Origin of the sequence: Pseudomonas sp. ATCC PTA-122608 (genome assembly GCF_001952855.1) — a bacterium.
Taxonomy (GTDB): Bacteria; Pseudomonadota; Gammaproteobacteria; order Pseudomonadales; family Pseudomonadaceae; genus Aquipseudomonas.
Genome location: NZ_LPNO01000020.1, coordinates 1 through 109,852, shown reverse-complemented (window position 1 = coordinate 109,852; position 109,852 = coordinate 1). Strand labels below are relative to the sequence as shown.

Genomic DNA, 109,852 nt, shown 5'->3' with positions numbered 1-109,852 from the left:
TGGCGCGGCGGCAGTTTCTGGAGCAGCACCTGCACCACACGCTGGGCAGTACCGGGGTGCTGATTTTTGTCAGTGAGGCCGAGCGGTATGTGGAAATCCTGGTGGACAAGGGCATTTCCAGTCGCCTGGATGACAGCAGTTGGGATGCGATCGTCAAGCAGTTCACCCAGCAGGTGAAGCAAGGCCAGACGTTGGCCGGGTTTATCAGCTGCATTGAAGCCTGCGGGGTGTTGCTCAAGGAGCATGTGCCGGTGACCCACGCGCGCAATGAGTTGCCGAATCGGTTGGTGGTGTTGGAGTAGTGTAAAATTCCCGGCATTCCCTGCCCGAGGCGTTTTTGTTCATGTCTGCCACCGCTAAACCTGCCAGCCCCGCGCCGGATCATCACGCGCAGTTCCTCGAACTGCTGAGCGCGAGCCTTGAGCAAAACGCCTTTATCAAGCTGGTGCTGGCCAAGTACGTCGGCACCGAGCCTGATCTTCAGAAGCTGATCATCAAGCAGCTGACGGTCAAGGATCAGCCTTGCCTGTCCTTCGTCTACCGCTACAAGACCCGCGACATCACCAAGAACTTCTCGCTGGAAGACGGCGTAGCGGCGATTGCCGAGCTGTTGCCGGCCTCGTTCAAGAACGCGCACCTGCTCTCGGTGACCGACGAAGCCCAGCTGGAATACAGCAAGAAGAACAAAAGCTCGCTGTTCAAAAGCAAGCCGCAACAACTGCGCGAGGCACCATCTGCCGAGCACAACCGCGAGAAAAATCGCTTCCTGGACCTGACGCGACCATTCCTCGCTGACCTTGGCGTGACCAACGCCAAGCACGAACTGATCCCGGCGATGTCGCGCAAGTGGAAGCAGATCAACAAGTTCATCGAAGTGTTCAGCCATGCGCTGACCACGTCACCGCTGAAGCTGGACCAGCCGGTGCGCGTCGCGGACTTTGGTTCGGGCAAGGGCTACCTGACGTTTGCCATCCACGACTACTTGCGCAACACCCTCAACGCCGAGGGTGAAGTGACCGGTGTGGAACTGCGCGAAGACATGGTGACCCTGTGCAACAACGCCGCCGCCCGCCTGGATCACCCGGGGCTGGTGTTCAAATGCGGGGATGTGCGCAGCGTCGCGCCCAGCGAACTGGACGTGATGATCGCCCTGCATGCCTGCGACATCGCCACCGACTACGCGATTCACACCGGCATCCGCTCCGGGGCGTCGATCATCATGTGCTCGCCGTGCTGCCATAAGCAGATTCGCCTGCAGATCCAGAGCCCGGCGCTGCTCAAGCCGATGCTGCAATACGGTTTGCACCTGGGCCAGCAGGCGGAAATGGTCACCGACAGCCTGCGTGCGTTGTTTCTCGAAGCCTGCGGTTATGAGACCAAGGTGTTTGAGTTCATCTCGTTGGAGCACACCAACAAGAACAAGATGATCCTTGCCGTGAAGCGTGCGGAGCCGTTGGATAACGCTCAGCTCCTGGTGAAAATCCACGAGCTGAAAACGTTCTACAACATCACCGAACATTGCCTGGAAACCCTGCTGCGGGTGGATGGTTACCTGGCCTGAGTACGACGCAAATCAAAAATGTGGGAGCGGGCTTGCTCGCGAAAGCGGTGTGTCAGTCACCTGATGTATCAACTGATCCACTGCATTCGCGAGCAAGCCCGCTCCCACATTAGACTGCGCTGGGCTTGGGAGCTGGCGCAGGCTTCACACTGGTCTTGCGCCCCAACATCACCGTCACAATCACCCCGCAGGCAAACAGCCAGGTAATCGGCTCGATGTGCTCACCAAAAAACAGCGCGGAAAACGCGATGGTGAAAAAGATCTGCAACAGCTGAATCTGGCTGACCCGGGCGATGCCGCCCATGGCCAAGCCGGCGTACCACGCAAAGAACCCCAGGAACTGCGAAAACAGCGACACATAACCAAACGCCCACCAGGTGCGCATGGAAATCGGTCCTTCGTGTTGCAGCGCCAGGTACGCCACAGGCCCGATCAATACCGGCGTCGACAGCACCAGCGCCCAGCAGATCACCTGCCAGCCTCCCATCTCCTTGGCCAACCGGCCGCCTTCTGCGTAACCCAGGCCACCCACGGCAATCGCCGCGAGCATCAACAGGTCGCCTGCCTGGATGCTGCCGGCCCCGGTGATCAACGCGTAACTCAGCACCAGCGCACTGCCCAGCGCCGCGCACGCCCAGAACGCCTTTGATGGCCGCTCATGGGACAACCACGCCGCATACAGCGCTACGCACAGCGGCTGCAAGCCGTTGACCAGCGCACCATGAGACGCCGGCAAGGTTTGCATGGCCCAGGCCGACAGCACCGGGAACCCCAGGATTACCCCGGCAATCACCAACGTCAGCCCGCGCACCTGGCGCCAGGTGGGCCAGCGCTCGCGGCGCCACAGCAACAACGCCGCCGCCGGCACTGCCGCAAACAACGCCCGGCCCAGGCCATTGAGCAGCGGATGCATTTCCTGCACCACGATACGGGTGAAGGGCAGGGTAAGGCTGAAGATGACGACGCCCAGCAGGCCGAGGGCCATGCCGGTATTTTCGCGGGAGCTCATGGAAGGAACCAGAATCGAATGGGCCGGAAGTGGACGTTCATCTAGCCACAAAGCCCGCAAACGCGCGCTTACAGCTGGGTGCAGATTGGACCGTACAGTTTGTGTAGGAGCGAGCTTGCTCGCGAAAAACCTGAGAGCGCCGCGGGCTGTCTGGCTTCCCGCGTTATCGTTAACGTTCTTCGCGAGCAAGCTCGCTCCTACACCGCAATGATGTAGTAGCGGGCCATTACCCGGCTCATCGGCACAGGTCTATCTTGGCTACTCCTGTCTGCCCAACCGTTCAACCGGAGGAATGCCCCATGGCCGCGAAGAAAATCCTGATGCTGGTCGGCGATTACGTCGAAGACTATGAAGTGATGGTGCCGTTCCAGGCGCTGCTGATGGTGGGGCATACCGTGCATGCCGTGTGCCCGGACAAGTCCGCCGGCCAGACCGTACGCACGGCGATCCACGACTTCGAAGGCGATCAGACCTACAGCGAAAAGCCTGGGCACCTGTTTGCCCTGAACGCGGATTTTGCCAAGGTCGACGCTGCCGACTACGACGCGTTGCTGGTGCCCGGCGGCCGTGCGCCCGAGTACCTGCGCCTGAACGAGAAAGTCCTGCAACTGGTCAAGGCGTTCGACCAGGCCGGCAAGCCCATCGCTGCGGTATGCCACGGCGCACAATTGCTGGCGGCTGCCGGGATTCTGGAAGGCCGTGAGTGCAGCGCTTACCCGGCGTGTGGGCCGGAAGTGCGATTGGCGGGTGGCACGTTCATCGATATCCCGGTGACCGACAGCCACGTTCAAGGCAATCTGGTGACTGCACCGGCGTGGCCGGCGCACCCAAGCTGGCTGGCGGCTTTCCTCGGCCTGCTGGGCACCCAAATCATCCTGTAACGCGGAGGTCATCGCCATGTGCGAGCTGTACGTCAAGGCCGACCCGATTCTCTACGAATCCCGCTCGCGCTCCCTGCGCATCTGCGGCGTGGTGACCACCGTGCGCCTGGAAAACCAGTTCTGGGACATCCTCAGCGAAATCGCCGAGGTGGATGGCATGACCACCAATCAGCTGATCGCCAAGCTGTATGAAGAGGTGATGGACTACCGCGGCGAAGTGGTGAATTTTGCGTCGTTTTTGCGGGTGAGTTGCACGCGGTACCTGAGCAAGCAGCGGGTTCAGGCCCCAGAGCTCAGCCTTGTGAATACAAGAAATGGCGCGCTGAAGATCTAAATGTGGGAGCGGGCTTGCTCGCGAAAGCGGTGTGTCAGGTAACTCATGTACCGACTGATCCACCGCCTTCGCGAGCAAGCCCGCTCCCACATCGATTAGGTGGGGGTCAGAAGAACCGCGTCACGCTGATCTTCGCATCCCGCCCCTTGGTGTAGGCGCGGTCGCCGCTCAGGGCCGGGCGGAAGTTGTTGTTGAACAGGTTGTCCACGGTGAAGTTGACTTCGGTGCCCTTGAGGTAAGCCTGCTGCGGCTTCCAGCTGGCGAACAGGCCCTGGGTGTTATAGCGCTTGTTGCCGTACTGATCGTAGAACAGGTCGCCGATACTGGTACCCGGGCCGCCGGAATACTTGTCGCTTGGCAAACGGCTGGTGGCGCCGACGAACTGCCCTTGCCAGCCCACCTGAGCGTCCAGGCTCGGGATCTTGGTGCCGAGCACGATCACCCATTTGGTCGGCGGAATGTCCCGCGCCCAGACGTCCGGGCCCCACGGGTTGGTGTAGGCGCCTTCGTGTTTGCCGGTGGTGTAGGCGAACGATACCGAGCCGAACACGTAGGTGGAGTCGTAGAAACTCTCGGCCTCAAAGCCCTTGATGGTCATGCCGCCGATGTTGCGGTAGTTGGACATCGCCCCCGGCGGGCAGGCGCTGGAAATCGTCCCGCCATTGACCGCCTGGTTCTGGCAGCCCACGCCCGTGGCCTTGAAGATCTCGTCTTCGACTTTGTTGTGGAACAGCGTGGTACGCAGTTGCAAGTTGTCGCCGTGGGTGAACACGTCGCCGAAGCTGGTGACGTTGCCCAGGGTGATGGAGGTGATGCGCTCCGGGTCCAGGTCCAGGCTGGTGGCGGTGCGGCTGCCCAGGCCCTGGACTTCATACTGCTCGTCGATCACCGGGGCGCGCCAGGTGCGGCTCCAGTTGGCAAACAGCGCCACGTTCGGGGTGATGGTCCAGTAGGCCGCGAGGCGCGGTGACCAGCCGGTGTAGGTGCGGTCGCTGTAGTCGTGGCCGATGGCCGGGTCAGGGTTGCTGTAGTACGGCGCGTCGTTGGCTTCGCCGCGGTTGCGTACGTGGTCATAGCGCATCGACGGGGTGATGGTGACATCGCCCAGCGTCACCGCGTCCTGGATAAAGAAGCTGTTGGTGTCGACCTTGCCATGGGGCATGAAGCCCGGCTGGAAGTGCCCGTAGTTGTATTTCGGGGTGTTGTAGGTGGCGCCGGGCATCCACATTTCGGTTTCCCGGGTGTGCTTGCGGATTTGCACACCGGTGGTCACCGCGTGCTGCAACGCACCGGTGGAAAACAGGCTGACGTTGCGTACGTCGAGGTTCTTGTCGTTGTAGGAGGTGTCCATCTTGCGCCCGCCAGTGGCCAACTGGAAAAACGCCGTAGCGTCTCGCTCGTCGGTCTGGTCGGTGTTGGATTCGGAGTACTTGATGGTCAAGTCCACCAGCGGGTTATTCATCGGCTGGTATTCGTACTTGCCGGACCAGGTGGTGTCGACGGTGTTGCGGTTGGCCAGGAAGCGTTTCAGCGCGGCTTCGTAGCCATAGCGGTCGATGTTGGCCTGGGTCGGCGGTGTCGGGTAGCTGGCGGCAGAGAAGGGCGTCCAGCGCTGGCTGTTGGAACGCGAATACGACAGGCCAAGACTGTGCTCATCGGTAAAGTGGGCATTTACCTTGAACAGTTGGCCGTCCACGTTCTGTGCGCTGTTGGGCAGGCGCTTGGGGTTGATCGGGTACTGGTTGTTGTCGTTGGGCAGAGTGGCAGCCAGCTTCATGTCGCCGCCGTCGCGTTGGGTCAGGTAGGCCAGGGCGTCGAAGCGGCCATCATCGGTACGCCCGTAGACCGCGCTGCTGTAGACCTGTTCATGGTCGTTGCTGGAGTAACCGTACTTGAGCATGGCGCCGCTGTTGCGGCCGTCCTTGAGCAGGTCCGGGGCATCCTTGGTGGTCATGTTGACCGTACCGCCAAAGCCGCCGTTGCCGCTGAAGGGCGAGTTGGGGCCTTTCTCCACTTCGATGCTCTTGATCAGTTCGGGCTCGATAAACACGGTGCCCTGCTGATAACGCTCAAACCCGCTTTTGGTGGCGCCATCGACGGTCAGCGGCACGTCTTCGGCGTCGCCGAAACCCCGGATGTTGATGGTCTGGCCGCCGGGCTTCAGCGAGCCGCCCTGGCTGATACCGGGCAAGGTCTGCAGCAGGCTGGGGATGTTGTTGGACTGGTAGCGGTCGATGTCGGCCTGGCTCAGGGTGGAACGGCCGACGGTGGTGGAGTCCACCTCGTTGCCGGTGCCGATCACGCTCAGGGCCTCCAGCTGAATCGCGCTGCTGTTGGTGGTCTTGCCTTCTTCGGGGCGTACCACGTAGGTGCTGCCGACCTTGAGCAACACGAACTCGCCGTCCTTGAGCAAGGTGCGAATCGCCACTTCCGGTGTGAAGTCGCCATTGAGGGCCGGCGCCTGGACGTTTTTCAGCAGCGCTTCATCGAACAGCAGCTGGATTTTCGCCTGCTGCGCCACCTGGCTCAAGGACGTGGCCAGGGACTGGGCCGGCAATTGCAGTTTGAACGACTCGGCCTGGGCACTCAGGCTGAAGGCCAGGCAGGCGGCAATGGCGGTGGGTCGAAGAAACAGGTGCTGAACGTGGCAAGGCGCGCGAAACATGTAATCCCCCGGAGTAGCCAAATGGCCAAAAAGGTGTGCGTATCAAACGCAGACCCGAGGAAGACGCGGCAGGAAAAATAATCCTCACATGCGAATGCAAAATATTCTCAAGTGAGCGTATCGAGGGATTATTTTCGAGGCTCAATCCTGATGTTGCCGTCGGCCAGGGGCACGGTTTTCACCGGCAGCAGGGCGGGCAGGGCGGTGAGCAGGGCGTCCGGATCATTCACGTCCAGATTGCCCGAGACCTTCAGCTGCGCCACTGCGCTGTCCACCAGCAACGGCGCCTGTGGCCGGTACAGGCTTAACTCGTCCATCAGGCTGGCCAGCTCGCGATTACGAAACGACACGTGTCCGCCGCGCCAATCGGCGACCTCGCCGACAGTGAGGGTTTGCTGCTGCAGCGTGCCCTTGGCATAACTGAACGTAGCGCGCTGATCGGCGCCGAGCAGGGTGGCCGGCAGCTTGGAATCCGGATCGAACGCCACTTGCCCGTGGGCCACACTGACCACCAGTTGCTGCTTGCTGCGCCGCACATCAAAGCCGGTGCCGACCACTCGCACATTGGCTTCGCCGGCCTGCACGTACAGTGGCCGTTCCTTATCAGGTGCCACTTCGATATACAGCTGGCCCTGATCCAGATGCACGATGCGCTGGTGACTGTTGAAGTCCACCCGCAGGCGCGTGTTGGCGTTGACGTACAAGGTGCTGCCATCGGGCAGATGCAAGGTGCGCGTGCCTTTGGCATGGGCCGCGACCTGGGCGTGGAACAGCTCGCGCGGGGCGCCGAGGTTGCTTGCCAACAGGGCACATACCAGGGCGGCAGCCACCGCCAGGGCCGGGCGCCAGGCGGGTGTCTTGCGCACGGGCATCGGTGTGGGTTTGTTCAGTTGCTGCAACTGGGCCAGGTCGGCCCACAGCTGTTCGAATTCGGCATAGGCACGGGCATGGGCCGGCTCGGATTGCCAGGCGGCAAACGCCTTGCGGTCGGCGCGGCCCGTGTCATTGCGGTTGCGCGCAAACCAGCTGGCGGCCTGGGCATCGATGGAGTCGCTGGCCTCGATGTCACAGGTGTCGATATCGCTCAGGCGGGTCATTCTGGCTGCTCCTTGCCCTGGTCTTGTTGAAGTCGCTGCTTGCAATGCAGCAAGGCAAAAGCGATGTGCTTTTCCACCATGCTGACCGAAACGCCCATGCGCTCTGCGATCTGCGCCTGGCTCAGGCCCTCGAAGCGATGCAGCATAAGGGCTTCTCGTCTTCTGGGCGAGAGTTCAGAGAGGACTTCTTTCAGCTGTTCCAGGCGTTGCAGGCGTTGCGCGGCGGCCATGGGATCGTCTCGCGAGTCGCTGACAGGCTCTGCATCCAGTTCGGCCTGTTGCTGGTGGACGGTGTGCCGCACCTTTTGTTTGCGCCAGTGATCGCGCAGCAGATTGCGCGCCATCTGGAACAGAAACGCCCGGGGCTGCTCGACCTTAGCCCGGTCGCGGTAGTCCAGCCATTGGGTAAAGACATCCTGGGTCATGTCTGCCGCGTCGCTGGCGTTGTCCGTGCGCTTGCGCAGGAAATGCAGGATATCTGCATAAAACCCGCGAAAGGCATCGGCCGACAGCGGGTCGGGCTTGAGACGAGACATGGATATCCTTCTTGACGAAGCACGACGTGGAAAAGTCGCGAATGATATCGAGAATTATTGTCATTTGTCTCTATTGAAATTCTACGGTTGGATGCGGGCTAAATGTGGGAGCGGGCTTGCTCGCGAAGGCGGTGAGTCAGTCAATTAATATGTCGACTGACTCACCGCATTCGCGAGCAAGCCCGCTCCCACATTTGGATTGCGTTTCAGCGCAACAGGGTCAGTAGCTCCTGAAGCTGAACACGGCCAGCCTCACCCAACGGGAACACCGGCAACCGTGGATCACCCGACTCCAGCCCCGTCAGCCGCAAACCGGCCTTGATCGTCGCCGGCAAGCCGCCTTTGAGGATGAAGTCCAGCAGCGGCAACTGGCGATAGAACAGCTCCCGCGCTTTCTCCAAATCATTGGCCAAAACGGCTTCATACAAATCCAGGTTGAGCTGCGGAACCAGGTTCGGCGCCGCCGTGCACCAACCCTTCGCCCCTGCGGCAAACGCCTCCAGTGCCAGCGGATTGCAGCCGTTATAGAACGGCACCTCGCCCTCGCTGCGCCGATGCAACTGGTGCATGCGCTGAATATCCCCGGTGCTTTCCTTGACCATGGTCACGTTGTCGACGCTGTTGACGATGCGCAGGATCAAGTCCACCGACATATCGGTGCCGCTGGTGGCCGGGTTGTTGTAGAGCATGATCGGCACACCGATGCTGTCGCCGATAGCCGCATAGTGAGCGAGGATTTCCGCCTCGCTGAGTTTCCAGTACGAGGCCGGCAACACCATCACCACGTCGGCACCGTGGGCTTCGGCAAACTGCGCGCGACGCACGGCCTTGGCGGTGGTCAGGTCGGAGACGCTGACGATGGTCGGCACGCGTTTGCCCACTTTCTGGAGGCTGTAGGCAGCGACTTCATCCCACTCCGTATCGCTGAGGTATGCGCCTTCGCCGGTGCTGCCCAGCGGGGCGATAGCGTGCACGCCGCTGTCGATCAAACGGTCGATCGAAAGCCCCAGGGCGTCCAGGTCAATGCGCTGGCCGTCTGTGCTGAACGGGGTGATGGTGTAGCCGATAATGCCGTGAATAGAAGGGCTGGACATGGAAAAGTCTCCGGTCGAAAAAATGGGTTCAGTTCAGGCAATCGGCGTGTTGACGCAGGTTCTGCCGAGCGTAGTAGTTGAACGCGGCGCCGTGGCGCTTGGGCTTGGAAATCCAGTCATGGGCTTCGCGGCCCAGCTCCGGCAGGATCGGTTTGATCGTGCCGGCGGCCATCGCCAGCAGCTGCAACTTGGCGGCACGTTCGATCAACTGTGCGATCACACACGCTTCCTCGATGCTCGCCCCGGTGGACAGTTGGCCGTGGTGAGAAAGCAGAATCGCGCGCTTATCCCCCAGGGCGGCGGTGATGATTTCGCCTTCTTCGTTGCCCACCGGCACGCCGGGCCAGGCTTCGAGGAATGCACAGTCTTCGTACAGCGGGCAGAGGTCCATGTGGGACACCTGCAGCGGCACTTCCAGCATCGACAGCGCAGCGATATGAGTCGGGTGAGTGTGGATGATGCAGTTCACATCCGGGCGACCGCGGTACACCCAGCTGTGAAAACGGTTGGCCGGGTTGGGCATGCCGTGGCCTTCCAGCACCTCCAAGTCTTCATTGACCAGCAGCAGATTGCTGGCGGTGATTTCATCGAAACCCAGGCCGAGTTGTTGGGTGTAATAAGTGCCCGGAGTGGGGCCGCGTGCGGTGATCTGCCCGGCGAGGCCGGAGTCGTGGCCGTTTTCGAACAGGATCCGGCAGGTGAGTGCCAGCTTTTGCCGGTCGGTCCACGTATTATCCGCCAGGGTGTTTTGCATCTGGCTCAGCGCTTGCTTGACCAGTTGGTCTTTCGGGAGTGCTAATGTCTTGGCCATGTCAGTGTCCTTGTTCGTCGCTAATGACACTAAAGAGACTATATGACACAAAGTGTCATTGGCAAGCATTCATCATCGCCTCTTTAATGGATTAACCGCTGCACATGTCTATCCGTTTGAAAATACTGAGAAAAAAGCTTGGCGTGACTTTGGAGTCGCTCGCGGAAAAATCCGGGATGACCAAGAGTTACCTGTCGAAGGTTGAGCGCGGGCTGAATACGCCTTCGATCGCTGCGGCGCTGAAGTTGGCCAAGGCGTTGAACGTGAAGGTTGAAGAGCTGTTCAGTGAAGACAACGTCAGTCTCGACAGTTACAGCCTGGTGCGCAGCCATGAACGGCAGGCGTTGTCGGGTACCGATGCGTCACCGGGATATGCGGTGCTGGCGCATCAGGTCAGTGAGCGCAGTTTGTTGCCGTTTATCATTTACCCGCCGGCGGAGTTCACCGACAAGACCTTCAAGGAGCATTTGGGGGAGGAGTTTTTGTTTGTGCATGAGGGCCAGGTTGAGGTGGACTTCATGAGTGAGCGGGTGGTGTTGAATCGGGGGGATGCGTTGCATTTCAATGCGCAGAAGCCGCATCGGATTCGGTCGGTGGGGGAGGTTCAGGCGCAGCTTTTGGTGGTGGTGCATAGTGCTGAGGGGTGATTGTGGGGGTGGGGGCATATCCGTTATTTGGGTAACGGCCGCCTATGGTTCCGCTCTTACAGCGGCTCACTTTTGAACAGCGCAAAAGTAAGCAAAACGCTCTTGCCCCACCACTCGGCACCTCGCCTGGGCTCGGTGTGCCCTCACTCCGGCTTTGGAGCGTGGGCCGCCGCGATGGGCCATCCTTGGCCCAGCGCGGCTAACCCGGCGTCCTGCCGGGTTACCCACGCTCCAAAGCCTGCGTTCGGCCAGCGTGGTTTAACGGGGCGCCTAAGATCAAGATCAAAAGCAGATCAAGGGCACAGCGGCCTCCCGGCCGGCTTGAGTGTGGTGAAGCAACAGCAACAGCAGAATCAAAAGCTAAAGCGGGCACGGTCCAAATGTGGGAGCGGGCTTGCTCGCGAAGGTCGTTAACGATGACGCGGGCATTCTGATTCAACGCGGCGGTCTCAGGTTTTTCGCGAGCAAGCTCGCTCCTACAGGAAAGCAGCTCTGCTTTCGCTCTTAACACTCAAGCCGGCCGGTAGGCCGCTGTGCTCTTGCTTTTGATCTTGATCTGCGGGCCCCGTCGCGGCGGCCCGCGGAATCGGGCCGGAGTGCGGGCATGCCGAGCCTAAGCGAGGTACCGAGTGGTGGGGCAAAGACCTTTTGGTTACTTTTGGGGCGTTTGCCAAAAGTGACCCGCTGTAAGAGCGGAACCCTAAGTGGCCGTTACCGCAGCAACGGATATGTACACCCACCCCAAATCACCGCTCCACGGGCACCGAAAGCCCCGAATCCCCAAGCGCATGACTACGCGCATCAAAAAACCGCAACTCCACATCCACCCCTTCAAACAACTCCGCAAAACGCCGCTTCTGCTGCTGAATAAACCCCGCACTGCGCCCAAACACCGAAATCGCCAACGTCTTGATCTTCGCCTGCCGAATCGCCTGCACCAGATGCACATCCTGCGCGCCGAGGTGATGCCCGAAAATGCAAAGCGCGCCCTCATGGCTCAACAACTGCTCATAACAGAACGACAAATAGTCAGAACTGCGAATAGTCTTCAGCTTCTCCTCAACCTTGCCCTCGCTGACAAACAACGGCACATCATCCAGCGTCTTGATCGTATTGTTGATCGCAAAACTGCTAAGCAACGTGCTGTCAGTGGTCGGCAATTTACGCGCCGTACCGTCAAGGTTACGCACCAGGTGCAAACCACCATGCAAATACAAAATGCGCGTGCTGTCGGTGGCGGTATTACGCAGGTCAAAGCTCGCATCCGCGCTGCGAAACAGATCATCGATGCCCGGCGCCTGCAGGATCGCCCAGTAGTTGAGCAAGTCGTAATTGCTGGTGAAAACCGTCGGATAACTCGCCAGCTCCTGATGAATCGTCGCCAGCGTCGAAGGCTGCACCAGGCGCCACGGAATATGCACGCTGTGGATCGTATTGATCAGCGCTTCCTTGATCGCGTAGTAGCGATTACGTGGCGCCGCTGAGCTGACCGCCAAGGCCTTGTTGACCCGGCTGGTGGTTTTCAGCGCGCCCAGCACCTGTTCGAAACTGCGGGTCTGCATCGCGTCAAACACGCTGAGTTCGGACTGGCTCAGAGGTTTTTCTTCCACGGCGCGGGCGTTTTCGAACAGTGAGTCGTAGGCAAAGTCTTCCCACACTGCGCGGCTGGCGCCGTTGCCGATCAGGATCCCGCTGAAGGCGGTACTGCTGCGCAAGGCGTTCCAGTCTTCAAGGTGGGCGTCAAAATCCTGGGAATCCTTCATTGCGGCGTGTCTACTCAAAATCGGCTGGGCGGTGACTTTATCACGAGCGGGCGTTGATCCTGGTCAAGATGCCGCAGGCAATCGAGGTCGATGCTGTAGGCATAACGACTTTCGAGGATTAGCCACCATGAGCAGCACCTTCTTCATTCCATCCGTCAACATCATGGGCATCGACTGCCTCGACGAAGCCATGATCGCGATTCGCAACTATGGCTTTCGCAAGGCGCTGATCGTCACTGACGCCGGGATGGCCAAGGCAGGTGTCGCCAGCATGATCGCCGAGAAACTCGCGATGCAGGACATCGACTCGGTGGTCTACGACGGCGCCAAGCCCAACCCGAATGTCGAGAACGTCGAAAAAGGCCTGGCGCTGCTGCAACAGAGTGCCTGCGATTTCGTGGTCTCCCTGGGCGGCGGCTCGCCCCATGACTGCGCCAAAGGCATTGCCCTGTGTGCGACCAACGGCGGGCACATCGGAGACTACGAAGGCGTCGACCAGTCGGCCAAACCGCAACTGCCGCTGGTGGCCATCAACACCACCGCCGGCACTGCCAGCGAAATGACCCGCTTCTGCATCATCACCGACGAAACCCGTCACGTGAAAATGGCTATCGTCGACCGCAACGTTACGCCGCTGCTGTCGGTCAACGACCCGGCGCTGATGGTCGGCATGCCCAAGGGCCTGACCGCCGCCACCGGCATGGATGCGCTGACCCACGCGATCGAAGCCTACGTGTCCACCGCCGCCAATCCGATCACCGATGCCTGCGCGATCAAGGCCATCGAACTGATCAGCGCCAACCTGCGGATTGCGGTGCGCGACGGCCAAGACATGGCCGCCCGGGAGAACATGGCGTATGCGCAGTTCCTTGCCGGCATGGCCTTCAACAATGCGTCCCTGGGGTTCGTGCACGCCATGGCGCACCAGTTGGGCGGGCTGTATGACTTGCCCCACGGCGTGTGCAATGCGGTGCTGTTGCCCCACGTGCAAAGCTTCAACGCCAGCGTCAGTGCCGAGCGCCTGAGCCATGTGGCACGGGCCCTTGGCGCAGACATCAAAGGTACCTCAGTGGAAGAGGGCGCCCAGGCGGCCATCGCGGCAATTCGCAGCCTGTCCCAGGACGTGGAAATTCCTGCCGGGCTGCGGGAGTTGGGCGCCAAGTTGCAGGACATCCCGCTGCTGGCGTCCAACGCCCTGAAGGACGCCTGCGGTCTGACCAACCCACGGCGCGCGGATCAGCGTCAGATTGAAGAGATCTTTCGCAGCGCGTTCTGATCAGCCCTGGCCATGGCGACGCACAGCAGTGCGCCGCCCGCCAGCGCCACGCATAACACCGCCAACGGCCAGGCCTGCTGACTCGCCAACAGGCTGGCCACCCCGCCGATCGCCGCCGCCATCAACTGATGCATGAAACCGCTCAAGGCCATGGCGTAGGAGCCGCTCACCGGTGATTCATCATTGGCCAGCGACAGGCTGATGGGATAACTCATCGACTGCCCGAACACCGCCAGGCAATACGGCAGCCACAGCAGGATCGCCAGCCCATTGGCGAACAGGCTGCCCAGCAACATCGTCGCGCTGCCGCACATCACCAACGCCACGCCCCAACTCATCATCGACAGGCGCCCGGTGCGGGCGACGAGGCGATTGACCATCAACGCCCCCGCCAGATACGCCCCGCTGATCGGCCAGCCGAGCCAGCCATATTGCGCAGCGCTCCACTCGAAATGGCCCTGCAAAATCAACGGTGCGCAGGTGTTGAACGCGATGATCACCCCGTAACCCAAACCGCCCGCCAATGCAGGCCGCAGGAACGCCGGATGGCGCAGGATCGTGCCGTAGATGCGCCAGGCCGAGGCGTGTCCAGAGGCGTTTTCCAATCTCGGAAACACCACCCGTTGCAGCGCTATCATCAAGCCGACAGCCGCCACCGACAGCCCATAAAAGATCGCCTCCCAGCCAAACGCCACCTGCAACAGCGAGCCCACAAACTGCCCGATGCCCAAGGCGATCACGAACGTCATCCCCAGCCACGACAAGCCTTTGGCCAGCAGGACACCGCTGAAACTGTCGCGAACCAACACCCGCGCCATCACCGACACGCCGCCCGCGCCGAGGCCTTGAACCAGCCGCAGACCGAGGAACGATTCGAGGCTGTAGGCGGACGGAATCGCTGCACTGGCCAGCGCATACAGCGCCAACGCCGCCAGCAACACCGGCTTTCTGCCCAGCCGCTCACCGAGGCTGCCCCAGAGCAGCATCGGCAACGCCATGCCGATCAAATACACCGCCAGGGCCAGTGCTACCTGATCCTCTGCGGCGGTCAATGACAAGGCAATTGCCGGCACGGCAGGCAGATAGCTGCTGATGCCAACCTGGGACAGAAAGGCCGCGCTGCAGGCGATGGCGAGGGTGGTGGTGCTTTTCAAGGGGCAAAAGATCCTGTTGAGCAGTAAGCTGCAAGCCGCAAGCTACAAGCTGCTAGTGTGTTTGTCTCTAGCTGGCAGCCTGAAGCTAACCGCTTGTCGCTTAGGAACCAACCTTATGAGAGTTCTATTATTCGGCGCCACCGGCATGGTCGGCCAGGGCGTGTTGCGCGAGTGCCTGCTGGCCGGTGACGTGCAGGAAGTGGTCGCCGTAGGCCGTACCGCACTGGCCCAGGAACACGGCAAGCTGCACCAGGTGCTGCATGCCGACATGTTCGATTTCCAGCCGCTGGAGCATCTGCTGCAAGGTTTCGATGCCTGCTTCTTTTGCCTGGGCGTTTCTTCGGTGGGCATGGACGAGGTCAAGTACACCCATTTGACCTACGACCTGACCCTGGTGGCCGCCAGCACCCTGGCCCGGCTCAATCCGCAAATGACCTTCATCTACGTGTCCGGCGCCGGGACTGACAGCAGCGAAACCGGCAAAACCATGTGGGCGCGGATCAAGGGCAAGACCGAGAATGCGTTGCTGCGCCTGCCGTTCAAGGCGGTGTACCTGTTCCGTCCCGGGGTGATCCAGCCGTTGCACGGTGTGCGTTCGAAAACCCCGCTCTACCAGTCCATCTACACCGTGGTCGGCCCGTTGTTGTCGCTGCTGCGCCATGTGCGGCCGGCGTGGGTAGTGAGTACGGAAACCGTTGGTCGCGCGATGCTCTCGGCCGTCCGGCACGGCGCACCTCTGCCGGTGGTGGAGCAGGCCGATATCAATCGCCTGGCCACCGAGCGCGCCTAGATGCTGCACAAAAGCCTGGTTCGTCGCCTTGATCTGATCACGCTGCAGTTGTTTGTGGCGGTGCATGAAGAAGGCACGCTGACCCGCGCTGCGGCCCGTGAAGCCATCGCGGTCTCGGCGGCCAGCAAGCGTTTGATGGAGTTGGAACAGGTGCTGGGCGTGAGCCTGTTTGTGCGCCAGGCCAAGGGCATGCAGCTCACGGCCGCCGGCGAGACCTTGCTGCACCATGCGCGGCAGATGCTGTTCAACGTCGAGAAAATGGGCCTGGAACTGGGCGAACACAGCCACGGCATGCGCGGCTATGTGCGGATGCTGGCGAATCTCTCGGCGATCATTCAGTTCCTGCCGGAAGACTTGCGCGACTTTTCCGCGCTGCACCCGCAGGTCAAAGCTGACCTGGAAGAGCGGCCCAGCAATGGCGTGGTCCAGGGCGTGATCGATGGGGTGGCGGACCTGGGCATCTGTTCCAGCGACACCGATACCAAAGGCCTGCCCGGCGTGACCTACCGCCGGGACAAACTGGTGGTGCTGATGCCGGCGGATCACCCGTTGGCCTCGCGCAAGACACTGGCGTTCGCCGAGACGCTGGACAGCGACTACGTGGGGCTGCATTCCGCCAGCTCGATCAACATGCGCACCCACGCGGCGGCGCGGGAGGCGGGCAAGGTGTTGCGCCTGCGGATCCATGTGCCGGGCTTTGATGCCATGTGCCGAATGGTCCAGGCCAACATGGGCATCGGCATCCTGCCGCAAAAGGCCTATGAATTGTTTGGCCGGGCGTTGGGTTTGCACGCGGTGCCCCTGACGGATGCCTGGTCGGATCGCAGCCTGATCCTGGTGGTGCGTGATGAAGCGCAGTTGTCGCCGGTGAGTCGGTTGTTGTTCGATTACCTGCGGCGGGAGCAGGCGTAAGCAAATACCCTGGCTGCGTAGCAGCCCCAAAAAAAGCCGGGCGCTACGCACTCCAGCGGGAGCAAGCTCCCTCGCCACGACCAACTCTGACTCAAGCCTTCGCATTTGGCGAACGCTCGTTGCCAACTGACGGTTGGATTTCTACTGCCCGTGTCCTCTAGCCTTGGCTCACATTCCAAGAACAAGAGGTACACCCCATGACGGCTCCCCTGAGCGGTATCAAGGTGATCGAGATCGGCACCCTGATTGCCGCGCCGTTCGCCGCCCGGCTGATGGCCGAGTTTGGCGCCGAGGTGATCAAAATCGAAGCCATGGGGCAGGGCGATCCGCTTCGCAAATGGCGAAAGCTGCACGAAGGCACGTCGCTGTGGTGGTACCTGCAATCGCGTAACAAGAAGTCCCTGGCCCTGGACCTCAAGTCCGCAGAAGGCCTGGACCTGGTCAAACAATTGCTGGGTGACGCCGACGTGCTGATCGAAAACCTGCGCCCCGGCGGCCTGGAAAAACTCGGCCTGGGCTGGGACGTACTGCACGCCCTCAATCCCAAGCTGACCTTGGTGCGCATCTCGGGCTACGGCCAGACCGGCCCTTACCGCGACCGCCCGGGCTTCGGTGCCATCGGCGAGGCCATGGGCGGGATTCGCTACACCACCGGCAACCCGGACTCGCCACCGGCACGGGTGGGCGTGAGCCTCGGTGATTCCCTGGCCTCACTGCACGGTGTGATCGGCGCGCTGATGTCGCTGCTGCGGGTCAAGACCGGCCAGGGCGACGGCCAGATTGTCGACGTGTCCCTGGCCGAAAGTGTGTTCAACCTGATGGAAAGCCTGGTACCGGAATACGACATGCTCGGCCATGTACGCGAACGCAGCGGCGGCGCCTTGCCCGGCATCGCACCCTCCAACACCTACCTGACCGCCGACGGCGCCTACGTGGTGATCGCCGGCAACAGCGACCCGATCTACAAGCGCCTGATGCTCGCCATTGGCCGCGCCGACCTGGCCGAAGCGCCGGAGTTTGCCCACAACGACGGCCGCGCGGCCAAGAGCGGCCTGCTCGACGCCGCCATCACCCACTGGACCAGCAGCCTGCCCATCGACCAGGTGCTCAGCGCCCTGGAAGTCGCCGAAGTACCGGCAGGGCGCATCTATTCAGTGGCTGACATCGTCGCCGACCCACACTACCAGGCCCGCGACATGCTGCTAAGCGCCGACCTGCCCGGCGGCCTCACGGTGAAGATGCCCGGCATCGTGCCCAAGCTGTCGGAAACCCCTGGCGCCGTGAACTGGCAGGGCCCGAGTCTGGGCCAGCACACCGATGCAATCCTCGGCGACCTGGGCTTGAGCGGTGCCGATATTCAACGCCTGAAAACTTCGGGAGTGGTGCAATGAAAAGCTATTCCGATGCCTTGATCGTGCAGGAAGTCTCGCCCCGGGATGGGCTGCAAATCGAGCCGACTTGGGTCGAGACTGTCGACAAGATCGCGTTGATCGACCAACTGTCCCTGGCGGGTTTTTCCCGGATCGAAGCCGGTTCGTTTGTTTCACCCAAGGCCATTCCCGCATTGCGTGATGGTGAACAAGTGTTCCAGGGCATCACCCGCCGTCCTGGGATTATCTACGTGGCGTTGATCCCCAATCTCAAGGGCGCCCAGCGTGCCATCGAGTCCCGGGCCGATGAGTTGAACCTGGTGATGTCCGCCAGCCAGACCCACAACCTGGCGAATATGCGCATGCGCTGCGAGGCCTCGTTGGCGGCGTTCGGCGACATCGTGAGTTTCGCTGCCGACTATCCGGTGCGCCTCAACGGCAGCATCGCCACCACTTTCGGCTGCCCGTTCGAGGGCAAGATTGATGAAGACCGCGTGCTGCAGTTGGTCGATGCCTACCGCGAGCTGGGCATCCAGGGCATCAGCCTGGCGGACACCACCGGCATGGCCAACCCGCGTCAGGTCGAACGCCTGGTCAAACGCGTTCTGGAACGTGTTCCGGCGAGCGACCTGACCCTGCATTTCCACAACACCCGCGGCCTGGGTTTGTGCAATGTACTGGCCGCCTACGAGGCCGGAGCGCGACGGTTTGATGCCGCATTGGGCGGCCTCGGCGGCTGCCCGTTTGCTCCCGGCGCGTCGGGCAATATCTGCACCGAAGACCTGGTCAACCTGTGCGACGAAGTCGGGATTCACACCGGCATCGACCTGCCGCACCTGCTGCACATGTCGCGGCAATTGCCGGCCCTGCTCGGCCATGAACTGCCGGGCCAGGTGGCCAAGGCCGGGCGCAATTGCGACCTGCATCCGCCACCGGCCTACATCGCCACTTTGTAAGCCGCCACCAGACAACAAAAACAATCGGACGCCTGCGAGCAGTCCGCTGGAGAGAAACAATGAGCCTTAATACGTTGGAGGCCGGCGTGCGCCCGGCCGCTGAGCACGATGCCGAAAAAGCCCTGGTCAGCAAGGTCGCCTGGCGCCTGATGCCGCTGATCATGGTCTGCTATTTGTTCGCATTTTTTGACCGCATCAACATCAGCTTCGCCAAGTTCCAGCTGCAGGCTGACCTGAGTTTGAGCGACACCGCCTACGGCCTCGGCGCCGGGCTGTTTGTGGTCGGCTATGTGATCTTCGAAGTGCCGAGCAACATGATGCTGTACAAGGTCGGCGCCCGCCGCTGGATCGCGCGCATCATGATGTCGTGGGGGCTGGCGACGGCCGCCATGGTGTTCGTCACGGCGGAGTGGCAGTTCTACGGCCTGCGCTTCATCATCGGTGCGATGGAGGCCGGGTTTGCCCCAGGCGTGTTGTATTACCTGACGTTGTGGTTCCCGCAGCACTACCGTGGGCGCATCACGTCGATGCTGTTCCTGGCGTCGGCGTTTGCCGGGCTGGTGGGCGCGCCGTTCTCCGGGCTGGTGCTGGAACACCTCGACGGCGTCCTGCAGATGCGCGGCTGGCACTGGTTGTTCCTGCTCGGTGGCTTGCCTTGCGTTGGCCTGGGTTTCCTGGTGCTCAAGCTGCTCAAGGACCGCATCGAGGATGCCCACTGGTTGACCTCGGCGGAGAAGACGTTGCTGGCCAGCCGCATTGCCGTGCATGAACCCCACAAGAGCGGCGGCTCATTGCTGGCGGCTCTCAGGATTCCCGGCTTCCTGATGCTGGGCTTTATCTACTTCCTGATCCAGGTAGCGTCCTACGGACTGAACTTCTGGGCGCCGCAGTTGATCCGCAGTGCGGGCACCCAGAGCCCGGTGATGATCGGCCTGCTGACGGCGATTCCCTACGTCTGCGGCGCCATCAGCATGGTGGTGATCGGGCGCTTGTCCGACGCTACCGGTGAGCGCCGCAAGTTCGTCAGTGGCCTGGTGGCGCTGGGCGCGGTGGGGTTCTTCTGTGCAGGAATCTTTGCGGACCACACCACGTTCTTGATCGTCGCTCTGAGCTTGCTGGGCGCGGGCATCATTGCCTCGATTCCGACCTTCTGGACCTTGCCGCCGAAGCTGTTGGCCGGTGCCGGGGCGGGCGCGGCGGGCGGGATTGCGGTGATCAACACCCTGGGCCAGTTTGGCGGCATCGTCAGCCCGGTGATGGTCGGCCGGATCAAGGACCTGACCGGCAGCACCACGCCGGCGCTGTATGTCATCGGCGTGTGTGCGCTGCTGGCGGCGGCGCTGTTGCTGTGGGGCTTGCCGCAGAAACTGCGCACCCTCGACAAACACTGATCAGCCCGCGGCTACCAGCGATCGGGTGGGCGTGGCGCTGAACTGAATCAGTGCCACGCCGCCGATCAACATCAGCGCCCCGATCAACCGGGGCGCGGTGAGTTGGCGTTCCACCAGCCCAAACAGGCCGAAGTGATCCAGCATCAACGAAGCGATGATCTGCCCGGCCATCGCCAGGGCGATAAACCCCGAAGCGCCGAGCTTGGGCATCAGGATCAGTGCCAGCGAGATAAAGCACACACCGAACGCACCGCCGCTCCACATCCACAGCGGCGCCTTGGTGATAAAGCCAAGGTTGGGCAGCGGCAGGCGTAGGGCCAGGATCACCGGCAGCAGCACGATAATGCTCACCAGCAGCGAGGCGAGGGTGGCCCACAACGGATGGCCCAGGCCGCGTCCCAGGTTGGCGTTGATCGCACTTTGAAACGGCACCACCGCCCCGGCGAACGCCGCCAACAGCAATAAACCTACCCAATGCATCGTCGTCATCATCAATCTCCCAGAGGTTTTGCTGGACTCTAGGCTATTCGTCGCGCAAATTTAAATTCCAAGTTCTTATGCAGAACATGCAGCTGATGAATGATCTTCGACGCATCGACCTTAACCTGCTGGTGATCCTCGACGCCTTGCTCAGCGAGCAGCACGTCACCCGTGCCGCCGAGCGCTTGCACTTGAGCCAGCCGGCGGTAAGCCACGCCCTGGCGCGGTTGCGGGATTTGCTCGGTGATCCGTTGCTGGTACGCCAGGGCAGCTCGTTGGTGCCCACCGCGCGCGCCCTGGAACTGGCAATGCCGCTGGCGGAGGCGTTGGCCCAGGTGCAGGCGTTGCTGGCGCCCAATCGCTTTGATCCGGCCTCGGCCAAACGTACTTTTCGGGTGGCGATGTCGGACTACGGCGCGGCGATTTTCTTGCCGGAGCTGGTGCGCACTTTGCGCCGGGAAGCGCCGGGGATTGATTTGCAGATTATCCAGGCCAGCCGCGAAGGCATGCTGGATGGCGTGCTCAATGGCGACATCGACCTGGCTGCCGGGGTGTTTCCCGACATGCCTGCCGAACTGCGCAGCACGCCGTTATTTGAAGAGCATTACGTATGCCTGGTGGACCGTGACAGCCTGCCTGACAACGGCGTGCTTGACCTGCCCACCTACCTGGCGCGGCCCCACGTGTTGCTGGAAATGCGCGGCAGCGGCACTCCGGAAATCGAACGGGCGCTGACGGCGATTCGTGAGCGCCGGCACGTGGCTATCAGCTTGCCTCATTGGGGTGTCGCGCCGCAGTTGATCCAGGGCACGGACCTGATTCTTACCGTGTCGTCTCGCGGGCTGCTCAACATTGATCACGAACGGCTACTGGCCGTGCCGCCGCCGTTTCATATCCCGTCGTTTGCGTTTGTGCTGGCATGGCATTCGCGGCGCGGTGGAGACCCGGCGTTGCAGTGGTTGAATGGGCAGGTGCAGGGTGTATTGTTTGAGCGCGTTTGATAAGCACAGTGTTTAAGGAAGAACTCCATGCTCTTAGGCCTCAATCACCTGACTCTCTCCGTCACCGACTTGAACCGCAGCATCCGTTTCTACAATGAGCTGCTGCAACTGCGCCTCGACGCGACCTGGGACAACGGCGCCTACCTGTCGCTGCCGGGGCTCTGGTTGTGCTTGTCCTTAGAGTCACTAAGTACACCCGCTGCCGGATACACCCACTATGCGTTCACCGTTGCTGCCGAGGACTTTGCCTCAGCGGTGGCCCGCCTGCGAGCCGTCGGTGTAGCCGAATGGCGCGACAACCGCAGTGAAGGCGCTTCGTTCTATTTCCTTGATCCCGACGGTCACAAGCTTGAGGTTCACGTTGGTGACTTGGCGTCACGCCTGCAAGCCTGTCGCGATAAGCCGTATGTAGGGATGAAGTTTTATCCTTAGCAGCAGAACAGGCAGAACGCTTCCAGCCCCGTGCGTTACCGGGCCTGTTTGGCAGCAAGGCCTGACGACCGTTCGTCGCACTGACAAGTTTTTTCTAAACCTTTATCGCCCTGAAAATTCAGATTCATGGCGGGGTTCGTTTCCCTGCACCTGTTTATTACCTGGAGGAACCCATCATGAGCCGCATGGCTATCCGGTTACGCACCGCCAGTTTCGCGATGCTGCTGGGCCTCGGCGCCAGCAATGCTTTCGCCCAGTCGCCTGCCGATTTCATCGAGCAGGCTTCGGCCAAGGGCATGGCCGATATCGAGACCAGCCGCATGGCACACGCCAAGACTTCGTCCCAAGAGATCAAGGACTACACCATCGAAGTCATCAATGAACGCACCCTGGCCAATCAGCACCTGGCGGCCATCGCCAAGAAGCTCGATTTGCCGGTGGCCCCACGGGACAAGATCGTCGACAAGGCCGAATCGCTGATGCCCGAGCTCAAGGACGGCGATTCGTTTGACGCCGCCTACACCGCCCAGCAGATCAAGGCCAATGAAGACGCGATCGCCTTGTTCAAGCAGGAAGGCGCCGAGTCGGATATTCCGGAAATAAAGGCCCTGGTGGATGAGACCCTGCCCAAGTTGGAGGAGCGCCTGGAGAAAGCCCGGGCGCTGGCGTCGACTTACGGTAAAGGTCACCAAGGCGACGGTTGATTGCCTTGAGTCGTTCATAAAAAACGGCGGTTGGATAAGCTCCAACCGCCGTTTTTTTATGCTTGATTCAGGTCGGTCTTGGGCTGTTCGCGCTCAGTCGTCAGCGTAGTGACGGTGATGGTTTCGCTGTCGCCCATGGTCTTGTATTCCTTGCGCAATTTCTCAAGCTGCTTGCGATCAAGGCCATCGAGGCTCAGCACCGCGTTTTGCGCGTCCTTGGTGGCGCGCAGCAGTTCGTCGATCTTGATATGCAAAATGTCGTTGTCGCGGTTTTGCGTGTTCTGGATCAGGAACACCATCAGGAAGGTGATGATGGTGGTGGAGGTGTTGATGATCAGCTGCCATGTGTCGTTGTAGTGGAAATAAGGCCCGCTCAAACTCCACAGGAAGATCAACGCTACCGCCGCGTAGAACGTGCGGGCACTGCCTGCCCAGCGGGACAGGGACTGTGAGACTGCGGAGAATTTCATGACCGTTTTCCTTAAAGGGTGGGTGATGAAAATACTGACCGCAGGCGTGCTCTGAAATTTCTTTTAACAAATGAGTTTTGAGCAGAATTGTATGTTTTTCCGTTGGCCCTTTAGGACGGGTCCTACGCTGCCTTGAAGCGCGGAGGGGAAGACTAGGCTTTTGTCCGGACTTGCCCCATGCATTCCACCGCAACCTGCGATTTGGTTACCCTTTATCACCATACCGAAGAGCATTTCTTAACGGCGCTCTGCCCGCTGCTTCACCGCTACAGTGCCTGCGTAAATGCGTATTTTGCCGACGAGCATTCCGTCCCCTGGAACCTGCTGATTGTCCTGGTGGGCAGTTCGGCACTGGAGCACTCAATGGACGCTCCGCTGGAGCTGATTCGCCGTACCCCACTGCCGACACGTGTCTTGATTCATGACGACAAGGTGGAGGGCCTGGGCGAAGTGCTGACAGGGATGGGCTTTGTTGCAACAGAGCGGACGACAGCCATGTTCCTGGAACTATCGACGTTTATCCCGGTGTCGGGAGACAGCCATCCGAACGTCCAGCTGACTCGGCACTTGAGCGAATGGGCCGGCCCGATTGGCCGGGCGTTCGGGATGTCGCAGGGCAGTGTCGGGCACTATCAGGCACGGCATCAGAGAGCCCTGGACAGCGATCAAGCCCTTTACCACTTCACACTGTCAGTCAGCGCCGGTGTGGTGTGTTCGTTGACGTTATCGATGTGCGATGGCGTGGCCCGGCTTAATGACATCGCGACTGAGATCGCCTGGCGGGGTAAAGGCTATGCCACCCAACTGATTCACGCGGCACTGGCTCATGCCCAGGCCCTGGGCGCCCGGCGCTGCTTTCTTGAGGCAACGTCACAGGGTTTCTCGCTTTATCGCAAGCAGGGTTTCAACCCGTTGTTCGAATATCAGGTGTTCATGCGTGAGGCCGTGGTTCAAGCGGAACCGGATGGCGTTTGTGCCTGAACGCCATCCTCAAGCTCCAAGAGGTATTGCTTGGCTTCAAGCCCGCCGGCGAAACCGGTCAAGCCGCCTGAAGCACCGATCACCCGATGGCACGGTGCGACAATCGAAATCGGATTGCGCCCATTGGCTGCGCCCACCGCACGCACTGCCTTGGGGTTACCGATCTGTGCGGCGATCTGGCTGTAGCTGCGGGTCTGTCCGAACGGGATGGTCAACAGCGCCTGCCAGACTTTCTTCTGGAAGTCGGTGCCGGCAAAGTCCAGTTCCAGCTCGAAACGGTTGCGGGTACCGGCGAAGTATTCTTTCAACTGCCGCTCGGTTTCCCGCAACACCGGGCTGTTGTTGGCCTCTTGCAGGACCCCCAGCCGAACACGGTTGGGGCGCTCTTTTTCCCAGAGGATGGCGGTGAGTTTTCCGTTACGGGCGACGAGAGTCAGTTGGCCGACGGGGGAGGGCATGTATTGGTATTCATAGGACATGGTCGGGCTCCTTGAGGGTGTACGGCTCTACTGTAGGCGGGCCGGTCCAGAGTGGAACTACGTTTCTTGCGGTCGAATTCACTGCCGTAAGTAGTCGTTCAGTAGAGGTATCCATCGCGTGCTCAAGTGCTGTTATCGGTCCTGTTGCAATACCTTGAGCGCAGCAGACGCAAGAAAGCCCGAACGGCTTTTTTCTTCCGGATGATGCAGGACGTATTCGTCAATGCGGTTCAGCAGATAGCCGGGCAACGTGATATTGAGTTTCTGTGCCTTGCCCAGGTACTTGGTGACATCAATATCCACCACCGCCCAAGTGCAGCCGGCATATTGCGGGTTAGCGGCATGGAGGGTGACTTTCTGTGCTGTAGGAATGGGCGCACCGTCTTCTGCGAGGATCTCGAAGTGGCCTTCGATCGCTTCGCGGGCCATGGCCATGGCGTCGTCCAGATCATCTCCAGCTGAGAAGCAACCGGGAATGTCCGGGACTTCCACACCCCAGGCATGGTCCTCGTCACCGGTTGAAATTGCGATTGGGTACAGCATGTTTGTCGTCCTCCACGAACGTGTTAGCTGAGCAGCGCTTGTTTCAAAATGCTCTTTGCGGTCTTGTCCAGCAGGTCCTTTTTAGGATGGGGGATCGTCACCAGCCCCGGCTTTTTCGGGTGCTTGAAATGGTGATGGCTGCCTCTGATTCGCACCAGATACCAGCCATCCGCAACGATGTGACCTATCAAATATCGGCTGTCCACATCACCTCCTTGTGGTGTGTGTTGGTGGTGACTATAACCACTGAAGATAAATTATCAACACTCTACCTACCAGCGGTCGACGACCGATGTTTCTGTAGGTGGCGTATGCAGTGTATGAGCGTGTGGGGACTGCGCCCGGCGGAGGTATTGCGAGGTTTTTCGGCAGAGCAATCAGGCTTGCTGACGAGCCTGTAGCAACTCATCAATCACGCTCAAAAATGCCCTAACCATCAAGCTGCTTACATCGTTGCGCGTCAGAACAAGTAAACGAGCATAGGCATCCTCGTCCACCAACGGCCGATACGTCACGCCCTTATTCATCAAACTCTGAGTGCATTCCGGCACCAGTGCCACACCTTGGCCCGCCGCCACCAGCGCAATGATCGAGGTGATTTGCCGCCCCGAAGGCCCGGCTCGCAGTGGCAAACCCTTATGCCGATAAAGCTGCTCGATGGACTGGTTGAGGCCCGAGCCGTAATCGGCTGGAAACAGAATCAGTGGATACACGCTCAGCTGCGCCAGGCTGACCTCGGCCTGGCTCGCCAACGGGCTGTCGCTGGACACCGCAGCGACCAGCCGCTCCTCCCCCAACGACAATGCTTGCACCTCAGTTTGACCTTCCCGGGGCAGTAACCGGCTGAGGCCAATATCCAGGCGCCCATCAGCCACCTGTGCGCCCAGGCTCCCGGAGGCGCATTCCACCAGTGTCAATTGCACATCGGGAAAGCGTTGGGCGAAGGCCTGAATCGCCTGGCTGAACAAATCCGACAGGGCTATGGAACTGACATAACCCAGCGCCAGTTGCCCGGCGGCACCTGCAGCCAGTTTGCCGGCAATGACCTCGGCGAGGTCGACCTGCTCCAGCACCGCCCGTGCATAGGGCAGAAACGAGCGCCCTTGGGCGGTGAGCGAAACCGTGCGACTGGTGCGGTCGAACAGGCGAAACCCCAGTTCAGCCTCCAGCGCGGAAATCTGCCGGGTCAACGGTGGCTGGGCCAGGTGCAGGCGCAGGGCGGCGCGGCCGAAGTGCAATTCTTCGGCGACGGTCAGAAAGTAACGCAGCTTGCGTAGGTCGAGCATCCTGGCCCCGGGGTATTGATCGGTCCGAAATCGGTATTGGTCTCGGGTGTGCGGGTCATTCTATAAAGGCCTCTGATAATAAAACGAGAGGTTTCATGAAACCGCGCCTGCATTGTGCCCGTCTTGCCCTGTTCCTGTGTGGCTGCGCGGCGTTTCTCAACCTCTACGCCACCCAGAGCATTTTGCAGACGCTTGCCGCCAACTTTGAAGTGAGCGCCAAGGCCGCCGGTTGGAGCATTACCGTCACTACGTTGGCGGTGGCGCTGACGGCGCCGTTTGTCAGCCGCCTGACCGGGCGGTTTGAGCAACGCACCGTGATCTCGGTGGCCGCGCTGTTGCTGGCGCTGCCGGCGCTGATGACCGCCTATGCCAGCAGCTTTGCCGAGTTGCTGGTGTGGCGCTTTATCGAAGGGATGCTGATTCCGGTAGTGTTTGCCACCAGCGTGGCCTACATCGGCGATCGCTGGCGCGGCGGCACCGTGACCGAAGTCACCAGCCTCTACGTGGCCGGCACCGTGCTCGGCGGTTTTGCCGGGCGCTTCGTCAGCGGGGTGATGACCGAGTATGTCGGCTGGCGTGAAGCCTTTGAACTGTTGGCGGTGTTGAGCCTGATGGTGGGCGGGTTTATCCAGTTTCTGCTGCCGGACAATCCTCCCCGTGTTGCCCAACCTGCAACTACCTGGAGCGATGTGCTCAGCACTCCGCTGTTGGCAGCCTACGCTGTAGGATTTTGCGTGCTGTTCTCCCAAGTGGCGACCTTTACCTACGCCGGACTTTACCTCAGCCAAGCCCCCTTCGACCTCGGCCCGGCGGCGCTGGGCACCCTCTACCTGGTGTTCCTGCTGGCACTGGTGGTGATCCCCATCGCCGGGCGCCTGAGCAAATCCCGCCCGCAATCCGAGCTGCTGACCGCCGCTGCGGCACTCGGCGTCTGCGGCTCGGCGCTGACCTTATTGCCGTCCCTGTGGTGCATCGTACTGGGCCTGGCCCTCAGCTCCACCGGCGTATTCCTCGCCCAGGCCGCCGCCAGCGCCTTCACTACCGCCACCGCCCGCCACAACAAGGCCGGCGCCGTGGGCCTCTACCTGACCTGCTATTACCTGGGCGGCAGCTTCGGCGCCATCGCCCCCGCGCTGATCTGGGGACGCTGGGGCTGGACGGGATGCGTAGCGCTGATCATCGGTTTCCAGTTACTGTCACTGGTGATCGCCCTGGCGGGCTGGAAGCCCCTCCAACCTGAACTGAGCAAGACCTCATGAACGACGCCGTTGCCCTGCCGGTACCCGAGACTTCCGCCCGCCGCCGCTCGTTGATCGCAGGGTGCAGCGCCCACGCCATTCATGATGGCCTGACCGATGTGATCTACGTGCTGCTGCCGATCTGGCAAGCGCAGTTCGGCATGACTTACGCCCAGATCGGCCTGCTGCGTGGGGCGTACTCCGGGATGATGGCAGTGTTCCAACTAATGGCCAGCCGCGCTGCCAAACGTTGGGGGCGCACGCCGATGCTGGTGGGTGGCACGGCGCTTGCCGGTTTTGCCTATCTGTTGGTGGGGCAGGCGACCGGGTTGGGCATGTTGTTGCTGGCGCTGCTATTGGGTGGGCTAGGGGCGAGTACTCAACACCCGCTGGCTTCCTCGATGATCACCGACAGCTATGAGAGAGGAGGCGGGGTCAAGGAGGCGCTGTCTCAATACAACTTCTCCGGGGACATTGGTAAAACCCTGGTTCCCGGGTTGGTTGGCCTGTTGCTGACCGTCATCAGTTGGCGAGCGAGCGTCACGTTGTTGGGCCTGCTGGGATTGGCGGCAGCGGGGTTGCTGTGGTGGCTGATACCCACGCAGGCAGCTTCATCCACTTCCGGAAAAGCCGCCAAGACACTGGTAGGCAGTGGCTCGGTCAGCGGCCTGCGAGCGCTGATCGTTACGGGCACACTCGACAGTGCCGTGCGCATGGGCTTTCTCACGTTTTTGCCCTTTCTTCTGCAAGCTAAAGGCGCTGGTACTGCGGGCATTGGCCTGGCGCTGACCATGCTGTTTATCGGCGGCGCCTTCGGCAAATTGCTTTGCGGCTACCTCGGCGCACGTATCGGCATGATGAAAACCGTATGGCTGACGGAGACCAGCACAGCGCTGTTGATCGTCGCGGCGGTGTACCTGCCGTTGAGCGGGTTGATGGTGATGTTGCCGGTGTTGGGGCTGGCGCTGAATGGCACGTCGTCGGTGCTTTACGGCGCGGTCCCGGACCTGGCCCGCGCGGGGAAACGAGAACAGGCATTTGCGGTGTTCTACACCGGCACCATCGGCGGCGGCGCACTGGCGCCGGTACTGTTTGGTGGCTTGGGGGACTCGATGGGCGTGCCGGTGGCGGTGATGGTGCTGGCGGGGATGTTGTTGCTGACGTTGCCGTTGGCGTGGGTGGTGCAGCGGGGTTGCTCACTCAAATAATCGAATGATTGGCGACATGCCCCGGCTGCGCTTGCAGATCGATACCCAGGGCGTGAAGCACCTTAAGTACGGTTTCGAAGCGGGGCTTTGCTCCAGGGGCAAATGCCTTGTACAGGCTTTCACGGCCCATGCCCGTATCGGTCGCGACCCGCGCCATTCCACGAGCTTTGGCCACGTACCCGACGGCCCTGAGGAACTCCTCGTTATCGCCGTCTGCCAGGACTTGAGAAAGGTATTCGCTGATGGCTTCGTCACTGTCGAGCAGTGCTGCCATATCAAATGTCGTCAGTGTTTGGCTCATTATCAAACTTCCTTTGCCAGTTTTTTTGCTCGCCGGATGTCGGCGTCTTGTGAGGATTTGTCGCCACCGGCCAGCAAGACGATGACGGTTCTTCCTCGCTGCGTGAAATACACTCGATAACCCAGACCGATATCTACGCGCATTTCCGAGACACCATTGCCTACCGTCTTTATATCGCCCAGATTGCCAGCAGATGCGCGATCGATGCGCCGGGCGATGGCGATTTTTGCGCGTAAATCACGTATTGCTGAATGCCAGGTAATGAAGGTCTGCGTTTGCTGGACAAGATAGTTCACGGGTTCTCACTGTATCCATATGGATACTGACTGGCAATAGGCATGAGCACGCGCGCGCGGTGCGGTTAGGCGCAGGAGAATGATGTGAGTAAGGCCAAGGATTCAAATGCTCTCTTGTTGCGAGCGATTGCAGTGTCGAAGTCTCTTGCAGTTGCTGACCCCTAATCCATCAAGGATGCGATCCGCTGCGCATCCTCCGGCGTCGCCGGGTTGTACACCACCATATTCAGATCCTTGCGCCCATCGACCGCAAACACCGAATACTCAAATTCGATCGGCCCCAACACCGAATGGCGTATTCGCTTGATGCGATCACCATGGGCACCCTGAACATCGTTTTCGCTCCACATCGCCTTAAATTCAGGGCTGCGTCGACACAGTTCATCCACCAGCGGCTGCACCTGCTCCGCCGCGCCTGAGCGCGCCGTATCAATCCTGAAAGCCCCCAACACAAACCGCGCCACGCTTTCCCAGTCGTATTGGGCCGCGCGGGAATTGGGATCAAGGAACATGAACCGCAGAATATTTCGCTGTTCCGGCGCCTGGGATCCGTAGTCCATCAACATGACCGACGCCGCCTGGTTCCAGGCCACCACATCCCAGGTCGCCGTACGCAGGATCGCGGCGCTGGGGTTCAAGGCATCCAGCACCCGTTGCAGGCGTGGCGTCACCGTTTCGTTTTGCTGATAGCGCACTTCGGGTGGGCGTCCGAAGGCCAGCAGGAACAGATGCTCGCGTTCGATATCGGTCAGCATCAGGGATTGGGCAATCCGCTCCAGCACTTCCACCGACGGCGCGCCGCCACGGCCCTGTTCGAGCCAGGTGTACCAGGTGGGGCTGATGTTCGCGCGTTGGGCCACCTCTTCGCGGCGCAAACCTGGCGTACGCCGTCGTGCCGATGAGAAGCCGAATGCCGCCGGATCAAGCCGGGTACGTCGGTCTTTCAGATAGCTGCCCAACGGGTTCCCACTCATAGCCTGTTAGCCTCTATACCCTGATAACTTCACTACTTTACCCGTATAGGGCAAGCGCACAGATTAGTCTCTGAATACACACGGAGATACGGTTTATGCGCATATTTATCACGGGTGCCAGCGGATTTATCGGGTCGGCTGTCGTCAAGGAATTGATCTCGGCGGGCCATCAGGTGCAGGGGTTGTGCCGCTCGGATGACAAGGTGGCGGCGCTGGAGGCCGCCGGGGCTCAGGTACATCGTGGGTCGCTTGAGGACCTGGAAAGCCTCAAGTCTGGTGTTGCCCAGGCGGATGGCGTGATTCACCTGGCGTTCAATCATGACTTCTCGAAATTCGTCGCGAACTGCGAGGATGACCGCCGGGTTATCCGGGCATTGGGAGACGCACTTGCCGGGTCGGATCGACCACTGATCATTACCTCCGGTGTCGGGATCGCGAGCACCGTGCCGGGGCAGTTGGCGACGGAGGATGGTGCGGTGGTTACCTCAGCGCAAATTCCTCGTGCAGCGTCGGAAGAAGCGGCTAACGCTGTAGCCGCGACGGGGGTGAATGTGTCGGTGATGCGTTTGCCTCAAGTACACGACACCGTCAGGCAGGGGCTGGTTAGCCCGGTGATCGAGTTGTATCGCGAGAAGGGTGTTTGCGCTTACATCGCCGACGGGAAAAACCGTTGGCCGGCGGCACATATTCTGGATGTAGCTCGGCTCTACAGACTGGCGATTGAAAAGGCGGAGCCGGGCACGAGGTATCACGCGGTGGCGGAGGAGGGTGTGTCGCAGCGGGAGATTGCCGAGGTGTTGGGGACGCGGCTAGGGTTGCCGGTTAAATCCATTTCGGCACAAGAGGCTCAGGGGTTTTTTGGTTGGTTGGCAAGGTTTACCGCTCACGATATGCCGGCATCCAGTGCGATCACGCGCAAGAAGTTGGGATGGGAGCCTGTGGGGCCGGGGTTGCTTGCGGATCTTGCGCAGTTGGAGGGAATTGAAGGCTGAAGCGCGGATTGGTCTGAACATTTGAACCTTGCTCCATTGCCTACACAACCATCAGAATCGTCCCGGTTGTACGCCTTGGGCGACCTCTTTAAGGTTCGTCAGCCGCTGCCCATCAGCGGTCGGGTTTAGTAGCCCTGTGAAGTTTTGGCGTACGGCTGTTCTGTCGGTCAGGCATTTTATTGCCTGTGCCTAATGGTAGCTGTGCGCAGGGCGTCTTCGGGCGCGCCGGTTCTGAAACTTCCCGGTCTACTAACCTGCGTACAGCTGCCACCCTAATTTCCGTAAGACTGGGTGGTGGTCCTTCTTGAGGATCAACAGATGTGTACTGACTCGTATAATTCACCCGTAAGAATATTCAGCGTACGTCCCGAAATCGGCACCGATGCATTGCTCGCCAACGCCTACGAAACCATTGCCGGCGCTGGCGCAATGACCAATGAATTTGCCGATAACCTGCCAGACGAGCATCGCTGTCTGGCCTTGGCGATTCAGCAAATGATTGAGCTGGGGCTTTTGCTGGTAGAAGCCGTGCAGGACCGCGTGGATTGCGTTTCTTGAATTTGTAACAGGCTTTCCCTTCCAGGCCGCACATACCAAGGGAAGGGCAGCCGATTTTGATGTGTTGGGAGTCCGCACCGATGACCTGGAACAGCGAAACCAAAATAGCCCCGTTCATCCGAGAGGCAACGCTTGAAGACGTGAGTGCAATGGTTGAACTCGACGCTTTCGCGAAATCGAATGTCAGCCGTGGCGAGCTTATTCGCGAGGCCGTTGAGAGGCGTCAATGCCTGGTTGCAGTAGAGTCCGGCAGCGTCGTCGGTTATCTCGTACTTACCCACGATTTCTTCGGGAATGGCTTTGTTTCACTGGTGGTTATCTCTCCTGCACATCAGCGCAAAGGTATCGCGCTTCTGCTGCTTGTTGCCGCCGAATCCGCGTGTAAAACGGACAAGCTCTTCACCTCAACGAACCGCTCAAACGTCGCTTCACAGCAACTCATGTCCAAGGCTGGATTCTTGCGCAGTGGCGTTATTGAGAATCTGGATGAGGATGATCCGGAGCTTGTCTATTTCAAGGTTATTCGGTGATCGGCAGCCCTCTCAAATTTCGAGCATAAAAAAACCGGCCACCAAGGACCGGTTTTTTTTTACACATCCCCCGTCAAAACCATCCTGACGCTGGACCAAAATCTGAGTGGAGCGGGTAGAGGGAATCGAACCCTCATCTAAAGCTTGGGAAGCTTTCGTTCTACCACTAAACTATACCCGCTCAGAGCGGCTGACTTTGTACCAGATGTGCTCGCGGATTTGAAGTTTTTCTTCGAAAATTCTGTGTTTTACGTGCCAACGGTCGGCCGTGGGCAGGCGGACCCCTATGGAAATCCAGCCCACCCACAACCCCACCGCTCATACGGCAAATGCATGCTGTGGCTGCGACGCGTGGTACCGCAACCGGCTCGGTTGCTGCTCCGGCCTCAAAAAACCCATCAACGCCTCCCGGCTATCCCGGCAAGCAGCCTTGTGCTCCATATCCAAAAAGTGCCCGGTCGCTTGAATCGTCCCGAAGCTGCTTTTCGCAATATGCTGCCCAAACAACTTGGCATCCTGGGCGCTGGTGTACTCGTCCCATTCGCCGTTCAAAAACAACACCGGAATATCAATCTGCTTCGCCGCCTTGAGGTAGCAAAGCCGGTCGCTGTTGAGCACGTGGCTGATGTGAAAGTGCATCTGCCCATACTCATGCTCGGCCAGGCTGCTCACGTGTTTGTAGTTGAAGCGTTTGAACAGCGACGGCAGGTGTTTGCCGATGGTGCTGTTGACCAGGTTGCCCACGCGGTCGCGGTCGAGGCTGCCGAGGTAGTCGACGCCGCGCTCCAGGTAGTCGCGCATCGGTGCGTTGATCACCGGGGAGAACGAGCTGATCACGGCCTTTTCCACACGGCGCGGGCGGTGGGCGAGGGCGACGAGGGTCGCGGCGCCGCCCCAGGAAAAGGACAGCACGTGTTCGGCGGCGAAGTGGTCGATGAGTTCCAGAAGGATCTGGCCCTCGACTTCTTTCGTCAGCATATGCTCGTGGCGGTTGTGGATTTTTGAGCGACCGGCGTAGGGCTGATCGTACAAAACCACGTTGAACGTCGGATGCAGGCTTTTCACGGTCTGGGCGAAAGACGCAGTGGTGGCCATTGAGCCGTTGACCAGGATGATGGTCTTGGCAGCTGCGTCCGCGCGATAGAACTCCGTGTAAACCCGATACTGACCCTGTATATCCAGCACAGCGATTTCTGGCCTCATGTCGTAAGACTCCTGGCAAGCGGGTAATGCGCGCAGATCACTCTGCACGAGCTTTGTGACAGGTAGGCATACGCCTGGAAGTGAGGGCCCATGTCGATCCGGTGCTGGCTGGCCGACGGGTGTTGTTATGGCGGGCAATTTGCCGTGAGATGCCCGCAGATCAAGCGTGCGGACGGGCAAAGTGTTTCTTGTAGGTAGGGGTGACTCGCCAGTCAGTTTGCGGCTGGCTCGGTTGATTCAAGCATCAGGGATGCCAGTTCGCCAGTCGATGGCGTGGTTTTTTGCCATCATCGGCTGAACGGTCATCAGACCTGTTGGATTTCAGCGTCCGTAAGCGCCCGGTACTGGCCTTGGGCAAGGGCTGAGTCCAATTCCAAAGGCCCCATGCGCTCGCGGTGCAGGCGGGTCACTTTGTTGTTGAAGTGCCCGAACATGCGTTTCACCTGGTGATAACGCCCTTCAATGATGCTCAGGCGCGCCGTTCTGGGGCCCAATAGCTCAAGTTCTGCTGGTTGCGTGGTGAGGTCTTCAAACGCGAAGTACAGGCCGGCGGCAAAGGTGGCTGCGTATTCCGGGCCAATGTTTTGCTCTGTCTCGACGTAGTAGACCTTCGGCAATTTGGTTTGCGGCTGGGTCAGGCGGCGCGACCACTGGCCGTCGTTGGTGATCAGCAGCAGGCCGGTGGTGTTGAAATCCAGGCGGCCGGCGATGTGCAGCTCGTGCTTGTCCGGTTCGTCCAGCAGGTCAAGCACGGTGGGGTGTTGCGGGTCGGCGGTGGCGCTCACGCAACCCTGGGGTTTGTGCAGCATGAAGTAGCGCGCGGGTTTGCCCGCTTGCAGCACTTCACCATCCAGCAGCACACGGCTGAACTCGCTCACCGGGTGATGCGGGTCGCTGACTGTCTGGCCGTCGACGGTGATCCGCCGCTCCACCAGCAACAGGCGTACTTGCTTGCGGTTGAAACGGGGCAGGTTGCTGAGGAAACGGTCGACACGCATTACGTGGGCTCGGCGCCGCGCAGTTGCTCGTCCACCTGGGCACAGCGCGGGCACAGGCAGGCTTTATTGCGCAGTTCCGGCGGCAAGGCTTCAAGCACCGCAGGGTCGATGCTGACGCTGTAGCACCAGCAGGCCTGGTCGGCAGTGCGCGGGTCGGCCAGGGCGCAATCGTTGCGGGCGCCGCAGGCGGGGCAGAGGGTTGGCGTGGTCATCGGTCGGTTCAGGCTGTATCGGACAAGGTCCCGGTGAAACCCGGTGTACCTTGCACGATACAGCCCCGAGGCGTTATTGCAAATCACGCTCCAGCACGACCACCCGTTGCCCGGCGCCAATGCCGCTGCCCGGTTGCACAGGGATTTCCCTGACAGTGCCGGCAAACGGCGCGAGTACCGGGATTTCCATTTTCATCGACTCCAGGATCACCAGCACATCACCCGCCGCCACGTGTTCGCCAGCGCTCACCTGTACTTGCCAGAGGTTGCCGGCGATGTGGCTGTCGATGCTGTATTCGTTGGCCTGCAACGGCGTATCTTCGCCCAATGGCGCCGCAAGCTCTTCGCTGTCGAAATGCGCCTGGCCGCTGGCGATCCAGCGTTCGCGTTCGGCGTTGAACGCGCGCTGCTGTTGCCCGCGAAACTCGCCAATGCTCTCGGCTTCCTGCGCGAGAAAGGCCTGGTAATCCGTCAGGTTCAACTGGCTGTGTTCGATGCTCAGTTCAAACCGCCCAAGGGGGAAATCCCGGCGGATCTGCACCAACTCATCCGCACTCACTGGGTAAAAGCGGATCTGGTCGAAGAAGCGCAGCAACCACGGTTTGCCATCGAACGCCGCGACTTCGCGGTAGCGGTTCCACATCTGCAAGGTGCGCCCGACGAACTGATAGCCGCCGGGGCCTTCCATGCCGTACACGCACAGGTAGGCGCCGCCGATGCCCACGGAGTTTTCGGCGGTCCAGGTGCGTGCCGGGTTGTACTTGGTGGTGACCAGGCGGTGGCGCGGGTCCAGCGGCGTGGCCACGGGCGCGCCGAGGTAGACGTCGCCCAGGCCCATCACCAGGTAGCTCGCGTCGAACACGGTGTGGCGCACCTCGTCGAGGTTGGCCAGGTCGTTGATGCGGCGGATGAACTCCAGGTTGCTTGGGCACCACGGGGCGTCCTTGCGCACGGTGGTCATGTATTTTTCGATGGCCAGTTGGCAGGCGGGGTCGTCCCAGGAGAGTGGCAGGTGGACGATGCGCGACGGCACTTGCAGGTTTTGGCTGGCGCAGACGGCGTGCCATTCGGTGGTGATCAACGCCAAGAGGTCGGCGAGGGGCAGTTGTTCGGGCTGGTAGTGGATTTGCAGGGAACGGATGCCGGGTGTCAGGTCGATGACGCCGTGCAGGGCTCGGCTTTCGAAGGCTTGCATCAGGGCGTGGGCGCGAAAGCGCAGGACTAGGTCGAGTTCAGGAGCGCCGATTTCCAGGAGCAGGTGGGTGTCGCCGGCGAGGCGGGCGACGAGGCGGGTGTCGGCTTGGCCGATGTCCAGAACAACAGGCGACTCAATCAAATGTGGGAGCGGGCTTGCTCGCGAAAGCATCGCCTCGGTTTGCCTGTCGGACCGAGTTGCCTGCATCGCGAGCAAGCCCGGCTCCCACACTTGATCCCATTTCAGGGCCAGGTTTCGGGCGGTCTTGATGTCGACCGGAGTGAAGCGGATTTTGTCACCCGCCTTGAGCTGGCCCAACTGCCACAAGTCCGCCTCGATCACCGTCACCGGGCACACAAACCCACCCAGGCTCGGGCCGTCGGGGCCGAGGATCACCGGCATATCCCCGGTAAAATCCACCGCGCCAATCGCATAGGGATTGTCGTGAATGTTGGACGGATGCAGTCCCGCTTCACCCCCATCCGTACGCGCCCACAATGGCTTTGGCCCGATCAACCTCACGCCGGTGCGGCTGGAGTTGAAATGCACTTCCCACTGAGTGGCGAAGAACGTCTCGATGTACTCAGGCTTGAAGTATTCCGGCGCGCCGTGAGGGCCGTAGATCACCCGCAGTGTTCGCACCTCGGCAAGCGGTTCAGGCGCTAACGTGTTGCCGCAACTGACATCTTCCAACGGCAGCAAGTGCAACACGTCACCCGCCCGCAACGCCCGTCCGCCATGCCCGCCAAACTGTCCAAGGGTGAAGGTACTTTTGCTGCCCAGATAATCGGGAACCTGCAGCCCGCCGCGCAGGCAAAGGTAGCTGCGCGCGCCGGCCCCGGCGAGGGCGCCCAGGCTCAAGGTCGCGCCCGCCGGCACCAGCAGCGCAGTGTTCATTGGCACCGCTTCATCATTCAACCGCAGCGCAATGTCCGCCCCGGTCACCGTCACCACTGCCGCGCAATTGAAGCGCAGCATTGGCCCGCTCATGGTGATTTCCAGCGCGGCAGTACCTTCGGCATTGCCCAGCAAGCGGTTACCCAGACGCAGTGCGCGACTGTCCATCGGCCCTGACGGCGGCACGCCCACGGCCCAGTAACCGAGGCGCCCCGGATAGTCCTGGACACTGGTTTGTGTCCCGGCGCTGAGTACCTCAAACGTGTCTGCGCGGTAGACCAAATCCTCAAGGCAGCGCGTCCACGGCCGGCCACTGGCGAACGGCGCGGCGAGCAGGATCTGGCGCAAGTAATCGCGATTGGTTTCCACGCCGTACAGCTGGCTGCTGGTCAGGGCTTGATGCAGATCCAGGCGCGCCTGTTCGCGGGTCGGCGCCCAGGTGATGAGCTTGGCGATCATCGGGTCGAAGTAGGGCGGGATCTCGCAACCGGCCTCCACCCAGGTGTCGACACGCAGGCCTTCAGCGACCGGAAAATCCACGCAGGTCAGAAGCCCCGGGCTCGGCTGAAAATCCCGTCCCGGATCTTCGGCGTACAGGCGCGCCTGAATCGCGTGGCCGTGAGGCTTCAATTCCAGATCCCGCAGCGGCGGCATTTCGCCGGCGGCCAGTTGCACCATCCAGCGCACCAAGTCCACGCCCCACACTTGCTCGGTGACGCCGTGTTCCACCTGCAATCGGGTGTTCACTTCCAGAAAATAGAAGCGGCCATCGGCGCTATCAAAGATAAACTCCACCGTGCCGGCGCTCCGGTAATTCACGGCCTTGGCCAGGGTGATTGCGGCGTGGCACAGCTCATCCGCCATCCCGTCGGGCAAGTTCGGCGCAGGGGTTTCCTCGAGCACTTTCTGGTTGCGCCGCTGCACCGAACAGTCGCGCACACCGAGAGCAATCACCTCGCCACACCCATCACCAAACACCTGCACTTCCAAGTGCCGGGCGTGCTGGATGTATTTTTCGATAAATACACCGGCGTCGCTGAAGTTGTTCTGGCCCAGGCGTTTGACCGCTTCGAAACAGTCGCGCAATTCATCGGCGTTGTTGCATACGCGCATGCCGATCCCGCCACCGCCCGCCGTGCTTTTAAGCATGATCGGATAGCCCACGGTTTCCCCGGCCAGTAACGCAGCGTCGAGGCTATTGAGCAGTTCGGTGCCTTCCAGCAGCGGGATGTTGTGCTGCCTGGCCAACGCGCGCGCGGTGTGCTTGAGGCCGAACACTCGCAGCTGCTCTGGCGTCGGGCCGACGAAGGCGATGCCCGCTGTTTCGCAGGCTTCGGCGAAGGCGGCGTTTTCCGAAAGAAAGCCATAACCGGGATGGATCGCGGTGGCGCCACAAGCCTTGGCCGTGGCGAGGATTTTCTCGACCGACAAATAGGTGCCGGCCGCCGCGCCTTCGCCCAGGCTGTAGGCCTCGTCGGCTTGCTGGATGTGCAGGCTGGCGGCATCGGCTTCGGAATACACCGCCACGCCCTTGACCGAAAGCTCACGCAAGGTGCGCAGGATGCGGCAGGCGATGGCGCCACGGTTGGCGATCAACAGTTTTTCGAACATGGCAAAACCCCGCAGGCCGATGCATGTCCGGCCTTGTCCTGGGATGCGGGCCGTCCCGCAAATGTGGATGGCGCTACGGTCGTCCGGAGCGCATGCAGTCAGTGTGGGAGGTCGAGTGTGGGAGCGGGCTTGCTCGCGAATGCGGTGGTTCAGTCAATACATCAGTCGCCTGATACGCCGCTTTCGCGAGCAAGCCCGCTCCCACACAAGCCCGCTCCCACATTTGATCCTTAGCGCTTTTTGAGGCACTGCCCGGCTCGCGCCTGGCACAGGGCGAACAACCACTGACGCAACCGCTTCATTTTCAGTTCCATACCAGTAACTCCGCCGGGGTGGGGTTGTAGCCGTTGCACGGGTTGTTCAGTTGCGGGCAGTTGGAGATCAGTACGATCACGTCCATCTCGGCCCGCAGGTCGACGTATTTGCCGGGGGCGGAAATACCATCCTCGAACGTCAGCCCGCCATCAGCGGTCACCGGCACATTCATGAAGAAATTGATGTTCGGTCCGATGTCGCCTTTGCCCAGCCGGCCATCGTGGGCGCAGGCCCGCAGGTAGTTGTCGCGGCAGCTGTGCATGTAGCGTTTTTCCAGGGCGTAGCGCACGGTGTTGCTCTCTTGGGCGCAGGCGCCGCCGAGGGTGTCGTGGCGCCCGCAGGTGTCGTCGACGATGGTCAGCATCGGCTGGCCGAGGTTGGAATACAGCACGCTGCCGGTGCTCAGGTACACGCTGTTTTGCCGGCGCAAGGTGCGCTGCACGTCGTAGCGTTCCTTGGGGTTTTTCAGGCTGTAGAACAACGTGTCGACCGCCTGGTTGCCTTCAAGGTCAAGGATGCGCAAGGTCTGGCCGGCCTTGACTTCCATCAGCCAGGGTTCGCCGGCGGGGATGGTCGCGCGGTACACGGCGGCGTCCGGTTGGTTGGCGAGTGCGATAGACATGGCAGGTCCTCAGGCGAACAGACGGTCAGTGTTGATAAAGCCGCGCTCGTTTTCCGGGCGCGAGGTGCGGCAGTGTTCGGCGACGCTGGGGTCGGCGTTCATCCAGCTGAGTTTCAGCGGCTGCGGCGCGTATTCGGGATTGGGGTCCATGGGGTGTTGCAGGGCGGTGAGCACCACCAGCGTGTCCATCGGTGCGTAGAGTTCGATGTAGTCGCCGGCCTTGGTATGGCCTTCGGCGAAGTGCAGCGTGCCGGCGTCATCCACGGTGATTTTGCTGAACAGGTTGAGGGTCATCAGCAGGTCGGACAGCCCCAGGCCCCACTTGCCCAACTCCACCAACAGGTTGTCGGTGCCGTTGCGGTAGAAGCCGTTGCGCAGCTCTTGATAGCGGCCCTGGCCATATTTTTCCGCGACTTCGGAGGCGCATAACACGCCACCGATGCTGTCACTCCAGCCGCAGGTGTCGGCGGTGATTGCGGCCAGTACGCGGCCCATGTCCGAGTACAGGCAATGGCCGCTGGTGAGCTTGGCGGTGTGTTGGCATTTGAGGCTGTCGGGCAGGTTCAGGCGCTCGGTTTTTTCATTGGCGTTGAGCAGGGTCAGGCTGACGTTGGCCCCGCCGCGAATGTCGGTGAGGCGCAGCAGCTGGCCGCGCTTGAGCACAAAGGAGCGGTGGCCGCCGCCGGGGAGCATTTCCTCGGCGAAGGGTGGGAACAATTGAGTCGAGTCGGTCATTTGGAAGTGGCTCCAAGTTCGGCGGCGATCGCCTTGCGGCGCTCGCTGTTCAAAGGGATGTCGTAGGTGATGCGGGCGCCGTAAGCGCCGGGGGCGTGCGGGTCGAGGCGCACCTTGTCGAACACCAGCAAGCGGGTGCCGAGGCTGAAGCCTTCGCTCAGGTCGTGGGTGACCATGAACACCGTCAGCCTGGTTTCGCGCCACAGCTCCAGCAACAGCAAGTGCATGTCTTTGCGAATGCCCGGGTCGAGGGCGCCGAAGGGTTCGTCCAGCAGCAGCACGCGGGGCTTCATGATCAGCGCCTGGGCGATGGCCAGCCGCTGTTGCATGCCGCCGGAAAGCTGTGCCGGGTACTTGTCCAGGGCATGGCCCAAACCGACTTTGTGCAGCAGGGCCGCCGCCTGTTCGCGAGCGTGTTTTTTCGCAGTGCCAAACAGGCGACCGAGCAATGGCGAGCGCGGCAGTTCAAGGCCGAGTGCAACGTTGTTCAGCACCGTCAGATGCGGGAACACCGAGTAGCGCTGGAACACCACGCCACGGCTGGCGTCGGGTTCGGCGGCCAGAGGTTTACCGTCCAGCAGGATCTCGCCATGGCTGGCGGTTTCCTGCCCCAGCAACAGGCGCAGGAAGGTCGATTTGCCGCAACCCGAAGTGCCGACCAACGTGCAGAATTCGCCTTCGGCCACGTGCAGGTTCAGGCGCTCCAACACCACCTGGTCGCCATAGCGCTGCCACACATTGTTGACGCTGATAAAACTCATGCCCGCGCTCCTTCGTACCAGGGGAACGCACGCCGGGTCAGGGCCTTGAGGCCCCAGTCCATCAGCCAGGCGAGCAGGGTGATCCACACCACGTAGGGCAGGATCACGTCCATCGCCAGGTAGCGGCGCACCAGGAAGATCCGGTAGCCCAAACCGTCGGTGGAGGCGATGGCTTCGGCCGCGATCAGGAACAGCCACGCCGAGCCCAGCATCAAGCGCAGGGAGATCAGCAAGCGCGGCAGCAACTGCGGCAGCACCACCCGCAGCATCAGGGTCCAGGTCGAGGCGCCGAGGGTCTGCGCTTTCACCAGTAACTCGACGGGAATTTCCCGCGCCCGCTGTTCCAGGTCCCGCGCCAGGGCCGGGGTGATGCCGATCACGATCAGCATCACTTTCGACAATTCCCCCAGCCCAAACACGATGAACAGGATCGGCAGGATCGCCAGCGGCGGCACCATCGACAGCACCGTCAGTAACGGCGACAACGGTGCGCCAAACAACGGCAAGGTCCCGGCAGCGATGCCCAGGCACAGGCCGGCGAGGGCGCTGATACCGAGGCCGATCGCCAGGCGGCGCAGGCTTGAGGCGCTGTCTTGCCACAGCACATATTCACCGGTGCGCGCGTCGGCACTGAAGGCCAGGCGTTTCACCGCGTCGCCCATTTGTGCGGCGCTGGGCAGCAGCTTGTCGTTGGGGTTGTCTGCCAGGCGCTCGGCCGAGCCCACGAAGTAGGCGAACAGCAACAAAGCGAAGGGCAGCAGCACCAACAGCAGGCGACTGGAGCGTTCCGGGTGACGGTTGATCAAGCGCATGGCCGGGTCCTCTTACAGCGTGCCGTCGGCGGCCATCTGTACGTAGCTGGGGTCGAAATGCAGCTTGAGGTTGGCGGTGTCGCCGCGGGTCACGCCGTTGGCGAAGCTCATGCCCACGGCGTTGGTGTCTTTGGCACCTTCACCGAGCAGGCCGTGTTTAAACGAGAACTCGGCGACCTTGCCCATGGTGGCGGGCAACTGCGCACTGGTAGCGAAGGCCAGGGCTTCCTTGGGCGTAGCGAACAGCTTGGTGGTGTCCAGTTGCGACTGGAAGCCCTTGAGGTCGGTGCCGGAAGCCTTGGCCATGTGTTCCAGGGCGTCGGTGCTGGCGGCATTTTTTGCGTTCATCAGCGCGACCACTTCAAACCAGGCGCCGGTGAGTGCTTTGCCCAGCTTGGGGTTGTCTTTGAGGGTTTGGGTGTTGACCACCATCATGTCCATGATTTCGCCGGGCACTTTGCTGGAGTCGAACACTTCAGTGACGCCGGGCTTGGCTTTTATCTCCGAGAGCATCGGGTTCCAGGTGGTGACGGCCTTGACCTGGTCGGTGTTGAAGGCGGCGGCGATGTCGGCGTCGGATGTGTTGACCACTTTCAGGTCTTTTTCGGTGAGGCCGGCTGACTCCAGGGCGCGGGCCAGCAGGTAGTGGGACACGGAGAGTTCCACCAGGTTGACGTTCATGCCCTTGAGGTCGGCAACGGTCTTGCCTTCGCCCTTGATGACCACGCCATCGTTGCCGTTGGAGAAGTCGCTGACCACTAGCGCGGTGCTGTCCACGCCACCGGCGGCGGGGATGGTCAGGGCGTCCATGTTGGTCATGGTGCAGCCGTCGAACTGGCCGGCGGTGTACTGGTTGATGGACTCGACGTAGTCGTTGAGCTGCACCATGTCGATCTTGATGCCGTACTTCTTGGCCCACTTGTCGAGGATGCCTTGGCTGCCGGCGTACTCCCACGGCATCCAGCCGGCATAAATCGTCCAGCACACGCTGAAATGGTCTTTGGGGGCGGCTTGGGTGGAAAAGCTCACCACGGCGGCGAAGGCGGCGGCGAGCAGGGCGGGTAAACGTATCGAGGGCATGGATGCTTCTCCAGTTGATCAAGGGCGAGCAGGAGCAACGCGGCACCGTAAACGGTGGCTTGTCTCCCGGGCTTTTATCCCGCCGTGTAACCTCAACTGGAGGTCGCCAACTCTCGGACCAGCCACTCGCCTTAGCGAGCCGGAACCCTAGTCAGCCATTGCAAATTGTGGTGCCGCGAACCTGTGATGACTCTTGCACGGGAGAGGTAAAGCGAGAGTCGTGCCAAGTGGCATGGGCGCAGTAGCGGCGCGGGTTGGCGAGAGGAGGAGGGCGCAGGGCGCGCTGAAGGTGCGTTGTGCTGGTGCAAGGTTGCACTGCAATGAGGCGGTGAGCAGATGTATCAATCTATGTCTGAATCGCACCAGATTCCGATTTTGATGTCAGATATTTCGTCAGGCAGTGAAAGCTGTTTGCCGCCCCCCAGCGTCGCTGGGTGTGCTCTTCCGCGGTCCAGGAGGCCGCCATGTATCGTCGACTGCTTCTTATCGCTTTGCTCGGCTTGACCCTATCTGCGTGCGCGCCTTATTACGGTGGCGGCCAGGCGTACTACGGTTCCGAGGTCTACACGGCGCCTGCGCCGTCGTATTACTACGGCGGCGGACCCTACTACCATTACCGTCAGGGTTACTACCCGCCACCGCAACGCTATTACCCGTCGCCGCGTTATTACCAGCCGGCGCCTCGCTATTACCCCGCGGGGCCGCGAGCCGGTTACCGGCCTTACCCGAACCAGGGTTGGGGCAACGGCCACTGGGGTAATGGTGGCGGACGTGGCCAGGGTGGCGGTCACGGTGGAGGCCGTGGCGGGCATCGCTGATCGTATTAATTGGAAAAACGGCGCTCAGGCGCCGTTTTTGCTGACCGCTGGTCGGTACTGTCATATTTGACAGCTATTCTATGGGCTGAGACTGTAGTTAATTGGGAGCGGACGCTATCTGGCGTGTCGTTTCCTGCATCGACTGACGGAGCCCATACCATGCGAGTCGGCCCGCTTTACTTGTTCTGTTTTGTTCTTTCAGGCTTCAGCACGTTGGCGGCGGCGCAAGGCTGTCCTTACCCGAGTGCCGTACGGTACGTTGATGGTCATTTTCAGGGAACTGACAAAGAGTCTCCATGGATAAGCCAGGCAATGAACGGCCAGGACCTTTTGGAAACCTTTGTGGGCGCGATTTTTATTCCGAGGGAGTCGGATGAGCGCAAGCATGGCTACCTGGAAAAGTGCGTGTACAAAACGGTGAGGGGCAATACGGTCGCCTTGAGGTACGGCCCGGCCAAGGGCGGGGGGACGATGTCACTGGCAGAAACCACGCACTGGCATCCGGGCACCGATGTTTTCGGGCAACCCACCTTCCAGTGCGACGACCGTCAGCCCGATAACTGCGCCTTCACTTTCGAGGCAGCAAAGCGCTGACGGCGCTCACTCAATAGTCAGACAAGTCCGCCAGCGGATGCCGCCCTTCCCACACCTTGTGGAAGTGCGCCTGCACCACGGCCTCGGGGATCAAGTTGATGTCCGGCCAATGCCAGTGGGGCCGTTGGTCCTTGTCGATCAACCGCGCCCGCACGCCTTCGCTGAATTCCGGGTGACGGCAGCAGTTCAGGCTCAAGGTGTATTCCATCTGGAACACCTGAGCCAGGGACAGGTGCCGCGCACGATGGATCTGCTCCCACACCAGTTGCGCGGTCAGCGGGCAGCCTTCGCTCAGGGTCTTGCCAGCGCGGCTGAACAGCGGGTCGGCGTGGTCGCGCAACTGGCTCAAGGCACGCCACGCGCAGCGCACATCGCCGACGTCCAGCCACTCGTCGATCTGCGCCCGGCGCGGCAGCCATTGGGCGTCAGGCAACTGACCGGTGGCTTCCTGGGCCAGGGCCTTGAGCAGGCTATTGAGCTGCATGTCGGTCTGTTCCTGCCAGTTCAGTTGCAGCAGGCCTTCGAGCAGCTCGTCTTGTTGTTCATCCAGCAGAAAACGGTCAGCCAGGCCCAGGTCCAGGGCGTCGCGGCCATTCATGTGGGCGCCGGTCAGGCCGAGGAACAAACCCAACTTGCCGGGCAGGCGGGACAGGAACCAACTGGCGCCCACGTCCGGGTACAGGCCGATGCTGATTTCCGGCATGGCCAGGCGGCTGCTCGGGGTGACGATGCGCACTGCGGCACTTTGCAGCAAGCCCATGCCGCCGCCCAGCACATAGCCGTGACCCCAGCAGATCAGCGGTTTCGGGTAGGTGTGCAGGCGGTAGTCGAGACGGTATTCAGCGGCGAAAAATTGCGCGGCCAGCGCCGGTACTTCCCCGGGATGTTCACGGCAGGCCTGGGCCAGGCTGCGTACTTCGCCGCCGGCGCAAAACGCCTTGGGGCCATTGCCGCGCAGCAGCACGCAGACGATTTGCGGGTCTTTGGCCCAGGCATCCAGGCGCTCGCTCAGGGCCAGGATCATCGGCAACGACAGGGCGTTGAGGGATTTTTCCGCGTCCAGGCTGGCGATGCCAATGCGGGCGCCGTCGGTGCCAATCAGCTCTTCGAAGTGCAGGTTCATCATGACCTCAATCGAGAAAGTGAAGGTTCAGTATGATCGCTTCACGGGAAAGTGTCGGTTCTGCGTCAGATCAATTGACAAGCAGGGTGGGCTTTCCTAGGGTTCGCACCATTGTTTTTTCTGGATGCAACCATGACCACCGACGACCGTATCAAACTCGAACCCAGCTGGAAACACGCCCTGCGTGACGAGTTCGACCAGCCGTACATGGCCCAGCTGCGGGAATTCCTGCGCCAGGAGCACGCGGCCGGCAAGGAGATCTTCCCGCCGGGCCCGATGATCTTCAACGCGCTCAACTCAACGCCGCTGGACAAGGTCAAGGTGGTGATCCTCGGTCAGGACCCGTACCACGGCCCTGGCCAGGCCCATGGCCTGTGCTTCTCGGTGCAACCGGGCGTGCCGGCGCCGCCGTCGCTGGTCAATATCTATAAAGAACTCAAGCGCGACCTGAACATCGACATCCCCAATCACGGCTACCTGCAAAGCTGGGCTGACCAGGGCGTGCTGATGATCAACACCACCATGACCGTGGAGCGCGCGAATGCCAACGCCCATGCGGGCAAAGGCTGGCAGTTCTTTACCGACCGGATTATCGAAATTGTCAGCGCGCACCAGCCGCATCTGGTGTTCTTGCTGTGGGGCGCCCATGCGCAGGGCAAGCAGAAGCTGATCGACGCCACCAAGCACCTGGTGCTGACGTCGGTGCATCCGTCGCCGCTGTCGGCGTATCGAGGGTTTATTGGCTGCGGACACTTCAGCCGCACCAACAAGTTTCTTGAGCAGAATGGCGAAACGCCGATCGAGTGGCGATTGCCGCCGGTTTGACATAGATCCAATGTAGGAGCTGTCGAGCTTTAGCGAGGCTGCGAGACGGCGGCACAGTCAACATTAATGTTGCCTGACCCACCGCTATCGCAGCCTCGCTAAAGCTCGACAGCTCCCACATTTGAACGGGGTTATGGCTTCAAAGCTTTTCCGGTTGCCGGTTCCAGTGCCGAAACAACGGCTCCGCCAGGAACAACACAAACAACAAGCGCATCACCTGCATCGCCGTCACCAACGGCACCGACAGTTGCAGGGTTTCCGCCGTCAGGCTCATCTCGGCGATCCCGCCGGGCATCATGCCCAGTGTCAATGAGCGCAGATCCAGATGCGTCAAGGCACTCAAACCCACCGCCGCCAGCGTCGCGATCAACATGGTCAATGCGGTACCGATCAAGGTACGCCCCATGAACAATGGCGCGCGCCGGAAGAACTGCCGGTTGAAGTGGCAGCCCAGGCCGCTGCCGATCAGCCACTGGCCGATCTGGCTACCTCCATCGGGCAGGCCGATGTGCAGGTCCCAGGTGATACTGACGGCGGCACTGACCAGCAGCGGTCCGAACAGCCACGGGTTTGGCTGACGCAAACGCTGCCAACCCCAAGCCACCAAAGCACCGACGGGAAACAGCACCGCCAGCCAGGCCCAATCGACGGTCGCGGGATGAAACTGCGGAGCACCTTCGCCGAGCAAGTACTTGAACGCCGCCGGCACACACAGCACCACCACCAACACCCGCAAACTCTGGCCCGCCGCGACACGGCTGAGCACCGCGCCATTGCGTGCGCCAAGGTTGACCATCTCCCCCGACCCACCCGGCATGCTCGAGAAAAACGCCGTGGCGCGGTCTTCACCGCTACGCCGCATCAACCACACCCCCACAATACTGGAGAGGCTGGTGACCAGCGCGCCGAAAAAGATCAGGCCGAAGTGGCTCATCACCTGCTCCATCACCACCGGGGTGAAGTGCAGGCCGATGCCGATGCCCACCACCCATTGGCCGCATTTGCGGCCGCCGGGAATTTCTGCCAACTGCCAGGGTGTGAGGCAGCGCACGAGGATGATCGCCAGCAACGAGCCGACCATGTACGGCAGTGGCCAGCCGACCTGGCTGGCGAGGTACCCGCCCAGCAGACCGACCAGCGGTGTCGCCCACCAGTTTTTAAACGTGGCCTCAGACATCGGCCACGGCGCGACGCTGCAAGGAACGCTTGCGCCAGATACGCAGGATCGGGAACAACAGCATCAACGCGGTCAGGACCCAGACGCCGAAGGTGATCGGGCTCGACCAGAGGATCTGCAACTCACCGTTGGAAATCGACAGCGCACGACGCAGGTTCTGCTCCATCAAACCGCCGAGGATAAAGCCCAGCAACACCGGCGACAGCGGGAAATCCAGCTTGCGCAGGATATAGCCGAAGATACCGATGCCGACCATCAGGAACAGGTCGAAGGTGGTGGCGTGAACCGCGTACACGCCGATCGCGGTAATGATGGCGATCACCGGCACCAGCGCCCAGTTCGGCACGGCGAGGATGCGGGTGAAGATGCGGATCATCGGGATGTTGAGGATCACCAGCATGATGTTGGCGACAAACAACGAGGCGATCAGGCCCCAGACGATGTCTGGTTGCTGTTGGAACAGCAGCGGGCCGGGGGTGATGTTGTAAAGCGACAGCGCGCCGATCATCACCGCCGTGGTGCCCGAACCAGGTACGCCGAGGGTCAGCATCGGCACCAGGGCGCCGCAGGCGGAAGCACCGATCGCGGTTTCCGGCGCTGCCAGGCCGCGCATGTCACCCTGGCCGAATTTACCGCTGGCACCGGCCAGGCGTTTTTCGGTCATGTAGGCCACCGCGGAAGCCAGTGTTGCACCCGCGCCCGGCAGTACACCCATGATGAAACCCAGCAGGCCGCAGCGAATATTCACGACGAATACCGAGGAAGCTTCCTTCAGGTTGAACATCATCCGTCCGGTGGCTTTCACGGCTTCCTGGCCGCGGTGGGTTTTTTCCAGCAGCAGCAGGATTTCGCTGATGGAGAACAGGCCCAGCACCAGCACCACGAATTGAATGCCGTCGGTCAGATGGATGTTATCGCCGGTGAAGCGGTACACACCGCTGTTGGCATCGATACCCACCGCAGACAGAAACAGGCCGATCAACGCCGCGACAAAGGTCTTCAGCGGTTTGTCACCGGCCATGCCGCCCAGGCAGACGATGGCAAACACCATCAGTACGAAATATTCCGCCGGGCCGAAGGCAATCGCCCATTTGGCCAGCAGCGGGGCGAATAGCACCATGCCGCAGGTGGCGATAAACGCACCGATGAACGAACTCCATGCCGACAGCGACAACGCCACGCCCGCCAGGCCTTTACGGGCCATCGGGTAGCCGTCGAGGGTGGTCATCACGGTGGAGGCTTCACCCGGGATGTTCAGCAGGATCGAGCTGATGCGCCCGCCGTATTCGCAGCCCAGGTACACGGCGGCCAGCAGGATCAATGCCGACTCAGGCGGCAGCCCGAGGGCAAATGCGATGGGGATCAACAGCGCCACGCCGTTGATCGGCCCGAGGCCCGGCAACAGGCCAACGACGGTGCCGATCAAGGTGCCGCACAGTGCGGTGATCAGGTTGTAAGGGGTCAGTGCAACGCCGAAGCCCTGGCCCAAATAGCTGAACGTATCCATATCAGTTCTCCAGAACTTCAAGCAGGCCGAGCGGCAGCGGTACATCCATGGCTTTGTCGAACAACAGGTAAAGACCGATGCTCATCAAGGTCACGATCACCACGCTGGGCTTCCAGCGGCCGCCATACAAGCGGGCCATCGGAATGCCGATCAGCATGCTGCTGAGGATGAAACCCAGGGATTCGAAGGTGCCGGCAAACACCAGCAACAGCGCGACGCACGCGCCGATCTTGATCAGGGTTTCGCGGTCCAGTGCCGGTTCTTCTTCAGTGTGCTTGGTGGGCTGTGGGCGAAACAGCATGTAGAGCAAACCCAGGCCCATCAGCCCGAGCATCAACAGCGGGTAGGCTCGAGGCCCTACCGGCTCGTAGGAAAACGACGCCTGATACGGCCAGGCCATCAGTGCGAGGCCGGCGCAGACCAACAACATCACTGAGGCGAAAATGCGTTGTAAGAGCATGGGGAACTCCTTGGAGACTCTTGTAGGCGCGAGCTTGCTCACGAAGAACGCCAGGACGTCGCGTTTATACAGGCGGCACGCGTCATCGTTGAAGTTTTTCGCGAGCAAGCCCGCTCCCACAGAGGGGCGATTACTGGATCAGGCCGAACTCTTTGGCCAGTACTTTGTAGTCGGCTACCTGTTTCTTCACGTAGGTGTCCAGCTCCGGGCCGGTCATGGCGAACGGGAACAGCTCGCGCTGGTCACGCAGCTTGGCGAACTCGTCGGAAGCCAGCAGTTTGTCGAAGGCGTCTTTCCACCAGGCGTAGTCTTCGTCGCTGACTTTTGGCCCGAGGTAGAAGCCGCGTACCACCGGCCAGACGATGTCGTAGCCTTGTTCCTTGGCGGTCGGAATGTTCTTCATTTCCGGCTCGTCCAGGCGCTCGTCGGAGAACACTGCCAGCAGGCGCATGTCGCCGCTGAGGATGTGCGGCATGGAGTCGGAGATGTCGGTGCTGCCTACCTGGATGTGGCCGCCGAGCAACGCGGTGGCGATTTCACCGCCGCCTTCCAGTGCCACATAACGCAGGTCACGCGGGTTGATCCCGGCGGCCTTGGCGATCAGTGCGGTTTGCATCCAGTCCTGGCTGCCGACGGTGCCGCCGGAACCGATGACTACGCTGCCCGGATCTTTCTTCAGGGCCTTGACCAGATCGTCGAGGTTTTTGTAGGGCGAATCGTTTTTCACCGCGATGGCCCCGTAGCTGGTGCCAACGGCGGCCAGCCAGCGCACGGCGCTTTCATCGAAACGGCCAAACTTGCCCTGGGCCAGGTTCAGCAGCGAGCCGCTGGACCACGCCACCAACGTGCCGGCGTCGCCCGGGCGCTGGGCCACGACGGCGTTATAGGCCACCGCGCCCACGCCGCCAGGCATGTAGGTCACACGCATCGGCTTGCTCAGCAGCTTCTGGTTGACCAGCGCGCTTTGCGCCAGTTTGCAGGTCAGGTCAAAACCACCGCCCGGGGACGCCGGGGCGATGCATTCCGGGCGCTTGGGTTCGGCGGCCATCAATTGGCTGGCGAACAGCATGCAGCTGGCCGTCAGGGCAAATTTACGCAGTGAAAGGGTCATGTTCATCTCCATCGTTGTTGTTATGAGGTGGCGACTACCAAAGCGCGACGCTGTAGCTCACCAGCAAACGCACTTCATCCGCATCACGGGCCGAATAGTTGGAACGGTAGGTGGCATTACGCAGGCGCACGGCCACGTCCTTTAAGGTGCCGCTTTGCACCACGTAGCGAATCTCGCTGTTGCGTTCCCACTCCTTGCCGGTCTCGCCGTTTTTGAGCTTGATGTTGTCACCCGACAGGTAACGGCTCATGAAACTCAGGCCGGGAATCCCCAGCTTGGCGAAGTCGTAGTCGTAGCGTGCCTGCCAGGAGCGTTCTTCGGCGCCGGCAAAGTCGTTGATCTGCACGAAGTTGACAAGGTAAGGATCGCTACCGTCCACGTAGGGAAAGGCGCTATCGCCGGACATGTGCTGATAGCCGGCGCTGAGCTTATGGCCATTGAGGGCATAGCTGAAGAGACCGTTGAGGGAGGTGTTGTCGATCTTGCCGCCGCGGGCTGCGCCGGTGTCATCACTGACGGCCAGGCGCAGGTCGGCGCCGAAGGTACCGGGGCCCATTGGGCGCGAGGCGACCAGACCGAGGAAATGCTGGCGGTACACGTCGTCGAGTTGGGCAAAGTGATAGCTGCCGGTGATCTTGTCGGCGAACTTGTAGTCCACGCCGCCGAAATCGAAATGCTTGCCGGTGGCGCCGCTGAGAAAGCGGCTGTTCTTGTTGTTGAGGCCGATGTCTTCGTAGTTGGTGTCGTCGCGGTCCTTGGCCTTGTTAAGGCGGCCACCGGTGAACACCAGGTTCTTGAATTCCTTGGAACTCAGCAAGCTGCCCTCGAAGGTCTGCGGCAGGATGCGCCCGTCGTTGGGCTTGAGGATAGGCAGCTCGGGGATCAGCGCGCCGATCTTCAGCTCGGTGGCGGAGATCTTCACTTTGCCGGTCAGGCCGAGTTTGGAGTATTCGTTGGCGGCGCGGCCGTCATCGTGGGTGGGCAGCAGGCCGGTGCCGGTGCGGTCGGGGCTGGAGTCGAGCTTGACCCCAAGCATGCCCAGCGCATCCACGCCAAAGCCGACGGTGCCATCGGTGTAGCCCGACTGCAGGTTGAGCATGAAGCCCTGGGCCCACTCGTCGCGCTTGGATTGTTGCGCGCTGGTGCCGTCGCGAAAGTCGCGATTGAAGTACATGTTGCGGGTTTCGAGGGTGGCGCTGCTGTCGTCGAAAAGGGCGGCTTGGCCTACGGGCGAAAAGCCGGCAAAGGCGGCGGCACTGGCAAGGGCGGTCTGGGTGAGACGAGAAGAACGAGCGGGCGGCTGAGTGCGCAGCATCGTGGGTGTACTCCGTTTTATTGTTCTTATTTTGGCGAAAACGCTTCGAGGCGTTTTTCGGGCGCTACAGGTGAAATAGCTCGGCAGGCGAAACCCACCGTGGCTGGATGCTAAAGGGCGAAGCTTTCACTAACCTTTCAGTGGCCTTTCAATGTTTTCGGGCTTCACAGCGCAGGTGGCGCCTGTAAACTCCCCGGCAAAGCGTGGCGCCGACCACCCCCGAACGAGGTAAAACCCCATGCGTGTCCTTCTGGTTGAAGACCATTTGCAGCTAGCCGAAAGTGTCGCCCAGGCGCTCAAGAGCACGGGTTTGACCGTCGACGTGTTGCACGATGGTGTGGCCGCGGACCTGGCCTTGAGCAGCGAGGAATACGCGGTGGCAATCCTCGATGTGGGCCTGCCGCGCATGGACGGTTTCGAGGTATTGGCACGGTTGCGGGCGCGTGGGAAAAATCTGCCGGTACTGATGTTGACCGCCCGCAGTGACGTGAAAGACCGGGTGCACGGCCTCAACCTGGGGGCGGATGACTACCTGGCCAAGCCATTCGAACTGACGGAACTGGAAGCCCGAGTCAAAGCCCTGCTGCGCCGTAGCGTGTTGGGCGGTGAGCGCCAGCAGGCGTGTGGCGTGCTGATTTACGACCTGGATACACGGCGCTTCACCTTGGGCGGTGAGCTGCTGACCCTGACCTCCCGCGAGCAGGCGGTGCTTGAGGCGCTGATTGCGCGTCCGGGCCGGGTGATGAGCAAGGAGCAACTGGCCTCCCAGGTGTTCGGCCTGGATGAAGAGGCCAGCCCCGACGCCATCGAAATCTACGTGCACCGCCTGCGCAAGAAGCTCGATGGACAGCCGGTGGCCATCGTCACCTTCCGTGGCCTGGGGTACTTGCTGGAAGCCCGCGATGCATAAGCCCAGCAGCCTGCGCTGGCGCCTGCTGTGGAACCTCGCGCTGTTGCTGGTGGTATTGATGCTCGCCAGCGGCTTGAGCGCTTACTGGAATGGGCGCGAGGCGGCGGACACGGCTTACGACCGCACGCTTTTGGCCTCGGCGCGGACCATTGCGGCCGGCGTGTCTCATCGCGACGGGACCTTGAGTGCCGACGTGCCGTACGTGGCCCTGGATACGTTCGCCTATGACAGCGCCGGGCGAATCTACTACCAGGTCAACGATATTCACCAGAAGCTGATTTCCGGTTACGAAAACCTTCCGGGCCCTCCGCCGGGTACGCCGCGCACTGATGACTATCCGGCGCTGGCGCGCTTTTATAACGCCAAGTACCAGGGCCAGAACGTGCGGGTGGTCAGCTTGCTCAAGGCGGTGTCCGAGCCGAACATGAACGGCATGGCGGAAATCCGCGTGGCCGAAACCGACGAGGCGCGGGTCGCGATGGCCCGCAGCCTGATGGCCGATACCTTGCTGCGCTTAGGGATGCTGGCCATCGGTGCGTTGTTTTTGGTGTTCTTTGCGGTGAGTGCGGCGTTGCGGCCGCTGGAGCGTCTGCGCACGGCGGTAGAGGAGCGTCAGCCGGATGATCTGCGGCCGTTACCCTTGGTGGAGGTGCAGCATGAGCTGGGCCCGCTGGTGCGTGCGCTCAACCATTTCACCGAACGCTTGCGCGGGCAGTTCGAGCGCCAGGCGCAGTTTATTGCCGATGCCGCCCATGAGCTGCGTACGCCGCTGGCAGCCCTCAAAGCCCGGCTGGAACTCGGCCTGCGCGCCGAAGACCCGGCCACCTGGCGCACCACCCTGGAAACCGCTGCCCAGGGCACCGATCGCCTGACTCATCTGGCCAATCAACTGCTCTCACTGGCCCGCATCGAAAACGGTGCCCGGGCGATTGCCGAAGGCGGGGCGCAGTTGCTGGACTTAAGCCAGTTGGCCCGCGAATTGGGTATGGCCATGGCACCGCTGGCCCATGCGCGTGGCGTGGCCCTGGCGCTGGAAGCGGATGAGCCGGTGTGGCTGCGAGGCGAGCCGACCTTGTTGAACGAGTTGTTGAGCAACCTGGTGGACAACGCTTTGGCTCACACGCCACCGGGCGGCAACGTGATCCTGCGGGTAACGGCGCCAGCGGTACTTGAGGTGGAAGACGACGGCCCGGGTATCCCGCTGGATGAGCGGGACCGAGTGTTCGAGCGGTTCTATCGGCGCAGCCAACAGGGCTTGGGTTCGGGCTTGGGGCTCGCGATTGTCGGTGAGATCTGCCGGGCACATCTGGCGCAGATCAGCTTGCATGACGGTGAACTGGCGGGGTTGAAGGTGCGGGTCAGTTTTATTGCGGGGTAATCAGTAAAACATCGACCGCGCTTCATCCAGCTCGGTGCGCAGGGCTTCGCTGTAGGGGTCGAGGCGCAGTTTCTTGATAGCAGGCACCGTCGATACCGGCACGCTGGCGAGCGGATGGTCGGTGTTGCGGTGGCAATACAGCACGGCGACCTGCACCAGGTCGATGTAGTCCAGGCGCTCGGAGTCGCGCTCCAGGTCGAGGTATTGCCCTGGCAGGTTCACCAGCATTTCCGGGAAATCCCAGCGTCGCAGCAGTTTGTCCCCCAGCAGCGGGTGAATGCTTTCAATCACGTGGTTGAGGCTGACGGGGTCGGCCAGCAGTTCATAGTGATCTTCGGCGTAGGTCAGGATCGGCAGCACGCCAATCTGGTGCACCAAGCCTCCGAGGGCCGCCTGATCAGGCTTCAACTGGCTGTGGTTGCGGCACAGCGCGTAGCTCACGCCGGCCACTTCCAGGCTGCGTCGCCACACATCACGCATCTTCTGTTCGACTACATCGGAGCGGGCGTGAAAGATCTGTTCCATCACCAGCCCGATCGACAGGTTACTGCTGTAGTTGGTGCCCAGCCGGGTGATGGCGGTGTGCAGGTCGGTGACTTCCTGGGTCGCGCGCAACAGCGGGCTGTTGACCACTTTGATCAGCCGCGCCGACAAGGCGGTATCGCGGCCGATCACTTTGCTCAGATGGCTGATGCTGATGTCCGGGTCTTCGGCGGCCTGACGAATCTTCAGGGCCACTTCCGGTAGCGTTGGCAGAACCAGGTCATCGTTATCGATGGCCACAACCAAAGCCTGTTGGACTTTTTCCGCCAGCTTGTTCATTCATGATCTCTAGGGTGTTGCAAAAAGGTACGACGATCAGCGCTGGATCTCGCGATCACGGTCCAGCTGGTAGGGGAGGTCGAGCAACTGCAGGCCCGGGCCTTCCAGTGTGCCTACATGCACATCGCCACTCTCTGCTGCTTCGGCTTGCAGCACCGCTAGAAGTTCAATCGCCTCGCCGGCCCGGGCGGCAATCACCACCTCGCCGATGGCGCTGTTGTGAGTCGGGGAAAACAGGGGGGTGCCAGGCTCCGGCAATTCGCTGGCATTCAAGCTCAGGCGGTACAGGCGACGCTTGAGCTTGCCCAGGTACTGCATGCGCGCGACGATTTCCTGGCCGGTGTAGCAGCCTTTCTTGAAGCTGACGCCGCCGACGGCTTGCAGGTTGAGCATCTGCGGGATGAACAGTTCGCGGGTCTGAGGCATGACCTGGCCGATGCCGGCACGGATCTGGCCCAGCAACCACTGGTTCAGTTCACCTTTGTTCAATTGCGCGGCGAGTTGGCTGTGCAGGTTTTCGGCTTGAGCGGCAGGGGCCCAGAGTTCGGCGCGGCCCGGCGATACGCGGATGGCGATCAGATCGTCGCTTCGCACCACGCTGTCGGTCTCGGTGGGTAGCTCGAGGCCGAGGCTGGCCAGTACCTGATCCGCATCCGACACACCGAAGCGCACCCAGGCGGCGCTTTCGTCGGTGAGTTTGGATTTGGAGAACACGGCGTACTTCTTCAGGTCCGCCAGTTGCGGCTCCAGCAACTCGGTGGCCATCGCCAGCAGCACGCCATCGCCTTGCAGCAGGATGCGGAAGCTCGACTGCATGCGCCCTTTTTGGGTGCAGCGCGCGCCCAGGCTGGCCTGGGTGTCACTCAGGTAGTTGAGGTTGCAGGTCAGTTGTCCCTGGAGGAACTTGGCAGCGTCGGAACCGCGGATGGCGAGAACGCCTTCGTGGGACAGGGAGCAGAAGAAAGCAGAGTCAGCCATGGGTCATCGCAGGTTAAAAAGTCATGAGTGCATCATAGAGGGGCGCCCGGCAAATGGATAGTTTCGGTATGGCCGACCAAAGCCGACTGTTCCAGGCAGCGTCGGCCTGTATACTTGCGCTCTATTTGAGGAGCGCTCCATGGTCGAAGATGTAGAACTCAATCGCCTCTACTGGCACAGTCGCCGCGGCATGCTTGAACTGGACGTGTTGCTGGTACCGTTCGTCAGGGAGGTCTATCCGCACCTCAACGACGTCGACCGCGACTGCTATCGCAAGCTGCTGGAATGCGAAGATCAGGACATGTTCGGCTGGTTCATGGAACGCGCCGAATCGGAAGACCCGGAACTGCAGCGCATGGTTCGGATGATTCTGGATCGTGTCCAGCCCAAGTAATACGTTCGAATGCCGCTGGCATGCCTCCGGGCAGTTGCTGGCGGTTTATCTTTTCGCCCAGGCATTCGCACTGGGTGCGTTGTGGTTTCTCGATGTGTCCCCGTGGGTTGCAGCCGTTGGCGCCTTGGTGTGCCTGGTTCATGCCGGTTGGGTGCTGCCGCGTCATATCCTGTTGACTCACCGTTCGTCGATTCGTGGCCTGCGTCGCGATGAGGATGGCTGGCAGCTGTGGAGCTCCGCACGTGGCTGGCACAGCGTGCAACTGCGCCCCGACAGCCTGGCGTTGCCGTTGATCGTGGTACTGCGCTTTCGGGTGCAGGGTGACTGGCGGGTGCGTTCGATATGTGTGCCGCAGGATTCGCAGGCCACCGATGTGCATCGGCGCCTGCGGGTACGCTTGAAGTTCAGCCGCCGTAGGTGGTTGGCACCAGAATAGTGTCGCGCGCTTCGGGCAGCATCTGCGGGTAGTCGAGTGTGTAATGCAGGCCCCGGCTCTCCTTGCGTTCCATGGCCGAGCGGATCATCAGTTCCGCCACCTGGGCCAGGTTGCGCAGCTCGATCAGGTCGCGGCTGACTTTATAGTTGCTGTAGAACTCGTCGATCTCATCCAGCAGCAGCCGAACCCGGTGTTGCGCCCGCGCCAGGCGTTTGTTGGTGCGCACGATGCCCACGTAGTCCCACATGAAGCGCCGCAACTCGTCCCAGTTGTGGGCGATGATCACGTCTTCGTCCGAATCGGTGACCTGGCTGGCATCCCAGCGGGGCAGGGCGGCCGGCACCGGGATGCGTGGTAGCTGTTCAAGGATGTCGGCGGCGGCGGAGCGGGCGTATACGAAACATTCCAGCAGCGAGTTGCTGGCCATGCGGTTGGCACCGTGCAGGCCGGTGAAGCTGGTTTCGCCGATGGCGTACAGGCCGGGTACGTCGGTGCGCCCGTGTTGGTCGACCATCACGCCGCCGCAGGTATAGTGCGCCGCTGGCACGACCGGGATCGGGCCTTTGGTGATGTCGATGTTGAACGCCAGGCAGCGCTCGTAGACGGTCGGGAAGTGAGTCTTGATGAAAGCTTCGGGCTTGTGGCTGATGTCCAGGTAGACGCAGTCGATGCCCAGGCGCTTCATTTCATGGTCGATGGCCCGGGCGACGATGTCTCGCGGGGCCAGCTCGGCCCGTGGGTCGAAGCGCTGCATGAAGCGTTCGCCGTTGGGCAGTTTCAAGTGCGCGCCTTCGCCCCGCAGGGCTTCGGTGATCAGGAAACTCTTGGCTTGCGGGTGATACAGGCAGGTGGGGTGGAACTGGTTGAATTCCAGGTTCGCCACCCGGCAGCCGGAACGCCAGGCCATGGCGATGCCATCACCGCAGGCGCCGTCGGGGTTGCTGGTATAGAGGTAGACCTTTGCTGCGCCGCCCGAGGCGAGAATCGTGAAGCGCGCGCCGTAGGTGTCGACTTCGCCACTGGCACGGTTGAGCACGTAGGCGCCGAGGCAGCGTTCGCCCGACAGGCCCAGGCGTTTTTCGGTGATCAGGTCAACGGCGACTCGCTGCTCCAGCAGTTCAATGTTGGGGCGTTGTCGGGCCTGGTCGAGCAAAGTCTTGAAGATCGCGGCGCCGGTGGCGTCGGCGGCATGGATGATGCGCCGATGGCTGTGGCCGCCTTCGCGGGTCAGGTGGAACTCGAAGCCGCCGTCGTCGGTGCCGGAATGTTCATCGCGGGTGAAGGGCACGCCCTGGTCGATCAGCCATTGGATGGCTTCGCGGCTGTGCTCGACGGTGAATCGCACCGCCTCTTCATTGCACAGGCCGCCACCGGCATTCAGGGTGTCTTCGACGTGGGATTGCACGGTGTCGGTGTCATCCAGCACCGCTGCGACGCCGCCTTGGGCCCAGAATGTCGAACCGTTTGCCAGGTCACCCTTGCTCAGAACGGCTATGCGCAGGTGGCTCGGCAGGGTCAATGCAAGGCTCAAGCCCGCGGCGCCGCTGCCAATCACCAGGACATCGTGTTGAAACTGTTGGCTCATTTGAAGGATTCCGCAAAAAGCGATCCGAAGGGGGCGCAAACAGGACGCCTGGATCGGCGAATCAAAGGGTCACACGGCCCACTAGTATATAGCGGGGGGGAGCGGCACAATAGCCGGGCATTCGTGGCATTGTGAGACTACGGTCAACGAACTGCACGGCTTTCGTGAAACTGACAGCGATTGGGATGGGAACTTTTTGCATAAGCCCAGACTCAATAGCAGGATGCCCGAAAGCTGGGAACACGCTGGATTTGCTGATCGGCGCCTGTGTCAGGTGCGTCAGGAAACTGGCGACAGATTATTCGCGCAGCCGGCATAGCCCGCGCTGCGTTTTTCGTGTGTGCCAAATCAGTGCGTACCGGAAACTTGCTTGGAGGGGGAGAACTTTTGCGAAAAGCCCGAGTCTATGTTTGCAAGCCTGATCGATTAGTTATGCAAGCCTCCTTCAAGTACAACGAGGAGTGTTCATGCTAACCCAGGAAGAGGATCAGCAGCTGGTTGAGCGCGTTCAACGCGGCGACAAGCGGGCATTTGATCTGCTAGTGCTGAAATACCAGCACAAAATTCTCGGGTTGATCGTGCGGTTTGTGCACGACACCCATGAAGCGCAGGACGTTGCACAGGAAGCCTTTATCAAGGCGTACCGTGCACTCGGTAATTTTCGCGGTGATAGTGCGTTTTATACGTGGCTTTATCGCATCGCCATTAACACGGCGAAGAACTATCTGGTTTCTCGCGGTCGCCGCCCACCGGATAGTGATGTTAGTTCGGAAGATGCTGAATTTTATGATGGTGATCACGGCCTCAAAGATCTCGAGTCGCCGGAGCGTGCATTGCTGCGCGACGAGATTGAAGGAACCGTCCATCGCACTATTCAACAACTGCCAGAAGATTTGCGTACCGCGTTAACTTTACGTGAATTCGATGGTCTGAGTTACGAAGACATTGCGAGCGTCATGCAATGTCCGGTGGGTACCGTACGTTCCCGGATTTTCCGGGCTCGGGAAGCCATCGATAAAGCCCTGCAGCCGTTGTTGCAGGAAAACTGAGACAGCGGCGACAGCCAAGAGAGGAACCGCCATGAGTCGTGATGCCCTGCAGGAATCGCTGTCCGCAGTGATGGATAACGAAGCGGATGAACTGGAACTTCGTCGAGTGCTTAATGCATTTGATGATGCCGAAACCCGTGATACCTGGTCTCGTTACCAAGTCGCTCGGGCGGTGATGCACAAGGATCTTCTAATCCCTCGTCTGGATATTGCTGCGGCCGTTTCTGCTGCGCTGGCTGATGAAGCCGTTCCGGCAAAAGCTGCTCGCGGTCCTTGGCGTAGCCTAGGTCGTCTGGCAGTCGCTGCTTCGGTGACCGTCGCTGTACTGGCAGGTGTTCGCCTGTATAACCAGGACGAAATCGCCGGTGCCGAACTGGCCCAGCAGACCCAGCAACCGGTCATGGCCGGTCCACAGGTCAAGGGTCCAGCTGTGCTGGCCGGCTACAAGGAAAGCTCCGATACCACCGGGCCGATGGCCAACGGTGTACTTCAAGGGCAATCCGGCTGGCAAGATCAGCGTCTTCCAGGCTACCTGCGCCAACACGCACAGGAATCGGCCTTGAAAGGCACTGAAAGCGCCCTGCCATACGCTCGTGCTGCAAGCCTGGAAAACCGCTAGTCCGCCAAGGAGCTTTATGCGCGCCATACCGCTCCTTGCGCTTTTGCTCAGTGGCTGGTTTGTAGTCCCCGCCCATGCCGACGAAGCCCAAGACTGGCTGACGCGTCTTGGGCGGGCGGAGCAGCAGCAAAGCTTTCAGGGCACGTTCATCTACGAGCGTAATGGTAGTTTTTCTACCCATGACATCTGGCATCGTGTCCAGAATGGTCAGGTCCGTGAGCGGCTTTTGCAGCTCGATGGTTCCGCTCAGGAAGTCCTGCGCGTTGATGGCCGTACCCAGTGCGTGAGTGGCACGCTGGTTGCCGGGCTTGGGGGCTCCCCCAACGCCGCAGCACGCGCCCTTGATCCGCAAAAACTCAAAGCTTTCTACGACCTTGCCGTCATCGGCAAATCGCGCGTGGCTGGTCGAAATGCGGTAATCGTCTCAATTACGCCTCGTGATGCATACCGTTATGGTTTTGAGTTGCATCTGGACCGCGAAACCGCCTTGCCGCTGAAGTCCTTGTTGCTTAACGATCAGGGTCAGTTGCTGGAGCGATTCCAGTTTACCGACCTCAGTACGTCGGTGCCTGACGATCGCGAGTTGCAGCCCAGTGGCGAATGTACGCCGGTCTCGGTAACCAGCGCCAAGGCTCCGGAAGTCGAACTCCCTCAGGATTGGCGTCTCGATTGGTTGCCGCCAGGCTTCCAGTTGGTCAACCGCAGTGCCCATAAAGACTCTCATACCAAGGTAATTGTCAGCAGTTTGATGTATGACGACGGCCTAGCGCGTTTTTCGGTATTCCTGGAGCCGCTCAACGGCGCGGCCGTGACCGAGACCCGTACCCAACTTGGTCCTACCGTCGCAGTTTCACGGCGTCTGAATACCCCGGAGGGTGAAGTAATGGTGACTGTCGTCGGTGAAATTCCGATCGGCACTGCCGAGCGAATTGCGTTGTCTCTCCGCAGCGGCACCACGCCCGCCAAGCCGTGAGTTGTTAATCCTATGTTCATCCTGATATTTCAATGTTGCGCAGGAGATAGTCGATGCCTGCCTCTGTCGAGAGACATGAAATGTCTGGATCATTTTTTTCACTTGCTAATATCCCCTATGTTTTTTATAGGTCAGGGCTTAACGGCCTTGGCCTTGTTTTGTTCGCGGAACAAAAATGTCGGTCGCAGTTTTCGACGTTTATTGAACCCTGTCGCTCAACCCTGCTCGTCGTAACGGGAGCTGTATGTCGATACCACGTTTGAAGTCTTACCTTTCCATAGTCGCCACGGTGCTGGTGCTGGGTCAGGCCGTTACCGCGCAAGCGGCCGAGCTGCCTGATTTCACCCAACTGGTGGAGCAGGCGTCGCCTGCCGTGGTGAACATCAGCACTACGCAGAAGCTGCCGGATCGCAAAGTCTCCAACCAGCAGATGCCTGACCTTGAAGGCCTGCCGCCGATGCTGCGGGAGTTCTTTGAACGTGGCATGCCCCAGCCGCGCACGCCGCGTGGCGGTGGTGGTCAGCGTGAGGCACAGTCCCTGGGCTCGGGTTTCATCATCTCGCCTGACGGCTACATCCTCACCAATAACCACGTGATTGCTGACGCCGACGAGATTCTGGTGCGCCTGGCTGATCGCAGTGAGTTGAAAGCCAAGCTGGTGGGCACGGATCCACGTTCCGACGTGGCCCTGCTGAAAATCGAAGGCAAGGACCTTCCGGTGCTGAAACTGGGCAAATCCCAGGACCTGAAAGCCGGGCAATGGGTAGTCGCCATCGGTTCGCCGTTTGGTTTTGACCACACCGTGACCCAAGGTATCGTCAGCGCCATCGGCCGCAGCCTGCCGAACGAAAACTACGTGCCGTTCATCCAGACCGACGTGCCGATCAACCCGGGCAACTCCGGTGGTCCGCTGTTCAACCTGGCGGGCGAAGTGGTCGGCATCAACTCGCAGATCTACACCCGCTCCGGTGGTTTCATGGGCGTGTCGTTCGCGATTCCAATCGACGTGGCCATGGATGTTTCCAACCAGCTGAAAACCGGTGGCAAAGTCAGCCGCGGCTGGCTGGGCGTAGTGATTCAGGAAGTGAACAAGGACCTGGCTGAATCCTTCGGCCTCGACAAGCCGGCAGGTGCCTTGGTCGCGCAGATCCAGGACGATGGCCCTGCAGCCAAAGGTGGCCTGCAAGTCGGCGACGTGATCCTGAGCATGAACGGCCAGCCGATCGTCATGTCCGCAGACTTGCCACACCTGGTGGGCGCACTCAAGGCCGGCAGCAAAGCCAAACTGGAAGTGATCCGTGATGGCAAGCGCCAGAACGTTGAACTGACCGTCGGCGCGATTCCGGAAGAAGGCGCGGCGCTTGATGCGCTGGGCAACAGTAAGCCGGGTGCCGAACGCAGCAGCAACCGCCTGGGCATTGCCGTAGCCGAGTTGACCGACGAGCAAAAGAAGAGCTTCGACCTCAAGAGCGGTGTAGTGATCAAGGAAGTCCAGGACGGTCCTGCCTCCCTGATCGGCCTGCAACCGGGTGATGTCATCACTCACCTGAACAACCAGGCCATCAACTCCACCAAAGAGTTCACCGACATCGCCAAGGCGCTGCCGAAGAACCGCTCGGTTTCGATGCGTGTCCTGCGTCAAGGCCGTGCCAGCTTCATTACCTTCAAGTTGGCCGAGTAATCCGCTAGCCCAATAAAAAGCCCCGCTCTCGAGCATCGAGAGCGGGGCTTTTTTGTGGCCGTAAGGTTTAGCTCATCATGCCTTTGACCAGGCGTTCCTGTTCAATCAGCTCACGCTGGCGTGCATCGATGCGCGAGGAGAGCGGGAAGTTGCTGCCTGCACGACGCTTGGCGAAATCCAATTGCTGGATGGCCTGCTGGAAATCACCCACCAGCGCGAAATACTCGGCGCGGGCCTGATGCAGGCCAATGATATTGCCCGACAAACCACGGGTTTCTGCGACCTGATACCAGACATCCGGGTCGTCCGAGCGTGATTTAAGCAGACCTTCAAGGGCTTTTTCCGCGTCAGCGGTGCGGTTCTGCTTGAGCAGCAGATCCACCCGCACCTGATTCAGCGGATAGTTGCCAGGATATTGCGTCAACATCCGGTTTGTACGCTGTTGTGCGTCCGGCAGGCGGTTGTTGGTCATGTCCAGCTCGATCTGCGCCAGGTTGTAGGTAATGTCGTTGGGCGCCTTGGCCAGCAGCAGCTTGAGGTTTTCCCGGGCGAGGTTGAACTGGGCACCTTTGATCTGGGCGATGGCGAGGCCATAACGTGCCACATCGTTTTTCGGGTTTTCATCCAGCTGGGCCTGGAAGCGTTTGGCTGCCAGTCCGGGAGTATCTTCGTAATACAGCTGCACGCGAGCGCGGATCAGCTGATAGCGCAGGCTGTCCTCAATACCGCCTTGCTTGGCTTGCTCTGCACGGTTGCGGGTGTCGGCGATCCGCGATTCGGTCACCGGGTGAGTCAGCAGGAATTCTGGCGGCTTGGCGTCGAAACGGTACTGGCGCATCAGGCGTTCAAACATGGTCGGCATGGAGCGCGGGTCGTAGCCAGCTTTCTCCAGGTTGAGAATGCCGATGCGGTCAGCCTCTTGCTCGTTTTGCCGGGAAAAGCGGCGTTGCTCCTGGATCGCGGCGGCCTGGCTGCCGGCAATCGCCGCAATGCCGGCATCACCTGCGCCAGCGGCAGCGGCGATGATGCCGCCGAGCAGTGCAGCCATCATCGGGATCTGCATGCGTTGCTGCGCTTCCACGCCTCGGGCGAAGTGGCGTTGGGACAAGTGAGCCAATTCGTGGGCCAATACCGAGGCATATTCGCCTTCGGTCTGGGCGTTGAGGAACAGGCCGCCGTTGACCCCGACGATGCCGCCCGGTGCAGCAAAGGCGTTCAACTGCGGGCTGTTGATCAGAATGAATTCCAGGCGCCGGTCGTTGACCTGGCTGGTCTCCACCAGTTTGTAAACGCTGGTTTCGACGTAGTCCTTGAGCTGAGGGTCGTTGAGTTGCGAGACCTGGCCGCGCAGGTAGGCCAGCCAGGCCCGGCCCAAATCGTATTCCTGTTTTGGCGAGACAATGGCAGAACTGGCGTCGCCAAGTGACGGCAGGTCGTCGGCGAAGCCTGGAGAGGCCAGCAGGCAAGCCAGCGTCAGCAGGGTAGGGCGCAAAAAAGTCATGCACAAAGCCTTTCGACAAAGACCTTACTGTAGCCGGACACTGAGCTTCGGACCAGATATTCTAAGCGCCCCCGATGCCCACCCGGAGCAAAACCATGACCGACGCTGTAGCCTTCGATGCCGAACTGGATGCCAGTGGCCTTAACTGCCCGCTGCCATTGCTCAAGGCCAAGCTGGAACTCAACCGGCTGGCCAGCGGCGCGGTGCTCAAGGTGATCGCCACGGACGCGGGCTCCCAGCGGGATTTCCGTACGTTTGCCAAGCTGGCTGGCCACAGCTTGCTGCATGAAGAAGACGAAGCAGGCGTCTATCGTTACTGGTTGCGCAAGGCCTGAATCGCTTGAATGTGCTGTCCTTATCGCCTGAGGTTTATTGATGTTCAAAGTGTTACGTGACTGGATTCAGCGCTACTTCTCCGACGAAGAAGCCGTGGTGCTGGCCGTCCTGCTGTTTCTCGCCTTTACCGCCGTGCTCACCCTGGGTGGCATGTTGGCGCCAGTATTGGCGGGGATGGTGCTGGCGTACCTGATGCAAGGCCTGGTCTCCATCCTGGAGCGTTTACGCTTGCCGGGTGGGGCGGCGGTGGGCTTGGTGTTCGCCTTGTTCATGGGGCTGCTGCTGGTGTTTATCGTGATCGTGGTGCCTTTGTTGTGGCATCAGTTGATCACCTTGTTCAACGAACTGCCGGGAATGCTCGCCAAGTGGCAGTCGCTGTTGTTGCTGTTGCCCGAGCGCTATCCGCACTTGGTGTCGGACGAGCAGGTACTCCAGGCGATTGAAGTAGCCCGCGGTGAAATCGGAAAGTTCGGACAATGGGCGCTGACCTTTTCCCTTTCGAGCTTGCCGCTGTTGGTCAACATCATGATCTACCTGGTACTGGTGCCGATCCTGGTGTTCTTCTTCCTCAAAGACCGCGAGATGATCGGTCGTTGGGTGCGTGGCTACCTGCCGCGTGAACGGGCGCTGATTACCCGGGTCGCCGAAGAAATGAACCGGCAGATTGCCAATTACATCCGTGGCAAGGTCATCGAGATCTTTATCTGCGGTGGTGTCACGTACATCGGTTTTGTCGCGCTTGGACTGAACTACGCAGCCCTGCTGGCGCTGCTGGTGGGTGTTTCAGTGGTGGTGCCATACGTCGGCGCGGTGGTGGTGACGGTGCCGGTGATGTTGATCGCGTTGTTCCAGTGGGGCTGGAGTGATCAGTTCATCTACCTGATGGCGGTGTACGGCATCATCCAGGTGCTGGATGGCAACGTGCTGGTGCCGCTGCTGTTCTCCGAGGCGGTGAACCTGCATCCGGTGGCGATCATCTGTGCGGTGTTGTTGTTTGGCGGGTTATGGGGATTCTGGGGGGTGTTCTTTGCGATTCCCCTGGCGACGCTGTTCAAGGCGGTGCTGGATGCCTGGCCCCGGCAGGAACCGGTGGTGGCGCCGTTGTTGTAACTGTAGGAGCGAACTTGCTCGCGAAGAGTTCATAGGCAGCGCGCCCATTCAGGTAGGGCGCGTTATCGTTAACGACCTTCGCGAGCAAGCTCGCTCCTGCAGGTTCGGTGTCAGGCTTTATTCAGCGCCTGCGCCGCTGCCAGCACGGCATCCACATGCCCTGGCACTTTCACACCACGCCATTCCTGACGCAGCACGCCATTCTTGTCGATCAGGAAGGTGCTGCGATCAACACCCAGGTATTCCTTGCCATACAGCTTCTTCAGCTTGATCACATCAAACAGCTGGCAAACCGCTTCGTCCTTGTCGCTGATCAGCTCAAAGGGGAATTCCTGCTTGGCCTTGAAGTTCTCGTGGGACTTCACGCTGTCCCGGGACACACCAAATACCTCGGTATTGGCCGCCTTGAACGCTGCGTGCTGGTCACGAAAGCCCTGGCCTTCGGTGGTGCAGCCCGGGGTGCTGTCTTTCGGGTAGAAGTAGATCACCACTTGCTTGCCCTTGAGCCCTGCAAGGCTGAAGGTCTGCCCGCTGGTGGCCTGGGCTTCGAAGTCGGCTACCGGTTTGTCGATGACTACTGCCATGAAAACTTCCTTACATTGGGTTCTGTGGGCGCCAAGGCTCGATCAGTGCGTCGAGGTTCAGGGCATCGGCGAAATCCAGGAACTGGTCGCGCAGCCAACTGATCTGCACGCCGGCCGGCAAGGTCACGGTAAAGGTGGCGTTGAGCATGGTGCCGCCGGTCTGTGGGGCCTGATAGGTGTCGCAGGTCAGGTTTTCCAGCTCGACGTTATGGTCGATAAAGAACTGGCACAGCTCGTTGACGATGTCCGAGCGGTAGGCCGAACTGACATAGGCGACATAAGGCAGAGCCTGGGGGCGGTTCTCCAGGGCAGCGCTACGGACCACGTTGACGGTGAAATCGTGCTTCTTGGCCAAACCCGGCAAGCCGGTTTCAAGGCGGGCCAGGGCATCCCAGGTCCCGGAAATCTGCAGGACCAGCGCGCTGTACTCGCCATGGCGGGTCAGGCGGGAGGTCACGACGGCGCAGCGGTTTTCATGGCTGGCGCGGCACAGGACGTTAGTCAGCTCCATGGGGTTGGCGCCAAGGGCACTGATGACAAGGAATTGTTCGCGGACTGTGGGGGTGGACATGCAGCCTTCCTAAAGCGATGAGCGGTCGATACGATGAAAGCGGTATCAATCAAAGGATGAAGGGTAGCGAAAACCATCGCCAAGGGCTAGGAGGTGGCGTTTTCATTACGTAATCAGCTTCATCAAACCCCGCTTTGGCCGAATGATGGCGTTGCTGCGAACTAAGTTGATCCAGAACGCATCCTCAGGCGGTACTTCGCTTGTACAAGCATCTTGGCGCCAGTACCATTACCGCTCTCTTTTTCCGGCAGGAGCGGTTGCATGATTGCGGGCAGTATGGTGGCACTGGTCACACCCATGGATGCACAAGGTAATCTCGACTGGGACAGCCTGGGCAAACTGGTGGACTTCCACCTGCAAGAGGGCACCAACGCCATCGTGGCGGTCGGCACCACGGGTGAATCGGCCACACTTGATGTGGAAGAACACATCGAAGTGATCGAGTTCGTGGTCAAGCGCGTTGCAGGGCGTATTGCTGTCATCGCCGGCACGGGCGCCAATTCGACCCGCGAAGCGATCGAATTGACCAAGAACGCCAAGAAAGCCGGCGCCGATGCCTGCCTGCTGGTGACCCCGTACTACAACAAGCCGACCCAGGAAGGCCTGTACCTGCACTTCCGCGCTATTGCCGAAGCGGTCGACATCCCGCAGATCCTCTACAACGTGCCTGGCCGTACCGCCTGCGACATGAAGGCCGAGACCGTGATCCGCCTGTCCACCGTACCGAACATCATCGGTATCAAGGAAGCCACCGGTGACCTGCAACGCGCCAAGGACATCCTGGCCGGCGTCAGCAGCGACTTCCTGGTGTATTCCGGTGACGACGCCACTGCCGTCGAACTGATCCTGCTGGGCGGCAAAGGCAATATCTCGGTGACTGCCAACGTCGCACCGCGCGCCATGAGCGAGCTGTGCGCCGCGGCCATTGCCGGTGATGCGGTCAAGGCCCGGGCGATCCACGAACAATTGGCACCGCTCAACAAAAACCTGTTTATCGAATCCAACCCTATCCCCGTGAAATGGGCGCTGCATGAGATGGGCTTGATGCCGGACGGTATCCGTCTGCCGCTCACCTGGCTCAGCGAAGCCTGTCACGAACCGCTGCGACAGGCCCTGCGCCAGTCCGGCGTCCTGGTTTAATTGAGGAAGCACTACGCATGAAGCGATTGGCCGGACTTTCCGCACTTGCCTTGATTATCTCCAGCACCAGTGGCTGCGGTTGGATCTGGGGCCCGGAAGGCTACTTCCGCGACCGCGGTAGCGATTACCTGGAAGCCCAACAAACCGCCCCGATGAAATTGCCGTCGGACGTCAATGTCGCCAAGCGCCTTGACCCGTTGCTGCCGATTCCGCGCAACGTGGCCGACGACACCTTCAAGGGTGAGTACGAAGTGCCGCGTCCACAGCCGCTGTCGGCCGTGGCCGATGCCAGCGACTACAGCCTGCAGAAGAGCGGCGATACCCGTTGGGTCATGGCCCAGCGTCCGCCTGCCGAAGTCTGGCCGGTGGCCGTGCAGTTCTTCCAGGACAACGGTTTCCGCATCGATGAGCAACGCCCGCAGACCGGTGAATTCACCACCGCGTGGCAGCACACCAGCGAACTGTCGGCGTCCATGGCCAAGCGCCTGCAAGCCGGCGGCGTAGCCAATGACAGCGAAGCCCGCATCCGCGTGCGCATCGAGCCAGGCGTGCAGCGCAACACCAGTGAAGTCTATGTGGTAAGCGCCGAGCGTCCTGCCGGCAGCACCGCCAACGTCGACTTCACCCCACGTTCGGTCAACACCGGCGTGGACGCTGCCCTGGTCGACGAAATGCTCGCCAGCATGAGCCGTATCTCCGAGAAGGGCGGTTCCGTCTCCCTGCTCGCCGCCGGTAGCTTTGACACACCTAGCCGCGTCAGCCTCAGCGAAGACGGCAGCGGTAACGTCGTGCTCAACCTGGGTGAAGACCTGGATCGCGCCTGGTCGAGTGTCGGTCGCGCGCTGGAACACGGCGAATGGCGCGTTGAAGACATCAACCGCAGCCTGGGCCTGTACTACATCAACTTGGCTGAAAAAGCCGAGAAGAAAGACGAAGAGCCAGGTTTCTTCAGCAAGCTGTTCGGCAGCAAGCCGACCAAGGAAGAAGTCGAGACTCGCGCCGAGCGTTACCAGGTTCGTTTGAGCAAGGTAGGCGAAAGCGTGCAAGTCACCGTCGAGAAAAACATCAACACCGTGGCGCCGGCAGAAGTGGCGCGCAAAGTGTTGGGCGTGATTCAGGACAACCTGGGCTGATCCGATGCGTTTTGCCGTTCTCGGCAGCGGTAGCCAAGGGAACGGCACGCTTGTAGCCCACGACGACACGTACGTCCTGGTGGATTGTGGTTTCTCCCTGCGGGAAACCGAGCGGCGCCTGCTGCGCCTGGGGGTTCACCCTGCGCAGCTAAGCGCGATTCTGGTGACCCACGAACATGCCGACCACGTGCATGGCGTGGGTTTGCTGTCTCGGCGCTACAATCTTCCGGTGTACCTGAGTCGCGGTACCTTGCGCGGGATGCGCAAACCGATTGAACCCGCAGGTTTGGTGGCTGGTGGCGAGCAATTGCAGATCGGCGCCTTGAGCATCGCTGTGATTGAAGTGGCCCACGATGCCCAGGAGCCGACGCAATACGTATTCAGTGACGGTGAACGGCGCTTCGGCCTGCTCACCGACCTGGGTTCCTACTGCGCCAAGGTGCTGGACGGTTATCGCGACCTCGATGCATTGATGATCGAGTCGAACCACTGCCGTGACCTGCTTGCGCGGGGTCACTACCCGGCCTTTCTCAAGCGGCGGGTTGGCGGGCAGTTTGGACATTTGAACAACCACCAGGCGGCGTACCTGGTGTATGAGTTGGGCTGGCAAGACCTGCAACACCTGGTCCTGGCCCACCTGAGCAGCAAGAACAACCTGCCGCAGCTGGCCCGGCAATGTTTTGTCGACACTCTTGGGTGCGACCCGGACTGGCTGCAACTGGCCGATCAAGATTCAGGGCTCGACTGGCGGCACATCGCCTAGCCCACCTACTTAGCAAGCGGAGCCCATCATGGAAAAACGTGAAGAACTCTACCGCGGCAAAGCCAAATCGGTTTACAAGACCGACGACGCCAACCGCTTGATCCTGCTGTTTCGCAACGACACCTCGGCGTTCGACGGCAAGCGCATCGAACAGCTCGACCGCAAAGGCATGGTGAACAACAAGTTCAACGCCTTCATCATGCAGAAGCTCGAAGCGGCCGGCATTCCGACCCAATTCGACAAACTGCTGGGCGACAACGAATGCCTGGTGAAAAAGCTCGACATGATCCCGGTCGAGTGCGTCGTGCGTAACTACGCGGCCGGCAGCCTGGTGAAGCGTTTGGGCGTGGAAGAGGGGCTCAAGCTCAACCCTTACACCTTCGAACTGTTCCTCAAGGACGACGCCAAGGGCGACCCGTTCATCAACGAATCCCACGTAGTGGCATTCGGTTGGGGCACCGCTGAGCAACTGGCGCGCATGAAAGAACTGTCGCTGAAGGTCAACGACGTCCTGAGCAAACTGTTCGACGACGCCGGCCTGTTGCTGGTGGACTTCAAACTGGAATTCGGTGTGTTCCACGACGGCTCCATCGTCCTGGGCGACGAATTCAGCCCGGACGGCTGCCGCCTGTGGGACAAAGACACCCGCAAGAAGATGGACAAAGACCGCTTCCGCCAGGGCCTCGGTGACGTCATCGAAGCCTACGAAGAAGTCGCCAACCGTCTCGGCGTACCGCTGTAATCGACGCAAGCATCTGATAGCACGGAAAAAAATCGCTTTGGCGCTTTGCTTCCAGGAAACAGGCTGTTATGATGCGCGCCGTTGGAGAGATGCCAGAGTGGCCGAATGGGACGGATTCGAAATCCGTTGTACCTTCACCGGTACCTAGGGTTCGAATCCCTATCTCTCCGCCATTATTGAAAAATGAAAAACCCCCGATAACTTCAGTGTTGTCGGGGGTTTTTTGCTTTCAGTCAGAAACTGCATAATGAATTCTGCTACGGTCTTCGTTAATTGGCGCTTCGGACATCAGTCATGAATTTTAAAAAAGTACTGGCGCGTTTGCAGGCTGAAGTTCCCGAGCTATTGGCTGTGTATGTGTTCGGTAGCCAAGTGTCTGGTGAGGCTGGTAGTGAGAGTGATCTGGATGTTGCGGTACTTTCTGCGGGAACGGTCGAGCCTTTGTTGCTATGGCAGCTCTCCGGGGAGTTGGCCGATATCGTTGGAGTTCCAGTCGACTTGCTTGATTTGCGCGCAGCCTCAACAGTAATGCAATACCAAGTATTGACCACTGGGCGTCGGCTCTGGTCCGGGAATGTCCAGGCGGGTCTATTCGAGAGCTACGTCATGAGCGAAAAAACCGCGCTGGACACGGCAAGGGCTGAGTTGTTGGCGGATATCCAGAAGGAAGGGAAAGTTTATGGTCGATGATGTTCTCATCAATAAAGCAGCCAGCATTGAACGGTGCGTTGCTCGCGCCCGTCAGGAATACGATAAAGATCCCACCAGCTTCGCCACAGATTTCACACGCCAGGATGCGGCGATTTTGAATATTCAGCGTGCCTGTGAGGCAGCGCTGGACATGGGCCAACACTTGATTCGTCGTGAGCGCCTGGGGGTTCCACAAGGGGCTCGTGACGTGTTTGAGTTGTTGTGTCAGGGCGGTTGGGTCAATCCTGCGTTGCTGACCAACCTGAAGAACATGGTCGGGTTCCGTAACATTGCTGTTCACGAGTACCAGACGCTTCAGTTGCCGATTACCGTAGCGATCATCACAAAACACCTGGGTGAATTTCTAGCATTTAGTTCGCATATTTTGACCAAGGATGCTGGGTTGGAAAATAAACAGGTCTAATCTGTAAATTTTCCCCTCCCTCTGAATAAGTTTTCCTGCTGCGGTGTTCACCACACAGACCACCCAGGAAACGCCCATGAACAGCCCCGCCGACCGCTACGACCGCCTGACCCGCACCTTCCACTGGCTAACCGCCGCGTTGGTGATCTTCATGTTCGCCAGCGCCCACATCTGGGAAAACCTGGAAAAAGGCACGCCACTGCGCAAAGGCCTGCAATCCGTCCATATCTCCCTCGGCATCGCCATGGCAGTGCTGATCGCGGCACGTATCCTCTGGCGGCTGTTCGGTGGTAATCACCCAAAGGCCGACAACCACCCTGCGCTTAACCTGGCCGCCAAGATCGCCCACGGCTGTCTATACCTGTTACTACTGACGCAAGTGACCCTGGGCTTCCTGTTCCGCTGGGCCCAGGGCGAGCCGTTCAACTTTTTCGGACTGTTCCCCATCCCCGCGCCATTCGTGATTGATCACGAATGGCGTGGCACCCTGGGTGGGCTGCACAACAATGTCGCGTGGGCGATCATCGTGCTTGCGGGGCTGCATGCGTGCGCCGCGCTGTGGCATCACTACATCCAGCGCGACGGTACGCTGCGCCGCATGCTGCCCGGCCCTTGGGGCGATCTTCAACACTGAGTTTGCTGCTGTACTTTCCCTATCGTTACGGAGCATGAGCGCCATGAACAATCGCCACGAACACGCTGTTGGTTACCGTACCGCTTTGTTCTTCGGTGCCTGTATGGCCGCCGCACTGCTGGCCGGTCAGGCTCATGCTTCCGGTGACGAATCGGCGCCACCCAAGCCCAACTGCCCCAAAGGCCAGGTCTGGGATACCAAGACCGGCAAGTGCGTGCTGCAAACCAGCAAAGCCACGTCGGACGCCGACCGCACTGATTACGCCTATCGTCTGGCCAAGGACGGGCGTTACGAAGAAGCCCTGTCACTGCTCGACACCCTGCAAAACCCGAACACTGCCAAGGCCCTGAACTACCGCGGCTACGCCACCCGCAAGCTGGGCCGCACCGACGAAGGCATCAGCTACTACCTGAAATCCGTGGCCCTGGACCCCAACTACGCACAAGTCCGTGAGTACTTGGGTGAGGCCTACGTCATCAAGGGCCGCGTGGACCTGGCCCAGGAGCAACTGGTGAAAATCAAGGCCTTGTGCAGTACCACCTGCGAAGAATACGAAGACCTGGCCGAAGCTATCGCCGCCGCGCCTCAGGCTTAAATCCGTGAGCGAACAGTCGGGAGATTGCCATCAGCAAAGACGCTGAGTTGCGTCGTGAGTTGAGCCAGTTGTTGCCACGGTTATGGCGATACGGGTTGGTGCTGTCGCGACAAAAGCATGTGGCGGATGACCTGGTGCAAGCCACTTGTGTGCGGGCACTCGAGCGTGCAGGCCAGTTCATGGCCGGCACGCGACTGGACCGCTGGTTGCTGACGATCATGCATTCGATCTGGCTTAACGAATTGCGCTCGCAGCGGGTACGGCAAGGCCAGGGGTTTGTCGACGCTGAGCAAGAGTTGTCGTTCGACGGTGAAACACTGGCTCAGGATCAAGTGCTGGCCGCGCAGGTGATCAAGCGCGTCAATGCGTTGCCTGAAGCCCAGCGAGAGACGGTGTTTCTGGCATACGTCGAAGGGCTTTCATACAAGGAAATTGCCGAAGTCCTGCATATCCCGGTGGGAACGGTGATGAGCCGGCTGGCCGCTGCGCGCTTGAAACTGGCTGAAACGGCGCACTCAAGCGGCGTGTTGGATAAATCGAGCGGAGAACGACGATGACTCAAAACACCCCACCGTCGGATGAACTGCTGGTGGCTTATCTGGACGGTGAGTTAGACCCTGAGCAGCGTCAGGTTATCGATAACCTGCTGGGGATCGATCCAGCCATGACTGCCCGCGTAGAGCAGCTCAAGCGCGGGCACCTGTCGTTCAAATCAGCTTTCGATTCGGTACTCGATCAAGCCCCCACTGAACGTTTGCAGGCGATGCTCGATAGCCTGCCGCCGGCGCAAACATCGACCCTGAGTCGACGCAGGTTTATCGCGGTAGCGGCAAGCTTTGCGGTGGCCGGTGTGGTCGCCGATCGGTTGTTCATGACCTTGCCCCGGCCTGAACCGGGTTCGGGCTGGCGTGCCTCGGTCGCCGAATACATGGCGCTGTATACGCCCCAGACCTTGGAAAACCTCAGCGCTGATCCCGACTCGCTTATCGCCCAACTGAGTTCGGTAGGGCGCCAGCTCGGTCTGCCGCTGAGCCCAGAGGCGATAAGCCTGCCGGGCGCCGAGTTCAGGCGCGCACAAATCCTCGATTACGATGGCGTATTAATTGGCCAATTAACGTACCTCGACGCACGTCACGGCCCGCTGGCGCTCTGTATTACGTCTGCGAAAAAAGGCCTGATGCCCATGGCCACCGAACAGCGTCGTGGAATGAACGTGGTTTTTTGGTCCAATCCAACCCATGCCTTCATGTTGATTGGCAGAAATCCATTTGAAGATTTGCAGATCATGGCGCGCAGTGCCGAGAAGGCCCTGGCCGTGTAGTCATTGGCATGGAATAACCCTTCGACTGTTCACCAATGGCACTCATTCGGCAGCCAATCGCGCCGACAGGCTTTCAATAAACACCGTCTCCGCCCGGCTCATCTTCTGCTCGCGGTTCCACAGCAGGTGGATATCCACGTCGGTAATCCCTTCGTCCGGCGGCAAGCGCCAGAGCAATCCATTCTTCACATCTTCGGCCACCACATGAATCGGCAGGCAGCCCAGGCCAAACCCGGCAATCACCAACCGCCGCACTTCCTCCAGGCTGGAGGAGGACGCCACGATGCGCCCGCTGAAGCCCTGCTGGTCACGAAAGATGGTCAACGGCGAGAGCATCCCGCCGATCTGGTCACTGGTGAAACTCACGAAGTTCTCCGACTGCAAATCGCCCTCCGCCAAACCGGTACGCCCGAATAACGGGTGATGTCGGCCGCAAAAAAATGCGTATCGCTGACGCAGGAACAGATGCTGCTCCAACCTTGGTTGCGGCCGGCGATTGAGGCTGAGCCCCAACGTTGCAGTTTTTTCCAGCAGGGCAGCGACGATGTCCGAGCTGCGCATCACCTCAACGTCCAGTTCGACCCTGGGATGCTGACGATGGAAGTCGGCGAGAAAGTCATCAAAGGTGTCTGAATTGATCCGGCTGATCATCAGCAACCGCACCTTGCCGATCACCTCGTCACCGGGCTTTTGCAGGGCGTTGCTCATCTGCGAGACCTGGCCGTACATCTCGCCGGCGATCGCGAATATCTGCTCGCCGGCTTCGGTCAGCACAAAACGTGGGCCGCGTCGGGCAATAAGCTGGCAGTCGAGTTGCTCTTCCAGGCGCTTGAGCGCCTGGCTGATGGCCGGTTGGGTCAGGTGCAGGCGCGCGGCGGCGCGGCTGATGCTCAGTTCCTGGCCGATTACCCGGAAGGTGCGCAACAGGTTCCAGTCCAGGCGGTCGTTGAGCAGCGGGTGAACATCGCGGCGGCTTTCAGACATGGCGACAGCTCGATAATAAGCAGGATTTATAATTGGAATAATAAATAGAAAATTGACTAATCATAGCGTCGAGACGAAAAATCACCCTCAACCAGCGCCATCAGAGCGCGAGCGCCAGACCTTTCTCCTGCCAAAAAAATAACCAAAGGAGCCAACCCCATGAAGCCTTCCGCTTCGCCGCAGCCTCGCCGTGCCGCGGCCGCCGCCTTCATCGGCACCATGATCGAGTGGTATGACTTTTACATTTACGCCACCGCCGCGGCGCTGGTGTTCGGTCAGCTGTTTTTCCCTTCCGACGACAAACTGTTCAGCACCATGGCCGCGTTCGGCACCTTTGCCGTGGGCTTCTTTGCCCGGCCGTTGGGCGGCATTGTGTTTGGGCATATTGGTGACCGTATCGGTCGCAAGAAATCCCTGGTGATCACGCTGGTGATGATGGGCGTGGTGACGGTGTGCATCGGGCTGCTGCCGACCTACGCACAGATCGGCGTAGCGGCGCCGGTGCTGTTGGTACTGCTGCGTGTCGTGCAAGGCATCGCCGTTGGCGGCGAGTGGGGCGGGGCGGTGCTGATGGCCGGCGAACATGCGCCCAAAGGCCGTCGCAACTTTTTTGCTTCCTTTGCGCAGTTGGGCAGCCCGGCGGGTTTGATCCTGTCGTTGCTGGCCTTCAGCGCGGTAACCCGTTTGCCGGAAGCCGATCTGCTCAGTTGGGGCTGGCGCGTGCCGTTCCTGGCCAGTGCCTTGTTGTTGATCGTCGGCCTGGCGATCCGCTTGGGCGTCAATGAATCGCCCGAGTTCCTCGAAGACAAGGCCAAGGCGGAAAAAGCCCGGGCCATCACCCAGGATCAGGCACCGGTGATCGAAGTGCTGAGGACTTCATGGCGCCCGCTGTTGCTGTGCATTGGTGCCAATACCTTGGGGATTGCCGGGGTGTATTTCACCAACACCTTCATGATTGCCTACACCACCCAGCAACTTAACCTGCCGCGCTCGTTGATTCTGGAATGCCTGTTTGTCGTGGCCATCATCCAGTTCTGCGTCCAGCCGCTTGCGGCCTGGGTGGCGGAGAAGGTCGGTGCCACACGCTTTTTGTGTGCGATGACCGTGCTCGCGATGGCCTCGCCGTATCCGATGTTCGTGCTCGTCAGCAGCGGCCAGGCGCCGTTGATCATCCTCGGCATCGCGCTGGCCGTAGTGTGCATGGCTTCGTTTTATGCGGTGATCGCCGGCTTCGTCAGCGGCCTGTTCGAAACCCGCGTGCGCTACACCGCCATCTCCCTGGCCTATCAAGTGTGCGGCGCGCTGGCTGGCGGCCTCACGCCGTTGATCGGCACCTGGCTGGCCCATGAATACCAGGGCCAGTGGTGGCCGATGGCAGTGTTCTACAGCGCGATCGCGGCGGTTTCGCTGGTGTGCGTACTTGCGTTGTCCCGTCGTCACGCCACCGCCCACCGCCTTGAAATGGCTTGAAGCGTTTGATTGGAGAGTGTTTATGTTGAAGATTAATGGCGAGCGCCTGTGGGCCAGCCTGATGGCCATGGCCGAGATCGGCGCGACGGCCCGCGGTGGCAGTTGCCGCCTGGCGTTGAGCGCCGAAGACCAGGCTGGCCGCGCGCTGTTCAGCCGCTGGTGTGAAGACGCCGGGCTGACCTTGAGCGTGGACGCTATCGGGAACCTGTTCGCTCGCCGAGCGGGCAGCGATAACGAGGCTGCACCAGTAATGATGGGCAGCCACCTCGACACCCAGCCGGAAGGCGGGCGCTTTGATGGCGTCTATGGTGTGTTGGCTGGATTGGAGGTGATCCGCAGCCTCGACGACCACGGGATCAAAACGCGCAAGCCGCTGGAAATCGCCGTGTGGACCAACGAGGAGGGTGCCCGTTTTACTCCGGCCATGCTCGGCTCGGCGGTGTTCACCGGCACCTTGGCGTTGGACAAGGCGCTGGCCACCCAGGATGTCGACGGTGTCAGCGTGGCGGATGCGTTGCGCAGCACTGGCTACAACGGCGAGCGCCCATTGGGTGGCGCGGTGGATGCGTATTTTGAAGCGCACATCGAACAAGGCCCTATTCTGGAAGACAACGCCAAGAGCATCGGCGTGGTCACCGGTGGCCAGGCGATTCGCTGGCTCGATGTACGCGTGGAAGGCATGGCCGCCCATGCCGGGACTACGCCAATGCCGCTGCGCAAGGACGCCTTGTATGGCGCCGCGCAGATGATTCAATCGCTGGAAAACCTGGCGGCTGATTTTGCGCCTGAAGGCCTGACGACGGTGGGCGAATTGAACATCGCCAAGTCGTCGCGCAATACCATCCCCGGCCTGCTGAATTTCACCGTCGACCTGCGCCATCACCGCGACGCCGACATCGAAGCCATGGAGCAACAAGTGCGCGTCCGTTTGCAGGATATCGCCGCGCAACGTGGCCTGAGCGTCACCGTCAGCCCGCACTGGATCAGTCCCGCCACGCCGTTTGATGCCGAGTGTGTGGCGTGTGTGCAGTCGGCGGTAGATACGTTGGGGTATGCGCAGCAATCCATCGTCAGCGGCGCGGGCCACGATGCTATCCACCTGGCGCGGTTCTGCCCGACGGCGATGGTCTTTATTCCGTGCGTCGGCGGCTTGAGTCATAACGAAGCGGAAGACGTGTTGCCCGAGGATGTTCGCCAGGGCACCGATGTATTGCTCAATGCCGTGTTGAAACGTGCTGGCCAGGTTCAGTAAGGAGAAATCCCATGCGTACTTTTTTTCATCCCGAACAACTTTTGCACCATCCTCGCAGCTACTACTCTCGTGGCCAGATGCGCACGCCGCAGGAGGTCCCGGAGCGCGCCCGCAACCTGCTGCTGGCCGCCCAGACCCTGGGCTTCGAGATCCAGCAACCGCACGACCACGGCCTTGATCCACTGTTGGCTGTACATGGCGCCGCCTACCTGACCTTCCTCCAGGAAGCCCACCAACGCTGGAAAGAAATCCCCGAAGACTGGGGCGACGAAGTCATGTCCAACATCTTCGTGCGCGAGCCCAACGCCCTGCGCGGCATCCTGGCCCAGGCGGCGCGCTATCTCGCCGATGGCAGTTGCCCGATTGGTGAACTTACCTGGCGTTCGGCGTATTGGTCAGCCCAAAGCGCGGTCGCCGCAGCCAAAGACATCCTCGACGGCGCGCCCGCCGCTTATGCACTGTGCCGCCCGCCAGGCCACCACGCCCGCTTCGATGCTGCCGGTGGGTTTTGCTACATCAACAATGCGGCGGTGGCGGCGCAGGCCTTGCGCGATGGCTTCGAGCGCGTCGCCGTACTCGATACCGACATGCACCACGGGCAAGGCATCCAGGAGATTTTCTACGACCGCGATGACGTGCTGTACGTGTCGATTCATGGCGATCCAACCAACTTCTATCCCGGCGTTGCAGGTTTTGCGCAAGAGCGTGGCCATGCTTCGGGCGAAGGCTTCAACCTCAACCTGCCGATGGCGCATGGTGCCAGTGAGGCGGTGTTCTTTGAAAAGCTGGAGCTGGCGTTAAAGGCGGTGAAGGACTTCTCGGCGGACGTGCTGGTGTTGTCGCTGGGGTTCGATATCTACGAGCTGGACCCACAGAGCAAAGTGGCGGTGACGCGGGAAGGGTTTGCGCGGTTGGGTGAGTGTATTCGTGGGTTGGGGCTGCCGTGTGTGATCGTGCAAGAAGGCGGCTATCACCTGCAAACGCTGGACAGTAATGCGCAGGCGTTTTTTGAAAGTGCTCAGGCGTGGTCGATCTAACCTGCTGAATAAAGAAACTCGGACTGCCTTGGAAATACATTCAAGGCGTGTCCGTTCCGTAGGGCTTTCAGGTAGGTAATTTATATCCGTTAACTTCTGGTCAATACCTCTCAAGTCCTGCCCAGGCTGGCCGAAACTCTGTCATACGATGTCGTATGCCCATAATGAGAACAATCGCCATGTCGCTTCGCAGCCTGTCCATTGCCCGCCGTGCGGGTCTCGGTTTTGCCTTGATTGCTTTGCTCGTGGCGCTGCTGGGGTTCTTTGCCCTCTCGAACATGGCGAGCATTCGCGAAAGCGCGGTGCAGGTGGAACGTGGCCTGGTGCCGAAAATGCGCCTGGTGTCGGACATTCGCGAAATCATGCTGCGTATCCGCACCATTTCCCTGCGCATGGCCCTTGATTCCAATGCTGCGAGCCTCCCGCAATACCGCAGTCAGATGGACACCCGCAGCCAGGACCTGACGAAAAAACTCGCCGACCTGAATGCCGTCATCGACACACCCGAAGTGCGCACTCTCTACGATCAGTTCCAGGTGTCCCTGCGTCAGTACCAGCAAGGCCTGACTCAGTCGTTCATCCTCGCCGACAAGCAGCAGCTCGCCGAGCTGAACAAGTTGCTGCTGGTGGACATGAAAACCGTGGTCGACGGCTCCGGCAATCAGCTCAATGCCCTGGCCGACTACTACAACGCCCAGATAAATATGCAGGGCCAGATGGCAGAGCTGCAGTACAGCCGCTCGCGCACAATGGTCTTCGGTTTTGTTCTGCTGGCCGCGTTGAGCACCGTGGCGCTGGCCTGGTTGCTGACCCGCAGTATCGTTGGCCCTTTGAGCCACGCGGTGCGCGCTGCAGAAAACGTCGCCCAGGGCGATTTGACCCAGACCGTTGAAGTGACCGGTGACGACGAAGTCACGCGCCTGCTCGTGGCACTGCAAAGCATGCAAGGCAGCCTGCGCAGCACCTTGCAGTTGATTCGCCAGTCGGCCGGGCAGATGGCAGCATCGGCCACTGACCTCAACGGTATCACCGACGAGAGCAGCCGCAGCCTGCAAAAGCAGACCGCTGAAATCGAGCAAGCCGCCACCGCCGTCAATGAGATGACTTCGGCCGCCGATGAGGTGGCACGTAATGCCGTTTCCACCTCCGAATCGACCCGACTCTCCAATGAAACGGCCCGCGACGGCCAGCAGCGCGTCGGTGAAACGGTCAGCGCGATTCAGGCGCTGAGTACCAACATCGGCGAAACCTCGAGCCTGGTGCAAAACCTCGCCGATCAGTCGCGGGACATCGGCAAGGTGCTGGACGTGATTCGCTCCATCGCCGAGCAGACCAATTTGCTGGCGCTGAACGCCGCCATCGAAGCGGCGCGTGCTGGTGAGTCCGGGCGTGGTTTTGCCGTGGTGGCGGATGAAGTGCGTGCACTGGCCCATCGCACCCAGCAATCGACCCTGGAGATAGACCAGATGGTCACTGCGATGCGCAGTGGTTCCAGCCAGGCGCTGACATCGATGCAATCGAGCACCCAGCGGGCCAGCGAAACGCTAATCCTGGCCGAAGGAGCCGGTGGCGCACTGAGCCAGATCACCGACTCGATCGACCAGATTCATCAGCGTAACCTGGTCATCGCCAGCGCCGCCGAGGAGCAGGCCCAGGTGGCGAAGGAAGTGGACCGCAACATCGTCAATATTCGTGACCTGTCCGCGCAGTCGTCCTCGGGTGCGGGGCAGATCAACGGATCGAGCCACGAGCTGGCGCGGTTGGCTGTGTCGCTTAATGAGGCTGTGGCGCGGTTTCAGCTGTAGCGCGGTTCTCCAGTGCCAGGGACGGCACCAGTTCCAGGATACGGTTACGGCCACCTTCGGCCACCAGGTACGTTCCCTTCGTCGTACGCACAATCGACTGTGGCGCCTTCAGGAAAGACAGGATCGTCTGCTGGCGCCCGTGCTTGTCGATCAACAACAAACGCGCACGGTGGGTTGAATCCTCGTTGATCCATAACCCGCGTTCATCGCACATCAGGAAGGTGGGTTTGTTCAACTGGCTCAGTACCACCGGGTCGCTACCGTCGATGGTCAGCTCTCGCACCACGCCCTTTTTCTTTTCTGTGTAGAGCATGCGCCCATCCGTGCAGCGAACAATCGACTCGCCTTCGCTGAGTTGGTCACGCACGACGCTCAGTGTTTTATCGCTCCAGTGATAGCGCAATATCCGGGCACCTACCTTGCGGTCTTCGATGGCATAGAGATACTCGCCGTCGTCCCATAGCCCTTGCACGCTTTCTCCCTTGAACAGCTCGGTGACGACGCCGTCCTTGAGGAAACTGACCGGCGCGCCATCCACTTCCTGGCTGAACACCCAGCCGCCCTGAGTGGCGACCATGCCATCGGGCTTGGAGAGATTTCCTACCACCAGTTCGCGTTTTCCGTCCGGCAAGATGCGCACGATACTGCCAAGCCCATCGCTCAATTCCTGGCTCACCATCAGTGAACCGTCGGGCATCGGCATCAGTGATGCGGCCTTTGCTACGTCTCGGTGGACGACATGAACACTCCAGTCTTCGGCTGCACTGACCGGGTAGAAGCTTTGCCAGGCGAAGAAGCCCAGAGCTGCAAAACAGAGTGACCCCACGAGCCACAATCCCGGTCGAAACATGCGGTAGAGTGGTGCGGGGCAGAAAGTCCTTTTTATTGTTTTATCCATTGATTGAGTTACCGGTAGCTATTCGTGAATAGAACGATTGGAGCCGAAGTTAACCGTTGTCCTCGTCCTGCAAGAGGGCTGCGTAATCTTGCCCTCCGTAGAACACCCCTACAATCGATACCGTTTCAGTGTCGGCATCTACTGTAAAAGCGATGATGGTGGTGTGCCGATAGTGAGTGGTACGTAGAGTGGGTAACAAGTCTTCACGGCTGATGCCGCGCAGAGGAAACAGAGACAGGTTTTCGCAGTAAGTGATGATGGCATCTACATAGCGCGCAGCGACGACGGGTGAGCCGGCCTGGGTGATGTAGTCTTCAAGTTCTTCGAGTTGCGTTACTGCCTTGGGTGAAAAAGCTACCGTGTAGGTCACGACTTACGGTTGCCTTTCTGTTGGCGTTTGGCTGCCATGTGTTCGCGGACCTGGGCGGCAGACAGCGCGCTGTCTGGATCGGCCTTGAGGGCGACGGCTGCTGGAATCACTTGATCCCGAAGCCAGTTTTCCATTGCGCGGTCACGTGCCAGCAAGATTCGCAGCCCGTCGCGTATGACTTCACTTTCACTGGCATATTCGCCAGTGCTCACTTTGGCTTTGACGAGTGCAGCCATCTCAATCGGCAAGGTGATGCTCATTTGCTGGGTTGAGCGCATGGTAGCGTCCGCTTTTGCTGGGTAGGATTTAATCCTACTCAACGCTGGGCGTGTTGCAAGCGGTAACTGACCAGTGTGAGTCGCTAGAGTCTCCTGAACTGACCAGCGTGCTGTCTGTTTCGTGCAGATACTGATGGGGTAATCCATCGTCAAAGACTTTTCCATAGTGGGCCTAAAAGTGAGAGCTGGATTTGAGGCTGTCAGTATTGACGCTTTTCAGGAATCTCGTTTCTCACCCACGCAAATTCCCTGCTGATATGTATGACCGCATATTTTCCGTAGGGTTATTGGCTGATCCCGAGTATGTGGGCCGCGCCAATAGCATCCCGCCAGCCCCCATACGATAATGCTCGCCACATCTGCTCAACCAACGGCTGCCCTCGTGATCATCAACTTCGACCTCAACGACCTCCAAGCCTTCCGTGCCGTCGTAGACAAGGGCAGTTTCCGTGCTGCAGCCGAAGCCATCCGTATCTCCCAGCCGGCCCTCAGCCGGCGCATCGAAAAGCTCGAGTCCGCCCTCGACGTCAAACTCTTCGAACGCACCACGCGCCGTGTCAGCCTGACCATGGTTGGTCGCGCGTTCCTGCCGCAAGTCGAGCGCATGCTCGATGACCTGGACATCGCCCTGATGGGCATCAGTAACGTGGCTTCAACCCGTATGGGCAATGTCACCATCGCCTGTGTGCCTTCTACGGCGTACTACTTCATGCCCCACGTGATCTCCGAATTCCACAAGCTCTATCCGAAAATTCGTCTGCGGGTATTGGACGCGAGTGCGGGCGAGGTGTGTGCGGCGGTGGAAAGTGGCGAGGCGGATTTCGGCGTGAGTTTCAGCGGTAGCCTGGCGGACGGGGTGGAGTTCGAGTTGTTGTTGCAGGAACGATATGTGCTGGCCTGTCGCAGGGATCATCCACTGGCGGACCGTGCCAGTGTGACGTGGGCCGAGGCGTACGAGCACGACTACATCACCGTGGACAAGACCTCAGGCAATCGCTTTTTGCTGGACCAGGCCCTGCGCGGGGTGCGGGTGAAGAAGCAAAGCATCTGCGAAACCCATCACGTGACCACGATGATCGGGCTGGTGGAGGCGGGGCTTGGGGTGGCGATGGTGCCGTCGATTGCGATGCCGGGGGGCAAGCATCCGATTCTGACGAGCGTGCCGCTGGTGGAGCCGGAGGTGGTGCGCAACGTGGGGCTGATCAAGCGCCGCGGGCGTACGTTGACGCCTGCGGCACTGGAGTTGGAGCGATTGACCCGGCAGATGCCGTTCCGGTCAGTGTGATACCGAGTCCAGGCCGGTGGCTTGTACCACCGGTTGCGCCTGGGGTGAGGCGAGGAATTGCAGGAGCTTTTTCGCCTGCGCCGGGTGTTCGGCATTCACTGGAATGCCTGCGGCAAAACGGGTGACGGACTGCACGTCTTCAGGGATTTTTCCGACGTAGGTCACGCCCGGGATCGGCAGCAGTTCGGACACCTGTTGCAAGCCCACTTCGTAATCACCCTTGGCCACCTGTGAGGCCACCGGGATGCGTTCGATCATGGTGCCCTTGGACGGCATGCCGAGTTTCTTGAACAGTTCCTTTTCGACGTAGACGCCGCTGGCGCTGTCCGAGTACGCGACGGATTTGGCGTTGGTCAGTACCGTCTTCAGTTCGGCGTCGGTGGCAATCGAAGGCTTGGTCGCGCCTTCCTTGACCACCATGCCGATGCGCGAATCCGCCAGTTCAACGCGGGAGGCCTTGTCGACCTTGCCTTGCTTGATCAGCTCATCCAACGCGTAGCCGACCATGATCACCACGTCGGCATGTTCGCCACGGGCCAGGCGGTTGGGAATCGCTTCCGGCGCCTTGCCCATCGACGGGCCGAGGATGGTGTCGAGGGTATCGCCGCTCTGGGTGCCGTATTGCGCACCCAGCACCTTGTAGGCAGCGGTGAAGCCGCCGGAGGTCATGACTTTCAGCTCTTCAGCGTGGACCACCATTGCCAGGGAACCGATCGCCAGTGCCACCAGTGTTTTCAATAGGGTTTTCATCGACGTGACCCCTCAGGCAACTTGCAGACGGGCACTGGCACGGCGATACAGCGCAAACGTCGCGCACAGTGCGCACAGCGCGGCAAACATCAACCAGTAGGCCGGCGACGCCTTGTCGCCCGTCTCGTGGATAAACCAGGTTGAGATCGCCGGGGTAAAACCACCGAAGATCGCGGTCGCCAGGCTGTAGGCCAGGGAGAAGCCCGCCACGCGCACTTCCACCGGCATGATTTCGGTCAGCGCCGGGATCATCGCGCCGTTGTACATGCCGTAGAGGAAGGAGAACCACAGCAGGGTTTCCAGCATGTGCGCGAAGCTTGGCGCATTGACCACGTAGGAAAGTGCCGGGTAGGCGGTCAGCACAGTCAGAGTGGTCATGGCGATCAGCACCGGCTTGCGGCCAAAACGGTCACTCAGGGTGCCGCCGATGGGCAGCCAGATGAAGTTCGACACGGCCACCAGCAAGGTCACCAGCAGGGCGTCGGAGGTGGTCAGGTTAAGCACGGTTTTGCCGAAGGTCGGCGCGTATACGGTGATCAGGTAGAACGCGGTGGTGGTCATCGCCACCATCATCATGCCGCCGATGACGAGGGTCCAGTTCTTCACCAGGGTGGCCAGCACTTCGCGCATGGTGGGGCGGTGCTTGCGGTTGGCGAACTCTTCGGTTTCCTGCAGGTTGCGACGCAGGACGAAGATGAACGGGATGATCACGCAGCCGATGGCGAACGGAATACGCCAGCCCCAATCGGCAACCACCGCCGGTTCCATCCATTGGTTCAGGCCATAACCCAGGGCGGCCGCGACCACGATGGAGATCTGCTGGCTACCCGATTGCCAACTGGTGTAGAAACCCTTGCGGCCCGGTGTGGCCATTTCGGCCAGGTACACCGATACACCGCCCAGTTCTGCGCCGGCCGAGAAGCCTTGCAACAGGCGGCCCATCAGCACCAGCAGCGGTGCCCACAAGCCAATGGTGTGATAGCCCGGTACCAGCACGATTAGCAGCGTGCCACTGGCCATGATCGCGAGGGTCACGATCAAGCCTTTACGGCGGCCCACATCATCGATGTAAGCACCGAGGATAATTGCGCCCAGCGGACGCATCAAAAAGCCTGCGCCGAACACGGCGAAGGTCATCATTAATGACGCAAATTCATTAGCAGCGGGGAAGAAGGCGGCAGCGATATAGGTGGCATAGAAACCGAACAGAAAGAAGTCGAACTGTTCGAGAAAGTTGCCGGAGGTGACGCGAAAGACCGCGCCGACTTTGGAGCGGGCAGAGTCAGGCCGTGAAGGATTTTGCATTTTTTTGTGTCTCCAGCGTTCTTTTTTAAAGTGCTTGTTTCGCTTAAGACCGCGGATAGTGGCTGACACATTTAGAAATGATAAGTGAGTAATTTACATGCATTGATGCGTCTTGGTTATCAATGACCGGAGTCACACAAAACCGTTCCCTCATCTATGCTTGCCCAGTGTGTCCAATTCTTACGGACGGGAGGTGGGTATGAGCAACGAACACAAGCAACGTGATGAGTTGGAGCAGGAGCGCGCCAGGAAGCTTCGCGAGGAAGAAAAACCGCAGACCTGGAAGCATCCGGACGATGGCACCGAGCTGTCCGAGCGTGACCAGGAGCGCCCGCTCAAGCCTTAAGTCCTTGTTTCCTGTAGGAGCGAGCTTGCTCGCGAAAAACCTGAGGGCGACGCGGGGCACCTGGTTTCCCGCGTTATCGTTAACGGCCTTCGCGAGCAAGCTCGTTCCTAGAGTGTTTCTTCAGTTCTGAATCGGCGTACACAACTCCACCAGCGTGCCATCCGGGCAACGCACATACGACACCACCTGCCCCCAAGGCTTGGTGCTCGGCGCAGCAAGCTCTGTCGCACCCGCCGCCAGCGCTCTGGCATGGGCCTTTGACACATCCTCGGTAACAAACCCCAGCTCCATCCCCAGCGGCTGCTGTGAGGCATGCGCCTCCACATGCCCGCCCTTGAAGTTCATCTCGCCCAACTCATGCGCCGCGAAGGAGAGCGTGGTGCTACCCGTCTCCAACTCGCCATACGTTCCCGACTCATGCAGGAAACGACGACTCAAACCGAAGGCTTTTTCGAAGAACTGCAGGGAGGCAGCGACGTCCGGGACGTAGACGATGGTGTAGGCGAATTTCATGGTTCAGCGGTCCTTGCTTGAGAGAGGAGGGCATTAGAGTCAGGGTCGTTCATACCGTCAACGGGAAACTATTTGACATATTTGATTTGTGATCACATATTGGAGCCATAAGAACGACAACACAGGTTTTGACTCATGACAGATGGCCCGCTTCTCCTTCCCACCTTGCGCCAGGTGTCCCGCGATACCTTGCAAGACCAGGTCTATCGCCAGATCCGTGAAGCCTTGATGAGTGGTCGTTTTCAGCCCGGCCAGAAACTCACCATCCGCGGCCTCGCCGAAGCCCTCGGCTCCAGCCCCATGCCGGTGCGCGAAGCCCTCCAGCGCCTTAGCGCCGAAAACGCCTTTGAAGTCACCGAAACCTCCCGTCTACGGGTCCGCATGATGACGGTCGAACGCCTGCGCGAGATTCGCGATGCGCGGGTCGCCCTGGAAGGTTTGCTGGCAGAAAAAGCCGTACTGCTCCTGGAAAAAGCCGACCTCGACGAAATCTCCGACCTCTGCCAACAGATGCAACAAGCCGCCGACGAAGTCGACGTTTCCCGCTACCTGTGGACCAACTTCGCCTTTCACCGTCGGATCTATGCCGTCGCCCAGGCCGAATTGACCATGGCCGCCGTGGAAAACTTCTGGCTGCACATGGGCCCGTGTTTTGCCCTGGTCGCTCCCGATAAAGCTCACTTGCAGCGCTCGATGGAGGCGCACACGCGCATCGTCGAAGCCCTGGCCGCCCGCGATGGCGCCGGTGCCCGCGCTGCCGTGACCGATGACATCATGCAGGCCGCCGATTCCCTGGCGCGCCTGCTCGTCAAGAACGACCGTTCGCGGTCGTCTGTTTCAGGAGGTAAACGTGCATGAGTGTCCTACAGCGGCTGCAGCCCTATCCTGGGTTACGTGTGTTGATTTCCGGCGGGGCTGCCGGCATCGGTGAAGTGTTGGCGGCGGCCTATTTGGAGGCAGGTGCCAAGGTGCATGTGTGTGATGTCAGCGAACCCGCCCTGGCGGCGTTTCGCGACAAGTACTCGGGCACTGTCGCCACCCGTGCCGACGTGAGTGATGCCGCGCAGATCGAGGCGGTGTTCCAGGTGCAGCGCGAACAATTTGGCGGGCTGGATGTGTTGGTCAATAACGCCGGGATTGCCGGGCCCACTGGCGGCATCGACGCCATCAGCGATGCCGAGTGGCAAGCCACGATTAACATCAACCTGACGGCGCAATACCGCTTTGCCCACCACGCGGTGCCGATGCTCAAGGAGTCGTCCCACGGCCATCTGCTGCATATCGCCTCGGTTGCGGGCCGTCTTGGCTACGCCTGGCGCACGCCGTATGCCGCGACCAAATGGGCCATCGTCGGCCTGATGAAATCCCTGGCCTCAGAGCTGGGCGAAAGCGACATCCGCGTCAATGCCTTGCTGCCCGGCATCGTCGAAGGCCCGCGCATGGACGGCGTGATTCGCGCCCGTGCCGAGCAGGTCGGCGTACCGGAAGCCGAGATGCGCCAGGAATACCTCAACAAGATCTCTCTCAAGCGCATGGTCACCGCCGAAGACGTCGCGGCCATGGCTTTGTTTCTCTGCTCGCCCGCCGCCCGCAATGTCACCGGCCAAGCGATCAGTGTCGACGGTAACGTCGAGTACCTGTAGGCCGCGTCAGCGTTTAGCCAAGGAAGAACACACAAGCCACACCCGGGATTTTTTTTCATAAGAATAAAAGTCGGAGAATCGTCATGTCCAAAAATCGTCCTGTGATCATCACCTGCGCCGTCACCGGTGCCATCCATACGCCGTCGATGTCGCCGCATTTGCCGATCACCGCGCAGGAAATTGCCTACGCCGCCATCGGTGCCGCCGAAGCGGGCGCCGCTATTGTTCACCTGCATGCCCGTGATCCCATCGATGGCCGTCCCAGTCAGGACCCCGCGCTGTTCGCCGAATTCCTGCCGCAGATCAAAGCCGCCAGCGACGTGGTGATCAACATCACCACCGGCGGCGCACCGACCATGGGTGTTGAAGAACGCCTGCAACCGGTGATGCAGTTCAAGCCCGAACTGGCCTCGCTGAACATGGGCTCGATGAACTTCGGCCTGTATGAAATGCTCAACCGCTTCACCGAGTTCAAGCACGACTGGGAGCGTCCGTACCTGGAAGAAAGTGACGACCGGATCTTTCGCAACACCTTCCGCGACATTACCCACATCCTCAATTCCTGCGCCGAGAACCGCACACGTTTTGAAATCGAGTGCTACGACATTGGCCACCTGTACACCGCCGCCCATTTCCTGGAGCGCGGCCTGCTCAAGCCACCGCTGTTTATCCAGTCGGTATTCGGTTTGCGTGGCGGTATCGGCGGCCACCCGGAAGACCTGGCCCATATGCGCCGCACCGCCGACCGGCTGTTTGGCGACGACTACGTGTGGTCGATCCTCGGCGCCGGCCGTGGGCAAATTCCGCTGGCCACCATGGGCCTGTCCATGGGCAGCAATGCCCGGGTCGGCCTGGAAGATTCGCTGTGGGATGGCCCGGGCAAACTGGCCGCGTCCAACGCCGATCAGGTACGGCGCATTCGCACGGTGATCGAAGCCCTCGGCCACCGGGTCGCCACGCCCGATGAAGCGCGAGAAATCCTCGGGCTCAAGGGGCGCGATCAGGTCAATTTTTAAGGCACAAACCGGTCGCGTCACGGCGCGGCCATGTCCATCCCGCACAACAACAAAAAAGGGGATAACACCATGCGTATCGAAGTGCTTGTGGACGTGAAGACCACCCTGGGCGAAGGCCCGGTGTGGGACGTCGAACAACAACGGTTGTACTGGATCGACAGCGCCGACGGCCGAATCCTGCGCTGCACCGATGATGGCCGCGAACTGCGCGCCTGGGACGTGGGCCAGAAAATCGGCTCCATGGCCCTGCGGCATAGCGGCGAGCAAGCCATCGTCGCCCTGCAAAACGGCGTGCATCTGCTCGACCTGAACAGCGGCGAACAGACGCTGGTCATCGACCCGGAACCCGCACTGCCCAACAACCGCCTCAACGACGGCAAGGTCGACCGCCAGGGCCGCTTTGTCTTCGGCTCCATGGACACCCTCGAAGACAGCGCCAGCGCCAAACTTTACCGCCTCGACGCGGACCTGAGCCTGCACACCCTGGACGAAGGCATCATCGTGTCCAACGGCCCGTGCTGGAGCCCGTCGGGCGACACCTTGTACTTTTGCGACACCTGGTCCGGCGAGATCTGGGCCTATGACTACGACCTCGCCACGGGGGCCGTGAGCAATCGACGCACCTTCGCCAAGGTCGACACCAGCAGCGGTGGCGCCGCCGACGGCTGCACCGTGGATGCCGAAGGCTGCCTGTGGCAGGCGCTGGTCTACGCCGGGAAACTGGTGCGCTACACACCCGATGGCCAGGTCGACCGGATCATCCAGATGCCGGTGAAAAAGGTCACCAGCCTGACCTTTGGCGGGCCGAACCTGGACACCCTGTTTGTCACCTCCATGGCCAAGCCGCCGTTGCCGCGTTTCCCGGCCGACGGTCAGCAGCGCGGGGCGCTTTTTGCGATCACCGGGCTGGGCGTGCAAGGAATAGCCGAGCGACGGTTCGCCAGCTAGCGCGTTTTTTTCAACAAGGCACATTCCTTCCGCAACCTTGTGTCAGTGCGCGCCCTCGCGCGCCTGGAGAAACCCATGGCAACCTTGAAAAAAGCCTCGCTGCGCAGTATCCACCGGCACTCCTGGGTGTCGTTGCTGGTGTGCTGGATGATCTGGATCCTCAACGCCTACGACCGTGAGATCGTGCTGCGCCTGGGGCCGACCATCTCCAAGCATTTCGATTTGTCGGCCGATCAGTGGGGCACCATGGCCACGGTGATCATGCTCGCCCTGGCCCTGTTGGATATTCCCGGATCGATGTGGAGTGACCGCTACGGCGGTGGCTGGAAGCGCGCGCGATTCCAGGTGCCGCTGGTGCTGGGCTACACGGCGATCTCGTTTCTCTCCGGGTTCAAGGCTCTCAGCGGCAACCTCGCGACCTTTATTGCACTGCGGGTTGGCGTCAACCTTGGCGCAGGCTGGGGCGAGCCGGTGGGCGTGAGTAACACCGCCGAATGGTGGCCGGTGGAGCGTCGTGGTTTTGCCCTCGGCGCGCACCACACCGGTTACCCGATCGGCGCCATGCTCAGTGGCATCGTCGCCAGCTTTGTCATCAGCACCTTTGGAGAAGACAACTGGCGCTACGTGTTCTTCTTCGCGTTTGTGGTGGCGTTGCCGTTGATGATTTTCTGGGCGCGGTATTCCACTGCCGAACGCATCACCGCGCTGTACGTGGACATCGCCGCCAAGGGCATGACTCCGCCGGACAACGCACCCGCCAGCCAAGTGAAGGGCCACGCGTGGCGCACGTTTATCGCCACGTTGCGCAATCGCAATATCGCCCTGACGGCGGGCAACACGATGCTGACCCAGGTGGTGTACATGGGCGTCAACATCGTGCTGCCAGCCTACCTGTACAACATCGCCGGATTGTCCCTGGCCGAGTCGGCGGGGATGAGCGTGGTGTTCACCTTGACCGGGATTCTCGGGCAACTGGTGTGGCCGTCGCTGTCGGACATCATTGGCCGGCGCGTCACCCTGATCATCTGCGGCGTGTGGATGGCCGCCAGTGTCGGCGCGTTTTACTTCGCCAACACCCTGACCCTGATCATCGTCGTGCAACTGCTGTTCGGCCTGGTGGCCAACGCGGTGTGGCCGATCTACTACGCGGTGGCTTGCGACTCGGCCGAGCCGTCGGCGACTTCCACCGCCAACGGCATCATCACCACCGCGATGTTTATCGGCGGCGGCCTGGCGCCGGTGCTGATGGGCAGCCTGATTGCCATGGGCGGCGGCTGGACCACCTTGCACGGCTACACGGTGTGCTTCTTCGTAATGGCCGGTTGTGCCCTGGGCGGGGCGCTGCTGCAACTGTTTTCCCATCGCCCGCCGGCGCTGGTTGCGCAACTCGAATCCTAGAACAACACCGATGCGTCCCCCAGCCGTTGCGCTGGCGGGGCGCCAAGAGGAATTGCCCGATGAAGACTGCCAACACTGCCCGTGAACCACGGGAGTTGAACAAACTGATGTTCGTCAAGTTGATGCCCTTGCTGATCATCGCCTACGTGCTGAGCTTTCTGGACCGCACCAACATCGCCCTGGCCAAGCATCACCTGGATGTTGACCTGGGGATTTCAGCGGCGGCTTACGGCCTGGGCGCGGGGTTGTTTTTCCTGACCTATGCGCTGTCGGAAATCCCCAGCAACCTGATCATGCACAAGGTCGGCGCGCGGTTCTGGATTGCCCGGATCATGGTGACCTGGGGTTTGATTTCAGCGGCCATGGCGTTCGTCCAGGGTGAGACTTCGTTCTATGTCTTGCGGCTGCTGCTGGGCATTGCCGAAGCCGGTCTGTTTCCCGGGGTGATGCTGTACCTCACCTACTGGTTCAACCGCGAGCAACGGGCGCGGGCCACCGGGTATTTTCTGCTCGGCGTGTGTTTTGCCAACATCATCGGCGGCCCGGTGGGCGCGGCGTTGATGCGCATGGATGGAATCCTCGGTTGGCACGGCTGGCAGTGGATGTTCCTGCTCGAAGGCCTGCCGGCGGTCGCGTTTGCCTGGGTGGTGTGGCGCAAGTTGCCGGACCGTCCGAGCAAGGCGCCGTGGCTCTCGGCCGAAGAGGCGCGCGGGATTGAACAGCGCATCGCGATGGAGACCGAAGAGGGCGCAGGCGAGGGCGGGCATTCCCTGAAAAACTGGCTGACCCCGCAAATCCTGCTGGCGATCTTTGTGTATTTTTGCCATCAGATCACCATTTACACGGTGATCTTTTTCCTGCCGAGCATCATCAGCAAGTACGGTGAATTGAGCACCATGAGCGTCGGCTTGCTGACCTCATTACCGTGGATTGCCGCAGCAGCCGGCGCGGTGTTGCTGCCGCGTTTTGCGACCACGCCCACCCGTGCCCGGCGGCTGTTGATTACCGGCTTGCTGACCATGGCGTTGGGGTTGGGTATTGCCTCGGTGTCCGGGCCGGTGTTCAGTCTGCTGGGCTTCTGTGTGTCGGCGGTGATGTTCTTTGTGGTGCAGTCGATCATCTTTCTCTACCCGGCTTCACGCCTCAAGGGCGTGGCACTGGCGGGCGGGCTGGGCTTCGTCAACGCCTGCGGGTTGCTCGGCGGGTTTGTCGGGCCATCGGTGATGGGCGCGATCGAAATGAGCACTGGCAATGCCATGAACGGCTTGAAAGTGATTGCCGTGGTGCTGGTGGTGGCTGCGTTGGCCGCCTTGCGTTTGCGCCAGGGGCAGGAGCCCGATCACACCAGCAATGAGGTCGGAAACCCCGAGGCCAGCACCAGATAAGCCACGACGGCCGCCAGGCATAAACCGACAAATACCCGCAACAGTGTCCTGGCGGTAGGGTGAACGACGAATTTGATGGCCCAGAGCAAAATCCCGGCGAGCAGGATGCTCAAGGCAGAAATGACCAGCACGATGGTGTTCTCACAAGCCTTGGAAGCTGCTTTATAGTCCCAAAGGCCCGTGTTGAACAGTGTGCGCATAGACGCAGGGCCCCGGGTGTTTCTAAACTGCGGCTTATCCAGGGCAGTGGGGCGAGCGCCGATGAATCGCAATGAATTACGCAAGGCCGACATCAACTTGATGGTGGTCTTTGAAACCTTGATGCTCGAGCGCAATGTGACCCGGGTGGCGGAGAAGCTGTTTCTCGGCCAACCCACCATCAGTTCGGCCCTCAATCGCCTGCGCACGCTGTTCAACGACCCGCTGTTCATTCGCGTCGGCCATCGCATGGAGCCCACCGCGCGGGCCGAGGAAATCATCAAGCACCTGTCGCCGGCCCTCGACTCATTGTCGTCGGCTCTGAGCCTGACCCACGACTTCGACCCGTCCATCAGCACCATGACCTTTCGCATCGGCCTGTCCGATGACGTCGAGTTCGGCCTGCTGCCGCCGTTGCTACGGGCGTTGCGCCAGGAAGCACCGCAGGTGGTGTTCGTGGTGCAGCATGTGGACTACTGGCGCATCCCCGACCTGTTGGCTTCCGGCGATATCACCGTCGGCATCACCCAGACCCGCGGCCTGCCGGCGAATGCCAAGCGCAAGCTGTTGCGGCATATCCGGCCTTGTCTGCTGCGGGCGGACGCCTCGGACAAACCCCTGACCCTCGATGAATACTGCGCACGGCCCCATGTGCTGGTGTCCCACACCGCCAACGTGTCCGGGTTTGCCGATGAATGGCTGGCGGAGATCGGTCGCAAACGCCACGTGGTGCTTTCGGTGCCGCAATACAGCGCGCTGCCGGCGCTGCTCGCCGGCACCGACATGATTGCCAGCCTGCCGGACTACACTGCCCAGGCCATGGCTGCCGGGGGGAATCTGTTCTGCGAGCCGTTCCCGTTCGAAACCCCGACCCTGGACTTGTCCATGGTCTGGCTCAGTCACGTGGACACCGACCCGGCGGAACGCTGGGTGCGTTCGCGGCTGGAGGCGTTCATGAGCGAGCGGGACATGCTGCCGGTAGTCGTACCCAAATCTTGAGATAGACCTTTCAGGGAGATCCACCCATGACCCCATCCCGGTCCTTGCTGCGTGGGCGCGGCAGTCATGACAGCGGCAAGGTTGGTATGGTCGAGTTGTTCTTCGACCTGGTGTTCGTGTTCGCCGTGACCCAGTTGTCCCATTCGCTGCTCGCGCACCTGTCCATCGGCGGCGCGGTGCAAGTGGCGTTGATGATGGTCGCGGTGTGGTGGGTGTGGATCTTCACCTCCTGGGTCACCAACTGGCTCGACCCGGAAAAAATCCCGATTCGCATCGGCCTGTTCGGCTTGATGGTGGCGGGCCTGCTGTTGTCCTCGTCGATTCCCAAGGCGTTTACCGACCGTGGCCTGCTGTTCGCCGGCGCCTATGTGTTCATGCAGGTTGGACGCACGCTGTTTGCCTTGTGGGCGGTGCGCGGCGAGTCGCTGAACATGACTCGCAACTTCCAGCGGATCCTGGCATGGATGCTGCTTTCCGGGGTGTTCTGGATCACCGGCGCGCTGCTCGAAGGCGAACAGCGTTTGGGCTTCTGGGCCCTGGCGTTGGTGATCGAGTTGGTTTCCCCGTCGGTGTATTTCTGGGTACCGGGGCTTGGGCCCTCGACGCTGTCGGACTGGAATGTGGAAGGCAACCACATGGCCGAACGCTGCGGCCTGTTTGTGATCATCGCCTTGGGTGAGTCGTTGCTGGTGACCGGCGCGACCTTCGCTGAATTGCCCTGGAGCGTGGAAGGGCTGGCGGCTTTCCTGGTGGCGGTGGTGGGCAGCATCGCCCTGTGGTGGATCTATTTCGACAGCGGCGCCGAGCGTGCCCACCACCGTATCGCCAGTTCTGCCGACCCCGGCCGTCAGGCGCGGATTGCTTACACCTACCTGCATGTATTGATCGTCGCCGGGATTATCGTCAGCGCAGTGGCCGACGAACTGGTGCTGGTGCACCCGGGGCACGCCAGCCAGGCCGGCGTGGTGGCGATTATCGCCGGCCCGTGGTTGTTTCTGCTGGGCAGCGCGCTGTTCAAGTGGGTGATGAGCGACCGGCCGTTGCCGCCTTTTTCCCACCTGGGCGGGCTGTTGATGTTGTTGGTGTTATTGCCGCTGGGATTGCAGCAGCTGTTTTCGGCGTTGGTGCTGGGCGCGCTGACTTCGGCAGTATTAGTGATCGTGGCGTTCTGGGAAAATCGTTCGCTGCGCAGCGTGACTGAAGTTTCACAGTGAAAGCAGTCTGGTTCAGCTTGGCCGCGTGCTATATGTATGACTCTTTTCCTACAACAATTCGGAGCCTTTCATGCCGCATCTGCATCTGGAATACACCGCCAACCTCACAGAACTGGCCGTTGAGAAAACCTTGTTGCGGCTCAACAACGTGCTGATGGCGTCCGGGCAGTTCGGTTCCGAGTTCGATATCAAAAGCCGGGCGCTGAAGGTGGAGACGTTCCAGGTCGGCACGTCCTTGAGCCCGCGGGCGTTTATCGCGGTGAAACTGTCGCTGCTCAGCGGGCGCTCACCGCAGGTCAAGAAACAGTTGTCGGAAAGCCTGCTGGCAGCGCTGCAGGACCTGGGCGATTGGCCTGCAGATTTGCAGGTTCAGCTAAGCGTCCTGTTGGTAGACATGGACCGCGAGTCCTACAGCAAAGTCACCATCGGCTAACTACTGTAGGAGCGAGCTTGCTCGCGAAAAACTAACAGACGACGCGGGAATCCTGAATGCCCGTGTCATCGTTAACGTTCTTCGCGAGCAAGCTCGCTCCTACAAAAAAGTTATAGCAACCCCTGATCCGCGCACACCTTCACCACCTGCTCCCTGAACCACGTGTTGGCGCTGTCCTGCTCGCTGTGTTCATTCCACTGCATATCCAGGGTAAACCCCGGCAACCCGTTCGGCGCTTCGCAATGGCCGAACACCGCCTTGTCTGCCAGCAGCTTCTGCACCCGACGGGGCAGGGTGACGATAAAGTCGGTGCCGGTGATCATCTTCAGCGCCGCGCTGTAGCTGTTGGCCCGGGCGATCACCTGGCGTTTGTGGGACTGGCGCGCGAGCCAGCCATCGATCATGTTGGTGTCGGAACTCCAGGGCGTCGGGAACACATGGCGCCGGGCGACAAAGGATTGCAGGCTGAACGCCGGCTCCCGGGGCGCCGAGTGCTTGTCGAACACGCACACCAGGTCGTCCTCCAGCAGCATCTGGGTCTTGATGTCCTTGTGCTCGCGATGAAAGTGCGGCCCGAAGCAGATCACCAGGTCCAGGCGCCCGTCGCGCAAGGCTTCGGCCGGGATCTCGGTTTCGAGCTTCTGCACATTGACGATCACCGGCAGGTCGGCGTGATCGAAGTTTTTCAGCAGGCGCGGCAGGATCAGTTGCTCGAAGTATTCGGGGGCGCAGACGCTGAAGGTCACGGCCTTCTGGGTGGGGTCGAAAGCTTGGCTGCCGGCATGGCACAGGTTGATGCTTTCGAGGATTTTCTGCACATGCCCGTACATGGTGGCGGCTTTGTACGTAGGACGCATGCCCGCCCGGGTGTTGATAAACAACTCGTCTTCAAAGCTGGTGCGCAGCTTCTTCAAGCTGTAGCTCACGGTGGACTGGCTGACGAACAGCGTTTCGGAGACCTCAGTGACGCTGCTTTGATCGTAAACAGCGACAAACACCATCAGGTCCTGCATATCGAGCTTTCTTAGCAAGTTGCTGTTTAGCATCCGTTCCGTCCGCAAGCGCTTTGTACCGAACTCGGTACAAGACAATACAAAATGTTAACGGAACGTTCGTGCCAATAGAAAGCGCTGTCGGACCTTTCTATGTTTAAGGTGGGACAAATAATGTTTACAACACGACGTCAGCGAATATGCCGCGCGTAATACCGCGGGTCGAAGCGCAGCAGGATCAGCAACATCACCACGACGACGGCCGTCAGTGACCACCAGGCCCACTCGAAGCTGCCCAGTTGGTCGCGGATCATCCCGGCAATCAGCGGCGAAAGACCGGCGATCAAGTAGCCGATGCCCTGCACAAAGGCAGTCAGGCCGCCGGCGCGGCGTGGGTTGTCGAGGTGGTCGAGGGACAGGATCAGGCTCATCGGAAACAACCCGCCAATCCCCAGGCCCAGCAGGCACGGCCACAGCAGGCTCAGGTGTTGCGGGCTGAGGATCAGGCCGCAGAAGCCGGCGATGATCAGCACCAGCAGCACCGCGACCACGCCGCGCTTGTCTTGGCGGCGGTTGGCGATGGCCGGGGTGACCAGGCCGGAGACCACTTCCATGGCCGTCAGAAAGCCCAGCAACAGGCCGGCATTCTGCTCGCTCCAGCCCAACTCCACGTAGTACGGCGCCAGCCAGGCCAGCACGCAGGTGTAGGCGGCGGTGCCGAGGCCGAAAAAGATCGCCAGCAGCCAGGCCCGGCGATTGCCGAAGAACGACTCCTGTTGGCCCGCGCCGGCTTGGGGCAGTGGCGGCAACACTGAGCGTTGGGCGTACCAGAACACCAGCGCCAACACGGCGAGAGCCGCCCAGATCGCCAGGCCAATGCGCCAGCTGCCGGTTTGCACCTGGATGAACGGTGAGAACGAAGCAGCCAGGGCTGCGCCGCCCATGATCGCGGTGACGTACAGGCCCATGAACAGTGAAACGTTGTCGCTGAAGCGCGACTTGATCAAGGCGGGCATCAGCGCCTGGATCATCGCGATGCCTACGCCGGCGGCGATGGCGCTGAGGATCAGCTCAACCGCCGAGTCCAGGAACAACCGGGAGACGGTGGCCAGGCCGATCACCACCAGCGACAGCACAATGCTGCGATGCTCGCCGAACCGTTTGGCCACGCCCATGCCAAAAAACATCGCCAGGCCCATGGCCATGACCGGCAGCATGGTCAGCAGGGAGGCGGTGCTGAAACTCAGGGGCACCTCTTCGCGGATCGACGACAACAACGGGCCGACGGCTGCCATTGAAGGGCGCAGGTTGAGAGCGACCAGCACGACGCTGATCATCAGCCAAAGGGCGGTGGCGGGTTTTGCGCGGACGTTTTCCATGGGCAGGCCTTGAACTGACAAGGGCAGTATTAGGCCGGGCGTGGAGGAGGGGGGCAAATGAGAAAGTCGTTGGGGCTATTGAAAAAATGCGGGTGGGCTTTTTGTGCCAAGGATTCTTGTGGTGAGGAGAGCTTTTGTGGCGAGGGAGCTTGCTCCCGCTGGGCTGCGCAGCGGCCCCAAGATTTTTGAGAGCGCTTCGCACTCTAGCGGGAGCAAGCTCCCTCGCCACAGTGCTGTCTGGTGGTTTTCAGACCGCCCGAATCACATGCTTGATCTCCTGAAACGCCTGCAACCCCCACGGCCCCAGTTCCCGGCCAATACTGCTCTGCTTGTAACCACCCCACGCCGTTTGCGGGAAGATCACCTGCGGCGCATTGATCCACACCAAGCCCACCTGCAGCGCATTGGCCACCCGCTCAGCCGCTTCCAGGTTGCTGCTCAGCACACTGGCGACCAGGCCAAACTCGCTGTCATTGGCCAGCGCCACCGCCTCGGCCTCATTGGCAAAACTTCGCACACATAGCACCGGGCCGAAGATTTCTTCGTTCCACAACGCGCTGTCCAGCGGCACCTCGGTGAAGAGCGTCGGGCGAATGAAATAACCGTGAGGCAAATCCGCCGGGCGCCCGCCGCCACACAGCAACTTCGCGCCGGCTTGCACGCCACGCTCGATATGCCCCAGCACCCGCTCGTACTGCGCACGGTTGACCAGCGCACCCATTTCCACGTCTTCGGCAAACGGGTCTGCCACGCGAATATTCTCGGCCTTGGCCTGTAAGCGAGTCAGAAACTCGTCCGCCAATTCGTCGGCGACCAACACCCGGCTGGTGGCGGAGCACATTTGCCCGGCGTTGAAGAAACCACCGCCGCAGGCCAGTTCCACGGCCAGGTCGAGGTCGGCATCCGCCAGCACCAGCAACGACGATTTTCCACCCAGTTCCAGGCTCACGCCCTTGACCGTTTCGGCGGCGCGTTGCATTACCTGCACGCCCACGGCATTGCTGCCGGTGAAGGAGATTTTCGCGATCCGCGGGTCAGCCGCCATTGGCGCGCCCACTGCCAGGCCAGTGCCGCAGACCAGGTTGAACACACCGGCAGGCAGCCCTACCGAGGCGATGATCCTGGCCAGTTCCAGCTCCGCCAACGGTGTGACTTCCGAAGGCTTGAGCACCACGCAGCAACCGGCCGCCAGCGCCGGGGCGAGTTTCCAGGCGGTGGTCACCATCGGGAAATTCCACGGCACGATCAGGCCCACCACGCCGCAGGGTTCACGGCGTACGCGGGCGCTGAAATCCTCAGTGGGCAGTGCCACCGGACGGTCCTGGATGGCGTCCATTTCGTCCGCCACACCGGCGTAATACTCAAACGTGGCGATCACGTCGTCCACGTCAATGCCTGCCTCAAACAGCGGCTTGCCGTTGTTGCTCGATTGCAGGTGCATCAGGTGATCACGCTGGGTGCTTACGCCCTCGGCGATCTTGCGCAAAAGGGCGGCGCGGTCGCGGCCGGTGCTTTTTGACCAGTTCGGGAATGCGGCGCTGGCGGCACTGACGGCCTCACTCACGGCGCCTGCATCACCCACGTTTACGTGAGCCAACGTGGCCTCGGTCGCCGGGTTGATCACGTCCAACACGTCATGGCCCGCACGCCACACGCCATTGATATACAGCCCGTTCAAGACCGCGCTCATACCGCCACCGCCTTCATCCAAAGTCCCTGGTCGATTTCAATCAGCGTCGGCCCCTGGCGATCCGTGGCGGCGCGCAATGCGCTACGCAGTTCTTCAACACCGTGCACGGCCTGGGCAGCGCAGCCCAGTGCCTTGGCCACGCCGATAAAATCCGGGGTGTAAATGTCCACGCCCACCGGCTCGATGGCGCGGTTGACCATGTATTTCTTGATCTCCTCATAGCCCTGGTTATTCCACAGCAGCACGATCACCGGCGTGCGCGCTTCCACGGCGCTGGCCAGTTCCGGCAGGGTGAATTGCAGGCCGCCGTCGCCGATCAGGCACACCACCGGTGCGCCGTTGCCGCGCCCCAGCCACGCACCGATGGCCGCCGGCAAGGCGTAGCCGAGGGTGCCGTAGCCGGTGGAGGAGTTGAACCAGCGACGCGGGTGGTCGAGGTTCAGGGTCAGGTTGCCGGTGTACACCGGTTGGGTGGAGTCGCCTACCAGTACGGCGTCGGGCAACTCATTCAATACCGTGTTGAGGAACAGGGTTTGCGCGCGGGTGGCGGCGTCCCAGGTGGGTTCCAGTTCGCTCCACAGGCGGGCGACGCGATGTGCGCCCCAGTTGCTGTCGCGGGCGGCCAAAGGCTTGTTGCCCAGTTCGGCAAGCAAGGCTCGAGCAGCGATTTGCGCGTCAGCCACCAGCGCGACGTGCGGTGGGTAGTTACGTACGGTCTGGTCGGAATCAATGTCGATACGCAGCAGGGCACCGGGAATTTCGAAGCCGCCGGCGAAGGTCACGTCGTAGTCGGTTTCTGCCAGCTCAGTGCCGATCGCCAGTACTACGTCTGCCTCGGCGACCAAGGCGCGGGTGGCGACCAGGGTTTGGGTCGAGCCGATCAGCAGCGGGTGGTTGGACGCCAGCATGCCCTTGGCATTGATGGTCAGCGCTACAGGCGCGCCGAGGGCTTCGGCCAGTTGCGTCAACTCGGCTGCTGCGTCGATGGCGCCACCACCGGCAAGGATCAACGGACGTTTTGCCGCCGCCAGCAACTGGCTCATCTGCTTGACCGCCGACGGCGCAGCACCGGCGCGGGAAACACTGATGGGCTCGCTGCCGAGCAATGCGTCGGCGTTTTCCACCAGCACATCCAGCGGGATTTCGATATGCACCGGGCGCGGTCGCCCGGCCTGGAACAGTGCAAACGCCCGGGCCAACACACCGGGTAATTCGGCCGCCGACATCAAGGTATGGGAAAACGCCGCCACGCCCGCGATCATCGCGCTCTGGTTCGGCAGCTCATGCAGCTTGCCGCGCCCGCCGCCCAGCTGACTGCGGGACTGCACGCTGGAAATCACCAGCATCGGGATCGAGTCGGCGTAGGCCTGGCCCATGGCGGTGGTGATATTGGTCATGCCGGGGCCAGTGATGATGAAGCACACGCCAGGCTTGCCGCTGGTGCGCGCGTAGCCGTCGGCCATGAAACCGGCGCCCTGTTCGTGGCGCGGGGTGACGTGGCGGATGCTTGAGCGCGCCAGGCCCCGGTAGAGTTCCACGGTGTGCACGCCGGGGATGCCGAACACCTGGTCCACGCCGTAGCCTTCCAGCAGGTTGACCAATACTTCGCCGCAGGTCGCCATTGTCGTCGCTCTTATTGTTGATAAAGGCCCGTATTGGAACGGCTGGCCCGTAGCGGCAACAATCGATAAAAAGTCATACTAGCCATGTCCTCACGTCATGGCTGCGCCCTTATGAAACGCCTACCGCCGTTGCCGGCCTTGCACACCTTTTGGGTCACGGCCCAGTGCTGCAACTTCACCCGTGCCGCCGAGCAATTGCACATCACCCAGGGGGCGGTGAGCCGGCAGATTGCCGGGCTGGAAAGTCATCTGGGCTATGCGCTGTTCCAGCGCCAGGCCCGTGGCTTGAGCCTGACCGAGGAGGGCCGTGAATGGTCGCTGCGGGCGCAGCAGGTGTTCGGCCTGATCGGTGACGCGGTGGAGCAGATCGGCACCCGCCGCGAGACCTTGCAGCTCAAGGCTTCCACCTGCGTGATGCGCTGGCTGTTACCGCGCTTGATGCAGTGGCAGCAAGAGCGCCCGGACGTGCCGGTGGAACTGACCACCACTGTGGCCTACACCGTCGACTTTCGCCGCGAGCAGTTCGATGCCGCGGTGATCTACGCACCGATTGCCGAGCAGTCGGCCCAGGCCCGGCATTTGTTTGATGAGCGACTGACGCCAGTGTGCGCACCGGCCTTGCTCGGTGGTTTGCACACGCCCGCAGACTTGCAGCAACAGGTGCTGCTGCACCCTACGCGGGATGAACGGGATTGGGCATTGTGGTTGAAGGCGGCGAATACACGTTTGAGCAATCTTGCCCAGGGGCATCATTTTGAAACGCTGGATCTGGCGATGACAGTGGCGTCCCAAGGTTCGGGCGTGGCGATTGGCGACAGCGCGCTGATTGGCGAGGATCTCAAGGCGGGGCGGTTGGCGACACCGTTTGAACTGCGGGTGCCGACGGGGATGGGGTATTACCTGGTGTACCCGCCGGGGACGGAGCCCTCGGCGGGGTTGGAGCAGCTTATGGATTGGTTGGTGAGCCAGGCGCAGTCGCCGTCACAATGAAGATCAAAATGTGGGAGCGGGCTTGCTCGCGAAGGCGCCGTGTCAGCCAATACATCTGTTGACTGAAACACCGCCTTCGCGAGCAAGCCCGCTCCCACATTTTAGTGTGCGTCAGGCTTAATAACCGACCGTAAACCGCTGGCGCGAATGCTTCGGCGTTTCCACTTCATCAATCAGCGCAATCGCAAAGTCGGCAAAGCTGATCCAGCTGCGGCCTTCGCTGCTCACCAGCAATTCATCCTGGCCCAGGCGGAATTTTCCGGTGCGCGCGGTCTCGGTGAACTCCGCCGAAGGCGAAAGGAAGGTCCAGTCCAGGTCTTTTTCCTGACGCAAGGTGTCGAGGAAAATACTGCCGGCGCTGGCTTCGGTTTTGTATTCCTCGGGGAAGCCCGGGCTGTCGATGACCTTGGTGCCGCCCGACAACAGCAACGAACCGGCACCGCCCACCACCAGCAGGCGCTTCACGCCGGCTTTTTTCACCGGGTTGATCATCGCTTCAGGCGGCAGGGTGGCGAAGTGCGCAGCACTGATTACCACGTCGTTGCCGCTGATGGCCTGTTCCAGCGCCTGGGCATCCAGCGCATCCACTTGCTTGAGGGTGACCCCTGGGCGCACGCCAATCTTGTCGGTATTCCGTGCGATGGCCGTGACGGTGTGCCCGCGACGCAACGCTTCTTCCAGCAGTTGGCTACCGGCACGACCGGTGGCACCAATGATTGCGATCTTGCTCATGACGTTCTCCAGTACGGTTAAGGGTTGAATCAATTCACCACTGCATTTCGCCCTTGGCGACTTTGGCGCCCAGTTCCAGGGTGCTTTCGTCGCCCAGGTTTGGGTAACGCTTTTTCATCGCCGCGATCAGGGCGGCAGAGTCCTTGGCCTTGGCGGTTTCTTCGTCAAACGCCTTGATGTAGTCGGCGGTGAACGCCACGGATTTGAGCGACGGTGTGCCCAGGTAGTGACCCGGAATCACGGTGCGCGGTTTCAAGTCCTGGATACGTTGCAGGGTTGCCAGCCAATCGGTGTGGGACTTCGCGGTCTGCGTGTCGGCCATCCACACATGGATGTTCTCGGAGACGACCACGCCACCGACGACTGCCTTGATCGACGGGATCCACACAAAGGTGCGGTCCGGTTGTGCGCCGTCCAGACCGATCACTTCCAGTTGCTTGCCTTCGAGGGTCAGGCTGTGGCCTTCAAGTACCTGCGGGATGACAGCTTTGGCAGGCTTGTCGGCCCCCAGTTTCGGGCCCCAGAACGCCAGTTTGTGTTCAACGGTGGCCTTGATGTGGTCGACCACCGGCTGCGGCGCCAGGACTTTGGCCTGGGGGAAGGCGGCGGTCAGGGTGTCGAGGCCGAAGTAGTAGTCCGGGTCGCCGTGGCTGATGTAGATGGTCGTCAGGCGCTTGCCGCTGGCGCGGATTTTTTGCACCAGTTGCTCGGCCTGGGTCTTGCCGAATTGGGCGTCCACCAGGATCGCGTCTTTGTCGCCGCTGACCAGTACCGAAGTGACCGGCATCATCGCGGTCTCGCCCGGGTTGTAGGCATCCAGGGTCAGGTCGGCAGCCGTGGCGTGGGCGGCGAAAGCCAGGGTGGCGGCGGCCAGGGCCACGCGCTTGAGCGGGGAGAATCCAAACATGTGCTGCTCCAGTCATCGGTAAGGTGTGGACAGAGCTTAGTTGCACCAAACGCTACAAAAAATGCGATGCTTGGACATAGTTTGTTTCTAAAAGCGGGCAAATCATGGATCGTCTTCAAGCAATGCGCGTGTTTGTGGCCGTGGTGGACTTGGGCAGCCAGTCCGCAGCGGCCGACCATCTGGACTTATCACGCCCGGTGGTATCGCGCTACCTGGCGGAGCTGGAAGACTGGGTCGGCGCGCGGCTGATGCACCGCACCACGCGCAAACTCAGCCTGACCGCCGCCGGCAGCGAAACCTTGCCCCGTTGCCGGCAGATGCTGGAGTTGTGCAGCGACATGCAGGCCGCCGTCAGTGAGCCGGACGAAGCGCCCCGTGGCCTGCTGCGCCTGAGCGTCAGCACCTCCTTCGGCCAGGCGCAGTTGGCCGATGCCATGGCCGAATACGTCAAGCGCTACCCGCTGGTCAGCATCGACATGCAGATGCTCGATCGCACAGTGAACCTGGTGGACGAACGTATCGACCTGGCGATCCGCACCAGCTTTGAACTGGACCCCAACCTGATCGCCCGCCGCCTCACGTTGTGCCGTTCGGTGATCTGCGCATCGCCCGCTTACCTGCTGGAGCATCCGCAGCCCCGGCGGGTCCAGGACCTGGCCCGGCACAATTGCCTGACCCACTCCTACTTCGGCAAAAGCCTGTGGCACTTCGTGGAAAACGGCGAGCCGGTGTCGGTGCCGGTGCAGGGCAATATCAGTGCGAATGAGGCGAGCACCTTATTGCGGGTGACGCTGGCGGGGGCAGGGGTGTCGCGGTTGCCGAGTTATCAGGCCGGCGACTACATCCGCAGCGGCGAGCTGATCCGCCTGCTGCCCGAGGCCGAGCCGCAGCAGATGAACATCTACGCGGTGTACGCCTCGCGCAAGCACATGCCGTCGGCGCTGCGCAGCTTGCTGGATTTTTTGGTGTTGAGGTTTCCGGAGGAGCCAGTGTGGGACGTCGGTCTCTGAGCCGACATAAACATGTCGAATATCGTCCGATAATGGCGACTTGCCCCAGTTGACCTATGCTTATCAAAGCACCTTCTTGATCGGATCAGAGGTCAGCATCATGTCGATCAAAACAAGAAAGTACCTGATGATTTTCACCCTGTGCGCCGCCGCCACAGCGCTCTACGGCACTGCCGCCTACCGCGTCGAACAGGCACGCATGCAGCCGAGCTACGCCTCCAGCTGCAATCACGGTCAATGCGTTGGCCACATGGCCGCCTTCAGTTCGCTGCGCTAGCGTCCTGGTCGGCTTTCAACTGCTCCCGAAACGCTTTCGGAGAGAACCCGACGCGACGGCGAAACAGCCGCGAGAAGTTGGTCGGGTCAGAAAAGCCCAATACCTCAGACATCTCATTGATGGTCATGCTGGTGTAAGTCAGCAGGCGCTTGGCTTCCAGCAATTGGCGGTCGTGCATGATCTGCAACGCGGGCTGCCCGCCCAACTCCCGACATGTACCGTTCAGGTGTGAGACCGAGATCCCGAGCTTGTGGGCCAGGTCTTCGATTTTCGGGTGTTCGCGGTAATGCTGTTCCACCAACTGGGTGAACCGGCGGAAATATTCGCGGCCCCGGGGCGCCCGTGGATGCCGGCGCTGGATGGCCTGTCGGCTGATCCAAACCAGCAGCACACTGACCAGCGCGTGCATCATCATGTCCCGTGCCGGTTGATCGCTGGCGTACTCGTCCTGCAACCGCGCAAAGAGGCTGTTGAGGTAGTCACTGTCGTTGCCGGCAGGGTAGCTGCCCAGGGCATTCAGGCCATCCAGCGCCGCGCCCAGTTGCCCCTGCAGGTGCGCCATCAACGGCGCGGCCAGGGTCACCACAAAGCCTTCGACGTTTTCGGAAAACCGAAAACCATGCACGCACAACGGCGGCAGCACCTGCAGCGTCGCTTCGCTCAGGGTGCTGCGCTGGCCTTCAATTTCCAGTTGCGCCTGGCCCTTGTGCACGTAGAGCAATTGGCACAGGTCCGCATGCCGGTGGGGCTGGATTTCCCACTGGTACTCACGGCTGCGCCGGGAGATGGTTTCGCAGTGCAACAAATCCGGGGTCGGCCATTGCTGGCTCTCACCGTAGAGTTTGAATACTGGAATCGCGGCACTGGCAGTTTTGGTCATGGCTTCATCCGATACTTCGGGATAATTGTGCGGTAATCGCCCCAATTGGCGAAAAGCGCAGCTTTGGGCTCAGTTTTCACCTTCTTATGCCGGGCACTCAAGTGAAAAATGTCAGCAACACCTTCAATGACAACTCTTTCACCGGATACGTTCGGGTGAAGCTTGCGGGCCATAAAAATAATGAAAACGCTGAAAACCCAAGTCGCCATCATCGGCGCCGGCCCGTCGGGGCTGTTGCTCGGGCAACTGCTGCACAACGCCGGGATTGAAACCCTGATTCTAGAGCGCCAGACCCCGGATTACGTGCAAGGTCGCATCCGTGCCGGGGTGCTGGAGCAAGGCATGGTCGACCTGTTGCGCCAGGCCGGCGTCAGTGCGCGGATGGATGCCGAAGGCCTGGTACATGATGGCTTTGAGCTTGCACTGAACGGGCAACTGACCCACATCGACCTTAAGGCGCTGACCGGCGGCAAGACGGTGATGATCTACGGCCAGACCGAAGTCACCCGCGACCTGATGGCCGCGCGCCAGGCCAGCGGCGCCACTACTGTGTACGGAGCCAGCAATGTGCAGCCTCATGATCTGAAAAGCGCAGAGCCGTGGCTGAGCTTCGAGCATGAAGGTGAACAGTATCGGCTGGACTGCGATTACATCGCCGGCTGTGACGGTTTTCACGGTGTGGCGCGTCAGTCGATTCCCGCTGAGGCATTGAAGGTCTTCGAACGTGTCTATCCGTTCGGCTGGCTCGGCATTCTTGCCGACACCCCGCCGATCCACGATGAACTGGTGTACGCCAAGCACGAGCGCGGTTTTGCCCTGTGCAGCATGCGCTCACCGACCCGCAGCCGCTATTACCTGCAAGTGCCGGCCGATGAGTCGGTTGGCGACTGGTCCGATGAGCGCTTCTGGGATGAACTGAAAACCCGCCTGCCTACGTCGTTGATCGAGCAACTGGTGACGGGCCCGTCCATCGAAAAGAGCATCGCACCACTGCGCAGCTTTGTGGTGGAGCCAATGCAATACGGCCGCCTGTTCCTGCTGGGCGACGCCGCGCACATCGTGCCGCCCACCGGCGCCAAGGGCTTGAACCTGGCGGCCAGCGATGTCAGCACCTTGTTCACTATTTTGCTCAAGGTGTACCGCGAGGGCCGAGTGGAATTGCTGGAGAAATACTCGCAGATTTGCCTGCGGCGGATCTGGAAGGCCGAACGGTTTTCCTGGTGGATGACCTCGATGTTGCACCAATTCCCGGAGGCCGACGGCTTCAGCCAGCGCATTGCCCAGAGCGAACTGGAGTACTTCGTCGACTCCGAGGCCGGGCGTAAAACCATTGCAGAAAATTACGTCGGGCTTCCTTATGAGGCTATCGAATAGCCAGCTATCTAGTACACTGACGAGCATTCCCGCGGGCCTCCTTTTCCCGTGGGGCTTGCTCGCAGGTTCTGCCGTGACCAACCTCAATCAGCCCGCCACACCCGCTATTCGCAGTGTCCTTGTCGCCTTGATGATGGCGATCTTTCTCGGGGCCCTGGACCAGACCATCGTTGCTGTGTCCATGCCGGCGATTTCCGCCCAGTTCCATGACGTCAACCTGCTGGCCTGGGTGATCTCGGGCTACATGGTGGCGATGACCGTGGCGGTGCCGATCTACGGCAAGCTCGGCGACTTGTACGGGCGCCGGCCGATGATGCTGATCGGCATGGGCCTGTTCACCCTTGCTTCGCTGTTCTGCGGCATGGCCCAGAGCATGGAGCAGCTGGTGCTGGCGCGGATCCTCCAGGGCATTGGTGCCGGTGGGATGATTTCGGTCAGCCAGGCGATTATCGGTGACATCATTCCGCCCCGTGAGCGTGGGCGTTACCAGGGTTACTTCAGCAGCATGTACGCGGTGGCGAGCGTGGCCGGCCCGGTGTTGGGTGGTTACATGACCGAGTACCTGTCGTGGCGCTGGGTGTTCCTGATTAACCTGCCGCTGGGCGCGGGTGCCTGGTGGGTGGCCCATCGCACGTTGGTGGGGCTGCCGGTGCCGCAGCGCAAGCCGGTGATCGACTATCTCGGCACTGTGTTGATGATCGTCGGTTTGACGGCGCTGTTGCTGGGCATTACCGAAATTGGCCAGGGGCATCATTGGCGTGACGATGAAGTGCTGGGGTTGTTGGTTTGCGCGTTGGTGGCGTTGACGGTGTTTGTGTGGCACGAGCGCCGGGCGCGGGAGCCGTTGTTGCCGATGCACTTGTTTGCCAACCGCAGTGCGGTGTTGTGTTGGTGCACGATTTTCTTCACTAGTTTCCAGGCGATTTCCCTCACGGTGTTGATGCCGCTGCGTTACCAGACTGTGACCGGTTCCGGTGCTGACAGTGCCGCTTTGCACTTGCTGCCGCTGGCGATGGGGTTGCCGATGGGGGCGTATTTTGCCGGGCGTATGACTTCGGTGACTGGACGCTATAAGCCGATGATTCTGATGGGTGCTTTCCTGAGTCCGATCGCGATTCTGGGCATGGCGCTCAGTGCGCCGCAGGCTGTGGCAGTGACCAGTTTGTTTATGTTGCTGTGTGGGATTGCCGCCGGGATGCAGTTTCCGACTTCGCTGGTGGGGACGCAAAATTCGGTGGAGCAGCGGGATATTGGGGTGGCTACCAGCACCACGAATCTGTTTCGTTCCCTGGGCGGTGCGGTCGGGGTGGCGTGTATGTCGGCGCTGTTGTTGGCGTTGTTGCAGGACTCCAGTTTTGCGCACCTGGCCAGTGGGGCGTTGGTGGCTGAGGGGAGTTCCGGGAATGTGCTGTTGGATGGTTTGAATGCGGCGCCTGGGCCGGCGCAGGATGCGTTGCGGGGGGAGCTGCTTGTGACCTTCAGGCATTTGTTGATGGTGAGTGCGGGGGTTTCGTTGTTGGGGTTGGCGGCGGCGATTGCGATGCCTAATCGGGTGTTGCGGGGGCGGGAAGATAAGGCCAGGTAGTTTTGTGTACATATCCGTTGCTGCGGTACCGGCCGCCTATGGTTCCGCTCTTACAGCGGAGAGTGTCAGATTTTTTGTGTTCGGGCCGGTTACGGCCTGCCGTCAGGCAGGCCTAGCTTTACCAGGTCGGCCTGATAAATCGATCTCCGTACAGAATCGCAAATTGATTCATCGCGCYCTTCCAATCATGAGCTGCACTGCCCCAATTCGCGGTGATATTTCGCAATGCCAGCCAGATTAGCTTTGTCGCGGACTCATCCGTTGGGAAGTGGCCTCGCGTCTTGATGATCTTGCGCAACTGGGCATTGATACTCTCGATGGCGTTGGTTGTGTAGATCACTTTGCGTATCGCCGGGGGAAACACGAAGAACGGTATAACTCGATCCCAAGCACGTCTCCAAGCTGATACGACTGTCGGATATTGCTT

Annotated in this window: 117 protein-coding genes, 2 tRNA genes, 1 pseudogene and 1 riboswitch (1 of these 121 cut by a window edge); of the genes and pseudogenes, 65 read left to right on the top strand and 55 right to left on the bottom strand. The window is 60.8% G+C overall.

Features of this window, described 5'->3' with window-relative positions; all coding sequences use genetic code 11:
- Window positions 1–302 carry the 3' end of a TPM domain-containing protein gene (locus tag AU074_RS18780; protein ID WP_063032728.1) on the top strand. It extends 316 nt beyond the left edge of the window, so 302 of the gene's 618 nt are visible here — the last part of the coding sequence; its start codon lies off the left edge, out of view; the stop codon is at window positions 300–302.
- Between the two features lie 41 nt (window positions 303–343).
- Complete coding sequence (locus AU074_RS18775) at window positions 344–1,561, top strand: SAM-dependent methyltransferase (RefSeq protein WP_076015988.1); 1,218 nt, start codon at window positions 344–346, stop codon at window positions 1,559–1,561.
- A 109-nt stretch (window positions 1,562–1,670) separates the two neighbouring features.
- Here AU074_RS18775 and AU074_RS18770 read toward each other — a convergent pair whose 3' ends face one another.
- Window positions 1,671–2,570: a DMT family transporter gene (locus tag AU074_RS18770; protein ID WP_076015987.1), complete on the bottom strand. Its 900-nt coding sequence runs from the start codon at window positions 2,568–2,570 to the stop codon at window positions 1,671–1,673.
- A gap of 299 nt (window positions 2,571–2,869) precedes the next feature.
- On the opposite strand from AU074_RS18770, the gene AU074_RS18765 reads away from it, so the two are divergent.
- Window positions 2,870–3,451: a DJ-1/PfpI family protein gene (locus AU074_RS18765; RefSeq protein ID WP_076015986.1), complete on the top strand. Its 582-nt coding sequence runs from the start codon at window positions 2,870–2,872 to the stop codon at window positions 3,449–3,451.
- Between the two features lie 16 nt (window positions 3,452–3,467).
- The gene (locus AU074_RS18760) at window positions 3,468–3,785 is read left to right on the top strand and encodes a ribbon-helix-helix domain-containing protein (RefSeq protein ID WP_076015985.1); all 318 of its coding nucleotides are present in this window, start codon (window positions 3,468–3,470) and stop codon (window positions 3,783–3,785) included.
- A gap of 106 nt (window positions 3,786–3,891) precedes the next feature.
- Here AU074_RS18760 and AU074_RS18755 read toward each other — a convergent pair whose 3' ends face one another.
- From AU074_RS18755 to AU074_RS18735, 5 genes are all read right to left on the bottom strand, one after another.
- Window positions 3,892–6,450: a TonB-dependent receptor gene (locus tag AU074_RS18755; protein WP_076015984.1), complete on the bottom strand. Its 2,559-nt coding sequence runs from the start codon at window positions 6,448–6,450 to the stop codon at window positions 3,892–3,894.
- A 128-nt stretch (window positions 6,451–6,578) separates the two neighbouring features.
- Entirely contained in the window at window positions 6,579–7,547 is a 969-nt protein-coding gene (locus AU074_RS18750) for a FecR domain-containing protein (protein ID WP_076015983.1), read from the bottom strand.
- Window positions 7,544–8,083: an RNA polymerase sigma factor gene (locus tag AU074_RS18745; protein ID WP_076015982.1), complete on the bottom strand. Its 540-nt coding sequence runs from the start codon at window positions 8,081–8,083 to the stop codon at window positions 7,544–7,546. The genes AU074_RS18750 and AU074_RS18745 overlap by 4 nt, the downstream gene beginning before the upstream one ends.
- Window positions 8,084–8,289: 206 nt before the next feature.
- Complete coding sequence (locus AU074_RS18740) at window positions 8,290–9,177, bottom strand: dihydrodipicolinate synthase family protein (RefSeq protein WP_076015981.1); 888 nt, start codon at window positions 9,175–9,177, stop codon at window positions 8,290–8,292.
- Between the two features lie 28 nt (window positions 9,178–9,205).
- The gene (locus tag AU074_RS18735) at window positions 9,206–9,988 is read right to left on the bottom strand and encodes an aldolase (protein WP_076015980.1); all 783 of its coding nucleotides are present in this window, start codon (window positions 9,986–9,988) and stop codon (window positions 9,206–9,208) included.
- Between the two features lie 104 nt (window positions 9,989–10,092).
- On the opposite strand from AU074_RS18735, the gene AU074_RS18730 reads away from it, so the two are divergent.
- On the top strand, window positions 10,093–10,635 hold the full coding sequence (locus AU074_RS18730) for a helix-turn-helix domain-containing protein (protein ID WP_003209127.1): 543 nt from the start codon (window positions 10,093–10,095) through the stop codon (window positions 10,633–10,635).
- A 746-nt stretch (window positions 10,636–11,381) separates the two neighbouring features.
- Here AU074_RS18730 and AU074_RS18720 read toward each other — a convergent pair.
- Window positions 11,382–12,398, bottom strand: coding sequence for a DUF4917 family protein (locus tag AU074_RS18720; protein WP_076015979.1), 1,017 nt, complete (start codon window positions 12,396–12,398; stop codon window positions 11,382–11,384).
- A gap of 127 nt (window positions 12,399–12,525) precedes the next feature.
- Between AU074_RS18720 and yiaY the strand changes: the two genes are divergently transcribed.
- Window positions 12,526–13,674 carry an L-threonine dehydrogenase gene (gene yiaY / locus AU074_RS18715; RefSeq protein WP_076015978.1) on the top strand — a complete coding sequence of 383 codons (1,149 nt, stop codon included), beginning with the start codon at window positions 12,526–12,528 and terminating at the stop codon, window positions 13,672–13,674.
- Here yiaY and AU074_RS18710 read toward each other — a convergent pair.
- Complete coding sequence (locus AU074_RS18710) at window positions 13,641–14,828, bottom strand: MFS transporter (protein ID WP_076015977.1); 1,188 nt, start codon at window positions 14,826–14,828, stop codon at window positions 13,641–13,643. The genes yiaY and AU074_RS18710 overlap by 34 nt on opposite strands.
- Before the next feature lie 115 nt (window positions 14,829–14,943).
- On the opposite strand from AU074_RS18710, the gene AU074_RS18705 reads away from it, so the two are divergent.
- The 5 genes from AU074_RS18705 to AU074_RS18685 all read left to right on the top strand — a co-directional run bounded on the left by AU074_RS18705 (window position 14,944) and on the right by AU074_RS18685 (window position 20,247).
- Window positions 14,944–15,618 (top strand): NAD(P)H-binding protein, encoded by a 675-nt coding sequence (locus tag AU074_RS18705; protein WP_076015976.1) that lies wholly within the window; start codon window positions 14,944–14,946, stop codon window positions 15,616–15,618.
- Window positions 15,619–16,530 carry a LysR substrate-binding domain-containing protein gene (locus AU074_RS18700; protein WP_076015975.1) on the top strand — a complete coding sequence of 304 codons (912 nt, stop codon included), beginning with the start codon at window positions 15,619–15,621 and terminating at the stop codon, window positions 16,528–16,530.
- A 197-nt stretch (window positions 16,531–16,727) separates the two neighbouring features.
- The gene (locus AU074_RS18695) at window positions 16,728–17,921 is read left to right on the top strand and encodes a CaiB/BaiF CoA-transferase family protein (protein WP_076015974.1); all 1,194 of its coding nucleotides are present in this window, start codon (window positions 16,728–16,730) and stop codon (window positions 17,919–17,921) included.
- Window positions 17,918–18,856 carry a hydroxymethylglutaryl-CoA lyase gene (locus AU074_RS18690; RefSeq protein WP_076015973.1) on the top strand — a complete coding sequence of 313 codons (939 nt, stop codon included), beginning with the start codon at window positions 17,918–17,920 and terminating at the stop codon, window positions 18,854–18,856. The genes AU074_RS18695 and AU074_RS18690 overlap by 4 nt, the downstream gene beginning before the upstream one ends.
- Window positions 18,857–18,915: 59 nt before the next feature.
- Complete coding sequence (locus tag AU074_RS18685) at window positions 18,916–20,247, top strand: MFS transporter (RefSeq protein WP_076015972.1); 1,332 nt, start codon at window positions 18,916–18,918, stop codon at window positions 20,245–20,247.
- Here the strand turns inward: AU074_RS18685 and AU074_RS18680 are convergent, their stop codons facing one another.
- Window positions 20,248–20,736, bottom strand: coding sequence for a DMT family transporter (locus AU074_RS18680; protein WP_076015971.1), 489 nt, complete (start codon window positions 20,734–20,736; stop codon window positions 20,248–20,250).
- Window positions 20,737–20,804: 68 nt separating this feature from the next.
- Here AU074_RS18680 and AU074_RS18675 point away from each other — a divergent pair, with 68 nt between their 5' ends.
- The 3 genes from AU074_RS18675 (at window position 20,805) to AU074_RS18665 (ending at window position 22,864) form a co-directional block, all read left to right on the top strand.
- Entirely contained in the window at window positions 20,805–21,728 is a 924-nt protein-coding gene (locus tag AU074_RS18675; protein ID WP_076015970.1) for a LysR family transcriptional regulator, read from the top strand.
- 27 nt (window positions 21,729–21,755) lie between these two features.
- On the top strand, window positions 21,756–22,160 hold the full coding sequence (fos, locus tag AU074_RS18670; protein WP_076015969.1) for a fosfomycin resistance glutathione transferase: 405 nt from the start codon (window positions 21,756–21,758) through the stop codon (window positions 22,158–22,160).
- A gap of 176 nt (window positions 22,161–22,336) precedes the next feature.
- Complete coding sequence (locus AU074_RS18665; RefSeq protein ID WP_003212082.1) at window positions 22,337–22,864, top strand: DUF4142 domain-containing protein; 528 nt, start codon at window positions 22,337–22,339, stop codon at window positions 22,862–22,864.
- Between the two features lie 56 nt (window positions 22,865–22,920).
- Here AU074_RS18665 and AU074_RS18660 read toward each other — a convergent pair whose 3' ends face one another.
- The gene (locus AU074_RS18660) at window positions 22,921–23,334 is read right to left on the bottom strand and encodes a low affinity iron permease family protein (RefSeq protein WP_076015968.1); all 414 of its coding nucleotides are present in this window, start codon (window positions 23,332–23,334) and stop codon (window positions 22,921–22,923) included.
- A 177-nt stretch (window positions 23,335–23,511) separates the two neighbouring features.
- Between AU074_RS18660 and AU074_RS18655 the strand changes: the two genes are divergently transcribed.
- Entirely contained in the window at window positions 23,512–24,315 is an 804-nt protein-coding gene (locus tag AU074_RS18655) for a GNAT family N-acetyltransferase (protein ID WP_076015967.1), read from the top strand.
- Here the strand turns inward: AU074_RS18655 and AU074_RS18650 are convergent.
- From AU074_RS18650 to AU074_RS18635, 4 genes are all read right to left on the bottom strand, one after another.
- A complete protein-coding gene (locus AU074_RS18650) occupies window positions 24,285–24,794 on the bottom strand; it encodes a methylated-DNA--[protein]-cysteine S-methyltransferase (RefSeq protein WP_076015966.1) in 510 nt (169 codons plus the stop codon). The two genes, AU074_RS18655 and AU074_RS18650, sit on opposite strands and share 31 nt — an antisense overlap.
- A 132-nt stretch (window positions 24,795–24,926) precedes the next feature.
- A complete protein-coding gene (locus AU074_RS18645; protein ID WP_003212074.1) occupies window positions 24,927–25,337 on the bottom strand; it encodes a type II toxin-antitoxin system HicB family antitoxin in 411 nt (136 codons plus the stop codon).
- Between the two features lie 23 nt (window positions 25,338–25,360).
- On the bottom strand, window positions 25,361–25,543 hold the full coding sequence (locus AU074_RS18640; RefSeq protein WP_076015965.1) for a type II toxin-antitoxin system HicA family toxin: 183 nt from the start codon (window positions 25,541–25,543) through the stop codon (window positions 25,361–25,363).
- A 171-nt stretch (window positions 25,544–25,714) separates the two neighbouring features.
- Window positions 25,715–26,623 carry a LysR family transcriptional regulator gene (locus tag AU074_RS18635; protein WP_076015964.1) on the bottom strand — a complete coding sequence of 303 codons (909 nt, stop codon included), beginning with the start codon at window positions 26,621–26,623 and terminating at the stop codon, window positions 25,715–25,717.
- A gap of 95 nt (window positions 26,624–26,718) precedes the next feature.
- Between AU074_RS18635 and AU074_RS18630 the strand changes: the two genes are divergently transcribed.
- Together AU074_RS18630 and AU074_RS18625 are read left to right on the top strand one after the other, a co-directional pair.
- Complete coding sequence (locus tag AU074_RS18630) at window positions 26,719–27,882, top strand: MFS transporter (protein ID WP_076015963.1); 1,164 nt, start codon at window positions 26,719–26,721, stop codon at window positions 27,880–27,882.
- A complete protein-coding gene (locus tag AU074_RS18625) occupies window positions 27,879–29,069 on the top strand; it encodes an MFS transporter (protein ID WP_076015962.1) in 1,191 nt (396 codons plus the stop codon). The genes AU074_RS18630 and AU074_RS18625 overlap by 4 nt, the downstream gene beginning before the upstream one ends.
- Here AU074_RS18625 and AU074_RS18620 read toward each other — a convergent pair.
- The 3 genes from AU074_RS18620 to AU074_RS18610 form a co-directional block, all read right to left on the bottom strand.
- Window positions 29,062–29,370 (bottom strand): addiction module antidote protein, encoded by a 309-nt coding sequence (locus AU074_RS18620; protein WP_003212064.1) that lies wholly within the window; start codon window positions 29,368–29,370, stop codon window positions 29,062–29,064. The genes AU074_RS18625 and AU074_RS18620 overlap by 8 nt on opposite strands.
- A 2-nt stretch (window positions 29,371–29,372) precedes the next feature.
- A complete protein-coding gene (locus tag AU074_RS18615) occupies window positions 29,373–29,666 on the bottom strand; it encodes a type II toxin-antitoxin system RelE/ParE family toxin (protein ID WP_063032679.1) in 294 nt (97 codons plus the stop codon).
- A 161-nt stretch (window positions 29,667–29,827) separates the two neighbouring features.
- Window positions 29,828–30,640 (bottom strand): helix-turn-helix transcriptional regulator, encoded by an 813-nt coding sequence (locus tag AU074_RS18610; RefSeq protein ID WP_076015961.1) that lies wholly within the window; start codon window positions 30,638–30,640, stop codon window positions 29,828–29,830.
- 95 nt (window positions 30,641–30,735) lie between these two features.
- Between AU074_RS18610 and AU074_RS18605 the strand changes: the two genes are divergently transcribed.
- From AU074_RS18605 to AU074_RS18595, 3 genes are all read left to right on the top strand, one after another.
- Window positions 30,736–31,632 (top strand): SDR family oxidoreductase, encoded by an 897-nt coding sequence (locus AU074_RS18605; RefSeq protein WP_076015960.1) that lies wholly within the window; start codon window positions 30,736–30,738, stop codon window positions 31,630–31,632.
- Window positions 31,633–31,950: 318 nt separating this feature from the next.
- A complete protein-coding gene (locus AU074_RS18600) occupies window positions 31,951–32,190 on the top strand; it encodes a DUF6124 family protein (protein WP_076015959.1) in 240 nt (79 codons plus the stop codon).
- 80 nt (window positions 32,191–32,270) lie between these two features.
- Window positions 32,271–32,720 carry a GNAT family N-acetyltransferase gene (locus AU074_RS18595; RefSeq protein ID WP_076015958.1) on the top strand — a complete coding sequence of 150 codons (450 nt, stop codon included), beginning with the start codon at window positions 32,271–32,273 and terminating at the stop codon, window positions 32,718–32,720.
- A 107-nt stretch (window positions 32,721–32,827) separates the two neighbouring features.
- Here the strand turns inward: AU074_RS18595 and AU074_RS18590 are convergent.
- From AU074_RS18590 to AU074_RS18545, 10 genes are all read right to left on the bottom strand, one after another.
- Window positions 32,828–32,901, bottom strand: a tRNA-Gly gene (locus AU074_RS18590).
- Between the two features lie 137 nt (window positions 32,902–33,038).
- Window positions 33,039–33,923, bottom strand: a complete 885-nt coding sequence (locus AU074_RS18585; protein ID WP_076015957.1) for an alpha/beta fold hydrolase — start codon at window positions 33,921–33,923, stop codon at window positions 33,039–33,041.
- Between the two features lie 305 nt (window positions 33,924–34,228).
- Window positions 34,229–34,921: a pseudouridine synthase gene (locus tag AU074_RS18580; protein ID WP_076015956.1), complete on the bottom strand. Its 693-nt coding sequence runs from the start codon at window positions 34,919–34,921 to the stop codon at window positions 34,229–34,231.
- Complete coding sequence (locus AU074_RS18575; protein ID WP_076015955.1) at window positions 34,921–35,133, bottom strand: cysteine-rich CWC family protein; 213 nt, start codon at window positions 35,131–35,133, stop codon at window positions 34,921–34,923. Before AU074_RS18575 ends, AU074_RS18580 begins: the two co-directional genes overlap by 1 nt.
- Before the next feature lie 73 nt (window positions 35,134–35,206).
- Window positions 35,207–38,836 carry an urea carboxylase gene (gene uca, locus AU074_RS18570; protein ID WP_076015954.1) on the bottom strand — a complete coding sequence of 1,210 codons (3,630 nt, stop codon included), beginning with the start codon at window positions 38,834–38,836 and terminating at the stop codon, window positions 35,207–35,209.
- Between the two features lie 304 nt (window positions 38,837–39,140).
- Window positions 39,141–39,773, bottom strand: coding sequence for an urea amidolyase associated protein UAAP2 (locus AU074_RS18565; RefSeq protein ID WP_076015953.1), 633 nt, complete (start codon window positions 39,771–39,773; stop codon window positions 39,141–39,143).
- Window positions 39,774–39,782: 9 nt separating this feature from the next.
- Complete coding sequence (locus AU074_RS18560) at window positions 39,783–40,508, bottom strand: urea amidolyase associated protein UAAP1 (protein ID WP_076015952.1); 726 nt, start codon at window positions 40,506–40,508, stop codon at window positions 39,783–39,785.
- On the bottom strand, window positions 40,505–41,269 hold the full coding sequence (locus AU074_RS18555; protein ID WP_076015951.1) for an ABC transporter ATP-binding protein: 765 nt from the start codon (window positions 41,267–41,269) through the stop codon (window positions 40,505–40,507). The genes AU074_RS18560 and AU074_RS18555 overlap by 4 nt, the downstream gene beginning before the upstream one ends.
- Complete coding sequence (locus tag AU074_RS18550; protein ID WP_017479272.1) at window positions 41,266–42,081, bottom strand: ABC transporter permease; 816 nt, start codon at window positions 42,079–42,081, stop codon at window positions 41,266–41,268. The genes AU074_RS18555 and AU074_RS18550 overlap by 4 nt, the downstream gene beginning before the upstream one ends.
- A gap of 12 nt (window positions 42,082–42,093) precedes the next feature.
- Complete coding sequence (locus tag AU074_RS18545) at window positions 42,094–43,161, bottom strand: putative urea ABC transporter substrate-binding protein (RefSeq protein ID WP_076015950.1); 1,068 nt, start codon at window positions 43,159–43,161, stop codon at window positions 42,094–42,096.
- Window positions 43,162–43,222: 61 nt separating this feature from the next.
- Window positions 43,223–43,323, bottom strand: a riboswitch (guanidine-I (ykkC/yxkD leader).
- A 302-nt stretch (window positions 43,324–43,625) separates the two neighbouring features.
- Here AU074_RS18545 and AU074_RS18540 point away from each other — a divergent pair.
- Window positions 43,626–43,979 (top strand): hypothetical protein, encoded by a 354-nt coding sequence (locus AU074_RS18540; protein WP_076015949.1) that lies wholly within the window; start codon window positions 43,626–43,628, stop codon window positions 43,977–43,979.
- A 159-nt stretch (window positions 43,980–44,138) separates the two neighbouring features.
- On the top strand, window positions 44,139–44,573 hold the full coding sequence (locus AU074_RS18535) for a DUF3757 domain-containing protein (RefSeq protein ID WP_076015948.1): 435 nt from the start codon (window positions 44,139–44,141) through the stop codon (window positions 44,571–44,573).
- Between the two features lie 10 nt (window positions 44,574–44,583).
- On the opposite strand, the gene AU074_RS18530 is transcribed toward AU074_RS18535, so the two are convergent.
- Complete coding sequence (locus AU074_RS18530) at window positions 44,584–45,696, bottom strand: enoyl-CoA hydratase/isomerase family protein (RefSeq protein ID WP_076015947.1); 1,113 nt, start codon at window positions 45,694–45,696, stop codon at window positions 44,584–44,586.
- Between the two features lie 132 nt (window positions 45,697–45,828).
- Between AU074_RS18530 and ung the strand changes: the two genes are divergently transcribed.
- Window positions 45,829–46,521, top strand: a complete 693-nt coding sequence (gene ung / locus AU074_RS18525) for a uracil-DNA glycosylase (RefSeq protein ID WP_076015946.1) — start codon at window positions 45,829–45,831, stop codon at window positions 46,519–46,521.
- A 139-nt stretch (window positions 46,522–46,660) separates the two neighbouring features.
- Here ung and AU074_RS18520 read toward each other — a convergent pair whose 3' ends face one another.
- From AU074_RS18520 to AU074_RS18500, 5 genes are all read right to left on the bottom strand, one after another.
- Window positions 46,661–47,698 carry an AbrB family transcriptional regulator gene (locus tag AU074_RS18520; RefSeq protein WP_076015945.1) on the bottom strand — a complete coding sequence of 346 codons (1,038 nt, stop codon included), beginning with the start codon at window positions 47,696–47,698 and terminating at the stop codon, window positions 46,661–46,663.
- The gene (locus AU074_RS18515) at window positions 47,691–49,205 is read right to left on the bottom strand and encodes a tripartite tricarboxylate transporter permease (RefSeq protein WP_076015944.1); all 1,515 of its coding nucleotides are present in this window, start codon (window positions 49,203–49,205) and stop codon (window positions 47,691–47,693) included. The genes AU074_RS18520 and AU074_RS18515 overlap by 8 nt, the downstream gene beginning before the upstream one ends.
- 1 nt (window position 49,206) lies before the next feature.
- Entirely contained in the window at window positions 49,207–49,665 is a 459-nt protein-coding gene (locus tag AU074_RS18510) for a tripartite tricarboxylate transporter TctB family protein (protein WP_076015943.1), read from the bottom strand.
- A 130-nt stretch (window positions 49,666–49,795) separates the two neighbouring features.
- Window positions 49,796–50,782 carry a tripartite tricarboxylate transporter substrate binding protein gene (locus tag AU074_RS18505; RefSeq protein ID WP_167662759.1) on the bottom strand — a complete coding sequence of 329 codons (987 nt, stop codon included), beginning with the start codon at window positions 50,780–50,782 and terminating at the stop codon, window positions 49,796–49,798.
- Window positions 50,783–50,810: 28 nt separating this feature from the next.
- Entirely contained in the window at window positions 50,811–52,091 is a 1,281-nt protein-coding gene (locus AU074_RS18500) for an OprD family porin (RefSeq protein WP_076015941.1), read from the bottom strand.
- A 238-nt stretch (window positions 52,092–52,329) separates the two neighbouring features.
- On the opposite strand from AU074_RS18500, the gene AU074_RS18495 reads away from it, so the two are divergent.
- Both AU074_RS18495 and AU074_RS18490 read left to right on the top strand, forming a co-directional pair.
- Window positions 52,330–53,001 (top strand): response regulator, encoded by a 672-nt coding sequence (locus tag AU074_RS18495; RefSeq protein WP_003212008.1) that lies wholly within the window; start codon window positions 52,330–52,332, stop codon window positions 52,999–53,001.
- Entirely contained in the window at window positions 52,994–54,379 is a 1,386-nt protein-coding gene (locus AU074_RS18490) for a sensor histidine kinase (protein ID WP_076015940.1), read from the top strand. The genes AU074_RS18495 and AU074_RS18490 overlap by 8 nt, the downstream gene beginning before the upstream one ends.
- Here AU074_RS18490 and AU074_RS18485 read toward each other — a convergent pair whose 3' ends face one another.
- Entirely contained in the window at window positions 54,380–55,201 is an 822-nt protein-coding gene (locus AU074_RS18485) for an HDOD domain-containing protein (protein WP_076015939.1), read from the bottom strand.
- 36 nt (window positions 55,202–55,237) lie between these two features.
- Window positions 55,238–56,179: a folate-binding protein YgfZ gene (locus AU074_RS18480; RefSeq protein ID WP_076015938.1), complete on the bottom strand. Its 942-nt coding sequence runs from the start codon at window positions 56,177–56,179 to the stop codon at window positions 55,238–55,240.
- Between the two features lie 139 nt (window positions 56,180–56,318).
- Here AU074_RS18480 and AU074_RS18475 point away from each other — a divergent pair, with 139 nt between their 5' ends.
- Together AU074_RS18475 and AU074_RS18470 are read left to right on the top strand one after the other, a co-directional pair.
- Window positions 56,319–56,573 (top strand): succinate dehydrogenase assembly factor 2, encoded by a 255-nt coding sequence (locus AU074_RS18475; RefSeq protein ID WP_003212000.1) that lies wholly within the window; start codon window positions 56,319–56,321, stop codon window positions 56,571–56,573.
- Entirely contained in the window at window positions 56,557–57,009 is a 453-nt protein-coding gene (locus AU074_RS18470) for a protein YgfX (RefSeq protein ID WP_076015937.1), read from the top strand. Before AU074_RS18475 ends, AU074_RS18470 begins: the two co-directional genes overlap by 17 nt.
- On the opposite strand, the gene nadB is transcribed toward AU074_RS18470, so the two are convergent.
- Entirely contained in the window at window positions 56,978–58,594 is a 1,617-nt protein-coding gene (gene nadB / locus AU074_RS18465; RefSeq protein ID WP_063032633.1) for an L-aspartate oxidase, read from the bottom strand. The genes AU074_RS18470 and nadB overlap by 32 nt on opposite strands.
- A gap of 467 nt (window positions 58,595–59,061) precedes the next feature.
- Between nadB and rpoE the strand changes: the two genes are divergently transcribed.
- From rpoE to AU074_RS18445, 4 genes are all read left to right on the top strand, one after another.
- On the top strand, window positions 59,062–59,643 hold the full coding sequence (gene rpoE, locus AU074_RS18460; protein ID WP_003172477.1) for an RNA polymerase sigma factor RpoE: 582 nt from the start codon (window positions 59,062–59,064) through the stop codon (window positions 59,641–59,643).
- 31 nt (window positions 59,644–59,674) lie between these two features.
- Window positions 59,675–60,262 (top strand): sigma-E factor negative regulatory protein, encoded by a 588-nt coding sequence (locus tag AU074_RS18455; protein ID WP_003172479.1) that lies wholly within the window; start codon window positions 59,675–59,677, stop codon window positions 60,260–60,262.
- A gap of 16 nt (window positions 60,263–60,278) precedes the next feature.
- Window positions 60,279–61,235 (top strand): MucB/RseB C-terminal domain-containing protein, encoded by a 957-nt coding sequence (locus AU074_RS18450; protein ID WP_076015936.1) that lies wholly within the window; start codon window positions 60,279–60,281, stop codon window positions 61,233–61,235.
- Between the two features lie 244 nt (window positions 61,236–61,479).
- On the top strand, window positions 61,480–62,916 hold the full coding sequence (locus tag AU074_RS18445; protein ID WP_076015935.1) for a DegQ family serine endoprotease: 1,437 nt from the start codon (window positions 61,480–61,482) through the stop codon (window positions 62,914–62,916).
- Between the two features lie 67 nt (window positions 62,917–62,983).
- Here the strand turns inward: AU074_RS18445 and AU074_RS18440 are convergent, their stop codons facing one another.
- Complete coding sequence (locus tag AU074_RS18440; protein ID WP_076015934.1) at window positions 62,984–64,417, bottom strand: M48 family metalloprotease; 1,434 nt, start codon at window positions 64,415–64,417, stop codon at window positions 62,984–62,986.
- A 95-nt stretch (window positions 64,418–64,512) separates the two neighbouring features.
- Between AU074_RS18440 and AU074_RS18435 the strand changes: the two genes are divergently transcribed.
- Both AU074_RS18435 and AU074_RS18430 read left to right on the top strand, forming a co-directional pair.
- Window positions 64,513–64,752 (top strand): sulfurtransferase TusA family protein, encoded by a 240-nt coding sequence (locus AU074_RS18435; RefSeq protein WP_076015933.1) that lies wholly within the window; start codon window positions 64,513–64,515, stop codon window positions 64,750–64,752.
- A gap of 40 nt (window positions 64,753–64,792) precedes the next feature.
- Complete coding sequence (locus AU074_RS18430; RefSeq protein ID WP_003211986.1) at window positions 64,793–65,863, top strand: AI-2E family transporter; 1,071 nt, start codon at window positions 64,793–64,795, stop codon at window positions 65,861–65,863.
- Between the two features lie 110 nt (window positions 65,864–65,973).
- Here AU074_RS18430 and AU074_RS18425 read toward each other — a convergent pair whose 3' ends face one another.
- Entirely contained in the window at window positions 65,974–66,447 is a 474-nt protein-coding gene (locus tag AU074_RS18425; RefSeq protein WP_076015932.1) for a peroxiredoxin, read from the bottom strand.
- Between the two features lie 10 nt (window positions 66,448–66,457).
- Window positions 66,458–67,018: a glycine cleavage system protein R gene (locus AU074_RS18420; RefSeq protein WP_076015931.1), complete on the bottom strand. Its 561-nt coding sequence runs from the start codon at window positions 67,016–67,018 to the stop codon at window positions 66,458–66,460.
- A 261-nt stretch (window positions 67,019–67,279) separates the two neighbouring features.
- Here AU074_RS18420 and dapA point away from each other — a divergent pair, with 261 nt between their 5' ends.
- The 11 genes from dapA (at window position 67,280) to AU074_RS18365 (ending at window position 74,460) form a co-directional block, all read left to right on the top strand.
- Entirely contained in the window at window positions 67,280–68,158 is an 879-nt protein-coding gene (gene dapA, locus AU074_RS18415) for a 4-hydroxy-tetrahydrodipicolinate synthase (protein WP_076015930.1), read from the top strand.
- Between the two features lie 17 nt (window positions 68,159–68,175).
- Complete coding sequence (bamC, locus tag AU074_RS18410) at window positions 68,176–69,291, top strand: outer membrane protein assembly factor BamC (protein ID WP_076015929.1); 1,116 nt, start codon at window positions 68,176–68,178, stop codon at window positions 69,289–69,291.
- A 4-nt stretch (window positions 69,292–69,295) separates the two neighbouring features.
- Window positions 69,296–70,054 (top strand): MBL fold metallo-hydrolase, encoded by a 759-nt coding sequence (locus tag AU074_RS18405; protein ID WP_076015928.1) that lies wholly within the window; start codon window positions 69,296–69,298, stop codon window positions 70,052–70,054.
- A gap of 28 nt (window positions 70,055–70,082) precedes the next feature.
- Window positions 70,083–70,796 carry a phosphoribosylaminoimidazolesuccinocarboxamide synthase gene (purC, locus tag AU074_RS18400; RefSeq protein ID WP_003211975.1) on the top strand — a complete coding sequence of 238 codons (714 nt, stop codon included), beginning with the start codon at window positions 70,083–70,085 and terminating at the stop codon, window positions 70,794–70,796.
- A gap of 83 nt (window positions 70,797–70,879) precedes the next feature.
- A tRNA-Ser gene (locus tag AU074_RS18395) sits at window positions 70,880–70,969 on the top strand.
- A gap of 121 nt (window positions 70,970–71,090) precedes the next feature.
- On the top strand, window positions 71,091–71,486 hold the full coding sequence (locus AU074_RS18390) for a nucleotidyltransferase domain-containing protein (protein WP_076015927.1): 396 nt from the start codon (window positions 71,091–71,093) through the stop codon (window positions 71,484–71,486).
- Window positions 71,476–71,910: a DUF86 domain-containing protein gene (locus AU074_RS18385; protein WP_076015926.1), complete on the top strand. Its 435-nt coding sequence runs from the start codon at window positions 71,476–71,478 to the stop codon at window positions 71,908–71,910. The genes AU074_RS18390 and AU074_RS18385 overlap by 11 nt, the downstream gene beginning before the upstream one ends.
- Before the next feature lie 76 nt (window positions 71,911–71,986).
- Entirely contained in the window at window positions 71,987–72,544 is a 558-nt protein-coding gene (locus tag AU074_RS18380; protein WP_076015925.1) for a cytochrome b, read from the top strand.
- Between the two features lie 43 nt (window positions 72,545–72,587).
- Window positions 72,588–73,139, top strand: coding sequence for a tetratricopeptide repeat protein (locus AU074_RS18375; RefSeq protein ID WP_076015924.1), 552 nt, complete (start codon window positions 72,588–72,590; stop codon window positions 73,137–73,139).
- A 59-nt stretch (window positions 73,140–73,198) separates the two neighbouring features.
- Window positions 73,199–73,696 carry an RNA polymerase sigma factor gene (locus AU074_RS18370; RefSeq protein WP_076016007.1) on the top strand — a complete coding sequence of 166 codons (498 nt, stop codon included), beginning with the start codon at window positions 73,199–73,201 and terminating at the stop codon, window positions 73,694–73,696.
- The gene (locus AU074_RS18365; RefSeq protein WP_076015923.1) at window positions 73,693–74,460 is read left to right on the top strand and encodes an anti-sigma factor; all 768 of its coding nucleotides are present in this window, start codon (window positions 73,693–73,695) and stop codon (window positions 74,458–74,460) included. Before AU074_RS18370 ends, AU074_RS18365 begins: the two co-directional genes overlap by 4 nt.
- Before the next feature lie 42 nt (window positions 74,461–74,502).
- Here the strand turns inward: AU074_RS18365 and AU074_RS18360 are convergent, their stop codons facing one another.
- A complete protein-coding gene (locus AU074_RS18360) occupies window positions 74,503–75,444 on the bottom strand; it encodes a LysR family transcriptional regulator (protein ID WP_076015922.1) in 942 nt (313 codons plus the stop codon).
- A gap of 159 nt (window positions 75,445–75,603) precedes the next feature.
- On the opposite strand from AU074_RS18360, the gene AU074_RS18355 reads away from it, so the two are divergent.
- The 5 genes and pseudogenes from AU074_RS18355 (at window position 75,604) to AU074_RS34900 (ending at window position 81,008) form a co-directional block, all read left to right on the top strand.
- A complete protein-coding gene (locus AU074_RS18355; protein ID WP_076015921.1) occupies window positions 75,604–76,914 on the top strand; it encodes an MFS transporter in 1,311 nt (436 codons plus the stop codon).
- Between the two features lie 22 nt (window positions 76,915–76,936).
- Window positions 76,937–78,166 (top strand): Zn-dependent hydrolase, encoded by a 1,230-nt coding sequence (locus tag AU074_RS18350; protein ID WP_076015920.1) that lies wholly within the window; start codon window positions 76,937–76,939, stop codon window positions 78,164–78,166.
- Window positions 78,167–78,177: 11 nt separating this feature from the next.
- On the top strand, window positions 78,178–79,203 hold the full coding sequence (locus AU074_RS18345) for a histone deacetylase family protein (protein ID WP_076015919.1): 1,026 nt from the start codon (window positions 78,178–78,180) through the stop codon (window positions 79,201–79,203).
- Window positions 79,204–79,358: 155 nt separating this feature from the next.
- Window positions 79,359–80,150 (top strand): annotated as a pseudogene (locus AU074_RS34905) (MCP four helix bundle domain-containing protein); the annotation flags it as partial.
- A complete protein-coding gene (locus AU074_RS34900) occupies window positions 80,145–81,008 on the top strand; it encodes a methyl-accepting chemotaxis protein (protein ID WP_371916634.1) in 864 nt (287 codons plus the stop codon). The pseudogene AU074_RS34905 and the gene AU074_RS34900, both read left to right, overlap by 6 nt.
- On the opposite strand, the gene AU074_RS18335 is transcribed toward AU074_RS34900, so the two are convergent.
- The 3 genes from AU074_RS18335 to AU074_RS18325 all read right to left on the bottom strand — a co-directional run bounded on the left by AU074_RS18335 (window position 80,977) and on the right by AU074_RS18325 (window position 82,554).
- Window positions 80,977–81,858, bottom strand: coding sequence for a hypothetical protein (locus tag AU074_RS18335; RefSeq protein WP_076015917.1), 882 nt, complete (start codon window positions 81,856–81,858; stop codon window positions 80,977–80,979). The two genes, AU074_RS34900 and AU074_RS18335, sit on opposite strands and share 32 nt — an antisense overlap.
- Before the next feature lie 97 nt (window positions 81,859–81,955).
- Window positions 81,956–82,276, bottom strand: coding sequence for a type II toxin-antitoxin system RelE/ParE family toxin (locus tag AU074_RS18330; protein WP_076015916.1), 321 nt, complete (start codon window positions 82,274–82,276; stop codon window positions 81,956–81,958).
- Entirely contained in the window at window positions 82,273–82,554 is a 282-nt protein-coding gene (locus AU074_RS18325; RefSeq protein WP_083676694.1) for a type II toxin-antitoxin system ParD family antitoxin, read from the bottom strand. The genes AU074_RS18330 and AU074_RS18325 overlap by 4 nt, the downstream gene beginning before the upstream one ends.
- Window positions 82,555–82,936: 382 nt before the next feature.
- On the opposite strand from AU074_RS18325, the gene AU074_RS18320 reads away from it, so the two are divergent.
- A complete protein-coding gene (locus AU074_RS18320; RefSeq protein ID WP_076015915.1) occupies window positions 82,937–83,839 on the top strand; it encodes a LysR family transcriptional regulator in 903 nt (300 codons plus the stop codon).
- Here AU074_RS18320 and AU074_RS18315 read toward each other — a convergent pair.
- Together AU074_RS18315 and AU074_RS18310 are read right to left on the bottom strand one after the other, a co-directional pair.
- Window positions 83,831–84,589 carry a substrate-binding domain-containing protein gene (locus tag AU074_RS18315; protein ID WP_076015914.1) on the bottom strand — a complete coding sequence of 253 codons (759 nt, stop codon included), beginning with the start codon at window positions 84,587–84,589 and terminating at the stop codon, window positions 83,831–83,833. The two genes, AU074_RS18320 and AU074_RS18315, sit on opposite strands and share 9 nt — an antisense overlap.
- A 12-nt stretch (window positions 84,590–84,601) precedes the next feature.
- Window positions 84,602–85,894 carry an MFS transporter gene (locus tag AU074_RS18310; RefSeq protein WP_076015913.1) on the bottom strand — a complete coding sequence of 431 codons (1,293 nt, stop codon included), beginning with the start codon at window positions 85,892–85,894 and terminating at the stop codon, window positions 84,602–84,604.
- 199 nt (window positions 85,895–86,093) lie between these two features.
- On the opposite strand from AU074_RS18310, the gene AU074_RS34195 reads away from it, so the two are divergent.
- Entirely contained in the window at window positions 86,094–86,240 is a 147-nt protein-coding gene (locus AU074_RS34195) for a hypothetical protein (protein ID WP_008437901.1), read from the top strand.
- A gap of 120 nt (window positions 86,241–86,360) precedes the next feature.
- On the opposite strand, the gene AU074_RS18305 is transcribed toward AU074_RS34195, so the two are convergent.
- A complete protein-coding gene (locus AU074_RS18305; RefSeq protein WP_076015912.1) occupies window positions 86,361–86,753 on the bottom strand; it encodes a VOC family protein in 393 nt (130 codons plus the stop codon).
- Window positions 86,754–86,888: 135 nt separating this feature from the next.
- On the opposite strand from AU074_RS18305, the gene AU074_RS18300 reads away from it, so the two are divergent.
- From AU074_RS18300 to AU074_RS18275, 6 genes are all read left to right on the top strand, one after another.
- Entirely contained in the window at window positions 86,889–87,611 is a 723-nt protein-coding gene (locus AU074_RS18300; RefSeq protein WP_003211913.1) for a GntR family transcriptional regulator, read from the top strand.
- Entirely contained in the window at window positions 87,608–88,396 is a 789-nt protein-coding gene (locus AU074_RS18295; RefSeq protein ID WP_076015911.1) for an SDR family oxidoreductase, read from the top strand. Before AU074_RS18300 ends, AU074_RS18295 begins: the two co-directional genes overlap by 4 nt.
- Window positions 88,397–88,479: 83 nt before the next feature.
- The gene (locus AU074_RS18290) at window positions 88,480–89,412 is read left to right on the top strand and encodes a 3-keto-5-aminohexanoate cleavage protein (RefSeq protein ID WP_076015910.1); all 933 of its coding nucleotides are present in this window, start codon (window positions 88,480–88,482) and stop codon (window positions 89,410–89,412) included.
- A 69-nt stretch (window positions 89,413–89,481) separates the two neighbouring features.
- Window positions 89,482–90,360 carry an SMP-30/gluconolactonase/LRE family protein gene (locus AU074_RS18285; RefSeq protein WP_076016005.1) on the top strand — a complete coding sequence of 293 codons (879 nt, stop codon included), beginning with the start codon at window positions 89,482–89,484 and terminating at the stop codon, window positions 90,358–90,360.
- Between the two features lie 75 nt (window positions 90,361–90,435).
- Window positions 90,436–91,758 (top strand): MFS transporter, encoded by a 1,323-nt coding sequence (locus tag AU074_RS18280; protein ID WP_076015909.1) that lies wholly within the window; start codon window positions 90,436–90,438, stop codon window positions 91,756–91,758.
- Between the two features lie 59 nt (window positions 91,759–91,817).
- Complete coding sequence (locus AU074_RS18275; protein ID WP_076015908.1) at window positions 91,818–93,143, top strand: MFS transporter; 1,326 nt, start codon at window positions 91,818–91,820, stop codon at window positions 93,141–93,143.
- On the opposite strand, the gene AU074_RS34065 is transcribed toward AU074_RS18275, so the two are convergent.
- Window positions 93,098–93,343 carry a hypothetical protein gene (locus AU074_RS34065; RefSeq protein ID WP_076015907.1) on the bottom strand — a complete coding sequence of 82 codons (246 nt, stop codon included), beginning with the start codon at window positions 93,341–93,343 and terminating at the stop codon, window positions 93,098–93,100. The genes AU074_RS18275 and AU074_RS34065 overlap by 46 nt on opposite strands.
- Before the next feature lie 61 nt (window positions 93,344–93,404).
- Between AU074_RS34065 and AU074_RS18265 the strand changes: the two genes are divergently transcribed.
- From AU074_RS18265 to AU074_RS18255, 3 genes are all read left to right on the top strand, one after another.
- Window positions 93,405–94,340, top strand: coding sequence for a LysR substrate-binding domain-containing protein (locus tag AU074_RS18265; RefSeq protein WP_076015906.1), 936 nt, complete (start codon window positions 93,405–93,407; stop codon window positions 94,338–94,340).
- A 26-nt stretch (window positions 94,341–94,366) separates the two neighbouring features.
- Window positions 94,367–95,554 (top strand): low temperature requirement protein A, encoded by a 1,188-nt coding sequence (locus tag AU074_RS18260; RefSeq protein WP_076015905.1) that lies wholly within the window; start codon window positions 94,367–94,369, stop codon window positions 95,552–95,554.
- A gap of 70 nt (window positions 95,555–95,624) precedes the next feature.
- The gene (locus AU074_RS18255; protein ID WP_076015904.1) at window positions 95,625–95,987 is read left to right on the top strand and encodes a 5-carboxymethyl-2-hydroxymuconate Delta-isomerase; all 363 of its coding nucleotides are present in this window, start codon (window positions 95,625–95,627) and stop codon (window positions 95,985–95,987) included.
- 110 nt (window positions 95,988–96,097) lie between these two features.
- Here AU074_RS18255 and AU074_RS18250 read toward each other — a convergent pair whose 3' ends face one another.
- The 4 genes from AU074_RS18250 to AU074_RS18235 form a co-directional block, all read right to left on the bottom strand.
- Window positions 96,098–97,033 carry a LysR family transcriptional regulator gene (locus tag AU074_RS18250; RefSeq protein ID WP_076015903.1) on the bottom strand — a complete coding sequence of 312 codons (936 nt, stop codon included), beginning with the start codon at window positions 97,031–97,033 and terminating at the stop codon, window positions 96,098–96,100.
- A gap of 137 nt (window positions 97,034–97,170) precedes the next feature.
- Entirely contained in the window at window positions 97,171–98,358 is a 1,188-nt protein-coding gene (locus AU074_RS18245) for a cyanate transporter (protein WP_076015902.1), read from the bottom strand.
- Window positions 98,359–98,605: 247 nt separating this feature from the next.
- Complete coding sequence (locus AU074_RS18240) at window positions 98,606–100,048, bottom strand: aldehyde dehydrogenase family protein (RefSeq protein ID WP_076015901.1); 1,443 nt, start codon at window positions 100,046–100,048, stop codon at window positions 98,606–98,608.
- Complete coding sequence (locus AU074_RS18235; protein WP_076015900.1) at window positions 100,045–101,670, bottom strand: 5-guanidino-2-oxopentanoate decarboxylase; 1,626 nt, start codon at window positions 101,668–101,670, stop codon at window positions 100,045–100,047. The genes AU074_RS18240 and AU074_RS18235 overlap by 4 nt, the downstream gene beginning before the upstream one ends.
- A 111-nt stretch (window positions 101,671–101,781) precedes the next feature.
- Between AU074_RS18235 and AU074_RS18230 the strand changes: the two genes are divergently transcribed.
- A complete protein-coding gene (locus AU074_RS18230) occupies window positions 101,782–102,660 on the top strand; it encodes a LysR substrate-binding domain-containing protein (protein ID WP_076015899.1) in 879 nt (292 codons plus the stop codon).
- 117 nt (window positions 102,661–102,777) lie between these two features.
- On the opposite strand, the gene AU074_RS18225 is transcribed toward AU074_RS18230, so the two are convergent.
- Entirely contained in the window at window positions 102,778–103,392 is a 615-nt protein-coding gene (locus tag AU074_RS18225; protein WP_076015898.1) for an NAD(P)-dependent oxidoreductase, read from the bottom strand.
- Window positions 103,393–103,426: 34 nt separating this feature from the next.
- On the bottom strand, window positions 103,427–104,299 hold the full coding sequence (locus AU074_RS18220; protein WP_076015897.1) for an MBL fold metallo-hydrolase: 873 nt from the start codon (window positions 104,297–104,299) through the stop codon (window positions 103,427–103,429).
- Between the two features lie 104 nt (window positions 104,300–104,403).
- On the opposite strand from AU074_RS18220, the gene AU074_RS18215 reads away from it, so the two are divergent.
- A complete protein-coding gene (locus AU074_RS18215) occupies window positions 104,404–105,309 on the top strand; it encodes a LysR family transcriptional regulator (RefSeq protein ID WP_076015896.1) in 906 nt (301 codons plus the stop codon).
- A gap of 100 nt (window positions 105,310–105,409) precedes the next feature.
- Window positions 105,410–105,586 (top strand): hypothetical protein, encoded by a 177-nt coding sequence (locus AU074_RS34190; protein ID WP_167662732.1) that lies wholly within the window; start codon window positions 105,410–105,412, stop codon window positions 105,584–105,586.
- Here the strand turns inward: AU074_RS34190 and AU074_RS18205 are convergent.
- Entirely contained in the window at window positions 105,570–106,466 is an 897-nt protein-coding gene (locus AU074_RS18205; protein WP_076015894.1) for a helix-turn-helix domain-containing protein, read from the bottom strand. The two genes, AU074_RS34190 and AU074_RS18205, sit on opposite strands and share 17 nt — an antisense overlap.
- 189 nt (window positions 106,467–106,655) lie before the next feature.
- Between AU074_RS18205 and pobA the strand changes: the two genes are divergently transcribed.
- Together pobA and AU074_RS18195 are read left to right on the top strand one after the other, a co-directional pair.
- On the top strand, window positions 106,656–107,840 hold the full coding sequence (gene pobA, locus AU074_RS18200) for a 4-hydroxybenzoate 3-monooxygenase (protein ID WP_173860392.1): 1,185 nt from the start codon (window positions 106,656–106,658) through the stop codon (window positions 107,838–107,840).
- Between the two features lie 73 nt (window positions 107,841–107,913).
- On the top strand, window positions 107,914–109,425 hold the full coding sequence (locus AU074_RS18195; RefSeq protein ID WP_076015892.1) for an MDR family MFS transporter: 1,512 nt from the start codon (window positions 107,914–107,916) through the stop codon (window positions 109,423–109,425).
- A gap of 118 nt (window positions 109,426–109,543) precedes the next feature.
- On the opposite strand, the gene AU074_RS18190 is transcribed toward AU074_RS18195, so the two are convergent.
- A partial coding sequence (locus tag AU074_RS18190) for a transposase (RefSeq protein ID WP_143503605.1) occupies window positions 109,544–109,852 on the bottom strand: 309 nt, incomplete at its 5' end.

Coding starts and splice junctions, on each gene's coding strand:
- AU074_RS18775 (WP_076015988.1), top strand. CDS start 344: ATGTCTGCCACCGCTAAACCTGCCAGCCCCGCGCCGGATCATCACGCG.
- AU074_RS18770 (WP_076015987.1), bottom strand. CDS start 2,570: ATGAGCTCCCGCGAAAATACCGGCATGGCCCTCGGCCTGCTGGGCGTC.
- AU074_RS18765 (WP_076015986.1), top strand. CDS start 2,870: ATGGCCGCGAAGAAAATCCTGATGCTGGTCGGCGATTACGTCGAAGAC.
- AU074_RS18760 (WP_076015985.1), top strand. CDS start 3,468: ATGTGCGAGCTGTACGTCAAGGCCGACCCGATTCTCTACGAATCCCGC.
- AU074_RS18755 (WP_076015984.1), bottom strand. CDS start 6,450: ATGTTTCGCGCGCCTTGCCACGTTCAGCACCTGTTTCTTCGACCCACC.
- AU074_RS18750 (WP_076015983.1), bottom strand. CDS start 7,547: ATGACCCGCCTGAGCGATATCGACACCTGTGACATCGAGGCCAGCGAC.
- AU074_RS18745 (WP_076015982.1), bottom strand. CDS start 8,083: ATGTCTCGTCTCAAGCCCGACCCGCTGTCGGCCGATGCCTTTCGCGGG.
- AU074_RS18740 (WP_076015981.1), bottom strand. CDS start 9,177: ATGTCCAGCCCTTCTATTCACGGCATTATCGGCTACACCATCACCCCG.
- AU074_RS18735 (WP_076015980.1), bottom strand. CDS start 9,988: ATGGCCAAGACATTAGCACTCCCGAAAGACCAACTGGTCAAGCAAGCG.
- AU074_RS18730 (WP_003209127.1), top strand. CDS start 10,093: ATGTCTATCCGTTTGAAAATACTGAGAAAAAAGCTTGGCGTGACTTTG.
- AU074_RS18720 (WP_076015979.1), bottom strand. CDS start 12,398: ATGAAGGATTCCCAGGATTTTGACGCCCACCTTGAAGACTGGAACGCC.
- yiaY (WP_076015978.1), top strand. CDS start 12,526: ATGAGCAGCACCTTCTTCATTCCATCCGTCAACATCATGGGCATCGAC.
- AU074_RS18705 (WP_076015976.1), top strand. CDS start 14,944: ATGAGAGTTCTATTATTCGGCGCCACCGGCATGGTCGGCCAGGGCGTG.
- AU074_RS18700 (WP_076015975.1), top strand. CDS start 15,619: ATGCTGCACAAAAGCCTGGTTCGTCGCCTTGATCTGATCACGCTGCAG.
- AU074_RS18695 (WP_076015974.1), top strand. CDS start 16,728: ATGACGGCTCCCCTGAGCGGTATCAAGGTGATCGAGATCGGCACCCTG.
- AU074_RS18690 (WP_076015973.1), top strand. CDS start 17,918: ATGAAAAGCTATTCCGATGCCTTGATCGTGCAGGAAGTCTCGCCCCGG.
- AU074_RS18685 (WP_076015972.1), top strand. CDS start 18,916: ATGAGCCTTAATACGTTGGAGGCCGGCGTGCGCCCGGCCGCTGAGCAC.
- AU074_RS18680 (WP_076015971.1), bottom strand. CDS start 20,736: ATGACGACGATGCATTGGGTAGGTTTATTGCTGTTGGCGGCGTTCGCC.
- AU074_RS18675 (WP_076015970.1), top strand. CDS start 20,805: ATGCAGAACATGCAGCTGATGAATGATCTTCGACGCATCGACCTTAAC.
- fos (WP_076015969.1), top strand. CDS start 21,756: ATGCTCTTAGGCCTCAATCACCTGACTCTCTCCGTCACCGACTTGAAC.
- AU074_RS18665 (WP_003212082.1), top strand. CDS start 22,337: ATGAGCCGCATGGCTATCCGGTTACGCACCGCCAGTTTCGCGATGCTG.
- AU074_RS18660 (WP_076015968.1), bottom strand. CDS start 23,334: ATGAAATTCTCCGCAGTCTCACAGTCCCTGTCCCGCTGGGCAGGCAGT.
- AU074_RS18655 (WP_076015967.1), top strand. CDS start 23,512: ATGCATTCCACCGCAACCTGCGATTTGGTTACCCTTTATCACCATACC.
- AU074_RS18650 (WP_076015966.1), bottom strand. CDS start 24,794: ATGTCCTATGAATACCAATACATGCCCTCCCCCGTCGGCCAACTGACT.
- AU074_RS18645 (WP_003212074.1), bottom strand. CDS start 25,337: ATGCTGTACCCAATCGCAATTTCAACCGGTGACGAGGACCATGCCTGG.
- AU074_RS18635 (WP_076015964.1), bottom strand. CDS start 26,623: ATGCTCGACCTACGCAAGCTGCGTTACTTTCTGACCGTCGCCGAAGAA.
- AU074_RS18630 (WP_076015963.1), top strand. CDS start 26,719: ATGAAACCGCGCCTGCATTGTGCCCGTCTTGCCCTGTTCCTGTGTGGC.
- AU074_RS18625 (WP_076015962.1), top strand. CDS start 27,879: ATGAACGACGCCGTTGCCCTGCCGGTACCCGAGACTTCCGCCCGCCGC.
- AU074_RS18620 (WP_003212064.1), bottom strand. CDS start 29,370: ATGAGCCAAACACTGACGACATTTGATATGGCAGCACTGCTCGACAGT.
- AU074_RS18610 (WP_076015961.1), bottom strand. CDS start 30,640: ATGAGTGGGAACCCGTTGGGCAGCTATCTGAAAGACCGACGTACCCGG.
- AU074_RS18605 (WP_076015960.1), top strand. CDS start 30,736: ATGCGCATATTTATCACGGGTGCCAGCGGATTTATCGGGTCGGCTGTC.
- AU074_RS18600 (WP_076015959.1), top strand. CDS start 31,951: ATGTGTACTGACTCGTATAATTCACCCGTAAGAATATTCAGCGTACGT.
- AU074_RS18595 (WP_076015958.1), top strand. CDS start 32,271: ATGACCTGGAACAGCGAAACCAAAATAGCCCCGTTCATCCGAGAGGCA.
- AU074_RS18585 (WP_076015957.1), bottom strand. CDS start 33,923: ATGAGGCCAGAAATCGCTGTGCTGGATATACAGGGTCAGTATCGGGTT.
- AU074_RS18580 (WP_076015956.1), bottom strand. CDS start 34,921: ATGCGTGTCGACCGTTTCCTCAGCAACCTGCCCCGTTTCAACCGCAAG.
- AU074_RS18575 (WP_076015955.1), bottom strand. CDS start 35,133: ATGACCACGCCAACCCTCTGCCCCGCCTGCGGCGCCCGCAACGATTGC.
- uca (WP_076015954.1), bottom strand. CDS start 38,836: ATGTTCGAAAAACTGTTGATCGCCAACCGTGGCGCCATCGCCTGCCGC.
- AU074_RS18565 (WP_076015953.1), bottom strand. CDS start 39,773: ATGTCTATCGCACTCGCCAACCAACCGGACGCCGCCGTGTACCGCGCG.
- AU074_RS18560 (WP_076015952.1), bottom strand. CDS start 40,508: ATGACCGACTCGACTCAATTGTTCCCACCCTTCGCCGAGGAAATGCTC.
- AU074_RS18555 (WP_076015951.1), bottom strand. CDS start 41,269: ATGAGTTTTATCAGCGTCAACAATGTGTGGCAGCGCTATGGCGACCAG.
- AU074_RS18550 (WP_017479272.1), bottom strand. CDS start 42,081: ATGCGCTTGATCAACCGTCACCCGGAACGCTCCAGTCGCCTGCTGTTG.
- AU074_RS18545 (WP_076015950.1), bottom strand. CDS start 43,161: ATGCCCTCGATACGTTTACCCGCCCTGCTCGCCGCCGCCTTCGCCGCC.
- AU074_RS18540 (WP_076015949.1), top strand. CDS start 43,626: ATGTATCGTCGACTGCTTCTTATCGCTTTGCTCGGCTTGACCCTATCT.
- AU074_RS18535 (WP_076015948.1), top strand. CDS start 44,139: ATGCGAGTCGGCCCGCTTTACTTGTTCTGTTTTGTTCTTTCAGGCTTC.
- AU074_RS18530 (WP_076015947.1), bottom strand. CDS start 45,696: ATGAACCTGCACTTCGAAGAGCTGATTGGCACCGACGGCGCCCGCATT.
- ung (WP_076015946.1), top strand. CDS start 45,829: ATGACCACCGACGACCGTATCAAACTCGAACCCAGCTGGAAACACGCC.
- AU074_RS18520 (WP_076015945.1), bottom strand. CDS start 47,698: ATGTCTGAGGCCACGTTTAAAAACTGGTGGGCGACACCGCTGGTCGGT.
- AU074_RS18515 (WP_076015944.1), bottom strand. CDS start 49,205: ATGGATACGTTCAGCTATTTGGGCCAGGGCTTCGGCGTTGCACTGACC.
- AU074_RS18510 (WP_076015943.1), bottom strand. CDS start 49,665: ATGCTCTTACAACGCATTTTCGCCTCAGTGATGTTGTTGGTCTGCGCC.
- AU074_RS18505 (WP_167662759.1), bottom strand. CDS start 50,782: ATGAACATGACCCTTTCACTGCGTAAATTTGCCCTGACGGCCAGCTGC.
- AU074_RS18500 (WP_076015941.1), bottom strand. CDS start 52,091: ATGCTGCGCACTCAGCCGCCCGCTCGTTCTTCTCGTCTCACCCAGACC.
- AU074_RS18495 (WP_003212008.1), top strand. CDS start 52,330: ATGCGTGTCCTTCTGGTTGAAGACCATTTGCAGCTAGCCGAAAGTGTC.
- AU074_RS18490 (WP_076015940.1), top strand. CDS start 52,994: ATGCATAAGCCCAGCAGCCTGCGCTGGCGCCTGCTGTGGAACCTCGCG.
- AU074_RS18485 (WP_076015939.1), bottom strand. CDS start 55,201: ATGAACAAGCTGGCGGAAAAAGTCCAACAGGCTTTGGTTGTGGCCATC.
- AU074_RS18480 (WP_076015938.1), bottom strand. CDS start 56,179: ATGGCTGACTCTGCTTTCTTCTGCTCCCTGTCCCACGAAGGCGTTCTC.
- AU074_RS18475 (WP_003212000.1), top strand. CDS start 56,319: ATGGTCGAAGATGTAGAACTCAATCGCCTCTACTGGCACAGTCGCCGC.
- nadB (WP_063032633.1), bottom strand. CDS start 58,594: ATGAGCCAACAGTTTCAACACGATGTCCTGGTGATTGGCAGCGGCGCC.
- rpoE (WP_003172477.1), top strand. CDS start 59,062: ATGCTAACCCAGGAAGAGGATCAGCAGCTGGTTGAGCGCGTTCAACGC.
- AU074_RS18455 (WP_003172479.1), top strand. CDS start 59,675: ATGAGTCGTGATGCCCTGCAGGAATCGCTGTCCGCAGTGATGGATAAC.
- AU074_RS18450 (WP_076015936.1), top strand. CDS start 60,279: ATGCGCGCCATACCGCTCCTTGCGCTTTTGCTCAGTGGCTGGTTTGTA.
- AU074_RS18445 (WP_076015935.1), top strand. CDS start 61,480: ATGTCGATACCACGTTTGAAGTCTTACCTTTCCATAGTCGCCACGGTG.
- AU074_RS18440 (WP_076015934.1), bottom strand. CDS start 64,417: ATGACTTTTTTGCGCCCTACCCTGCTGACGCTGGCTTGCCTGCTGGCC.
- AU074_RS18435 (WP_076015933.1), top strand. CDS start 64,513: ATGACCGACGCTGTAGCCTTCGATGCCGAACTGGATGCCAGTGGCCTT.
- AU074_RS18430 (WP_003211986.1), top strand. CDS start 64,793: ATGTTCAAAGTGTTACGTGACTGGATTCAGCGCTACTTCTCCGACGAA.
- AU074_RS18425 (WP_076015932.1), bottom strand. CDS start 66,447: ATGGCAGTAGTCATCGACAAACCGGTAGCCGACTTCGAAGCCCAGGCC.
- AU074_RS18420 (WP_076015931.1), bottom strand. CDS start 67,018: ATGTCCACCCCCACAGTCCGCGAACAATTCCTTGTCATCAGTGCCCTT.
- dapA (WP_076015930.1), top strand. CDS start 67,280: ATGATTGCGGGCAGTATGGTGGCACTGGTCACACCCATGGATGCACAA.
- bamC (WP_076015929.1), top strand. CDS start 68,176: ATGAAGCGATTGGCCGGACTTTCCGCACTTGCCTTGATTATCTCCAGC.
- AU074_RS18405 (WP_076015928.1), top strand. CDS start 69,296: ATGCGTTTTGCCGTTCTCGGCAGCGGTAGCCAAGGGAACGGCACGCTT.
- purC (WP_003211975.1), top strand. CDS start 70,083: ATGGAAAAACGTGAAGAACTCTACCGCGGCAAAGCCAAATCGGTTTAC.
- AU074_RS18390 (WP_076015927.1), top strand. CDS start 71,091: ATGAATTTTAAAAAAGTACTGGCGCGTTTGCAGGCTGAAGTTCCCGAG.
- AU074_RS18385 (WP_076015926.1), top strand. CDS start 71,476: ATGGTCGATGATGTTCTCATCAATAAAGCAGCCAGCATTGAACGGTGC.
- AU074_RS18380 (WP_076015925.1), top strand. CDS start 71,987: ATGAACAGCCCCGCCGACCGCTACGACCGCCTGACCCGCACCTTCCAC.
- AU074_RS18375 (WP_076015924.1), top strand. CDS start 72,588: ATGAACAATCGCCACGAACACGCTGTTGGTTACCGTACCGCTTTGTTC.
- AU074_RS18365 (WP_076015923.1), top strand. CDS start 73,693: ATGACTCAAAACACCCCACCGTCGGATGAACTGCTGGTGGCTTATCTG.
- AU074_RS18360 (WP_076015922.1), bottom strand. CDS start 75,444: ATGTCTGAAAGCCGCCGCGATGTTCACCCGCTGCTCAACGACCGCCTG.
- AU074_RS18355 (WP_076015921.1), top strand. CDS start 75,604: ATGAAGCCTTCCGCTTCGCCGCAGCCTCGCCGTGCCGCGGCCGCCGCC.
- AU074_RS18350 (WP_076015920.1), top strand. CDS start 76,937: ATGTTGAAGATTAATGGCGAGCGCCTGTGGGCCAGCCTGATGGCCATG.
- AU074_RS18345 (WP_076015919.1), top strand. CDS start 78,178: ATGCGTACTTTTTTTCATCCCGAACAACTTTTGCACCATCCTCGCAGC.
- AU074_RS34900 (WP_371916634.1), top strand. CDS start 80,145: ATGCAAGGCAGCCTGCGCAGCACCTTGCAGTTGATTCGCCAGTCGGCC.
- AU074_RS18335 (WP_076015917.1), bottom strand. CDS start 81,858: ATGTTTCGACCGGGATTGTGGCTCGTGGGGTCACTCTGTTTTGCAGCT.
- AU074_RS18325 (WP_083676694.1), bottom strand. CDS start 82,554: ATGCGCTCAACCCAGCAAATGAGCATCACCTTGCCGATTGAGATGGCT.
- AU074_RS18315 (WP_076015914.1), bottom strand. CDS start 84,589: ATGAAAACCCTATTGAAAACACTGGTGGCACTGGCGATCGGTTCCCTG.
- AU074_RS18310 (WP_076015913.1), bottom strand. CDS start 85,894: ATGCAAAATCCTTCACGGCCTGACTCTGCCCGCTCCAAAGTCGGCGCG.
- AU074_RS34195 (WP_008437901.1), top strand. CDS start 86,094: ATGAGCAACGAACACAAGCAACGTGATGAGTTGGAGCAGGAGCGCGCC.
- AU074_RS18305 (WP_076015912.1), bottom strand. CDS start 86,753: ATGAAATTCGCCTACACCATCGTCTACGTCCCGGACGTCGCTGCCTCC.
- AU074_RS18300 (WP_003211913.1), top strand. CDS start 86,889: ATGACAGATGGCCCGCTTCTCCTTCCCACCTTGCGCCAGGTGTCCCGC.
- AU074_RS18295 (WP_076015911.1), top strand. CDS start 87,608: ATGAGTGTCCTACAGCGGCTGCAGCCCTATCCTGGGTTACGTGTGTTG.
- AU074_RS18290 (WP_076015910.1), top strand. CDS start 88,480: ATGTCCAAAAATCGTCCTGTGATCATCACCTGCGCCGTCACCGGTGCC.
- AU074_RS18285 (WP_076016005.1), top strand. CDS start 89,482: ATGCGTATCGAAGTGCTTGTGGACGTGAAGACCACCCTGGGCGAAGGC.
- AU074_RS18280 (WP_076015909.1), top strand. CDS start 90,436: ATGGCAACCTTGAAAAAAGCCTCGCTGCGCAGTATCCACCGGCACTCC.
- AU074_RS18275 (WP_076015908.1), top strand. CDS start 91,818: ATGAAGACTGCCAACACTGCCCGTGAACCACGGGAGTTGAACAAACTG.
- AU074_RS34065 (WP_076015907.1), bottom strand. CDS start 93,343: ATGCGCACACTGTTCAACACGGGCCTTTGGGACTATAAAGCAGCTTCC.
- AU074_RS18265 (WP_076015906.1), top strand. CDS start 93,405: ATGAATCGCAATGAATTACGCAAGGCCGACATCAACTTGATGGTGGTC.
- AU074_RS18260 (WP_076015905.1), top strand. CDS start 94,367: ATGACCCCATCCCGGTCCTTGCTGCGTGGGCGCGGCAGTCATGACAGC.
- AU074_RS18255 (WP_076015904.1), top strand. CDS start 95,625: ATGCCGCATCTGCATCTGGAATACACCGCCAACCTCACAGAACTGGCC.
- AU074_RS18250 (WP_076015903.1), bottom strand. CDS start 97,033: ATGCTAAACAGCAACTTGCTAAGAAAGCTCGATATGCAGGACCTGATG.
- AU074_RS18245 (WP_076015902.1), bottom strand. CDS start 98,358: ATGGAAAACGTCCGCGCAAAACCCGCCACCGCCCTTTGGCTGATGATC.
- AU074_RS18240 (WP_076015901.1), bottom strand. CDS start 100,048: ATGAGCGCGGTCTTGAACGGGCTGTATATCAATGGCGTGTGGCGTGCG.
- AU074_RS18235 (WP_076015900.1), bottom strand. CDS start 101,670: ATGGCGACCTGCGGCGAAGTATTGGTCAACCTGCTGGAAGGCTACGGC.
- AU074_RS18230 (WP_076015899.1), top strand. CDS start 101,782: ATGAAACGCCTACCGCCGTTGCCGGCCTTGCACACCTTTTGGGTCACG.
- AU074_RS18225 (WP_076015898.1), bottom strand. CDS start 103,392: ATGAGCAAGATCGCAATCATTGGTGCCACCGGTCGTGCCGGTAGCCAA.
- AU074_RS18220 (WP_076015897.1), bottom strand. CDS start 104,299: ATGTTTGGATTCTCCCCGCTCAAGCGCGTGGCCCTGGCCGCCGCCACC.
- AU074_RS18215 (WP_076015896.1), top strand. CDS start 104,404: ATGGATCGTCTTCAAGCAATGCGCGTGTTTGTGGCCGTGGTGGACTTG.
- AU074_RS34190 (WP_167662732.1), top strand. CDS start 105,410: ATGTCGATCAAAACAAGAAAGTACCTGATGATTTTCACCCTGTGCGCC.
- AU074_RS18205 (WP_076015894.1), bottom strand. CDS start 106,466: ATGACCAAAACTGCCAGTGCCGCGATTCCAGTATTCAAACTCTACGGT.